Source organism: Herpetosiphon sp. (assembly GCF_003512625.1).
Taxonomy (GTDB): domain Bacteria; phylum Chloroflexota; class Chloroflexia; order Chloroflexales; family Herpetosiphonaceae; genus Herpetosiphon; species Herpetosiphon aurantiacus.
Genome location: NZ_DOPT01000059.1, coordinates 97,114 through 212,456, shown reverse-complemented (window position 1 = coordinate 212,456; position 115,343 = coordinate 97,114). Strand labels below are relative to the sequence as shown.

The window sequence follows — 115,343 nt, the reverse complement described above, 5'->3', positions numbered from 1 at the left end:
AGCAACACTGGCCATGGATGCACACTGTGGGCTTTTGGCAATTTTCATTACCCAATCTTACCTACACCTATGCCGATAACTACACCTTTGTCGCGCCCGATGGCACACCCAAGGCGATTTATTATGCAGTGCAAGCATTTACCCAACAACCCTAGAAATTCTTCCTTATAGCAATAATACTTTTAATCTATCTTCAATTGTATTGCAATCCAAATGGTCAAATTTAGGGGGTGCAGGGGGATGAAAACACCCTGCGTTTCCCTCCAGCGGAGGGACGGAAGGGTGGCGAAATAAAATCTAGGCTTATAAATAGATGTCGATAACAGCGCTTAAATTGCTTGACATAGCCTCAAGATTTCTTTATACTCGACTGGTAAGTGGTCTGACCAGTTGGTGAATATGAGCGAATTACAACGACCAGCATCGTATTGCGAACAACAATTGATCAAACGAATTATTGGTGGTAGTTATGCCGCAGGTAGCAGCCTGCCCAGCGAACGTGAGCTAGCAGTCCAGTTGGGAGTCACGCGGCCAACCCTGCGCGAAGCGATTCAACGCTTGGCTCGCGATGGCTGGCTTGTCGTGCAACAAGGCAAGCCGACAATGGTTTGCAATATTTGGCATGATGGCGGCTTGGGCGTATTGCGCAGTTTGGTGCAATATAGCACTGAGCTGCCAGCCCAAATTGTGCCGCAACTACTAGCGGTGCGCCTCGATTTAGCGCCAAGTTACACCGCCATGGCGATCGAACATCACGCCGAAGCGATTGCGGCCTTATTACAAACCGCCCTGCCATTGGCTGATAACGCGGCGGCCTACGCTCAATTCGATTGGCAATTACAGCATCAATTAACGATCGCTTCGACAAACCCAATTTATACCTTGATTTTAAATGGCTTTCGTGGCTTCTACCAAATGATGGCCTTGGATTATTTTGAGCTAGCGCAGGCCCGCGAACATTCGGCGGCCTTTTATCGCACCCTGTTACAAGCTGCCCAAACTCGCGATGCCGATTTAGCTCGCCAAGCCAGCCAATTCGCCATGCAGCAGAGCATCGAAGTTTGGCAATTGTTAGCCGCGAATATCAATAATACACAAAGGGGATAATATGCGCCGTTGGAATGGTTGGGGCGACGAGAGCAAAGAGTATCCGGTTAAAGCCGGCATTTTAGGCTTGCTCAAGCAATTAATTGGTGCTGGCACGGCTCCCAGTGATGTTCGTTTGGCCGAGATTGTTGCCCAAGTTCCAGCATCACGCTTGCCACACCACGAATTGATCAGCACCGATCCTGAGTTGCGGATTCGCCATGCTCGTGGTCAGAGTTTCGCCGATTTGGTGGCTACCCGCAGCGGCGAGCTAGGCCAAATTCCCGATGGCGTGGCGTTTCCCCAATCCAGCCAAGCAGTTCGCGAATTGATCGATTGGGCTAGCGACAACAATGTTAGCCTGATTCCCTATGGCGGTGGAACCAGCGTTGCGGGGCATATTAATCCCGTTGCTGGCGAGCGACCCATTTTAACTGTCAGCCTTGCCAAACTTAATCGGCTGATGGAAATCAATCCAACTGCGCGGCTAGCTCGCTTTGGCGCTGGAATCAAAGGTCCAGATCTCGAAGCCCAATTACGGGCTTTGGGCTTTACGCTGGGCCATTTTCCCCAATCGTTTGAGCTTTCGACGCTGGGCGGCTGGATTGCAACCCGCTCTAGTGGCCAGCAATCGCTTGGTTTTGGGCGGATTGAACAACTTTGGGCAGGCGGGCGGGTTGAAACACCCCGAGGCTCGTTAGAATTAGCGCCCTTTCCGGCTTCGGCGGCTGGCCCTGACCTGCGTGAAATGCTGCTTGGCTCAGAAGGTCGTTATGGCATTATCACCGAAGTCACTGTGCGAATCCGCCCAATTCCTGAGCTTGATGTAGTCCATGCGATCTTTTTTGCAAATTGGGAGCAAGCCCAAACTGCCGCGCGAACAATCGCCCAAGCCAACCTACCATTGGGCATGTTGCGGCTTAGCACGCCCACCGAAACCATGACCAACCTTGCCTTGGCTGGCCATGAGCGGGTGATTGGTTTGCTCGAAGGCTTTTTGAAATTGCGTGGGGTTGGCAGCGAAAAATGTCTGCTGTTGGTTGGCTTTATTGGCAGCCAAGCTCAAGTGAAGCTCAGTCGTCAAGCGGTGTTGAGCTTGATGCGTCGGCATGGCGGCGTTCACATCGGCCAAAGCTTTGGCAAAGCTTGGCAGGCTGGGCGCTTTCGTGCGCCGTATCTACGCAATCGGCTGTGGGAGTTGGGCTATGGCGTGGATACGGTCGAAACCGCCACGACATGGGAGAATGTTACGCCATTGTTGAATAGATTGGAACATAGCTTGCGCCATGGATTAGCGGCTGAGCACGAACAGGTGCATGTGTTCACCCATCTTTCACATTTTTACCCAACTGGCTCAAGCATCTACACAACCTATGCTTTTCGGCTAGGCAACGATGCGCAGGCAACTTTAGCCCGTTGGCACGCCTTGAAAACCGCTGCAAGCCAAGCAATTGTGGCCGCAGGCGGCACGATTAGCCATCAACATGGCGTGGGGCTTGATCATCGCCCCTATCTCGAAGCTGAAAAAGGCCGCTTAGGAATTGGCGCATTACAACAACTTGGCCAGCATTTCGACCCGCAGGGCTTGCTCAATCCCGCCAAATTATACGAGGATGGCCAATGAATCCGCAGTTGCAATGGAACGCTGCTTGGCGCGAAACCACTTGGCAAGTGCTCGATCAAGCGTGGGATGTGATTATTATTGGCGGTGGAATTACCGGCGCAGGTTTGGTGCGCGAAGCCACGCGCTCAGGCCTCAAAGCGTTGTTGCTTGAAGCCCGCGATTTTGCTTGGGGAACCTCAAGCCGCTCATCAAAATTAGTGCATGGCGGTTTGCGCTATTTGGCTCAGGGCCAAGTGCGGGTTACCTATGATTCGGTGGTTGAGCGCGAACAGCTTTTAAATGAAGCACCTGGTTTAGTTGCCCCATTGGGCTTTTTAATTGGCCTGCCGCAGGGCAAACCAATCAAGCGCTGGGTGTATCAGGCTGGCTTATTGGCCTACGATGCGCTTGCTCGTCGCCGCGAACAGCATTATCTGAGCATGGCCAATTTGCGGTTACAAGCGCCCTACCTTGCTGATGCCAACTTAGCGGCTGGCTTGCGCTACAGCGATGCCCAAACCGATGATGCCCGTTTGGTCTTGCGAATTTTGCGTGAAGCAACCGCCGCTGGAGCCTCGGTATTAAATTATGCAGCGGTTGAGCAATTAGTTCGTGCAAACGAGCAAGTGGTCGGGGTGGTTGTGCGCGATCAGCTCAGCCAACGCCAGCAAACCCTGACGGCCAAAGCGATCGTGAATGCGACGGGTGCTTGGGTCGATCAACTGCGCCAGCAGATTCAAGCGCCAGCCAAAATGCGCCCGTTGCGGGGCAGCCATTTGGTATTTAGTCAAGCCCAATTACCACTCGCCCAAGCGATCAATTTGGAGCATCCTCGTGATCAGCGGCCAGTCTTTTTTGTGCCATGGGAAGGCGTGAGCATCGTCGGCACAACTGATCTTGATCATGAGCAAGATTTATGGCAAGAGCCAAGTATCAGCCCGGCTGAAGTTGCCTATTTGCTTGAAGCTGCCCAAGCCGCTTTTCCAAGTTTGGATTTGAGTTTGAGCGATGTAATTTCGACCTGGAGTGGCGTGCGACCAGTGGTCGATACGGGAGCCAGCGATCCATCCAAAGAATCACGGGATTATGTGCTATGGCAAGAGCAAGGCTTATTGACGGTCACAGGTGGTAAATTAACCACCTTTCGCTTGATTGCGCTCGAAGCCTTGAAACTTTTACGCCAACGCTTGCCTCAGATTAAACGTTGGCCGAACGCCCCGCGATTGAATCCTGCGCCCAGTAGTTTGGCTGGCACACTAGCCCCACGCATCAAACAACGCTTGTTAGGGCGTTATGCTGCCGAAGCACCCTTGATGCTGCAAGAATTACCCAACCATGAGTTTTGTTCAATCGCCGACTTGCCAAGTTTGTGGGCCGAAATCCGTTGGGCAGCACGATATGAAGCCGTGACCAATTTAGGTGATTTGCTGTTGCGGCGCAGCCGTTTAGGCCTCTTGTTGCCCCATGGCGCAGCGGAATATCAGGCTCAAATTCAAGCAATTTGCACTGAAGAATTGGGCTGGGATGCGCAGCACTGGCAAACCGAGTGGCAGCAGTATCAACAGTTAATTGCCCAACACTATAGCTTGCCAGCTTAAGCTCGTTAACACTTCTCTAATTTGACAATCTCGCCGAGATAGCTATAATTAAATCAAACCTTCTCCTCTCTCTTCTCTCCCACAAGCGGCTCCATTATGCGAGCCGTTTGTGGTTTTAGAACCATAACCCTCGATACTTGGTTTTCAGCAAGAACAAAATCTCATTACTAACCACCAGCCATAACAACCGCACGCATCCGCGTCGCATCGCGTATTGGCGGCGCTCCAAAAAGGCGTTTGTAGGCACGGGTAAAGTATGCGGCATCATCATAGCCTACCCGAGCACCTACACTTGCTGCATCAAGATCTTCGCTCAATAATAAGCGCCGAGCCTCTTGTAGACGCAACTGCTGCTGATACTGACCTGGACTCATCGCGGTCACCGCCTTAAAGTGGCTGTGGAACCCAGAGACACTCATTCCTACTGCCTGTGCTAGATCAGGAATCCTAAGCGGCTGATGAAAATCACGCTGAATTTGGGCAAGCGCACCCATGATCCGATGTTCCGCTCCTCCGATGATTGCAATCTGACGCAGCCGCATACCTTGTTCGCTCATCAAGAGCCGATAAACCAGTTCCCGCATAATCAGCGGCCCCAAAACCTGCGCGTCGCGAGAGCTATTGAATAACCGGACAAGCCGTACCACCACATCCATAAATTCTCCATCCAGCGAACTTACTGCAAGTGCTCGCACCGATGCTTGACTTGCTACCGGCGTTACTCCCACCTCGGCCATAACCGAGCTAATAAGAGCTGGGGACAGTGCAAACCGAAGACTCAGATATGGTGCTTCTGGCGTGGCCTCCGTAATTTGACCAACGACGGGCAGCGCCGCCGTGGTGAGCAAGTAGTGGGCTGGATCATAGTGATACTGGTCGGCAGCTAATAGCACCATCTTCCGCCCTTGAACAATCACGCAAAAGGCAGGAACAGTTACCCCATGAATTGGCTCCGTTGGGCCAGAAACACGGTAGACATGTACTCCAGGCAGCGGTTCAATCATTCCATCGGATGGAAGAATGTGGGCGATCCGTGTGCTGATCTCAGCGTAGTTGGCAGCCCTATGCTGGCGCTCCCAAGCAGTTTGGTGTTCTTGAGTCATCGGCATAATTACACCTCGCTGTGTGGCTTCTATCTTTTAGGTATAGTCTGGAGAATTGTCCAATAATTGACGACAATCATCATACCATATGCAGCTTGTATACGCCTATACTTAGTTATGGCACGAAGTAGGCTGATCCAGCGCTCTAGAGAATCGGACAAGTAGGCGCGATTCGTGCTTTTTCAATAGCTAAGGAGTATCGCTTATGACAATCATCCCAACAGTGAGCTTAAATGCGGGTATTGCAATGCCGATCCTCGGGTTTGGTGTGTTTCAGATTACCGATGCAGCGGAATGCGAACGCGCCGTTAGTGATGCGATTCAGACGGGCTATCGGCTAATTGACACTGCTGCCGTCTATGGCAATGAAGCAGCGGTTGGAGCCGCGATCGCCCGAAGTGGTGTGGCCCGCGAAGATCTATTCGTGACAACCAAGCTGTGGATTCAGGACACGGGCTACGAGCAGACCAAAGCTGCTTTTGAGCGTTCGCTCCAACGCTTAGGCCTCGATTATCTCGACCTGTATTTGATTCACCAACCATACGGAGATATTTATGGTGCGTGGCGGGCTATGGAAGAGTTATATCAGGCAGGCCGGATTCGCGCCATTGGGGTCAGCAATTTTCACCCCGATCGGGTAATGGATTTGATCGTTCATAACCAAGTTCCGCCTGCGGTCAACCAGATTGAAACGCATCCATTCCAGCAGCAAATCGATACTCAACAGTTCTTACAGCAGCAGGGTGTACAGATTGAGTCGTGGGGGCCATTTGCTGAAGGTAAACATGCTATTTTCCAGAATGAGCTACTAGCAGGTATTGCCGCTACCCATCAAAAAACTGTTGCACAGGTGATTCTGCGCTGGTTAACTCAACGTGGGGTTGTGGCAATTCCCAAATCGGTACGCAAAGAACGCATGGAAGAAAACTTCAACGTGTTCGATATTACCCTTAGCCCAGAAGAAATGGCGGCGATTAGCACATTGGATACAAAAACTAGCAGCTTCTTTGACCACCGCGACCCAGCCGTCGTGAAGATGTTAGGTGAAGCAAACCGCCCAACCTAGAATACTAATCACATCCAACATCCTCACAGCATTTGGTGGCAACTGCACCAGAATATTCGATCTGCTCGTCTACAAGTGGCTCCATTATGCGAGCCGTTTGTGGTTTTAGGCGATTTTCCTCAAGCACGAACCAAAAAAGTAATCAAATTCATGTTCCTTGACGCTAGCTATAGATTGTGATATTTATAACATAGTCACTAGACGAACAGTTTTCGTTTAGGGCTGGCGTATGAGGGGGTGCTCATGGATATTAGCATCATCAGTTATGGTTCGCGCGGCGATGTTCAACCATTTGTAGCGATTGCACGGGCATTACGCCATGTAGGGCATCAAGTTCAACTGATTGGCCCAGCCAATTTTGCTGCGCTAAGCCACGATGCAGGCGTGCCGTTCGTTTCGGTTGGAGTTGATATTCAAGCCTATTTACGTGAACGCATCGCTAGCTTATCTGGCTCGCGCAATGTGATAGGGCTGCTCAAAAGCCTGCGTAACGAACTAAACGAATTGATTGAAGGAATTGCCCAAGAAACATTGCAAGCCTGTCAAGGAACCGATCTGATTCTTGGGACTGGCCCCCAGACTGCTAGTTTTGCTGAACGACTGGGGGTTCCATTTATTGAAGCAGTGCTCCAACCGCTAACCCCCACCCGCGCCTATCCCTCGCCAATTGCCCCGGCGTGGCTCCAACTTGGCGGATTCGCCAACTATCTCACGCATCTTGGTTTTGAGCAGATTTTTTGGCAGATCTTTCGGCCTACGGTTAATCGAGTTCGCAGCCATGTGCTTGGCTTACCATCCTATGGCTTTACCAGCCCGTTTGGCAAAATCCGCGAGCAGGTTCCGTTGCGGCTACACGCCTATAGTGACTATGTTATGCCAAGGCCAAACGATTGGGCCAAGCAACATCAGGTCACAGGCTTTTGGTTTCTGCCAGCACCAGCCGATTGGTCGCCACCAGCTGAGCTATGCGCCTTTCTGGCAGCTGGGCCGGCTCCAATTTATATCGGCTTTGGCAGTATGATGGGCGGTGATCCACAACAATTAACCAGCATTGTGAAAGAAGCCTTAGCTCGCTCTGGCCAACGGGGAATTTTGGCTGGCGGTTGGGGTGCATTAGCCGAAACCTCAGCGCCAAGCGATCACTTATGCTTTGTTGAAAGCGTGCCGCATCAATGGCTTTTCCCGCAAACAGCGGCAATTGTGCATCATGGCGGTGCTGGCACCACTGGCGCAGCCTTACGCAGTGGCCGACCGTCAATCGTTGTGCCCTTTGCCTTCGATCAGACTTTCTGGGGGCGACGGGTGGCTGAGCTAGGCGTGGGCACTGCACCCATCGCACGTTCGCAAATCACGGTCGATCGGCTGACAGCAGCGATCAATCAGGTAACAACCCAAACCGCAATTCGTGAACAAGCAGCCCAGCTTGGCAGCCAAATTCAGCAAGAATACGGCACAGCCCAAGCGATTGACCATATTCATCGCGTATTTCGCCATTAATGTGGCAATAGTTGGGCTGTTGTGAGCAGGTTGAAGCAATAAAGGCTATTGGCTCGCGGAATCCATGGTGATAGGTTGATGATTGATCGAAAGCCAATAGCTAATAGCCTATTTATTTTTGCGCACACCTGTGAAGCCGAGCGCACCTGGGCCAATGTGAGTGCCCACGACCGCGCCAATTTCGGCCAACACAATTCGATCGGCGGGGAAAATCTCGTTGAGGCTTTGGGCAAATTCGCGGGCTTCAGCTTCGTTACGCGAATACAGCACCGCTAATTCTTCAAACGGAGCCATGCTGCGAGCTTCTTCGATCAAGCGGGCCACAGCTTTTTTCTTGCTGCGCACTTGCTCGAACGGTTTTACCTCGCCATCACGCACATCGATAATCGGCTTAACATTGAGCAAGGTACCAAGTAAAGCGCGGGTTTTGCCAATGCGGCCACCTTTTTCGAGGTAGCGCAAGGTATCCAAGGCTGCCAACAAGCGGGTGCGCTCGACGATACTATGCACTAAGGCCACAATTTCGTCAGCCGATTTGCCTTCTTTGGCGGCGCGAGCAGCTAATAAGGCAGCCCAACCTTGCGACATAGTGGTGCTTTGCACATCGATCACCCGAATATCAAAATCGGGCAATAATTCGGCTGCTTGCTGGGCTGAGCGAATTGTGCCGCTCAATTTGCCAGCAATATGAATCGAGATAATTGGCTCATCGTTGCCAATTGCCCGATACAATTGCTCGAACGCACCAACTGAGGGCTGCGAGGTTGTCGGCAAATTATTGCTTTCAACCAGGCGGGCATAAAATTGATCATGGGTAATTTCCACGCCATCGGCAAACGATTCGGCATCGAAATTAACCGTCAATGGAATCACATGAATGTCGTTTTCTGCTGCCAAACCAGCGGGAATATCAGCAGTGCTGTCGGTTACAATAATCGCCACTTGGCCTCCTTCTGGCATTATTCCAGCCACATTCTTACGAGCAACATTCGGCCAATTGGCAAAGCATTGCTCGTTTAGGGAATAGCTACCCCACGCAGCCGTATAATAGCCGAAAATGGCGCTGCGTGGGGTGTTGCTTTTGGTTTATTCAAGGGTTGATTGCTGGGCAGATTCGGCGCTGGGCTATTCCATGCCTTCGTAGACCACCACACCCATGGCATTTGGCCCAAGGTGCGCCCCAAGTGCCGGCCCATATTCCACAATCATAACTTGATCACGCGGATAGATTGGATCGATCTTTTCGAGCAATTTCTCAACATCATCGGGCGTGGTGCTATGCATAATTGCTACTTGTTCGACCTTGGGGAAATCTTCAATAAAGGTAAATAAGCCTTCGATCGCTTTGGCTCGGGTGCGGGTGCGATCGTAGGGCACAATTTCACCATCATCAAGAATCAACAACGGCTTGATCCGTTGCATTGAGCCAAGCATGGCTGAGGCTTGGGATAACCGTCCGCTGCGTTCGAGATAATCAATTGAATCAACAAAAAACACCACATGAGTCAATTGAATAGTTTGCATGACAACGCGATGCACTTCATCAATTGAGGCTCCGTCGAGCGCTGCCCGCGCTGCGGCGATTGCCACCATGCCCAAGCCCAGCGAAGTCGAGGTACTATCAATCACCTCAACGCGGGTCAGCGAAGCTGGCAATTTATCGCGGGCAATCGTCGCCGATTTAACCACGCCACCGAATCGATTCGACAAGTGAATTGAAAATACCCCGTCATATTCACGGGAAAATTGACGATAATACTGTTCAAACACTCCTGGTGCTGGTGCGGTCGTATAAGGATACGGCCCACCCTCGGCCATCCGCCGATAAAACTGCTCGTTGCTAATGTCGATTCCAGCTCGCAACGTCTGATCACCAAAATGCACATAGATAGGAATAACGGTGATATTCAGCTCTTGTGCAAGTGCTGGTGGAATATCAGCAGTGCTATCGGTAATAATCTTTACTCGCGCCATAACCCAACATATCTCCATCGCGCCGTCAGAAACGGGGCTGTGTATCACTCCGCAGAGAGAATGTAATCATAAAATGGTTGTCCGCCGTTTTGCACCTCAACATCAAGCGCCGGGTAGGTCGCATTGATTTTGTGGGCTAGTGCTTCAGCCTGTTCCGCCGAACATTGTTCGCCATAATAGATGGTAACGATCTCATGATCGTCTAAATCCATCCGTGCTAGAATGCGATCAATCACTTCGTCGGGCTGATCGCCAGATTCAACCAGTGCGCCATTGAGCAAGCCAATCGTTTGGCCGTCGCGCACTTCAACATCATTAACCGTAGCATCGCGCACGGCGGTGGTAATTTCTGCCGTGGTAATATCTTTGATCGCGCGGCTCATGGCCTGCACATTATCGCTTGCGCCAACCGCATAATTAAAGGCAAACATTGCCGCCATACCTTGAGGCACGGTTTTGGTTGGAATCACATGCACAACTTTATTGGTTACTTGTTGGGCTTGTTGCGCTGCCAAAATCACGTTGCTATTATTGGGCAACACGATCACCTCTGGCTGTGGCAACTTATCGATCGCCGTGACCAAATCTTGAATCGAAGGATTCATGGTTTGACCGCCAGTGACCACCTCGCCCACATTTAATGATTCGAACAGCACACGGAAGCCTTGACCTGGTGCAACTGCGACCACCCCAACATCGCTGACTGGCTCGTCGAGCTTGACGCGGGCTGGTTGGCTGGCTTGTTGCGCTTGGGCCGCATGCAGATCGCTGCGCTGTTTATCCATATTGGTGATTTCGATTGCCCCAAGGCTGCCCCATTGCACGGCATAATTGAGCGCATCGCCAGGCCGCAACGTGTGCAAGTGCACCTTGACCAAGCGCTCATCGCCGACCGCCACCACCGATGTGCCCATTTCGGCAATCGTGTTGCGCACATCTTCGTAAGGGATATTTTCGCCTTGGATCATAAAGTTGGTGCAATAGCCAAAATCATCATCGCTATGAATGTCGTCAAACGCCATCGCCAACTGATCGACGGGTGCAACTCGTTGTTCGAGTTGTTCGCCACGGGCAAAAGCGCGTGCGCCTTCAAAGAGCAGATACAAGCCCTCGCCGCCAGCATCAACTACGCCAGCATCACGTAACATTTTCATGAGGTTGGGCGTATTATCGACCGAAACTCGCGCACCTTTAACAATTAAATCCAGTACTTCATGCCAATTCATTTCGGGCTGAAATCCGGCGCGAGCGGCTTCGCTGGTTTCGCGAATAACGGTAAGCATCGTGCCCTCGACTGGCTTGATCACCGCTTTGTAGGCAGTGGTAGCGGCTTGTTCGAGCGCAGTTACCAGAATTTCAGGCGTACAAACCTGCTGGCCGACCATGCCTTGCGAAAGCCCGCGCAGAATTTGCGAAAGAATCACGCCCGAGTTACCACGAGCGCCCATCAAAGCCCCGCGATAGACCCGTTCCGCCACCACGGCGACCGAGGCATCATTCTGAACATCCTTGAGGGCGGCTGTCAGCGTAAGGTTCATGTTGGTTCCGGTATCGCCATCGGGCACAGGAAACACATTTAGGGCGTTGACAGTCGCCACATTCTGGCTAAACCATGCGGCGGCTGCGCGGAATACCGCCAACAGCCGCGTGCCATCAATTTGATTCTTCGGTGCGCTGTCCACGCAGACCTCCCATTACGCCAAAACGTCGCCAGCGGCTGGGCTGGCCTTCGGTTGCATCTTTTGGTTCTTTATCAGCTTGTTCGATCCGCAAGCCTTGGACATGCACATTGACTGTGATATTGGCCTCGCCGAGTGCATGCACCACTGCATATTGGACACTTTCCATAATATTACGGGCAACTGTGGCAATCCGTGTGCCATACTCGATGATCACAAACAGATCGACCGTAATTGCCTCGGTACTCACTTGAACGTCAATCCCTTTATATTGATCTTCTGGTCGCAAAACATGGGCGACACTATCGCGTAAGTTGCGCGGGGCCATGCCCACAACACCGTAGCACCGTACTACCGCCCCGGCTACCACAGTAGCAATGGCGCGAGAATGTACTTCGATGCGTCCAGCGTCATTTTGGCGCACATTCGCGAGACTTGTTTTCTCGTTCACTCGAACAGTCCTCGCAACTAGATGGTTCGATGGTCGGCGCTCACGAGCGTCCGGTTTTGATGAGAATAGCGCGGAACCAACCGCGCTACTGCTTTATGATACCCGATTATGCAAGAGCTAGCATATGCCATAATTGGCTGCTGCCCATGGCCAAACTACCATTGCTACTGAACGATTGCTGGTTGGAATGCCAGCTGCAAGCAGCATGCTCTGAACGAATTAAAAAAGTTGCATCAGAGCGCGTCCTATGGTATAGTCAGCGGGTACAGCCACCAAGGGTGGCTCTTTTTAAGTCTAAACTACGGAGGTCCGCCCATGGCAGTCTGCCAAATGACGGGGAAAAAGCGCTCCTTCGGCCACAATGTGAGCCACGCTAAAAACCGTACCAACCGCTCATGGAAACCAAATATCCAATGGGCTATGGTTGAAGTTAATGGCCAAATGAAGCGAATGAAAGTTAGCACCCGCTATATTCGCACCATGTACAAAGATCGCTAATGACTTTTTCACCGCAGAGGTGCGTTGCGGCAAGTAACCTCGGTTTTGACCGCAACGCATTATAGCGGATAGCTATACCCTTTGCAATAGTTTTTAACCATTATTTCACCTCTCTTTTTGATACCTAACACACACTATAATCCTACAATGCATACTATAGTCCCATTGTACACTAGCACTTTACTCCTAACCTATGAAGAAACTTTGAACATCTTTAAACTACCCCTTTTGGCTTATTGATCTTGACGAATCTCTTGCTATACTATACTTGTTATACTGTAACTGTAAGAATTACAGTTCGTGGCGTGGTTTTTGCTTAGCACAATCCAACTGGTAAGCAGCCCGTCGCAATCCACCTGCACATCCATGTTTACCAGACGTAACGTAGTAGATTGCATAGAGAATCCTGCGGGTTCAATAGATAGCTTTCGTGCGCCGCCAGCAGCGAAAGCCATAGTGGGCGTAGCCCAGCGAGCGTGGACGATGACAAAGTATGAAACGATGAATGTAGCAAAAAACCAACCGGAACTCGAAGATGCCCCCGAGGGCTGGGAGCTTGAGCCGGGTTTTAATGATGAAGACGTAGAATTAGCAATTGTAAACCTACGCCGCAAAAAAACGCTCTATTCCGAGGCTGTCGAAGATTCAGTCCAGATGTATTTGCGTGAAATCGGCGAGGTTGAGTTGCTCACCGCCGAGGAAGAAATTACGCTGGCCAAGCAAATTGAAACTGGCCGCAAAGCGGAACATCAGTTGCAAACCGAGCAGTATGCAACCTGGGATGAACGTACCGCCCTCGAACGCCGCGTCGATTTTGGTAATGAAGGCCGTCGCAAGCTGACCCAAGCCAATTTGCGCTTGGTCGTGAGCGTCGCCAAAAAATATATTGGCAATCACATGTCGTTCATGGATTTGATCCAAGAAGGCAATATTGGTTTGATGCGGGCAGTTGAGAAGTTCGATTATCGCAAGGGTAATCGCTTTTCAACCTATGCTACGTGGTGGATTCGCCAAGCAGTTACCCGTGCGATCGCTGAGCAAAGCCGCACCATCCGCTTGCCAGTCCACTTGAGCGAATCAATCGCCCAAATGCGCCGCGTCGCTTACCAGCTTGAGCAAGCTTTGCAACGTGAAGCAACGCCCGATGAATTGGCTGATGCCTTGGGTGTAAGTTTGCGCAAGGTCAAGCGTATGCTGAATGCTTCGGTACAGCCAGTGTCGCTTGAGCAACCAATTGGCAAAGAAGGCCAAGGCCGCGTTGGCGAATTTTTGGCCGACGATACCGATGAAGCACCGCTTGAGCAGGCCACCCGCATGATGTTGCAAGATGAATTGGCCGATGCGCTCTCGCAATTGCCCGACCGCGAACGCCAAATCTTGTTGTTGCGCTATGGTTTGGCCGATGGCAAACGCCGCACGCTCGAAGAAGTTGGCGCTGAATTCGGGATTACTCGCGAACGCACCCGCCAAATCGAGGCTGAAGCGATGCGTCACTTGCGCCAACCCAATGTTGGTCAACACTTGCGAGCTTACCTTGATTAATTGCTAAGCTCTGTTGGTTCAATCGCCCTCGCTGCCGTTTTGGTGGCGAGGGCTTTTTGATCCACGAAGGCCACAAAGGACACGAAGGGGAAATGTCTATTAACTATAGGGGTATTAGTTCATTGGGCTGGTAATCAATTGTATGCCCTCACTCCCTAGCCCTCTCTCCCGCAGGCGAGGCGAGGGGCTGGGGGCTTTCAAGGGTAGGTTTTCAACAATCATTGGGTAGGATGCACCGTCGCTGTTCATGCCCTCACCCCCTAGCCCCCTCTCCCGCAGGCGAGGCGAGGGGGAAACCCTTGATCATGATACTGGATATCCCCTCGCCCGCCGCTGTGGGAGAGGGGTTGGGGTGAGGGAACGATTAACCTCGTGAACCAAAAGCTATAACCAATCTCCAATAGCCTCGTGCCTTTACTCCTCTTCATTAAATTCTAATCCCTAATCCCTTGATAGTGATCCAACCGATCCCGCAGGGCGTTACCAAGCAAGTTGAGCCATAGCACAGTTGTGGCAATGCACAGGCCAGGAATAATCATTAGCCGTGGTTCGCGTTGAAAAAATGCCCGTGATTCGTTGATTAAATTGCCCCATTCAGGGGTTGGTGGGTTGAGTCCAAAGCCAATAAACGACAAGGCCGAAAGATTCAATATCACGCTGCCAAAGTTGGTGGTGGCAATCACGACCATCGACCCAAACAGGTTGGGCAGTACATGACGCAACAAAATCGCCAGCGGTTTTACGCCAATTGCCTGCGCACCTTCGATGTACGGCATTGCTAATTCTTTGAGAATCAAGGCGCGATACATGCGGGCATACCACGTCCAGTTGGTCAAAATCAGCGCCAACAATAAATTGCTAAACGAACGCGACAGGATTGCGCTCAAGGCGAGGGCTAGTAACACTGGTGGAATTGCTTGGAAGGTTTCGGTAATCCGACTCAGCAAATAATCGAGCCAACGCGGCCCCACGGCACAGCATGCCCCCAATACTAAGCCCAAACAGCTTGTGCCAATGCAGACGAAGCCTGCTCCAAACAACGACCAACGCCCGCCAATCAACATTCGGGCGAGCACATCACGGCCAAATTGATCGCTGCCAAGGGGATGGCTCAACGATGGCGGGGCTAAACGCTGCCCAATATTCTGCGCCAGCGGATCAACCTGCCAGAGCCATGGGCCAACGATCACCGCTATCAGCATAAACAACAATCCGCCAGCGGCAAATTTGCCGCTGCGGCTTAGTTGTGGCTTGGCACGTTGCTCGGGCTGCTCAATTATTGGCGTTTTGGCGGAGCCGTGGGTCAAGCGCTGCCATGCCGAGGTCAGCGCACCAGTTAGCGATAACATAAATTCCCCCTGCGATCAAGACTGACAAGCCCAAAACTGGCATATCGCCGACCAAGGCTGCCTCAACCGCCATCCGCCCAACCCCAGGATAGGCAAATACTGTTTCAATAATTACCGTGCCAGTTAGCAAAAAGGCCAATTCTAGGCTGATTGGGGTGATCAAACTGGCCGCAATGTTGGGAAGCGCATGCCCAAAGAGCAAACCATATTCGGAGCGCCCTTTGGCTCGAGCCGTCACGATATACTGTTGATTTAGCACGTCGAGGGTGGTTGCGCGTACCAAACGTGAGGTTAGCGCTATATTCGGCAAGGCTAAAACGATGGCTGGCAGCAGCATGCCTTTAAATGTGGCGCTGCCGAGGGCTGGTAACCAACGCAATTTGGCCGCAAACACCAAAATCAACACCAGCGCAATCCAAAAGCCAGGAATTGCCGCGCCAATCACGGCCAAAAATTGCGCCGCATGATCCAACAAACTATGGCGCTTGATCGCGCTGATCAATCCCAAAGGAATGGCAATGCTCAGCGAAACTGTTAGCACCAAGCCCGCCATCAGTAAGGTGGCGGGCAACCGTTCGCGATACATCGACCAAACTGGTTTGCCCGAACGATAGCTGACCCCAAAATCGCCCTGCACCACCGCGCCAAGCCAGCTGACATATTGGCTGAGCAGCGGACGATCAAGCCCTAGCTCACGTCGTTTGGCTGCAACAGCTTCGGCGGGTGGTGCATCAAGGCCGCTGGCGCTCAACAACATTCGCGCTGGATCACCTGGAGCCATATGGATGATCAGAAATGCCAGCATGCTGACCATCCATAAGACCATTAGCCCACTGAGCAAGCGCCCCGCAGATTGCCGCAATAGCGTGCTCATTGATTGAGTTTCAATTCCTTGGTAATCAAATAGACATCGTTGGGATTGGGCACATAGCCACTGATGCTGCCCTTGCGATAGGCGCTGATCAGTGGTGGACTGGCCAAATAAAGATTGGTTGGATCGTTTTTGACTTCGGTTTGAATCCGTTTGGCAATCGCAATGCGTTTGATTGGGTCTTGCTCAGCGCGGAGTTCAGCGAAGGCGCTTTCAATTGCTGGATTCTTATAGCCAGCATAATTGTAGGCTGCGTCTTCAACCAAGGTGATGCCGACTGTATATTGGGGGTCGCCCGAGGTGCCAATCGAATACATGCTGGCTTGGAAATTGCCTTTTTCCAGCACTTCGCCAATATCAGCAACTTCGTTGACTTCAACTTTGATGCCCAAGGTTTGGAGTTGAGCTTGAATCGCAATTGCCATCAAGGTTAATTCGGCGCGGCCAGGGTAGCTATGCAACGTAAAGGCCAGCGGCTGACCATCTTTGCTGCGCATACCATCGCTGCCCACCACCCAACCCGCTTGATCAAGCAAACTCGCCGCTTGGGCTGGGTCAAAAATTTGGGCCTCAACTAGTTCAATTCCGACTGTTGCAGGATAAAGATTGGTAGCAACTGCGCCTTGTCCATCAAGCGTTGCTTGCAACAAGGCTTGACGCTCAATCGCGAGGGCCATGGCTTGGCGCACCAAGCGATCATCAAATGGTGGATGGGCACTATCCAACATAACATAATGCATGCGAGTGCCAGCCACACTCTGAATCTCAATATCGGCGGGCAATCCACGGGCAATATCGGGCGAAACATTGGTCAGGAGATCCAAATCGCCGCTTTGTAAGGCCAAGGCACGGGCGTTAGCATCGGGAATTTTCTTGACGCTGATTTTTTGCAGCCCTGCCTGACCATCCCAATAATTAGCAAAGCGTTCGAGTACCAACTCTTGATCTTTTTCAAGGCTGATTGGCTGATACATGCCCGTCAAAATCGAAATGCCATTGACCGCAGGTTTATGAATAACGAAATTCCAATTGGCCAGGCTGTAGGGAATGCTGCCCTCGGCTTGGCTGGTGGTTAACGTCAGGGTGTAATCATCAACTACATTAACGTTGGTATCGGCAGGAATGAAATTTTTGGCTCCACTGAGGTTTTGCCAACTGCTATTGAATGAATTAAGCACATCGCTGGCCTTGAGTTCGCTGCCATCGTGAAAGCGAATGCCTTGGCGCAACTTGATTTGCCAAGTCGTTGGATCAAGCGCGGTAACGTTTTCAGCTAACCATGGTTCAAGCTGATTGCTGGGCGTAAAACGCATCAAGGTTTCGCCAGCGCCGTAGGTTAGCATATTGTAGCCATTCGAACCTTGGGCTACATCGAGGCTGGTTGGCAAATTGATGCCTGTGCCGATGCGTAATTCTCCATTTGGATCGCTGGTTGAAGTCGTTGCTTGAGGTGTTTCGCTGGCTGTGCCACATGCCACCAGCATTTGTATCATGAGAATCAGCCCTAAAAGCTGAGTTAAACGCCGCATTGCTAGACCTTTCTATCTAATTATTGATATCAAGTATCAACAAAGCGGCAATTGTAGACGGCTGATCGCTGTTTGTCAAATAATTGTCGAGCCACCCCAGAGCTTGATCAGCTGTTGATGATAGCGTTTGAGCAAGGCTTGCAACCGTTTTGGGGCATAGCGTTGCAAGCGAAATAGCCAGCGATCACTGGCACTCAGCACAATTTCGGTTTCGCCCGCCAAATAGCGCTGGATAATCTGTTCGCCAACTTTATTGGCCTCAGCGAGTGGGAAGCGTTGGCCAGTTTGTTGGGCCATGGCTGTGGTCATGGCGGTTTTGGTGGCTGGGGGGTAGACCCGCACAATCTTGATCGTGGTTTCGGCTGTCAGTGCCAAGCCCCAAGCCTCAAGCGCAGCTTTGCTCAGGCTATACAAGCTGGCTCCAGGCATGGCCACGCGGCTAACCGTGCTGCCAACAATCAATACTGTTTTAGGCAGTAGTTGTCGGGTGAGCCAAATTGGGTGCAGCAAATTGGCATTGAGGGTTGCAAGGATGGCTGATTCTGGTAGCTGATCAAACGCACCGCCCGCTAGCACTGCCGCATTGTGAATCAATAGATCGAGCTGAACATAACGTTGGGTGATTTGAGCAGCGAGGGCGGCAACCGCTTCATGATCGCTCAAATCACAGACGATCGGCCAAGCTTGACCACCAAGTTGGGTAACCAAGCTGGCCGTTTGCAGCAGTGGTTCGCGGCGGCGACCAACTAAAATAATGGTTGCGCCACGTTTGGCCAAGGCCAAGGCCATGGCCTGACCAATGCCCGTGCCTGCCCCAGTAATCAACCCAACCATCGCGATTTCCTAGTTAGTAAATCAACGCCACAGCACCCAAGGTAATTCCAGCGCCAGAGCCAAGCAGCACCAAGCGGTTGCCACGCTGAATTCGGCCAGCCGCAACCGCTTCAGCCAAGGCTAAGGGCACGGATACCGAAACGCAATTGCCTCGGGTAGCGAGATTGCTAATTACTTGATCGGGCTGAAAGCCCAAGCGTGCTTGCACTTGCTCGATCGCATGGCGGTTGGCTTGATGGGGAATAACTGCATCAATTTCACTATTTTGCCAACCTAGCTCAGCCAAAAATCGTTCAACAAACTGCTGCATTTCGCGCAAGACAAAGCGAAACGCCAACGGCCCCTGCATCATAAACCAATTCATGTCGGGCGTGGTATCTGCCGCGTTGGGATGCTGGGCCGTGCCGCCGCCGCGCACCTGAATCAAATCGCTGCCATTGCTCCAGGTGGCAAATTGGCTATGTTGCAGGCTGCTGCTGCCATCGCCGCGCTCCAACACGACTGCCGCTGCTGCATCGCCAAATAGCGCTGTCGATTCCCATTCATGTGGATTGAGCGAAACTGAAGCCCGTTCGCTGCTGACTAACAGCACTCGTTGATACACGCCACTATTAATTAATGGCGCTAACAATTGCAATGCCAGCATAAAACTCATACAGGTTGCATTCAAATCGAAGCAGGCGCTACGGCCCACTGGTGCTTGCAAGGCGTTTTGCAATAAGGCCGCCGTGCATGGGATGGCTTGATGCATTCCAGCCGAAGCCACCACGATTAAATCGATGCTATCAAGCGCATAATTGGCGTTGGCTAGTGCTTGCTGGGCGGCTTGGGTGGCCATGGTCAAGGCAGTTTCAGCTCCAGCGTAACGGCGCTCACGAATGCCCGTGATTCGCTCAATTAAGCCTGGATCAACGCCAAAGCGCTCGGCTAGCTCGCTGGTGGTAACAATGGTGGCTGGTAAGTACGCGCCGATTCCGGCGATGCGCAGAGGAAACTGCATAACACTACCTCGTGTAATTTCAAAATCGTTGTTTTAACCAAGCTATGGCCTTGGTTACGCCTTGCTCTTGGGCTAATTGGGTCGCAAGTTGTTGCGCCGCCGCCTGATAATCATCGCGCTCAATCAAGCTACACAGCAGAGTAGCGAGCTGTGCAACTTGCAATTGGTTGGCTGGCACAGGCGCTGGCCCCGCTTTGAGATCATACACCCGCTGGCCCCAAAAATATTGGTCGCCCAAAAATGGTGTGACCAAGGCGGGCTTGCCTGCACCTAAGGCTGTAGCGGTTACGCCCGCCCCGCCATGATGCACAACTGCCGCTACCCGCTCAAATAACCAAGCATACGCTAGGCCATTGATCGCTAAACAGTTGGCTGGCAACTTGCCCTGAGCTAAATCGCCCCAGCCTTGGTTGATGATCATGCGTACTTTGGCTTTTTGGCTGGCGGTAATTAGCAATTGGCTTAATTGATTGCCGCGCTTTTGACCATGCAACATGCTGCCAAAACTAATGGTGATTGGCGCTGGGCCTGCTGCCAGAAATTGCTGTAATGCCGTTGGTGCTTGCCAATCTGCCGCTGGGGGCAGTGACCAATAGCCAGTGATCGCGCCATCGTCAAACCAAGTTGCTGGCGGCGGAGCAACCAACGCGCTATAGGCATACAAGGTTGGTGGCTGAAAATTGCGACTCCGTTGCCAAAGCTGGCCAATGCTTAGGCTTGGGCGTTGCAAAATCTGCTGCCGTGCTTGATTGAAGGCCATGCGCAAGACTTGCCATTGCAATTGCTCGGCCACGCGATAGCTCATGCGGCGATAACTGGCCCAAGCCAGTTGCGGCGCAAAATGATGGGCGGTTTGGCTGCTAGCAGCATAAGGGTGCAGGTGTACCAACACTACGGGAATGTGCAAATGCTCGGCTAGATGCAGCGCAGGCCACATCCCCAAACTGGAAACGATCAAACAATCGGCAGTTTGGCAGGCCGCTAGTGCATCAGCGATTAATTGACGAATAATCGGTGGTGTTTGTTGAAGAAATTGTTTGATGATTGCGCTGCGACCTGCTGCCAAGCCCGCCGCCATTTGTTCAGGGTTGAGCAAGGCCGAAATTGAGCCAACCAACGGGGCAAAACGGCAGCCATAGCTTTCAACCAAGCTACGATAATCATGAGCTGCGGCGATAACGACCTGATGACCCTCAGTTTGCAACCCAAGCGCCAAGGCGATAAACGGCTGCACATCGCCGCGCGAACCAAGCGCCAAGATACAATAGTTCATTGGCGAATTACCCGACGACGTTTATTGACCAAGCCATACTCGATTGGCGCAAAACCAATGCTCAGTTGGCAATTCGTACAACCATAATCCGCCAGATGCAGTTTAATTTGCTGCTCAACTGCTGCTCCAACCGTCGCCGTATCAGCCGCCGTCGCCAGCATCAAGGTGATCGTAAGTTGATCGTCGTGGGTTTGGGTGATTTGATATTCTTGGATGGCCGAATGCGCCAAGAGTATAGCGCGGCGCAAACTATCAGGAAAAATCGCTTGGCGCTGGCCGTGGCAGGTAAAATAACAGAGATCATCACGCCGCCCCTCGATTTGCTCAATCACCGCAAAGGCGCTGCCACAGCGACACGGCTGCGCACTCAACCGCAACACATCATTTAAACGATAGCGAATAATCGGCTGAGTGCGTCGCCATAAATCGGTGATATACGGCGTAACGCGGCCTTGCCCTAAATCCTCAAAATCAACCGCCACAATATCTTCTTGGAGGTGCAAATTGCCGTGAGCGCACGAAATACCCAGTAAACCTTCGGTTGCTTGGTAGATTTGCTCAATTGGAATGCCAAAGTAGTTGCTGAGTTGTTGCTGTTCGTCGCTAGCCAAGGCATCGGCGACACTAATAATTCGTTCAGGCCGATGAGTCAATTGGCCGTTTTGGGCCGCTGCTAGCAATTGCAGCAACAAGGCTGGTGGAGCTACGATAATCGTCGGTCGATAGTCGTTGAGCACTTGAATGTGGCCTGCTAAGGCTTGGGTCAAGTCGAAATAGCGAAATTGAATCAGCCGCCCGCCCAGCTGTTGATAGAGATTGCTGTTGGCGCGTAAAAAAAAGGCGATTTTGGTGGGCTTGATTTGGTGTAACGTGCGACCTAAAATCGTGCCCGCCCACAGCAATTGCTCGGCGGCACTCACCAAAAATAAGCCGCGATGCCCCGATGTGCCCGACGAAAGCCCGACCGTCAGATTGCCCAAACGTGGCACAAAATCACGTTGTTGCTCGGCTTGTTGGGCCAAATCGAAGGCCGCTGCGGTTGGCACTTGCAAGGTGTTGAATTCACGAAAATTGGCCATCATCAAGCCTTTATCGACGGCTGGCAAATTGCGCCAATCATTAAGGTCATGGCCCTGCCAATGCTGGCGATAGAAGGCTGAATGTTGGGCAACCCAAGCAATCAATTGGCGTGCTTTGGTAGCTTGAAAGGCTGGTAAGCGCTCGGCATTCAGCCGTTGCCACCGCCAACGTGCCTGCCCAAAATGGTAGCCCATAGTCAACACATCGCTGATGCTCACGCCGTCGCAACCTCGTTGGCATAGATTTCTGGGCAATGGCAGGGCACAATCAACACCTCGGGGTAGGCTTGGGCGAAGGCGCTCAAACGGGCCAACGTTGTGGCCATGGCCTTGGCATCGTCGATCATAAAATAGATGATTGGGTGGGGCAGCACTTGCCCGCGAATTGCCCGCGAATGCCAAGCGCCATCTGCTGCCAACAAGATTGGGCGCGAATTGGCGATATACATACCGATTTGGCCTCGTGCATGGCCAGGCAATTCGACCAGCCGTAACAAGCCATCGCCAAATAAATCGTGGGTGTTGCCCAAAGCAAATAGTGGTTGGTCGCGAAATTCATGAATTAAATGCAGCCGTTGATGCCAACCTTGGGGAAACAAATGGGGAATAATCCCCCGTCGCAAGGCGTTAATCCCTTGAACTTGGCTGACCAATTCAAACGCCGTGGCTGACATGTAAATTTGGGCTTGCGGAAAATCGGCCAAAGCGGCTACATGGTCGGCGTGAGCATGCGAAAGCACAATCCAACCAATATCTGCTGCGCTCAAGCCATACTGTGGTAATTGATTGACTACTTCTAATTCAGGCGATAATTGCAAGGGCGTGGCCTGGCGATAGAGCGACCACGGCAACTGTTGGGTTGCGCTGATCATCGCTTGGCTATACCCGACATCAAACAAGCCCCAGCCATGTTTGGGATGCTCAATCAAGGCCACAAGCGCATGGCAATCGAGCATGCGGCGACTGCCATCGCGTAGCACATGAAATTCGGGCACGCGGCAAATTCCAGTATCCAGCAATCTGACTTGCATTAGTTAAACCCCCTTGGTTGGTTGTTTAAGCGCGGCGATGGTGCGTTGAATCCCCGTTTCAAGGCTGATCAATGGCTGATAACCCAAATCGTGTTGGGCTGCAACCAAGGAGTGAGTTTGGCTGCGGGCCAGCGCCAAGACGCTATAACGCGTTAGTAATGGCTCACGCCGTGTTAGCAAGCTGATACTTTCCATGATTCGTGCCACGGCTAAGGCTAGCGACAAGGGCATTGGCCGCAACTGGCTAGGCAAACCCAACTCAGCCAGTACCCGCCGAATCACCGCCCAGAGCTGGGGATGTTCGCCATTGGTGATTGTATAACACTTGCCAAGCGCTGCTGGAGCCGTTAACGCCAACTCAATTGCATGCACTACATTGGCAACATAGGTCAAATCAACCAAATTTTGTCCGTTGCCAAATTGACGTAAGCGGCCAGCGCGGGCTGCGGCGATAATTCGTGGCAACAAGGCTTGGTCGCCCTCGCCAAAAATTGCCTTAGGCCGCAAAATCACGCTGGGCGTGGAATGCTTGAGCACCAATTGTTCTGCTTGCTGTTTGCTGGCCGAATACAGCGAAATAGGCCGCGCTGGATAGGGCATTGTATCGAGCAAATCAAACTGATCGCGGCCATTGGAAAGAACGCTTGGTGATGAAATAAACACCAAGCGTCCGACCTTCTGTGCAGCACAACCAGCTAGTACATTGGCTGTACCATCAACGTTAATGGTTTGAAAATCGCTGCGACTGCCCCAAGGAGCCGAAAGTGCCGCGCTATGCACTACCACATCGCAACTAGCACAGGCCGCAATCAACGTAGCGCGATCGCGCAGATCGGCCTTGATTGGCTGAATGCCAGCGGCTAGTAGTTGTGGAACATGCTCCCAGCGGCGGCCCAAACCCAGCACCGTATGCCCAGCTTTTTGCAGAGCCAACGCGGTGTGCGCACCCAAAAAACCAGTAGCGCCTGTGACTAAGATTTGCATTCTAGCCTACGTTCCAAATTGGCGGTCGCCAGCATCGCCCAAGCCTGGCACGATATAGCCTTGCTCGTTCAATCGCTCGTCAAGCGCCGCCAAATGAATCTCCACGTCGGGGTGAGCAGTTTGCAAGCGTTCTACCCCTTCAGGTGCGGCGATTAACCCCAAGAATTTAATTTTAGCTGCGCCCCAAGCCTTCAAAATATCGACCGCAGCAACAGCCGAGCCGCCAGTTGCCAACATGGGGTCGAGAATCAAACAGACATCAATATCTGGCTGAGCTGGCAATTTGTTGTAATAGGTGACTGGCTCAAGCGTGTTGTGGTCGCGATAGAGACCCAAATGCCATACATGGGCGGTTGGCAAAAGGTCGATAACTGGCTCGACCATGCCCAAGCCAGCGCGTAAAATCGGAATCAAGCCGATGCGAGCACCGATGGCATGACCTTGCATGGTTGAGAGCGGTGTTTGAATTGTATAGGGCGCGAGTGGCATATCTGCCGTTGCTTCATAGACCAAAAATTGCGAAATTTCCCGCACCAATTCGCGAAATTTCTTTGGTTCGCTTTCTACCCGGCGTAGTAAAGCCAATTTATGTAATACCAATGGATGTGACGATACATGCAAGCCCATAACACAACCTCATACTAAAAAACAGCAGATCGTGGTTATTGTATCCCATCTTGACAAACCCCTCTTAGGCGTGGTTAAATCAACCCGTCACATTGCACCTTCACTCCTCTCTGTGGAAACGTCTTCTAGTACTTCCATCCCAACCCTAGCCTTACCCCTGCATAGCAATAAAGAGTATTGGCATATCATAGACGGATACATCCAATTGCGACCATAATAGGGTTGTCATTTTTCTAACGTCGATGCTTGCAATAAGGCCCATTAGAAAATATTTTTTGTTCCATTTATATCAAATATTGACATTATTTGGACAAAACCTCGACAACATCGACTAGTTGCACTGTACACAAAGGAGACGGCTATGGCGCTCGAAGGTAATTTTGCTGATATGCCATTAATTGACTTGATGCATGTATTTCATCATGGGCGCAAAACCGGTCGTCTTTTGATTGCGAATGCTCCATTCAAAGCGATGTTGTGGTTTTTCGATGGTGCGATCATCAATGCAGGGGTGGTAACCCAAAATGCCCACGAACGAGTTGCGTGTGGCGAACAAGCCGTGTTTGATATGTTGGCCTGGGATGATGCCCAATTTGTCTTTTTGCCACCCAACCCACAAGAGACGGTGTCGGTGCAAATTCAACATTCGATCGATTGGCTGATTATCGAAGGCTTGCGCCGTCGTGATCAACCGCAACGGTTGGCAGGTACAACCAAACTCCAACCAACTTCACGCCTACGCTTAGTGCCAATGTTGCGGCAAGCCAGCGATATTACCCTAACCATCGAAGATTGGCGCATTTTGAGCCAGTTGGTGCAAGAATTAAGTGTGGCCGAACTCGTCGAAGCCACAGGCTGGAATTACGATCAAACCCTCAAAGTGCTGCATCGTTTGATCGCCTTGAATTTGGTGGAGGTGTGTAGCGAGATTGTTGTTTCTCAGCGTTCGCTTAGCCCAGTTTTGATGGCGCCTAACCACGAACATATGGTTGAGAATCGGGTGCGTGGGTTGGTTCAAGCAATCAAAGCGCGGCTGCGTCGCACCAGCGCCAGTGCGTAGGAGTGACAATGGTCAATTATAAAATTGTGATCACGGGAGCATACGCGGCGGGCAAATCGCAATTTATTCGTACCGTCAGCGAAATCGATGTGGTCGATACCGATGTTCCCGTGACCCATGCCGAGGAGAAAGAACTCAAACACCATACAACCGTTGGTTTGGATTTCGGCACCTTGAGCATTGATGCCGAACAACGCTTGCTCTTATTTGGCACGCCAGGTCAAGAACGTTTTGATTTTATGTGGGAAATTTTAGCCGAAGGTTGTTTGGGCTATATTGTTTTAGTTGATAGTTGCCGACCTGCCCATTTTAACGAGACGATTGTGGTGTTGGAACGTTTTGCGGAGATGACCCCTGTGCCATTTGTGGTTGCCGCCACAAAACAAGATTTACCTGGGGCATTGCCGCCAATGTATATTCGCCGCCGCTTGGGACTACCAACCGATATTCCGATCCTCGCTTGCGTTGCCACCGATTACCCCTCAGTGAGCGATGTGATCAGTACCTTGCTTGATCGAATCGACGTTTTAGCCCAAGATTCATCCTCCTCCTCTGAAAATAACAAGGAGCATTCTCATGGCTAGTCGTTCGGAACAAATTAATACTATTTTAGGCCAACTTGTCACAAATAACGGTAATGATATTAACGGGGCTGCATTGATTAGCTCCGATGGGATTTTAATTGGCTCACGGATGTCGGCGGATGTGAATGCCGACCGCATGGGCGCAATTGCCGCAACCATGATGGGGGTTACCACCCGCGTGGTCAACGATTTGAAAATTGGTAAAGCCAATGAGGCAATTGTGAATGCCGAAAGTGGCTATCTCTTGGTTATGCCGGTGGCCGCTCAGATGATTCTAGCAATCATTCTGCGCCAACACGCCAATTTGGGCATGATTCGGATTGAAGCTCGTGAAACAGGTCGTGCCATCGCCGAACTGATGACCGCTTAATTCAAGGAGGTAGCTCATGGCAGATCGTCAAAGTTGGAGCGTGAAGGGAACCGCAATTCTGACCGAGTTGGTAAAAATGATGGATGTTTCGGCTGCTGAATCGCAATTACTCGGCAGTTTGCACGATGGCGCTAAAGCACAAACCACCGCCTTCACCGATGCTTTTTACAAACGTTTGTTGGGCCACGCCGCCACTGCCGAATATCTCGATGGGGTGTCGGTCGAACGCTTAACGGGTATGCTTGGTATGTGGTTTAGTGATCTGTTTCGCGGCAATTATGATGAAGCCTATGCTCAACAACGTTTGAAAATTGGCGAAATTCATGTGCGGATTGGCTTGCCTGTGCGTTATCCTTTGGCTATGCTCGATGTGATTATGCCATTTGGTGAGCAAGTTGCTGCCACCAGTAGCGACCCTGCCAAGGCTATAACGGCATTTCGCAAAGTATTAGCCCTCGATGTTGCCCTCTTTAATCAAGCCTACGAAGATAATCAATTGTCGCACTTGGCCGATTTAGTCGGTGGTGAGCGCTTAGCCCGTTTGCTACTGGCTGGTCAATAAGGTTGGTTGGGCTTTCCTCAATTGCGCTGTTGCAACGCCCGAATATTCGTCAGACAACCTGCAAAATCCCAAATTAAATCGTCGTGATCGAGGCGTAAGCGCTGTTCGCCAATGCTTACCTCTATCTGATTGAGCAGTGGGATAAGTACAAATGTGCCCTGTGGCGGCGTGTTACCATCGTGTAAGCGCCGCCGCACCACGTTCATGCCCTCGCTGATTAATTGTTGGCTCAGTTGTTCAAGCAAGCTATCACCGAGCCAGAGATCGTTGATCTGTTTGGCATGAATCAGCTGTTGCCAGTTGGTGCTGATGAAGGTAATGCGCCGAAAGCGCTGGGCCATAATTGGCTGGGGCAATGCTTGCAAGGCTCCAACTTCGAGCCGCCAATAACGTTCGTGGGCACGCGGATGCTCAGGTTGCTCAGGGATGAGTTGGCTGCGCGTGGCTTGGCTGACATGCTCAATTGGCGCATACCAGCGAATTTGACCGCCTTCGTCGCCAAAGGCTTTGGTTTGATACCATGCCAACATGCCAGCAGCCATCCGGCGCGGAGCATGAGCCAGCGGAACACGATACCAGTGCTCGTGTTGAATTCGCTGCCAATCGGCGTGGTTATTCAAAACGGCGACTAAAACAGGTGTGTTGGCCTCAGGCATATGTTACTCCACATCAGAAATCTCAGGTGCAAAGCGTTGCAAATCGTTGCGTGCCCGTTCAATTGCCAAATCTCCAGCTTTAACCTCAAGCATCAGATCATATTCGCGCTGATACGGCAGTCGCAGCAGGCTGATCAATTCAAATGGATTGGCTAAATCGCTGTGTTCATGCCATGTTGGCAATAGCAATTGTTGGCGCTGCCCAAGCCGAATTTCGGTTCGTGGTGAGCTAAAATGCACTTTGGGCTTGCGCTGAACTGGCCAAGTCGCTAAGGCATAATTTAAGGCTTCAGTATCATTCAACTGGGCTGGATTGTAGAGTTGATGATGCAGCCAATCGAAAATCACGGGAATGCTGGTTTGCGCATGAATATGCAATGCATCGAGTAAACTCCAGACCCGCCCATCGGCTTCAAGCGCTAAAACATTGATTACCGCTGGCTCAAGTTGTTGCAAGCTGGTGACGCTTTGGGCTAAGGCACTCGCGCGATCCCCATATTGCGCCCCAATATGCACCACAATCACCGGATCATCACAGCCCAAATTAATTAAATAGGCTGCGGCGCTAGTGAGATAAGTTAGCGCATATTGGCGAATTAGGGGATCGTGGCTGTTGAGCAGCACATTGCTTGGAGCATGATAGGTTAGGCGAATCTGGGCTTGTTGGGCATAATTGCCGATTAATTGGAATTGCTCGGCGGCTTCTGGCCATGTGTTGAGCAATTCGTAAGGCCAAGCAGGCAAACGATAACAATGAATCTGTTGTTGTTCGAGATAGCGCAGAACATCGTAAAGATACAAGACCCATTGGCTTAGCTGCTGCTGATTGGGTGCTTGTAAATCAGGGCGTTTGAGAATCCGGCCACTCAGGCCTAGATAACGCATGGGTAACTCCACAAAGGCTAGTTTGGGCGAAGACTTCCAGCCTTTGTGGAATGGATGCTATGCAGAACATAGCTGGTAAATCTATTCACTCACTGTATTAGATACAAACCATGGCGATTTTTCGCATGCAAGCATGGGCAATTTGCGAAATTGGCCGAAAGTTGCATAATTATTCTTTGGATTATGCGCCTAACTAGGAGCGGGTGATGGTCACAACTACCCAGCGATTTCAATTGTTGGCCTTCGATTTAGATGGAACGTTGGTCGATTCGGCTCAAGGGATTGTGGATACTGTGAATCAAGTGCTGGCTGAGCATGGTTTTGCAACTGCGGCCTATAGCCAGATGGCTCCATGGATTGGCTTGCCCTTGCAGGTATTTTGGGAGCGCTTGACTGATTTTCAGCCTGAAAACTATGGAATTTTGACTGAGCGTTATCGCACAATTTACCGTGAAATTGCGATTCCAAGCAGCCGCTTATTTGCAGGCGTGGCCGAAACGATCGATCAACTTAAATCAGCAGGCTATCGTTTGACGATTGCCAGCTCAAAAATTACGCCAGTGAGCAGCGCAGTGCTGCAACAAGTTGGCTTGTTTGGCTATTTTGATTTGCTGATGGGCAACGATTCGGTCAGCCAACCCAAGCCCCATGCCGAAATGCTGGCTAAAACCTTGGCCCATTTTGGGCTGAATGCGACCCAAGCCTTGATGATTGGCGATACCATCCATGACATTACGCTTGGTCACAACGCCCAAGTTGCTAGTTTGGCAGTTACGACTGGCACCCATGATCTGGCAACATTAACTGCCGCCCAGCCACTGGCCATTTTGAATCAGCTCCATGAACTGCCTGCTTGGTTGGCGCAACCAGCCTGAATGGTACAATAACAACATCTCAACTTCTGGAGGATTGTATGCCACAATATAAAAATCGTATGTATCGCAAGGAATGGCTCTCGGAACGCCGTAAATTGGCGCGAGCGTTGGAAGGCCTCGAACAAAATTGGGATCTTGAGGCCGAAGGCATTGTCTTACCAACTGACGATGATGGTGCTACCTTGACGGTTGAGCAATTGCGCGAACGAATTGCCGACCTTGATGGCAAGCTTGAGCGCTATCCCAACCCACAAAAGTAATTAAGGTGCCCTCACCCCAATCCCTCTCCCGCACGCGAGGCGAGGGGGGAACCACTAAACCAAACGCCCTCGCCCGCCGCAGTGGGAGAGGGGTTGGGGGTGAACTTTCAAAGGTAGGTTTTCAACAATCATTGGGTAGGATGCATCGTCGATGGTCATGCCCTCACCCCTAGCCCCCTCTCCCGCACGCGAGGGGGAACCGATAAACCAAACGCCCCTCGCCCTCCGCAGTGGGAGAGGGGTTGGGGTGAGGGCATGAATAAACCTTTAATAAAAACTACTTGCGTTCGGCCAATCACAGCCGTATCATGGTTTATGGCGGCGACTGTTGATCGATGGGATGAACAGCGGCGACCAAACTAAGGAGTAATCAACGATGATTCGTACCCTCGTGCATGCCAAAATTCACCGTGCAACCGTAACTGGTGCAGACCTCAATTATGTTGGTTCGATAACCATTGATGAGGATCTGTTGGAAGCAGCTGGAATTTGGCCGTTTGAACGGGTTCAGGTAGTCGATGTCAATAATGGAGCACGCCTCGAAACCTATGCAATCGTGGGCGAACGTGGCTCAGGCACGATTCAACTCAACGGTGCGGCGGCGCACTTAGTCAATGTTGGCGATTTGGTGATCATCATGGCGTATGCCCAAGTTGATGCCAAACCCGAAGAGTGGGAGCCAACCGTGGTGTTTGTGAATGAACAAAACGCGATTACCGAGGTTAAGGCTTTGTTGCCTGTTGGTGGTCGCTAGTTGTTGTGAGGAGTGTGCCATGGATTGGGTTTTGCGACCCATCCATGGCCTTTTTTTATGACTCTACTTGCTGTTGCTGATGCTCAAGCGGCGATTCTTGAGCGAATGACCACCCTCGCCAGCGAATCGATCGATCTAAATGAGGCATTGGGGCGCGTGCTGGCCGCGCCAATGTATGCCGACCGCGATGCACCACCCTTTGCCAATTCGGCCATGGATGGCTATGCGGTATTGGTCACTGATTTGAACAATGCCAGTGCTGACAATTCGGTGGCGTTGCAGATTATCGAGCGGGTGGCGGCGGGCGCTGTGCCGCAACACCAATTGCGGGCTGGTAGCGCGATTCGGATTATGACCGGGGCGCAAGTTCCTGCCAATGCCGAGGCAGTTGTGCCATTTGAAGAAACCGATGAAGGCCAAGCCAATGCCCAAACTGAGGTTGTACGCATGTTCCAGCCAACCCAGCATGGTAATAATATTCGGCCTGCTGGCGAGGATATGCAGGCTGGTAGCTTGGTTTTAGCGGCTGGTCAGATGTTGAACGCTGGCAGCATTGGGGTTTTGGCAACAATTGGCGCAGCGCAAGTACCAGTTTTTCGCCAACCACGGGTAGCCATTATTGCCACTGGCGATGAGTTGGTTGATGTTGGCGTTGAGCCAAAGGCTGGCCAAATTCGTAACTCGAATGGCTATGCTAACGCCGCCCAAGTGCGTGAAGCTGGGGCAATTCCAATTATGTTGCCGATTGTGCCCGATAATGCTGATGCCTTGCGAGCAACTTTAGCGCAAGCTGTAGCCCAAGTCGATGTATTATTGACTTCTGGCGGTGTATCGGTTGGTGATTACGATTTGGTCAAGCAAATTTTGAACGAAGTGGGCAAATTAGAATTTTGGCGGGTGCGGATGCGCCCAGGCAAGCCCTTGGCTTTTGGCTCGATCAATGGCAAACCAATTTTTGGCTTGCCTGGCAATCCAGTTTCGGCCATGGTTTGTTTTGAGTTATTTGTACGGCCAGCGTTACGGAAGATCGGCGGATATCAACAATTGCTCCGTCCAAGCGTTTGGGCGAAGTTACTTGATGCCGATTTGGAAAGTAACGAGCGTCGCCAATATCTGCGGGTGATCGTTAAAAGCAGCGCCACTGGCTTAACCGCTGAATTAACTGGGGCACAAGGTTCGGGCTTGGTTAGCTCGATGGCGAGTGCTAATGGTTTATTGATTGTGCCCGAAGCAGGTCATGGCATTAATCGTGGTGCAATGGCCGAAGTTGTGTTATTTGGGGAACTGCACTAGTTGAGGGAGCGTAGCGCATGCCGTTTGAGTCGTTTCAAGATCTGATAACAATGCTGGTGGTTATTCTCGTGCTCCAAGTGAGCTTGGCATTGTTGTTAATTGGCGTGCGCAAATGGCGACCAACGCGCTATCAACGCTATCCGCGCATTAGCCTGCCACCAACCAGCGACGAGCGCCATCAATTTCAGTTGTATATGTCGGGCGAAGAGCTGTTTCCGGCCATGCTGCAAGCGATTGAATCGGCGCAGCGCTTGATTTTGCTCGAAACCTTTATTTTCAAAGGCGATGATTTAGGCCATAAATTTCGTGAAGCCTTATTGCGCAAAGCTCGCAGCGGCGTGGCCGTCTATGTGATTATCGATGGGTTTGCCAATTTGGTGGTCCCACGCAAATTCAAAAATTTTCCGCCGGAAATTCAACTGTTGAGCTACCCAGCTTTTCCGCGTTTATCGCAGATTTTCGATATTGGTTCGTATGCGCGTGACCATCGCAAACTGTTGGTCGTTGATAACGAAGTGGCCTTTATTGGGGGCTACAATTTGGGTGAATTGTATCGCACTGAGTGGCGCGATACTCATGTGCAGGTGCGTGGCCCGATTGTCAGCAATTTGGCCGAAATGTTTGCTTCGCAATGGAACCGTTATCGCCGCCGCCTAACGCGCTTGCACATCGACCTCGAGTTGGAATGGCAATCGACAGTGCGGGTACAGCGCAACGACGCTGGCCGCTTGGTTTTTCCAATTCGTTCGATGTATCTTGATGCAATTGAACGAGCTGAACGGTTTGTTTACATTAGCAACGCCTATTTTATTCCCGATCGGGCGATTTTAGAGGCCTTGGTGCTGACCGCACGGCGCGGAGTTGATGTGCGCATTTTGGTTCCAGCTGAATCGAACCATGTGTTGGCCGATTGGCTGGCGCGGCATTATTTTGAATTTTGCCTGCGCCATGGGATTAAAATTTTTCTCTACGAAAATGCCATGATTCACGCCAAAACCGCTACGATCGATGGAATTTGGTCAACGGTTGGCACGGCCAATCTTGATCGGCTGAGTTTAGCGGGCAACCATGAAATCAATCTAGAAATTTATAACGCCGCCTTTGCTGAACGGATGCAAGAAATTTTTGCCTGCGATATGGCTAATGCCCGTGAATTAACCTTGGCCGAATGGATTAAGCGCCCATGGTATACCAAGGCCGCCGAGTTGGTGCTCTCGCCATTATGGCCAATTTTGTAGAAATGGAGCAAGCATGCTCAAACGCAACGAATCTTTAGCCTTTGGCCGCCCATTTTTGATTACGGTGATTGCAATTGGCTATGTTTTGACGGCGATGTTGGAAGTTGCAGTCGCCTTGTATGGGCGAGTGCCAGCATTCCTTGAACAATTTATTTTGTCTGATGATCCGCTTTTGTTGATTGTGACCGCATGTTTTCAAGTAATGATGGGTTTGGCGCTCTTTCAAGGCTGGCGGGTGATGTGGTGGGTGGTGATTGGCAGCGCCTATCTTTCAATTGGCAGCTATATTTTGGATGGGATGTTGGGTGAACGTTGGGCTTGGGGCGGGATGTTGTGGAATGTGGTTGTGCTGGCCTATATGAATTCGCGCGATGTGCAGGCCTTTTTCGGGCGCGAAGTCTATTATTGAGTTTGCAAAGCTTGAGCGATTAAGTGCTCATCAGTTTCATGTTGCTGCAAAAAATCGCTCAAATGCGGGCTTTGTCGCCAGCGCAAGGCCATGGGCGCGACCGCTTTGATATCGTTGGGGGTAGCACGAACCCGATCATCAGCCGCCGCCCGTGCTCGCGCCGCCTCAAGCAACACAATTTCCGCACGATGTGAAGGGATTGCCAATTGGGTAATGACCTGCATGGCATAGCGTTCAGCAGTTTTGGTTAAATGAACTTTAGGCAACAATTCACGAGCTTTGAGCACATCGAGGCGTAATTGAGTGGTTGCTTGGGCGTAGGCCATGCGAAAAGCTGTGCGATCTTGGCGAAAGGCGATCGCGCGACGATAAATTTCTAAGCGTTCGCGGGCATTTGGCAGTGGCCCAACCCAAACCCGCAAGCCCAACCGATCCAAAATTTGCGGGCGCAGCCGACCCTCTTCGGGATTCATTGAGCCAATTAAGATCAAGCGACTCTGATAAAGCTTGACCATTGCCCCACGGCGCACAAAGGTTTGGCCTTGCGCCGCAGCATCGAGAATCGCATCGACGACGGCGTGATCAAGCAAATTAATCTCATCAACATACAGCAAATTATGATTTGCCCGCGCCAAAACCCCTTCTTCGAGCACCACCCGCTGTTGTTCGATTGCGACCCGCTCGTTTAAACCACCAACCACATCCTCTAGCCGAGCATTGAGCGGCAGCTCGATCAAGCGCATCAGATCATCTTTGAGCCGTGACTCACCGCGTGCCAAAAAATCAAGGCAGGTTGGGCAAAGGTCGCTCTCGTCATCAGGGGGGCAATTATTCTCGCAGCGCGACCGTTTGACCAAGGGCATAATATCGAGCAAGCCACGCACGGCGGTGGTTTTGCCAACGCCATAGGGGCCACTTAACAAAACCCCACCCACCGCTGGATTGACCAAGGCCAAGGTAAGCGCTGTTTTAAGCTCACGCTGGCCGACAATTCCGAGCAATGGATAGGGCAAAAGCTCATTCATGGGGCGTTTTATTTCTCGCTAACGCTGCGGGTAGCCGCAAAAATTTCGAGAATTTCAGTGATGGCCTGTTCGCGTTCGCCCTCGTTGGGTGAGCGAATTGCATTGGTCACGCAGGTTGAGAGATGGCGTTCGAGCACCAGGGCATCGACTTTTTCGAGGGCACGCCGGATGGCCAAGGTTTGGCGCAGCACATCGATACAATAGGCATCCTCTTCGAGCATCCGTTGAACACCACGGACGTGGCCTTCGATGCTTTTGAGTCGCCGAACTAAAGCTTCAGTTTGTTCATCGATCATGAACTTGACCTACTATGCCGCTTCTGCCGCAGCGCGGGCCTCATTGACTGGCCGTTTTAAGAAGGCGTGAAGCACCTTGTTAAATTGGGCTGGCTCGTCGAGGAACGGAAAGTGGCGACTTTCAGGCATTACAAACACTTGGGTGTTGGCCATATCGCGCTGCAAGAAAATATCGGCCTGATTGGGATTAACAATATCGTCGCGAGCACCATGAATAATCAGGGTTGGAATCGTCAATTGCTCAAGTTCAGGCCGCAAATCGGTGCGCATCATCGAGCCAACTGCGCGGCGCAAACTCTCTTCGGTGGGCTTCACGCTATCGTCGAGAATTTCGCCATAGGCCGTATCGTTGACATTGCCTAAGAACCAGCGAAACAAAAATTTGGTGACAACTGGCACTCGCGCCATCGCTCGCGAAACATACTGATTATCGGTGAGTTTGAGCAAGCCTGAAAGCGATGTACCAACGATCGGAGCACCAATCGCCGCAACTCGGCTAATCCGATTGGGGTGGCGGATTGCAGTTTTGAGCGCGACCATGCCGCCCATGGAGTGGCCAACCAGTGGAACCTTATCGATGCCCATCGCATCGAGAAATCGAATCACTTGATCAGAGAAATTGGTAATGCTAATGCTCTTGGCAGTACTCGTTTTATCTGAATCACCAAAACCCCAAAAATCGAACGAATATGTGCGGAAATCTTTGGAGACGAATTCCATCGTCGGCATCCAGTATCGCCACGAACCGAGCCAGCCGTGGAGAAATAGGACTGGACGACCACGCCCAAAGGTCTCGTAATGCACAACTTGGTCATCAATGACGATTACGCTCATGGTGATGCTCTCACGTTGCAGACTGCTGTCAACCAAACTATACCATACCGCCTAAAGCTCGGCAACGCGGTATTGCCAGCAACAATTGGTTCATGGTTGAGTGGTCGCTGTAGTGTACCCGTGATAGCACGTTTATGTCAATTCTCAAAAGTAGGATCTACAAGGGGGACTTCTGGGTCAAATGCTGGGTTGGGTTTGTCGGGTAAAATGGCAGCCTGTGGTATTGCCCCAAAGGTGAGTTGTATGTCAGATTTTCGTGCTCAGATTCAGCATTATATTCGTGAACAGGCTTTGCCAATCGATAAATATAGCCATCAGCCGCGTTTGTATCAATTAATTTCGATGATCGGCCAAGGCCTGAGCTATGATGATGATGTGGTGTATGCCGCCGCTTGGTTGCATGACTTAGGCGTGTTTATCGGCCATCGCCCGACTGATCCTGATGCATTGGCGGCTTGGGATAATGTGGCCTATGCCTTGGAAAAGGTACCAGCCTTATTGCAGCAATGGCAGTTTCCGCCTGAGAAAATTGAGGTAGTGTTGACAGCAATTTCCCAACATAGCCCGCAGCAAACGCCAACGAGTATTGAAGCAACTTTATTGCGTGATGCTGATATGTTGGAGCAACTAGGGGCGGTAGCAATCTTGCGAATTGTCAGCAAAGTTGGGCGCGATACTCGTTATCCAACCTTTGGCCAAGCTTTGGCGACCTTAGAACATAATCTGGAGCATTTGCCGAGCCAGCTACGTTTGGCCAATTCGCAACAATTAGCCCAAGCGCGAATTGCAGTGTTGGGCCAATTTATTACGGCTGCCCAAGCCGAATCGCAAGGGCAGCCGTGGTGATTTAGGGCTGTTTGAAGGATTTGAGCCAATAGACCATAGCGGAGGCCAAGCCAACACCCAGCACTAAGGCGATGCTAAACCAGAGCAATAATGATGGTTCAGACTCGGCCATCGCGATAGGCACAGGCTGAGCGGTTGGTGTTTGCTCCTTGAGCACTGGTTGCTCCAAATCGAGCGTACCGGGCGATGAAGGATTGTTTTGATCGATCAGTGGGTTATTCAAGGGACTACCAGCCAACGCAGTGGCTTGCTCAGCGCTCATGCGAGCCATACCAGCGGTATCGCTGATTGGGATGGAGCTATAGGCCATGGGTGTTGGATAACCCTCAATCATCGCTGGGGCTGCACCACCAACCATCGGCTCAGGTGTTTGATCCAGTACTGCCATTGTATCTTCGGCAGTAGTTGGTTGGCTCGGATCGGCTGGGCCGCTGCCACTACCACTGCCCATCGGTGGGGCTTCAGCACTCGTGTTATTGTTCTCAATTGCCATGCGATCTGAAACCCCATTGGCAGCTTCGGGGTTTGCCATATCAGCAACTGGAGCCATGGTCATTGATTGTCCAGATTGATTGGTGAGTTGCAAGCCAACCGTGAGCATTAAGGCGAATGCCCCAACCACACCGACCCAACGTATCCAACCGCCGAGCCAGAAGCTGCGTTTTGGTGCATGGATTGCTGGATCAAGGGTGAAACTGCGAGGTGGACGCACAGGCGGGAGTTCTTGCAACAATGCCTGCATCGAGCGCAACTCGGCAAATTCCACAGCTAAACCATGGTCGTGCTCAAGCTGTTGATCCAGTTGAGCTTGCTCGGCGGCGCTAAGCTGACCATCAAGGGCTGCCGAAAGAAGTTCTTGTTGTTGTTCAGATATTGGTGTCATTGCATACCCACTTGTGTAGTCATATCACGCTTAACGTTCGGCAGTTGGCAAAAGTTCCCGACTTTTAAGATAATCGCGTAACTTTGCCCGTGCACGACTGAGCCGCGATTTGACCGTCCCCAGTTGGGTATCAGTAGCCGCCGCGATTTCTTCGTAGGCAAAGCCTTGAATATCACACATAATTAAGACTGCGCGTTGATCTTCGGGCAAGGTTGCTAATCCTGCTTGAATCGCTGCTTGCAACTCGCGATTGATCATATGCTGATCGAGCGGCAACGATTGATCCTCGAATTGCTCGCCTGGACTATCATCATCGCCAGCGAGCAATTGATCCATCGAGGTGGTACGGCGGCGTTTTTGCGCTCGCAACACATCGTAGCAAGCGTTGGTGGCGATGCGCAGCAGCCAAGCGGCAAACGAGCCTTCGCGAAAACGCTTGATCGCCTTAAATGCTGAGATAAAGGTATCTTGAGCTACATCGGCGGCGCTATCGCTATCGCCAAGCATACGATAAGCCAAGCCATAGACTCGTCCTTCGTACATACGCACTAATTGATTGAAGGCTTCAACGTCGCCATCCTTGGCGGCGCTAACCCATTGTCGTTCTGCATCGGTCATGCAGGCCATTCCCCCACGCCCATAACGGGTTCTGCTCCAAAAGGTGGTCGGAAGCAATAGCCCATATCATAGCATATCAACTGCTCATTCGTTAGTATCAGGACCCAAGGGTTTGCGCAAAAGGTCAAGGAATAGTTGAGCGGCGTTGGTAATATGGCGGTCGCGATGATGCACGACGTTATAAACGCGGCGGGTTGGCACATTGGCTAAATGAATTTGACGCAAACGCCCAGCCGCCACTTCGCGGCGCACGGCCATAGCTGGCACTAAGGCGATGCCCAAGCCAACCTCAACCGAACGCTTGATCGCCTCTAAATTTCCTAGCACAATTGGTTGTTTAGGGCGAATTTGCTGAGCATTGAGCAATTCGCTGACGCTGGCTTGCAAGGCGGAGCCTTCCTCGCGCAAGAGCATGCGTCGCCCGTGTAAGGCCTCGATGTTAATTTGTTTTAAGCGTGCCCATGGGTCATCAGGGCTGACAATCACGACCAATTCAGTCGTCAAAAACGGCATAATGATCAATTGGGTATGGACAATTGGCGAGCCAACCAAGGCCAATTCAAACTCGCCCGAAATGACTTGAGCCAGCAATTGTTCCGTGTTGCCTGTGCCAATATGCACCACAAACGCAGGGTGTTCCCAGTTGAAGCGTTGCAGCAAATCGGGCAGGGCATAGGTTGCCAAGGTATTGCCAACGCCCAAGAGCAAGGTACGTTCACTTTGACCAGCCGCAGCCCGCACTGCTTGCTCGGCAATCCGTTCGAGGGCGATCATTTGCTCGGCATGCGGCAAGAGCGCCCGCCCAGCCGCTGTTAGCTCAATTCCACGACTTAGCCGCTCAAACAAACTAACGCCTAATTCGCGCTCAAGCGTTTGAATTTGCTGGCTCACGGTTGGTTGAGTTAGGTCAAGTTGCTCGGCAGCGCGGGTAAAATTGCGACTTTGCGCCGCTGCCACAAACATCCGTAATTTTTGTAAATCCAACATAGGTGTTCTCGCTGTGGTGATTGTGGCCTGCACTGTAGCATAAGTTTGCGCCGATCAAAAATCGCAGCACCTTAACGATGCTGCGATAGACACTTGGTTGGTTATTAATAATTAGGGATGAATATACTTGCGTTCTTTGGTGACTAAGAGGCCATCGCCAGCATTGACCTCGACCTTGAGCATAATTTCATCGCCAGTTTTATAGGTATCAGGAATGTTAAAGCTGGCACGATATTGGCCAGAAACCTCTTGCGCGACCTCAGTATAAAAGCCACCAAGTTGTTCTTTGGAGGGGGTTTGGTAAATCATGGCTTTGGTATCGCGTTGCAAATCTTCCAACAATTGACCATCAAACTCTGGGCTGGTGAGACCAATGATGTAGGTGGGAATGTTGGCTTTTGTGGCCTTCGCTACGATGCTGTCGTAGTTATCGCCTTTGCTGGCGGTATCCGCGCCATCGGAAATCAAGACGATGAAGGTTTGACCTTTGGCACGACGCAGTTGGGTATAGCTGATGGCCAAGGCATCGTAAATTGCGGTTTGACCTTCGGGTTTAAGCTCGCTGATACTTTGGCGTACTGCCCCAATATCGTTGGTGAGCGAATGGTCAACCGTTACCAGCGTCCCAAAGTGAATCAAGCCAACATTGGCGTTGGAAGGCAGGTGATCGATAAAGTCAAGCGCAGCAATTTTGGCGGCATCGAGGCCACCATCGGTTAAACCCTCTTTGCTTGGCCCCATGCTCCCACTGGTATCGATCACCAACATAATGTTTAATGGATCTTGGACGCGTGAGAGATTGACCCACGAAAAGCCTTCAATCTGATTGTTATTTTCAAAGACTTTGACATTTTGCCGCGGCACGTCGGTGACTACCCCCGTGGGCCGCATAATACTCAAATACATATCGATTTCGGGATGGCGAGTATCATCAATCCGATTAACTTCAACTCCGTCGATATCTCCCAGCATGGCTAAGCCGTTGCTAGAAGTACCTGGCTGGAAATCACCAGTGCCTTGCTCAATTTGCGCCTGACCAAACTCGGTATCGGTCACTTTATCTTGACGGGATAAACCATAGATCACCAACCACATAATCGCAGCGGTTGTGATCGCGCCTGCTAGCCAAGCCCATTGCGAGGGCTTCTTTTTGGCGACTGGCGTAACTTTGCCCGACAACCAATCTTGAATTTGCTGACCAAGGGCTTGGGCGCTTGGGCGTTGGCTGGGGTTGGCAACAGTGGCGCGTTGCAAAATGCTCCGTAAATTGCCATCGATTGCTGGCAGCATTGCCAAGGGATTTCCCTGGGGCGCAAATTGCCCGCTAATCATCCAGGCAATCAATGCCCCAATGTAATAGCTATCAGTTTGTGGGCTGGCTGGTTCATTGATTGGCAAGAGTTGGGCGGGAACTGGCCCAGCTTGTTGGCCTGCCCGTGGATCAATTTTTGGCACAATCGTGCCTTGCGAACCAAGATCAAGCAGGCTTGGCCCATACAAATTACTAGTTGTGAGGGCAGTTCGTTGGCGATGATTAAATTCAGCGGTTTCGATCAAGCCCAAGGCATATTGGGCGGCAACTGGTGCTGGTAAACTTCCAGCAGTATCCAATAGCTGTTGCAACGATAAGGCTTGCACATCTAAGATAGCTACTTCGCTACCAGCTTGGTTGGCAATTTGCACAACCATTTGTTGTTTGCGCAAGGCCTCAGGAATGCGGCTTTCCCACCAAATCAGGTATGGGATGCCTGCTTTCTTGGCCATAAAAAAACGGCGATGGGTCGATTGTTTGCCGCACGGGCCAATCATTTCAAATGGCGAGGGCAGGGAGGGATAGGTTAACGCAGACATTGCCTCTACACTTTCTACATCAGGGTTAATTATCAGGTTTCACACAATGGGAGATTTTTTCTCAAAAGCGATTATATCATGCCATGCAAGTGGCTAGCTATGCGATAATACAGCTATGAAGAAATTTAAACGCCCAAAAATTGTAACGCTGGCGGTACGATTGACTATCACCATGGTCGCGGTGAGTGTCGTGCCGTTGGCATTAATTGCATTAATCATTCTGCTGGGAGTACGCATTAGCGAAGCTGATCGTCGCAGCCTAGAATTGAACAATCAGCTTGAATTATATGTGGCTTTTGCTGAGCAACTGATTGCCAGCGATGGCGATTTGCAATCAGCCAGCAATATTTTGTTGAGTCGGCCAGTTGGTAGTGGTGATGGTGCGATTCGGGTGTTTGGCAGTGCTGGCCAGATTTTTGGAGCCAATGGCTCAAACTCGGCTTTTCCCAGCCGTGCTGCAGCCAGCCAATTTGTGACCAGCATTCCAACCGTGTTTGTGGCCGAGACCCGTGGTCGGCGTTATGTGGCTGGTCAAGTGCGTTGGCAGCAAAAAGTTGTGGGGGTGATTGAGGTTTCACAAAGCGTCGAAGACGAAGATCGCTTATTGCGGGTGTTGATACGTTTTGTGTTTATCTCGATTGGTTTGGCTTTTGCGGCAGCCTTTTTAGGCTCTTCGTTGGTCGCTCGTTGGTTGGCTCGCATGATTGGCCAATTGCGTGAAACAGCTGAGCAAGTGGCCGATGGCGATTTGACTGAACGAGCGCTTGAACGCGGCCCCGCCGAATTTGTGCAATTGGCACGTTCAATCAACACCATGACCGACCAATTAGCCGAGCGGTTATCGCGGATCGAGCAGCAATCTGAGGCTCAGCGGCGTTTTTATCGTGATGTTTCGCATGAATTGCGCACGCCCATGATGGCTTTGGGTGGCTACTTGGAAAATATCGAGGATGCCGAGAACGCCGATGAACAAGCTCAATCGATTCGCGCAATGCAAGCCGAAATTGCCCGTTTGGCCCGTTTAGCTGATGAACTTTTGCGCAGCGATGCCCAACCAAGCCTGACGCTTGGCCCCAAACAAACCCTTGATCTTGGCGCGATGATTCACGAATTGGTGCAGAATTTGAGTGGGCGGGCGCAACGGAGCGGGGTTGAATTATTGGCCCAAGTTCCGCCACGCCCAATTGTGGTCGAGGCTGATCATGACCGTTTAAAGCAGGCTTTATTAAATTTGTTTGATAATGCTTTGCGAGCTACCCCACCTAGCGGCCAAATTAGCATGCGCGTTAGTTTGACCGCCGAGCAAGTGGTGATTGATGTGCAAGATACTGGCGAAGGGATTCCGCCTGCCTTGCGCGAGGCGATTTGGGAGCGGGGCGTGCGTGGTGCTGAAGGTGGCTCAGGCTTAGGCTTAGCCATTGTCCGCACGATTTTGCGTGCTCATGGCGGCGAAGCTGCGCTAATTCCCAGCGAGCAAGGTGCCCATATTCAGTTACGCCTGCCAATCTAATGCTTTGGATACACAACCTTGATGTCATCAGTGTCCAGCCAAATAGCTCGAGTGAACCAAATAAGCGCTAAGCATGCTGACAGATATCAGCCATAAATCATGGTTTGCCAACGTGGAATTGATTGAATCGCCGTTGCAACCCGATATAGAGCATAACTCCTCAATAAAAAAGCTTGGCTTTACTGTAGCAAGCCTGATGAGGGTGCTATTGCAGGTTTGTGGCAATTTCGTAGCATAAACAGAGCAGTGATAGCAAGAGGCAACCCGATTAATGCGCCAGTTTGAGTATGAACAATTAATCAGTGCTGCCGATTGCCAATATTGCTATCAGGCGATGCTTGAGCGTTATCCGCTTCAGCGTGTAACCATCAACGGCCACACGTGGGAGTTTTGTGATACTGGCGGCGATTTGCCTGCACTGTTGATTTTGCCTGGTGGTTTGGCTCGTGCCGATTTAGCCTTTCGTTGGCTGTCCCGTTGCCATCAACGCTTTCGGGTGATTAGTTTGACCTATCCCAACACGATTCTTAAGCTCGCTGATTTGGCCAAAAATCTACTAGCCCTATTTGGGCATTTGCAAATTGAGGCGGCTTGGATTGTGGCTGGCTCGTATAGCGGCTTGATCGCCCAGGCGGTTTTGCATTATTGCCCACAGCTGGCCTTGGGTTTGCTGCTTTCGGATACAGGTGTGCCGCGCCGAACCCGCTGGATTTGGCTGACCCTGCTCCAACCGTTGGTCGCGATCTTGCCGTTGGGCTTGGTGCGGCGCTTGTTTTGGCAGGGCACACAGCAATTTTTGCAGCCAATGGCCGATAGCTTGCGGCCATTTTGGGCCGAGCGCTTGCACCACAATATTCAACAGTTGCAGCGCTACGATTATCTGTGCTTGTTGAACTGGTGGCGTGAGCTGGATTGGCATTTGGGTGCGGCTCGCTGGCATGGCAAGTTGGCAATAATTGTGGCTGAACATGATGGTTTGTTTGGGCAGCGCGATCAGCAGTTGTTGCGGCAATATTATCCAGCTGCCAGCTACCAACTCATGGCTCACGCCCAACATTGTGCTTCGTTAGCGCAAATTGATCACTATATTGATTGGGCTTTGGCTTGGATTGAGGTTGCCTGATGCGTTGGTTGGCTTGGTGGTATCTGCTTGATCGCTGTTGGCGTTGGCTGGTGATTCGACGGTTTTTTGCCAAGCACCAACCACCAGCACCCAAACATTGGCCGAGCATTGATTTGATTCAACCGTTAACCCATGGGGTGTTTGATTTAGCCAAAACCTTGCAACAGCGGCTCGATTTGCGCTATGCGGGCCAACTTCAACATTATTGGGTGATCGATCAAGCAGATAATCAAACATTGGCAGTGTGTTCTGCTTTACAGAAAAAACATCCTGAGCAGCACATCACGATTATTCAAGTTGCGCCAGATTGGGGCCAACGTGCTTCGAAGTTAGTGAAATTGCAAGCTGTGCTGGCCCAAGCCAACTCCGAGATCGTATGGTTTGTTGATGATGATGTTAGCTTACCGCTTGATGGCTTGAGCCAAGGCCTACCCTATTTGTTCCAGCCGCAGGTTGGGGCGATTTTTGGCTTGGCCTGCTATGTGAATTGGCATAATTTCCCGTCGGCTTTGATGAGCAATTTTGTCAATGCCAATGCCTTGCCCAGCTATATCGGTTTGGCGGCTTTAACCGAGCCATACACAATTACTGGGCATCAATTTGCTTTGCAACGCAGCGTGTTTGAACAAATTGGCGGGCTGAGTGGCATGTACGGGCGGATTGACGACGATCATGAGTTGGCGCGGCGGGTGCAAGCCCATGGTCTGCGCAATTTGCAAATGCCATTAATCTATCAGGTAGATAATTATTTTGTGAATTTACCAGCCTATTTTCAGCAGATGCAGCGTTGGTTTACGATTCCCCGCGTGCTGATGCTGCCGCATCTCAGCCAATACGACCAGTTTGTGACCATTTTGAGCAGCCTTGCCCAGCCGATTCCCACGATTTTGGCCTTGGCAAGCATGCGCCAGCCAAAACTACGGCCTTGGCTCGTGGCATGTTTATTGGCGCAGTTGAGCTTGCAGGGTTGGCAAATTCGGCGCTATTGCCAAACCAAAGTGCCGTGGTGGGCTTGGCCCTTGAGTATCATTGGTACGTTGATCGATCCCTTGCTGATGCTTTGGGGTTTGCTGGGCGATGATACGATTGTTTGGCGCGGTGAGCGGATTCGGCTGCGGCATTCGGCCTCGGCTCAATGGTTGGGCAAGGAGCAAGATCATGATTAAACGAATATGGATAGTGTTGTGTGGCTTGATGCTTGGCCAGCGCTGCTGGAAATGGTGGCAAGTATGGCGCTTTTTTGGCAAGCCTACTCCTACTGCTCAACACGAGCCTGCGACCACCTTGGTGAGTTTGCTCCAGCCAATTTTGAGCGGCGACCCGCATTTGGCCATATGTTTACGCGCCAATTTGAATGCGCCAAGCAGCTATAAGCGCGAATGGCTATGGTTAATTGATGATGATGATCGGATCGCTCAACAGCTTTGCTATGGATTGCAAGCAGAATATGCCGAGCAAACGATTCGGATTATCAGTTTGCCAGCCCCAGCTGAGCGGGTTAATCCCAAAACCTTCAAGCTAATTGCGGGATTACAACAAGCCCAAGGCCAAATTATTTGCGTGCTCGACGATGATACCAGCCTGCCAGCCTATGGCTTGGAACAATGTTTGCCATGGCTCGATCAAGCGGGAGTAGGCTTGGCCTTTGGCTTGCCCTACTATCGCTCGTTCGATAATACTTGGTCGAGTTTGGTGGCATTGTTTGTTAATAGCAATAGTTTGCTGACCTATGTACCCTATAGCCAAGTTAGCGAGCCATTTACGATCAATGGAATGTTCTATGCCATGCGCCGCGACGTTTTGGAGCAATTGCATGGTTTTGTTGGCTTAGAGCATATTTTGGCTGACGATTTTGCGGTGGCGCAACGGGTGCAACAGGCAGGCCTGCGCTTGCAGCAAACCAGCATGCGCCATGCAATTCGTACTACCGTGACCAATGCCCAACGCTATCGCAGCCTGATCCAACGCTGGTTTATCTTCCCACGTGAATCGCTGCTACGCCATTTGAATCGGCGCGAACGCAGCTTGCTGTTTTGTTTGGCGATTGTGCCCACGCTGTTTCCATTGGTTTTGGCGATCGTGAGCGTCTTGCGACCAAGCCAACGTCAACGCTGGTTTGCTGCAACGTATACTTTGCTTGGCCTGATCAGTTTTATTCAGATTGATCAAGCCTACCTAGAGCAAGCCACGCCACGGCGCTATTGGCTGTTTGTACCATTTTTAGAATTGCTCATTCCAGTGCAATTGATTCAAGCCTTGCTTGCGCCTCAGCGCATTGTTTGGCGCGGCCATGTGATGGATGTGGAAAAAGGCGGCGCATTTCGCTTTGTGCAACGCAGGGATGATGGTTCGGCGAATGGGTTCTAGGATTCAGTTTTTAGCCACGAATTACACAAATTACCCGAATAATTGGCTGAGTGTTAATCGCTCAAACTTCAACCTTCGTGCTCTTTGTGTTCTTCGTGGTTAAATCAAGTCTATCACCTACTTATCAATGATGTTCAAGGCTCAAGTTAATATCAGCAGGCGTGAGATACAATTGAGCTTTGCCTTGGCTCAGGCTGGCGATCGCTTCTTGGCGACGCAAAATATTGAAAATCGCCAACTTTTCGCTGATCGGCAATTCGGCTCCCAGCCCTTGAATAAAGGCATGCACCCGTTCGGCTTCGGCTAAACCTTGGGTTTCGGCTTCGGCTTGGGCGATGCGGCGTTGCAATTCCAACAAACGGCTGCGGGTTTCTTGGGCCACAATCTCACCTTCGAGCTGTTTGACCTTGATTTCGTTCTCGCTCTCTTGTTTTTGTAGCCGATTGAGCCGATTGGTGGTTTCTTGAATAATTTCTTGCAGCACGCGCTGGGTATTGGCATCTTTGCAGGTAATTGAGCGCACTTCGACCGAGTGTAATTTCACGCCACGTTCAGCATAAAAACCATCTTCTGGCACAATCACTGCATCACGCACGATGCTGTTGAAATTGGCCAAAAAGCGTTCAAGGCTGGTTTGCGAAACTGCTTGGATAATTGCACTGCGGGCGTGGGCGCAAATATCGCCTGGCGCATCGTCGGTGCTAACAATCATGGCCTCAACATCGGCCAACTGCCAGAAAAAAGTAATATCGATCATAATTTCGACATTATCTTGGGTACGGGCCTCGAAGGCATACCACATAAATTTTGGCCGAATATCTAAATGGGTAATCACCAAATTACGTTTATCTTTGTGCAAGCCCGACGACCAGCGAAAGGTTACCAAATCGGTATAGGGTTCGAGGAAGAATGAACGATCGCGTTGGCTGCCGCGTCGAAACTGATAGCGCCCATCACGATCCTTAATCACCACAACTTCATGATTTTCCAGCAAAATCCGTTGGCGATGCTCGATCACCTCTTGTTCGGCGGTGGGAATAAAAACTTGGGGTGTCGTGATCAGATTTAATTGGCCATCGGTGGTGCTGCGTACCAACACCGCATGATGTTCATCAATATTGTAGCCAGCCTCGATATTGCCAATTTGGCTTTCGTTGGGCTGGAGATAAATGCTTTGTTCGCCGCGCTCAACCCGCAATTGCCCCGTGCTGCGATCCAAAATTCGTACATATTGGTTTTTCTTGAGCGGCAGCGCCTGTTGAGTTGTGCCAATTTCTTCGTAGGCAGTTGGAAAAAACAGTTGGGGGCCGCGCTCAAGCCGTTCTTGGCCAGTCAGCGAATCGGTCACATAGACATATTCGGTTGGCCCAAGCACCAAACCGCTGCGCCGCGTGATCCGCTCGAATGGTCGGGCGGTATAGCGACGTGGCCCGTTGACTGTCCAGCGGCGGCTCAGACTTTCAACCAATAATTGCTCATCGGCCTGAATGTAGTAGATCCAAGGAATAATCATGGTGTCCTCCACTGCGATGCTAACCCTAGCATACACCGTGGCTGCGACAAATGCTATGACATGGTACACAGGGCTGAAGGCTATAGGCGATCGCAATACCCCATTGAATCCTAAACCCTCTACTATCTAACCTTTTGATGTTTGCCTTCTGATGTAGCTCTTCATCCTTCATCCCTCATAATTCATCCTTTCAACGCTTCGATACTGCCAACCAGCAAGGGCACGCTATCATTGATAAAATGTTCGAGGTTTTGGCAGCGGTCGCTATACAGCCAGCGGGCAACCAAAGCATAGACCGACCAACTCAGCATGGTTGCTAATAATTGGCGTTGCATGGCTGGCACGTTGCGCAGCGGCCCATAATGATCAAGCCAAGTTTGAATATGCTGCTCCAGCATGCGTTTGATCTGATTTTCGGCCAGCGAATCGAAAAAGCGATGATATTGATTGCATTGACCATGGATCATCGCCCAGTGGTCGGCGATCGCCCAGAGCAAAGCTTGCATATAGCGCGTCGGCGTATCAGGATAATGCTGCATGCGTCGATCAAGATACAGCATAAAGCCATCACGAATTAGCTCATCGACCAAGGCATATTTATCGCTGAAATGGGCATAAAAGGTTGCACGATTGATCGTTGCTGCTTCGGCAATCTCATTGACCGTGACTTCCTCGAAGGTATGGGTGCGCAAGAGTTGAATCAAAGCATCAAGAATTAATTTACGGGTGCGCTTGGTGCGCGGGTCAACTTTAACCACGTTTCCCAACATTTTGGCTCCTTTGTTGCCTAAACAACAAATTTTGGTTTTTGCTGGTTGACACTATACCACGGCTTCTTTATGCTATTCAACAGATGTCAATTAAACAACGAGTGTTGTTTAGATCTAAAAATACATTAGCGAGGTTTTCAATCATGGCAAATACCCAAGGTTTGGTAGCGATCACAGGTGCGGCTGGGCAATTAGGGCGGTTGGTTTTGCAGCAAGTGCTCGAAAAAGTTGCAGCAAATCAAGTTGTGGCAATCACCCGTGATCCCGCCAAATTGGCCGATGTCGCTGCTCAAGGGGTTAAAGTCGTCGCTGGCGATTTCAGCGATCCCGCTGGTCTGACTGCTGCTTTGGCTGGAGTCGAGCGCGTCTTGATGATCAGTATCGATGTGGTTGGCGGCGAACGTGTGCGCTTGCAAACAGATGCGGTCAAAGCAATCGCTGCGGCTGGCGTGAAGCATTTGGTTTATACCTCGGCAATCAATCCTGCCGAAGCCCCAATGGAATTTATTCGCGAACACGCTGCGACCGAGCAAGCGATTGTGGCGAGCGGTTTGAGCTATAGTTTCTTGCGCAACAACTTCTATTTTGAAACGATCACCGATAAAATCAAAGGCGCTTTGGCTGGTGGCGTAATCGCTGCCGCTGCTGGCGATGCTGCTGCTGGCTTAGTTGCCCGCGCCGATTGTGCTGCCGCCGCCGCTGCCGCCTTGGTCAGCGATAACACCGCCTCAGAAGTGTATAACATCACTGGCCCGGTGAGTTTGACCCATAAAGCAATCGCTGAAACTGTGGCCGAATTTGCAGGCCGCGAAGTCGCCTACTATCCAATTGATGCTGCCAGCGCTCAACAACAACTTGAGCAATTTGGGCTGCCCGCCCAAATCGCTGGTTTTGTCGTCGCGATCGACCACGATTTGATCGGCTCAGGTGCGTTGGATCTTGTGACCAACGACGTTGAGCGCTTGACTGGCAAGCCAGCCCAATCGTTGGCCGAGTATCTCAATGCCAATCGCGAGTTGTTTAGCTAATTCCCTCACCCCAACCCCTCTCCCACTGCGGCGGGAGAGGGGCTTTTGGTTTCGTGGTTTCCCCTCGCCTGCGGGAGAGGGAGTGTGGGGGGTGGGCATGCACAGTCCCTATTTGCTGGTCGTAGGATTATGAATTGGCAAACCAACCACATTGCCCCACTCGGTCCACGAGCCGTCGTAATTGCGCACATTTTTGTAGCCCAGCAATTCGTGCAGCACAAACCAGGTTAATGATGAGCGTTCGCCAATTCGGCAATACACCACGGTATCGCTTTCGGGCGTAACCCCAACCTCGCCATACAATTGGCGAATTTCATCGGCGCTTTTGAACGTGCCATCATCGTTGACTGCTTTGGCCCACGGCACATTGACTGCGCCTGGAATATGGCCACCGCGCACAGCACCTTCTTGGGGATATTCGGGCATGTGCAATTTTTTGCCAGTGTATTCATCAGGCGAGCGCACATCGACCAAGCTATGGCCAGCTGGCAATTCAATTGCAGTTTGGCGCGGATTTGGCCGACCAATATGCGCCAGAACATCATCACGGAAGGCGCGAATTTCAGGCTTTGGTTGGCCCACGACATAGTTGGTTGGCTCGAAGCTTGGCACAACGCGGGTCAATTCACGGCCTTCGTCGATCCATTTTTTGCGGCCACCATTCATAATCTTGAGCTTTTCGTGGCCGAGCAATTGGAAAACCCAATAGGCATAGCAAGCCCACCAATTATTTTTATCACCATAAAATACAATCGTCGTGTCGTTGCTAATGCCAAAACGGCTAAGCAACGCAGCAAAATCGTCGCCATCAATATAATCGCGAATCCGTACATCATTTAAATCATCTTGCCAATTGATTTTGACCGCGTTGGCGATATGGCCCATTTCATACAGCAAAATATCTTCATCCGACTCAACCAAGCGCACATTGGGATCATTCAAATGTTCGGCAACCCAATCCGTGCTCACCAACACCTCAGAATTTACATAATCGCTCATTGATTGCTCCTTTATCGAGATTAATACTTAAGCTTCAAGCAAAATTTGATCGCCTTCAATTTTAAGGCTATAGACCTTCAATGGTTCGGTCGCAGGCAACGAGCGCGGGCGGCCACTAGCTAAATCAAAACGTGCACCATGCAACGGACATTCGATTGTGCAATCATCAACATCCAACTCGCCTTCGTGCAATTCGGCATAAGCATGGGTGCAAATGTTGCTGGTGGCGAAATACTGCGTGCCACAGCGAAAAATCCCGACTTGCTCGCCAGCAAAATCAATTTGAATCGCTGGCGTGTCGGCCAAATCGTGCAGCGTTGCAACAACGTGAAAGCTCATCATTATTCCTTAATTTATTAACTAAATTGATTAACAATGATCTGACATAGAAAACGCCGAGGACGCAGTGGTTGCGCCTCGGCGTTGGTAGGCCAAGCCTAGCCGACCGAACCTTCCATTTCCATTTGGATCAAGCGGTTCAATTCGACCGCATATTCCATGGGCAATTCGCGGGTGAATGGCTCCATAAAGCCCAGCACAATCATCGAAAGTGCTTCGGCTTCGTCGAGGCCACGGCTCATCAGATAGAACAATTGCTCTTCGCCGATTTTGCCGACGGTTGCTTCGTGGGCGACGGTTGCTGAATCTTCCTCGATCTCGATATAAGGAATCGTATCCGAGGCTGAGCGATTGTCGAGAATCAAGGCATCACAGACCACGTTGATTTTGGCATTGTGTGCACCGCGCATAACCTTGGCCAAACCACGATAGGTCGTGCGACCGCCGTTCTTTGAGACTGATTTGTTGGTGATGCGGCTGGTGGTGTCGGGAGCGCCGTGCACCATCTTGGCCCCAGCGTCTTGATGTTGGCCTTCGCCAGCATAAGCGACTGAGAGCACCTCGCCCTTTGCGCCGCGACCCATCATGTAGACCGCAGGATACTTCATGGTCAACTTCGAGCCAATGTTGCCATCGACCCATTCCATTGAAGCATCTTCGTAGGCTACGGCGCGTTTGGTCACCAAATTAAAGATATTATTGGCCCAGTTTTGAATCGTGGTGTAGCGGCATTTGCCACCTTTTTTGATGATGATTTCCACAACCGCTGAGTGCAGTGAGTTAGTGCTGTAGACTGGCGCGGTACAACCTTCGATATAGTGAACTTCAGCGCCTTCGTCAACGATAATCAAGGTGCGTTCGAACTGGCCCATGTTTTCAGCGTTGATGCGGAAATAGGCTTGCAATGGAATATCGACCTTGACACCCTTGGGTACATACACGAACGAGCCACCCGACCAAACTGCTGTGTTCAAGGCAGCAAATTTGTTATCGGCTGAAGGAATGATCGTGCCGAAATATTCCTTGAACAATTCTGGATACTCTTTCAAACCAGTATCGGTATCAAGAAAGATCACGCCCAGTTTTTCCCACTCTTCGCGCAACGAGTGGTAAACAACTTCTGATTCGTATTGAGCGCCAACGCCAGCCAAGAACTTGCGTTCGGCTTCAGGAATACCCAATTTTTCAAAGGTATTCTTGATACTTTCTGGCACATCGTCCCAGTTATTTTCGGCGCGTTCGCCAGGTCGCACATAATAGTGAATATCTTGGAAATCCAGCTCAGCTAAGCGAGGATTGGCCCAGACTCCACTAACAGGCAATGGCTTCTTGTGGAAAATTTCCAGCGCCTTCAAGCGGCGTTGCAACATCCATTCAGGTTCGCCCTTCATTTCCGAGATCGTGCGTACAATATCGGCATTCAGACCTTTTGAAGATTTGAATGTGTAGTTCTCTTCGTCGCGAAAGCCGTACTTCGAGTAATCAAACTCGATCTCGTTTTGTGCAGGGTTGGACATGCCCTGAGCCTCCTATAGTGTGATCACGAATAAGTGATGAGATTACTTGATTCAGAATCTTGCAATTCTGTTTCTAAATGCTGCCATTCATTAGCAGAAAATTCAGCTAGTGTCGTAGCAATTGATTGTTGATAATGCTGCTCACGCCATCGTTCTATCAGTGCATAGATTACCCATAGAACAAGTGCTACTCCAGCCAATCTACCAAAGCGAACGATGGTAATTAATGCTGAGTGCGGAGCAAGATGGCTCAAAGGCTATCCTCATCGTCGTCAACCAGATTGACCCCGTAGAGTCCAGCTTTGAGTGTTTTGAGCGAGAGCAAGGCACACTTGAGCCGCACGGGTCCAATCGGTATCCCCAATAAATCGAGGATGGTTTGTTTATCAAAGGCTTTGGCTTCATCAACGCTTTTGCCAGCAAGTTCTTCGCTGAGCATCGAGGCTGAAGCTTGGCTGATCGCGCAGCCTTTGCCTTTAAATTTTACATCAACAATCCGCTCGTTCTCGACTAGCAAATAAATGCTGAGTTGATCGCCGCACAACGGGTTATGCTCGTGTTGCACAATCGTTGCTTGTTCGATCTCGCCGTAATTTCGCGGATGGCGATAATGATCTAATATATTTTCACGATATAAATCGTCCACAAGGCCTCACAGTTGGAAGGTATCGCGAGCCAAAACCAAGGCTTCGGCCAAACGATCAATTTCTTCCTCAAGCGTGTATAGGTAGAATGATGCGCGTACCGTTGCTGGCACGCCAAAAATATCGTGCAATGGATGGGTGCAATGATGCCCAGCCCGCACTGCAATCCCTTGGGTATCGAGAATCGCTGCCACATCGTGGGCATGCACACCTGCAAGGGTAAAGCTCAACAAGCCACCGCGCTCGGCAGCAGGTGGACCAAAAATGGTCAACCCATCGATGGCGCTGAGTTTATCCCAAGCGTAGTGGGTCAATTGGCGTTCGCGCTCGTGAATCGCCTGCATCCCAAGTTCATTCAAGAAGTCAATCGCCGCGCCAAGGCCAATCGCCTCGGCAATCGCTGGCGTGCCTGCCTCGAATTTCCATGGGAGATCGTTCCATGAGCTTTCGCGTAGCCCGACCCGTTTGATCATATCGCCGCCACCCATAAACGGCGGCATGGCTTCAAGCAATTCGCGCCGCGCCCACAGCACCCCAATCCCAGTTGGACCGCACATTTTATGCCCCGAAAAGGCCAAGAAATCGCAGCCAAGTGCTTGAACATTGACGGGAATATGTGGCACACTTTGCGCCCCATCCAGCAGCACCAAGGCTCCAACCTGTTTGGCCGCCGCAATCACCCGTTCAACTGGATTGATCGTGCCCAACACATTCGACATGTGGGTCATGGCGACCAATTTGGTGCGTTCAGTCAATAGTTGATCAAGGTGGCTGAGATCAAGTCGGCCTTGATCATCAAGCTCGATAAAATCAAGCTCTACACCAGTTTGGGCTGCTAGCAATTGCCATGGCACTAAATTTGAATGATGCTCGCTGACTGTGAGCAAAATTCGATCGCCCGCTTGCAAATTAGCACGGCCCCAGCTTTGGGCAACCAAGTTAATCGCTTCGGTCGCGTTGCGAGTAAAAATAATTTCTTTGGTCGATTTTGCGCCGATAAAGCGGCCAATCGTGCGGCGCGTGCCTTCATAGGCTTCGGTGGCGGCTTCGCTAATCTGATACACACCTCGATGAACATTCGCATTAATCGTGCGATAATAGCGATCCATCGCATCAAGCACTGCTAGCGGCTTTTGGGCAGTTGCGGTGCTATCCAAATAGGCTAGGCGATGGCCGTTAATCGATTGATCCAAGAGCGGGAATTGCTCGCGAATGGCCTGAATATCAAGGGTTGTTTGTACAGACATAACTCACCAATATCCGATTCCATAAAGGAAACCATGAATTGTTTATTTGATCCACGAAGGACACGAATGTTTGGATTTGGTATTTCTACCAAGCTTTATAGGCAATTAATAAAAAATTGCTTATTTATCCACGAAGGACACGAAGAGCACGAATGTTTGGCTCTTGTGATCTGTAAAAATTCATGGGCAATTAACGAGTTGATAGTAACGTCAACGAACTAAGCGTTTCCATTCCAACTTGCCAAGACTACCAAAATTAATCAATAGACCAACCCGAAACTGGGTTGCTTTGAGATAATTAATCAGTTGCGCTTCTTCGAGAGTTGTCAAACGATTTAGCGCTTTTAGCTCAACAATAATTTGGTTGTAACAAATAAAATCAGCAATATAGGTTTTTGGAGTAATTGCTGTTTATAACGAATTGCCAAAGGTGTTTGGGCTGCAAACTGAATTTGGCGTTGTGCCAACTCTAATGCAAGTGCTTCTTGATAAACAGCCTCTAAAAAGCCACTACCCAACTCGCGATGCACTTCAATCGCCGCCCCAACCACCGCGAACACTTCGTCTGCCAAAAGAATCGTTGCCATCCACGCCTCCCAAAAATAGTTAGTTCGTCGCTGTAACTAGATACATAAACTAACTATTTTTGGGATCACACAAAAAACATCCTTCGTGTCCTTCGTGCCCTTCGTGGATCAAATCGTTAGACTTTTTCGGCGACGATGGTTTCGACCCGTTCGCGGACAGCTTCATCAGGAATCATATCGATGATTTCGCCGACAAAGCCCAACACGATCGTGCGCTTGGCTTCGGCAAACGGCAAACCGCGTGATTGCAGATAGAACAACTGCTCTTCGTCGATTTGGCCGCTGGTTGAGCCGTGGCCTGCCTTAACTTCATTGGCATCAATCTCCAAGCCTGGAATTGAATCCGAGCGTGAATTTTTGCTCAAGTGCAAGGCATTTTCGCGCAAGTCGGAGTTGGTTCCTTGTCCAGTGGCAGGGATTTTGACCATGCCATCGAAAACGGCATAGGCTTCATCATCAACCACGGTTTTGAAGTTGATTTGGCCTTCGGTATTCAAGCCAATGTGATTGAGCTTGGGCGCAACCAGCAAGTTTTGCTTGCCATTGCCATACAACAAGCCATTCCAATTGACGCTTGAGCCGTTGCCGCTCAAATTGGCTTCCAAGGTTACGTGCTGCACAGCGCTACCAACCACCACGTTGAGCCATTCGGCTTGGGCATCGCGGTTGATACGAATTTGTTGGCTGCCCAACAGATAGACATTGCTGTTCAAGGTTTGCACGCTGCTGAAGCCAACTTGGCCACCATCGCCAACCTCAATTTCAGCCCCGGTCAAGACCACTGCGCTACCGGCAAAATCAGCTGAGCTAATTTCTTCGATCACGTTGATCGAGCTATGGCGCTCGGTGACGATTAATGTGCGGGGGGCGACAACCGTGCCAGCATTGCTGAGGTGATAGCGAATCCGCACCAACTCTTCAACCGCAACATCTTTGGCAACGTGAATAAAAATCCCGCCGTTGACCAAAGCATTATTGAGCGCTGAAAATGGATCGCGGCTGGTTTGGACGGCGCTGCCAAGCACTCGTTGCACCAATTCGGCGTGGCTTTGAATCGCTTCGGCTAAAGGCAGAATCGTCACGCCTTCCGCGCCAGCAAAATCAACTGAAACTTCGGCCTCAGCCAGCGTGTAATCAGCGATATTGAAGCCCTTCAAATTGGTTCGTCGCCAATCTGGTTGCTCAGCGGTTTCGAATGCTTCCCAAGCTTCGCGACGGCGGCTGGTCAGCCAGCTTGGCTCGTTGCGACTGGCCAACAAAGCCTCAAATTGCGCCAGATCAAAGGTAGATTGCAAATTAGCTGGCATTGCCGAACACTTCCTCTCGAATGAAATCGTAACCTTTTTCTTCGAGTTCTAAGGCCATGTCGGGGCCGCCTTCGCGCACAATTTGGCCGTTCATCAAAACGTGCACATAATCGGGCTTGATGTAGTTGAGCAAGCGTTGGTAGTGGGTAATCACCAACACGCCTAATTCAGGTTTTTCAGCTTTAACTTTGTTGACACCTTCGGCCACAATCTTCAAAGCGTCGATATCAAGGCCTGAGTCGGTTTCGTCCATGATTGCCATAGCTGGCTGCAACATGGCCATTTGCAAAATTTCGAGGCGTTTCTTTTCACCGCCTGAGAAACCTTCGTTCAAATAGCGGCGGGCAAAGTCAGGAGCCATTTCCAACATATCCATTCGGGCTTTGATCACTTTGCGATATTCAGCCATTGGAATGGCGGTTGATTTGGGATCAACGCCTTCTTGAGCGCGATGGGCATTCAAGGCTGCTCGCAAGAAATTGGCAACAGTTACGCCAGCTACCGCCACTGGATATTGGAAGGCCAAGAATAAGCCCAATTTTGAACGATCATTTGGTTCGAGATCAAGCACATCTTGGCCTTTGTACCAAACTTCGCCTTCGGTCACTTCATAGCGTGGGTGACCAGCGAGGGTGTATGCCAAGGTTGACTTGCCTGAGCCATTTGGCCCCATGATGGCGTGAATTTTGCCTTCTTCGATGGTGAGATTAATGCCTTTAAGAATTTCTTTGCCATCGACCGCAACGTGCAAGTTGCGAATGACCAAATTGTTGGCGCTCATGACACTCCTATTCAAGATTGCTATTCAACACAACAGCATGGCATGCCCCCTGCATCGCCAGCCGCCAAAGAACTTAGTTATGCTTCTCGATCCCAATCTCATCGGCTTTGATCACAAAGTGACAGCCGTTATGACCTTCGACCATGCGCCGTTGAATTTCAACTTCATGGCCGAGCGCAGTTTCCATCATTTGACGTTCCATGCTACACAGGCTATCGTGAGTTTGGGCTACCTCAAAATAGGGGCAGGCATACTCACTCACCACCCATCCACCGCCAGGCGATTCGGCTACATTGATCGACATCCCTTTGCGGTTCATCGTGTAGACGAATTGCATCAAACGCTCACGCAAAGCCACGTTGGCTGGATGATCGCCCGTGTAGAGCGTTGCCAAGCGTGTGCCCACCCGACTGAGCAATTGAGCCATACCTTCTGGACCTTCGGTCGCCAAAATTTCTTCCAGCAACACATTCAAAAGCACATCGTAGCCCTTAGGAAAGAGCGATTGGGCCTTAGCAGTCAGGGTATAGCGGTAGGAAGGGCGGCCTGGTCCTTGGCGAATTTTGGTTGGTGCAATGAGGCCTTGGTTGGTGAGATGGGTTAGTTGCTCGCGCACCGCAGTTGTGCTCACAGCCAGCGCATCTTCCAATTCCTTGACAGTCGCTGAACCTTTACGCTGAATGTAGCTCACAATATCGCCGGCGGGCGTTCCTTCTCGGATACCAAACACGGTCATAGATACCTCGCATTATGCCTTTGACCATACCGTCGCATAGTTATTGAGAATGATTATAAATCGAGAATCATTTTCTGTCAATAAAATCGGAAAAAACCGCGTTTATTCTAGTATGGTACGATTTTGCGGTAAAAAGCGGCTGTTTTAGGCGAATTTTCAAGCCATGCCAAGTAAGCCAAGGCCTTTTTTAGCCTAAGCTCGCAGGAAATGCCAAAATGAGCAGTTGATTAAGCGGCTAATAATTCTTGATGCAGGCGTTGTAGTTGCGCCAAAGTCCGTTGAGTACGGGGGTGTTGTTCGCCAAAACGGGCGAGATCGCCTTGCAAACGAACTTCGACGGTTTGGAGATTGCGGCGGCGATTGAGCCAGCGTTGGTAATGGGCAGTGGCTTGGCGATATACAGCTTGGGCTTGGGCCAAAATTGCGTTGCCATACATCGCGCCCAGCAAACACCACAAATGTTTATCGCTGGCCAAGGGGCGGGCATTGGCTGGATTGGTGCGCCATGCCTTGAGCAAACGTGTATTGGCATTGACAGCACTCCGAATTTGCTCAGCCTCGCTTGATGAATAGCGTTCAGCAAACCATTGCAATACTGCTTCAATTCCAGTTATTGGATGCATCACAGACCTCCTAGCCAATGTTGGATTTGAGCATAGCAGCAAGTTGTGACAACAACTGTCACAATCTTTTGTCACAATCTTCATTCAGGGGTATAGTTGCGCTCAATCGAAGGTCACTGTTGAAAGGATTATGCTCATGGTTTGGTTGAGGGTCGCCCTAGTTGGGCTGTTGGTAGCGATCGTGCTGGGGAGCATACCCCAAGCCCAAGCTGCTGATCAAGGCTCTACAGAACATATTTTTGGTGAAGGCGAGGGTGATCCAGCAGGTGCATTTCAGGTTCTGCGGCTGCATCCTATCCCAACCTCAATGAATTTTGGCGATGCGGTGCGTGGGGTCGCCAGTGGTGATAGTTGGTTAGTTGGGGTTGGCCAAAAAACCTTTTTTTCGCTTGATGCAGGCAATCATTGGCAGCAACTCGATCCATTGACGCTGTTTCCGGCGGCGGCAGGCGGCCTATGTTGCCAACAAGCTTTTGCCTATGATTATGGCCGTGATTTATTTATTTGGTTGTTGCAGTATGCACCTGATGCCCAGCGTGGGCTTGTGCGCATTGGCTACACCGATAGTGCTGGCTTGGCCGAACAAGCATGGGAATGGTACGACGTGCCCGCCGCCCAAGGCTTTACTTGGGTTGACCCACAACTTGAACTCAGCGCTAACCAAATTTGGCTGGCGATGGAGCGGCAGGCAGTCGGCGGGGCCATTGATAGTACATGGGTCAGCCAGATTCAAACTGATACGCTTGAAGACGATTTACCCTTTATTCGGAGTTATTCCTCAAGCACTGAGCGGGCTTGGCACTTGGTGCGGGGTGCTAAAGATATGATGTATTTTGCAACCCACATCAATCAAACCAGCCTACGGGTGTATGCTTGGGATGAGAACCAACCAATTCCAACTAGTAGCGATCTCAATGTTGCTGAATGGACAGCTGGCGCACGCATTTGCCCAACGCCAGATCAGCGCAATTGGTGTAGCGATGATGATGGGCGAATCCGCGCAGGTTGGGTGGCTAAGGGCACTGTTGGTTTTATGTGGAATGCAGTTTCCAGCAATACCATTACCTTTCCCTATATTGATGCGGTGCGAATGTATGAACGTGATCTGAGCTTATTACCATTCAGTTTAGCGCGGCCATTTATTTTCAATGCCCAAAACGGCTTCTCGCTGCCGAGTGTGGCAGTCAATGGGCGTGATGATGTAGCGGTAAGTTTTTATCACAGCAGTACCAAACAATATCCGACGCTTTCGAGCAGCATTTTTGATGATTTTACTGCGCCACCACCAGGCTGGGCCTATTACAACGTACAAGGGAGCAGCACCACGCCAAGCCAACAGCACTGGGTTGGTCAACTCGACACCCAAGTATTCAGCCCAACAAACCTTGGCTGGAGCGTGACTGGTGCGCGTTTGAACGGCTGTGATGAGGCACGTTGTTTACAACCATTCATTGCGATTTTCAGCCGCGAGCGAGATCGTCCAGCGATTGAACGCTGGCTTAGCCCAGTGCGCTATGAACTTTTCACCCCATTTGTTCAAATGAACTAAACAACAAAAAACCACTGGTTTTTCAACCAGTGGTTTGATTTGGTGCCACCTTCCGGGCTCGAACCGGAGACCCTACAATTTTCAGTCGTATGCTCTACCAACTGAGCTAAAGTGGCATTGGTGGGTGATGAGGGACTCGAACCCCCGACCTACTCGGTGTAAACGAGACGCTCTACCAACTGAGCTAATCACCCATCTGATTGAATAACGATTTTGGTGCCCAGAGTGGGACTTGAACCCACACGAGATTGCTCCCACTACCCCCTCAAAGTAGCGCGTCTGCCAATTCCGCCACCTGGGCAGGTGGTTTGCAACATTTGGTTTGTGTTGCATTTCGTTATTCAATTGTTTAGTGCCGTGGTATTATAATCAGCTTTGGCTTTCTTGTCAAATTTTATATTCCCTGCGCCAAATCTGCTCAATTAACTCGCAACGTTGCTTCAATTTCAGGCTTGATTATTGAAGATTTCCATCCATGGCTCGGCTGAGACAATTGGGATAAAACCAACTTGAGCATACAAGCCATGGGCATTTCTGGTTGCTAACAGCCAACGGCGTAAGCCTTGCAAATCAGGGTGAGCCAGCACGGTTTGCACCAACCATTTGCCAAGGCCATGACCACGATGTTCAGCCAAAATATAAACATCGGCCAGATAGGCAAATACTGCATAGTCAGTCACTACACGAGCTAAACCTATTTGCTGTTGATTGTAATACACCCCGAAGCAAAATGAATGAGTTAGTGAACGCACAATTGTTGTCGGTTGGCGTTGAGCTGCCCAATACGTTTCATGTAAAGCAGCAATGATCGCCGTATGATCAAGCCGAGCTGAATCAGTGCTGATTGTATAGTCACCCTTTTGCCATTCCATAGTCATGCTCCCAAATAAAAACAGCCCCAGTTACAAAACTGAGGCTGTTGACATAAAAATCTTTAAGGAGCGCAACTTGGTTTGGCGTTCAGCCATGGACTGAAGGTCAAATTGACCCCAACCGCATCGCCGGTGCCAGCGCCATTCTGCTCAGGATGATATGGGCCTGAGGCATCGCCCCACCAGTTGTTGCGGGCATCAAAGCCAACATCGCCAGTTAGGCCATAGTTTTTGTGGCTTTGGAAGCTATTGCCGCTAATCAAAATCCGTGAACCATCTAAGGTTGGGTCAGTTGATTTGATTTGCAGGCCATAGGCTCCGCCGCTAAAGCTATTGCACTGAAACACAGCATTCAATGATTGATTGAATTGGGCGCGAACGTTCGTACCGCTACTACCACGGAAACTGTTCTTCTCCAAGACAATTTCCACATCATCGGCGGTTGCGCTCAAACTCACGCCAGTTGCGCCATCGGTGGCTGTATTGTTAATCACATTACTGAATAAGCGCAGGCTCTTGCCGCCACGCACTTCGGCGCTGATTGGAGCAAAGCCAACTACGCGGCTGCGTTGCATATCAAAGTTGCCACCGCTAATATAGATGCGGCCTTTGTTCTCTTCAAAGACGCTATCTTGGATGACCGTATTGCCACCAAGGGCTGAAATCAACACGCCTTCGGAGCCACCGCCGCGCATATCAACCCAATTCAGATTTGCTTGGCCACCATTATTAACCACGATCGATTTCCAGAAACTGTTGCCGCTCTTGCGGAAACGAGCTGCATTAGCAGTCAATGTTCCATCAACCACCAACGATGTATTGGCATCGAGCAATACTTCCACACCATCATCAATCGTCAAGCTTGCGCCTTTGGCGATGATCGTATCGCGGCGAATTCTGACTGGGCTTTGAGCCAATGTCCAGCGCGTATTGCCACGAATCAGATCGTAAGGCAATGGTGTCGGCGTTGGCGTATTGGTTGGGGTCGCGGTTGGCCCTTCGGTTGGCGTGGTGGTTGGGGTTTCAAACGGCTCCTCGGTTGCACTGGGAGTTTCTTCAAATGGATCTTCGGTTGGCTTTGGATCTTCGCCCTCCTCGGTTGGGAAGGGTAATTCATCGGTTGCCACCGGAATATTGGTTGGGGCTGGAGTTGCACTATTTGAACTTGGCGTAGGATAACCGCCCGAACTTTGGGTTGGCGCAGCCGTGCCACGATTGCCCGTACTACTGGTTGGGAATGGTGGAATCGTCGTGCCACCAACTGGCAAGGTTGGAAACGGATCAACCGTCGAAGTTGGCCCTTGACCAACTGGCGGAGGATACGCACCCTCATTGGTTGGCGTTGCCCGATTAGGCGCTGGCGGCCCGACCACACCCGCCACATCGGTGGGTGTTGGGCGTAGATTGGCAACTTCGGTGCTGGTTGCCACGGTTGGCGTAATTGAACCATCAGCTGGAGCTAAAGTTGCCTGAGCCAAACTTGTCGGACTAGCCGCACCAGAGGGCGATTCGATCGTCGATTGCGAATTGAGACCAAAAATTGCAGCTAAAACAAAGAACGTACCAGCCAACAAGACGGTCTGGTATTGACGAATTTTTTGCATCGCACGACTTGAACGTAGGGCGGTGAGCAACCTTGCTCGTTGAGTTGGTGGGCCACTTGGTGGCAAGTTTTGCATCTCCATAGTGCGGCATGGTAGCACAGCCTGAGCCATCGTGCAATGAAGATTCGCTGAGAAATAGGGGGGTACTTTTGGCCTAAGTTGCCCGTTGATTATGTCTATGGTACACTCAGACCCTACAAGATTTAACCATCAGTTAAAGCAGCATTGACATGCGGTTTATCTTCTTTATGCAGCATGACATTTCAGAACTGAAGGTTCCCGCGTTGGTTAGCCGTCACAGTTGTTCTGGGCGGCGTTTCTACATGAATCGTGGAGGATTCTGTGCAATTTAAGGGTTTACGACTCCTAACAGCGTTAACGATGCTGTTCACGTTGATTGGTACTTCGTTGTCCGCAACATACACCACTCCAACCAGTGCTGTATCAACCTCCCTTGTCATTAGTCAATTCCAAACCGCTGGCGGTACTGCCGATGATGAATTTATCGAAATTCACAATATCAGTGCCAATCCAGTCGATTTGAATGGGCATCGCGTCGTTTATCGTGCTGCTGCTGGGGTAACTGATGTTTCAATTGCCAGTTGGACAAGCTCGGTTGTAATTCCTGCTGGTGGTTTCTATCTCTTAGGCCGTGCGAACTCATATGATGGTACGGTTACCGCTGATACAACCTTTGGTAGCGGTATTTCTGGTACGGGTGGGGGCTTCGCTATCCGTAACGGTGATTTGAATACTGGCACAATCATCGATTCAGTTGGCTTTGGTAGTGCGACGAATGCCTTTGTTGAAGGCACGGTTGTAGCTGCTCCGAGCGCCAACAATAGTGCTCAACGCAATAATTCAAGTTGTACTGATACCGACAATAATGCTGCCGATTTCAGTTTGTTGACTCCTTCAGCTCCTCGCAATAGCAGCAGTCCAGTTGCAACCTGTGGTGGTTTGCCAACCGATAATCCACCAACTGTTGCCAGCACTGTGCCAGCCAATAATGCCAACAATGTGGCCTTGAATGCGAACGTCACCCTTACGTTCAGCGAGCCAGTCACCACGACGGGCACTTGGTACACCATTAGCTGTACCAGTGGCGCTCGCACCGCCAGTGTTACTGGTGGCCCAACCAGCTATGTGCTTGATCCCAGCAGCGATTTTGCTGCCAGCGATGCTTGTACGGTAACGGTTGTTGCCAGCCAAGTAACCGACCGCGATGGTAGCGTTGATGCTATGGCCCAAGACTATAGCTTCAACTTCAATGTTTCGAGCGGTGTCGCCTGTTCAGGTGGCACGGTTACCCCAATCGGCCAAGTGCAAGGCACTGGCGAAACCAGCCCAGCAAACGGTACGGTTGTTACCGTTCAAGGGACGGTGGTAGCCGATTTTGAAGGTGCTCAGCCTGCTTTGCGTGGCTTCTACCTGCAAGATGCTGGCGATAGCAACGCTGCAACTTCCGATGGTATTTTTGTATTCAACGGCGGCGCTGATCAAGTTGCGCTTGGTCAAGTGGTGCGCGTAACTGGTACGGCTGGCGAAAACCAAGGCCAAACCCAATTGAGCGGAAGCTTGACGGTTGAGCTTTGTGGCACAACCAACACGGTTACCCCAACCCAAGTTACCTTGCCATTTGCCTCAACCACCGATGCCGAGCGCTTTGAAGGTATGTTGGTTCAATTCAACCAAAAGCTGGTTGTTTCAGAGCACTACTTGTTGGCTCGCTTCGGCCAAGTAACCTTATCGCTCAACGAACGCTTGGCACAACCAACCAACGTGGTTTCACCAGGCGCTCCAGCCTTGGCATTGCAAGCACAAAATAACTTGCACAAAATCATCCTCGATGATCCATTCAACAACCAAAATGCCGACCCAATTCTGTTTGGTCGTGGTGGCACTGGTTTGAGCGCCGCCAATACCCTTCGCGCTAGCGATAGCATCACTGGGTTGCAAGGTGTGATGACCTACACGTGGGGTGGTAATAGCGCTAGCCCCAACAGCTACCGCGTGCGCGTAACCCAATCGCCAAACTTCGTAGCCGAAAACCAACGCCCAACCTCGCTTGAGCTTGATGGCTCATTACGGGTTGCGGGAATCAACGTGTTGAACTATTTCAACACCTTTGGCAATGGCAACTGTACTGGCGGGGTTGGTGGTGCTGCTACCGATTGTCGTGGTGCTGAAAATACCACCGAATTCCAACGCCAAAAAGATAAAACCATTGCTGCGATCATCATGACTCAAGCTGATGTGATTGGCTTGATGGAAATTGAAAATGATGGCTTCGGCAGCAATAGCGCAATCCAAGATTTGGTTAATGGCTTGAACGCAGCCACTGCACCTGGTACCTATGCCTTGGTGGATGTCGATACACGCACAGGCCAAACCAATCCATTAGGTACTGATGCAATTAAGGTTGCCTTACTCTACAAGCCTGGCAAGGTTAGCTTGGCTGGTACAACCGCCGTACTCAATACTGGGGCATTCGGCGATTTCACCACCAGCAGCGGCACAACTGGCCGTAATCGCCCAGCTTTGACTCAATCGTTTACCGAAACCAGCAGCGGCGAAACCTTCACCGTGGTGGTCAATCACCTTAAGTCGAAGGGTAGTGCTTGTACCGATAACGTCAGCCCAGTGCCAAGCGACCCCGATTTGGGCGATGGTCAAGGCAACTGTAACCTGACCCGCAAAACTGCTGCCCAAGAATTAGTGGCTTGGTTGAATACCGACCCAACCAATGTTGATGATAGCGATTATCTGATCATTGGCGACTTGAACTCATACGCCATGGAAGATCCAATCACCGCTATTCGCAACGCTGGCTATGTCAATATTCCCAAAACCTTGCTTGGCGACGAAGCCTACTCATACATTTTCGATGGCCAAACTGGTTCGCTTGACCATGCCTTGGCTAGCACTTCGTTGTTCAGCCAAGTTGCTGATGTTCAAGAATTGCACATCAATGCCGATGAACCAATCGCCTTGGATTACAACACCAACTTCAAGAGCGCTGGGCAAATCGTCAGCTTGTACAATAACGATGCCTATCGTGCTTCCGACCACGATCCAATTGTGGTTGGTTTAGCCTTAGGCGCGGCTCCAACCGCCAACTTCAGCACTTCAACCAAAACCGTTAGCAGCACCAGCGTCGAACAAGGCGAGGTCTTCACTTACACCTTGACGATTCGCAACACGGGTGCAGCTGAAGGCAGCTTTAGCTTGAGCGACCTGATCAACAGCAATCTCGAAATTGTTGGCGTGACTGGCGGCTTGACGGTCAATGACCAAACCGCCAGCGTCAATAGCAGCCTCGCACCAAGCAGTAACAAAACCTATACCATCGCTGTGCGCAGCGTGGGCAATTTCGTGGGTAGCGTTGGCAACACCGCTGTCCTCAACAGCAATATTAACTTGACCGCCGATAGCGTGACAGTCAATGCAACGACAACCCCAAGCTTCACTGTGTACATGCCATTAGTCACCAAAAACTAATTTGGCTGAACTCGAAGCGCCCAACACCAGCAATTGGTGTTGGGCGCTTTTTTGGTTAATCAGCCTAAAGCCGCTGGTCGGGCTTGATTGCATTTTTATAATGAAGCAGATTGAAGTACATTGGAGCAGCAGCCAGCCATGCAGTATGCAGACCGTAGCGAGTCAATCAGCGAATATCTCAAGCGCTGCCCATTCCACAATACCATCACAATAACGAATCGATTAACGTCCGATGGCGATCGGATTATCACAATCCTCAACAATCACACGATCGCGATCGAAATTTATTTGGCAAAATCAAATTATTGCCTAATTAATGCAGGTTTAGGATTCAATGTTGATGATATCTACTGGCCCAATTTCCCTGCAATTTCGGTGCTTGAGTATTTAGTTAATGGCCATCTGGTTGAAAAACAGCGCATGCTTGGTTCAACCTGTGTTGGCGTGAGTAGTTATGTGGCAATCAACACTGACATTATCTACAGTAATCGAACATTCTGCCTGCTTGGCGAGCTGCTGCATGTGTTTACAAAGGCAACGCGCTTCGTTCAATATCCAAAACTTGTGGATTCAAAATCAGTTATAGATCAACCGTTACCCTAACGCTCAATAGGCCAAATTGGGGCTTGCATGTGCTCATTGCAGGCTGTAAGCTAGCAGCATCATAGCGAATCAATTTGGAGAGAGAGATGCTGGCTTTTTGGCATACCTATCAACGGGTCAAACATGGCAGTTGGAGCTTGGTTTTGGGCTTGGCTTTGGTAGCTTGCTCAATTCCAGTCAATTACTCCTCGGATAATCCACCAACTAGCCCACCAGCCGAACTTCAAATCGCAGCAGGATTCACAATTACCCCCATTATTACTGGCCTTGATCAGCCAACTGGACTAGCCTTTGATCCCCAAGGGCGTTTGTATATTGCCCAACGCTCAGGCACTGTGCTGATCAGCGACGGAACCAACCCACCCCGCGAGTACGCAACTGATTTCAATAAGCCCTTGAGTTTGCATTGGTATGAGCAGGCGTTGTATGTGGTTGAGCAAGGCCAAATTCAGCGCTTGAGCGACGGCAATAGCGATGGGATCGTCGATCAGCAAACGGTTTTATTGAGCGATCTGCCTGATCAAATTGAGGCGGCCACGCTGGTTTCCGATGCGCAGGGTTGGCTCTATCTCGGTGTAGGAACACGTGCTGATCATACGGCAACCGCCGGAATTCAAGAGGGTTATATTCGGCGTTTTCGCGCCGATGGCAGCGAATCGAGCGTGTATGCAACTGGTTTACGCATGCCGTTTGGCCTAGCCTTCGACCCACAGCAACAGCTTTATGCCACCGATAACGGGCGCGAAGGCCTTGGCGATGATCTTCCTCCCGATGAGGTAAATCGAATCACGGCTGGAGCCGATTATGGTTGGCCGCGCTGTTGGGGCCAGCGCCAGCCCGATGCTGATGGCGGCGGTGATGCGGCCAACTGTTCGACCACCAACGAGCCAGTTGCGTTGTTGCCTGCCCATAGCGGTGTAACCGGAATTGTCTTCTATCAGGGCACAGCGTTTCCCGCCAGATATCACGGCGATGCCTTCATTGGCTTATCCGGTTCATGGTATAGCCAAGAATTACGGGGCCATAGCATCGTCCGCATGGATGCCGAAACACAGCAGATTGAGTCATTCGCCAGTGGTTTTGGCCGACCTGTTGGTTTAGCGATTAGCCCGCAAGGCCAATTGTTGGTCGCTGATTATGACCGTGGCACCATCGTAATGATTGCCGCCCCACCTTAACAATAGCAAGAAAGTAGCTGGCAGATGGCACATATTATTAGCATTGCCTGTGGTGTAACTCCATGGGCCTTCAGAATTTCAACAACAACTGCATGGGTATGGGGTAGCCTGCTGGTGGTAGCGACAATTTGGGCCAAAGCAATGGGCTTAATGTTCTACGATTGGTTCGCTGATCGCTCGGCATGGCTTGATGGCATTCGTTTAACTATCGGCAATCTGCTTGTTATTTGGTTGAGCTATGTCGTTTTCCGCTCACCCGACGCGATTTATACCAGTTTCATCGGGATTATTCTCTTGGATTATCTCACCATGAGCTGGATTATCAAACAACGCGCGGCCAAAGCGATTAATCGTGATCCAATTGGCCAGCTCCAAGTTATTGATCATACGCCAAAGATGTATGAATCGCCAACAAAAATTGCTGTGATGATTAACTTGTTTGCAATTGCGGCGGCAATTCTTAGTAGTTTACTCTTGTTCTTCGTCAGCGTATTTGTATTGAGCTAAATGAGCGCAAGGAGTAGCTATGCAACAGCTCGTTCTGGCCTGTGGCTACAATCCATTCGGCTATGTGATTTTCTTCTTCATCATGGTCATTCCATTTAGCCTGACTTTAGGCATCAAATGGTTTTTTCTGGCGCAAACGCTACGCGCATCCCACCGTTCGTTATTTCTCCATAGCTTAGGATTAACCTTTATCGTAGGATTGGTGATTGGCTTCGTTTTCATCTCTGCTTATATTCTACCAACTTCTTTATTTGTAATAGAAATCGGGGGTTTCTATTCGTATCAATTTTTTATTTGGGCCATCGTTTGCATTGTCGATACGTTCTTGATTGAACGCTGGTTGCTCAAACCGAAAGCCCAAGCAATCAGCCTAACCGACGATCAGCAATTACAGGTTGAGGCAGCAGCGATTAAATATCAGCCATCCTGGGTCGCTGCCCTCCTTTCGAATACATTAATTGCGATCGTCGTCGCTTTGTTTTTTCAAATGATCGATTAACTAGCAGTGAGGCCGCCATGCAGCAGATTTTGATTGCTTGTGGCTCCAATCAATTAGGTCAAATTTTTGCCTTAGTTGGGGTATTAGTTCTATTTTTTATAAATTTAGGCATCAAATGGTTTTTTCTGGCAAAAACTCGGCGTTCGGCACGCCGTTCATTGTTTATCGATAGCTTTGGGTTAATGTTTATGACGGGAGTGGTGACGGTCTTTGTTTTCATTTCTGCTTATATTCTGCCAACCTTTTTATTTGTGATCGAAATTGGATTTTTCTATTCCTATCAAATTTTCATTTGGGCAATCGTTTGCATTGTCGATACGTTCTTGATTGAACGCTGGTTGCTCAAACCGAAAGCCCAAGCAATCAGCCTAAATGACGATCAGCAATTACAAGTCGAAGCTGTGCCTATGAGCTATCAACCTGCGTGGGCCGTAGCGCTCCAATCGAATACATTAATTGTGATCTTAGTTGCTTTGTTTTTTCAAATGATCGATTCGATGAACTAGTAATGGGGCGGCTATGCAGCAGATCGTTATTGCCTGTGGAATTAATCCAATCGGCGCACTGATTGAGTTAGTATTTTGGATTATCGGGATTATCATGGCCATTTGGTTTATGGTGGTGTTTAAAGCTTGGGCCTTTCCCCGCAGTCAATGGTTCAATCGACGAGCACCAATGCTTAAAAGTTTTATCATGTTGATGACTGGGGCAACGGTCGTAATCCTGGTTATGACAGGCATATATTTCCTTGCGCCTGCGATCTTTAACTATCGCTGGGGATTTGTCCGCCAATATCATGTGATTCTCCTACTGGCGATTTGTGTTCACGATGCGTTGGCGATGAACTATTGGCTCAATCAAAGCTATGCCCAAACCCTAAGCCTTGATCCAAACCAACAAATGCAGGTCGATCCCGCTTGCAGCCATTGGTATCAACCGTGGGTGATTGCCTTTAGCACCAACCTATTACTTTTTCTCTGTTTGATGCCGGTGTTTCGCTTAACCAATTGAGTATCCAGTGTATTGCTTATGAATTAACCAACCATGCCTCGCCCAAGTAAACTGATATCTTGCTGATATTGCTGAGAGTTGCTTGAAAAAGGGAACACAATTGGCCTGCTATCCGTTATGATAGGAACAGCCGAATCGATTTTAGTGTGTGGAGCATGGTATGCGCTGGATACGCTGGTGTTGGCTGCTGTTGCTGATAGCCCTACCGATCAGTGCAGCATCGAGCCAAGAGCAATCAAATAATGGGCTAGTTTGGCAGGTTGAGCCAGTTTTTGGCACAGTTTATCGCGCTGGTGAGTGGATGGCTTTGCGGGTTAAGGTCAGCAATACTGGCGTTGATCGCATGGTCGAAATTCATATTGGCAACTACAATGTTGAGCTTGATGTGCCAGGTGGCTCGCAAAAAGAAACTTTGGTCTATGGCCAATTTGATCAGGCCTTTCGGGTGCCAATGGCCATGTATTTAAATGGTGAGAAGCGCGAAACCGCTACGCTGCAACTACGTTCCACCGATCGCCCAATGGTCGCAACCTTGCTGGAACAGCCACTACCCCAATTAACCAAAGTGGTATTAGTTGCCACTGATAGCCAACAATTGCCCAACGTTCAGATTGGCCTTGATATGCTGAGTGGGATTGTGCTCAATCAGCGTTCATGGGGCGAACTCACTCCTGAGCAACAGCAAGCGATCAAGCAATGGGTCAATAACGGCGGGGTGTTGGTCGCTGAGCCAAATCTGCTCGAAGATTTACCAGCCGAACTCCAACCAGCTCAAGCTACTGGCCAGCAAACGATTGCCACCACAACCCTAAGTCAAGTGTTTGGTCAACCATTTAATGTGCCAAACTTGGATGTTGCCCTACTTCAGCCCAATCAACAAGCAGCGACCAGCCTCAAACAAGAGCAAACGCCGCTGTTGGTTAAGCGCTCGGTTGGCCGTGGCTTCGTGATTGCCAGCGCCTTTAATTTTGATCAAGCTGAAATTACGGCGTGGCGGGGCTATGAAAACCTACTGGCGTCGCTCTTCCCCCAGCAACAAGATCTAGGCTGGATGGGTGCTGGTAGCAGTGAAAGTATGTTACGTGATAGTGCCGCGCCTGCCTTGCTGAACAATTTGCCAGCCCTCGATTTGCCGCCACTGCAAACGCTGTTAATTCTTTTGGGAATTTATATTGTTTTGGCCGGGCCAGTCACTTATCTTGTGTTACGGCGGCTTGATCGCATGGCCTTAGCTTGGCTGACGATTCCGACATTAACCTTAATTTTTGCCGTGCTAGCCTATGGAATTGGCTCGAAACAACGGGGCACTGATATTTTGGTTCACGATGTGGCCTTGATTTACCCTGACGAGCAAGCGAATGCCACGGTCTTAGGCTATGCGGGTATTTTCTCGCCAGTACGCGAAGACTATCAAGTTACAATCAACCATGGCGCATACCCTCGCCCATTGTTGGTTAACCCCAATCTGGGCACTAATGGTGGCATTAACGCCACCAGAGCGCTCTACAGTCATCAGCCAGGCGATGTGCGTAATCTCACGATCAATCAATGGTCGATGGAAATGTTTGCCTACGAACGTGATATCAGCGATGCGCCGCATGTGCAAATCGAAATCAGCCTGCAAGGTAAAAAAATTATTGGCAAGGTCAAAAATACCAGCACCTATACGTTGAGTGATGCGGCGTTTATTATGTTGGGCAATGCTCAAAAGTTTGGCACAATCGAGCCAGGCGCTGAAAAATCGATCGAATTGCAAATCAACAATAATCCCTCGATGTCTGGGGCAAGTTATTTGTTGTTTCAAAAAGAGCTTGATGAAGGCTATCAGACTGAATTTGGCCCGCCACGTGAGCTTTTGGCCAAAACCCAGGCGCTCGATATTGCCCTTCCTACCACCTATGGCAGTATCGATCGGAATGCAGTATTTGTAGCATTTGTCGATTTCAATCAAGCAGTAATCGACTTGCCGGAAAAACGCTTTGCTGCGACCCAACGTAGTCTGCTCATTCAATATCCGCAACTGCGCTATAGCCAAAATGCCGTTGAACTGACCAATAATTGGTTTAGCTATATCTTAGAAGACGACCCAAATATGGGCATGGGTTCAACCTGCACAACCAGTGCTCGTGGTGCTGGCACCAACATCTCACAAAAAACTGGCATTATTCAACTTAGCCTACCCACAACATTTAGCTCAATCGAAGCCCAGTCGTTACGGCTCTTGCCAACGATCGATGGTGGCATGGTTGCGCCCAACAAATTAACCTACGAACTATACAACTGGGCTACTAGTCAATGGGATGTCGTTGAATTCAAAAATGGAGCGATTGATCTGACCACCAGCCCCAGCACCTATTTGCAACAAGGCAACTTGCGCACCCGCTACACCCTCGATCCAACGGTTGATACCACGGCAGGGCTATGGGGTTGCTTCTCGGTTGGGCCAGTGCTTTCGGGAGTTGTCAAATGAGCGAATTAGCGATCCAAACTGTTGATTTGTTGCGGCGCTATGGCAAATACACTGCTGTCAACAAGCTTAATTTGAAGATCACACTTGGTAGCATTTTTGGATTTCTTGGCCCAAATGGTGCTGGCAAAACCACAACCCTGCGCATGCTAGCAGGCTTGTTGGAGCCAAGCAGCGGTCAGGTATTTTTGCATGGCCAACTAATTCAAAAAACCAGCACAGCTGCCGCAATCGTCGGCTATATGCCTGATTTCTTCGGGGTTTACGATGATCTGCGGGTCTGGGAATATCTCGATTTCTATGCCCGTTGCCATGGCATTGAGCCAGCCAAGCGCAAAAGCACGGTCGATGGCCTGCTCGATTTGGTTGATCTCAGCGAAAAACGCAATGCCTTTGTGCAACACCTAAGCCGTGGCATGCAACAGCGTTTATGTTTGGCCCATGCCTTGGTGCACGACCCCAAAATTTTATTGCTCGACGAGCCGGCCAGCGGCCTCGACCCCCAAGCGCGGGTTGAGTTGCGCGAATTGCTGCGCACCCTGCGCGATATGGGCAAAACAATTATTCTTAGCTCGCATATCTTGAATGAGCTTGAAGATATTTGTACCGATTTTGGCATTATGGCCCGTGGTGAATTGCTGGCTCAGGGTTCGCTTGAAACCTTACGCCAACGGAGCCGTCCGGCCCTGCAAATTAAAGTGCTCGATGATCTTGATCGCGCGATGCGCTTGATTGCTGCTCAATCGGGAGTTTTGCGGGTACTCGAACCAGCCGAAGCCACGCCCATGCTGATCGAGGTGGAATTTGATGGCGATGAGCAGCAAGCCTCACAATTATTGCTCAATCTAGCGCGGGCCGAGCTACCAATTGCCGATTTTCATCGTGAGGACGATTCGCTAGAACGGCTGTTTTTGCAGCTTGTCAACAACCATGGTCTGGAGGAACGAGTATGAGCAATCGTGCAGTCAGCCGTCGTTGGAGCTTACAACCCAACCCAATCGTGGTCAAAGAGTTACGTTCGCGCATGCGCGGTGGCCGAGCGTTTATCTTGCTCACCGGCTTTTTGCTTGGCTTAGGTTTGGTTGGCTATGCTTTGTTTTTGCGAGCAACCAGCGGCCAAGCAGCGGGCATGCCGATCTTTAGCGCCCAAATTGGCCAAACCTTGTTTGCAGGTTTAGCCTTTATGTTGCTGTTTTTGGTGATTTTAATTGCCCCAGCAGTAACAGTTGGCGCTATCAGCAGCGAACGCGAACGGCTAACCTATGAAATGTTGATCGCCACGAATCTGCCATCACATCGCTTGCTGTGGGGCAAATTGATCTCAGCGCTTTCGTATATTGCGCTCTTGTTGCTGGCGGCGATTCCACTGGGCAGTATCGTCTTTTTATTTGGCGGGATTACGCTGCGTCATGTGCTGCAAGCAGCCGCAATTATTGTGTTAAGCGCGATCACCAGCGCCATGCTTGGCATTTGGGCTTCGGCCATGACTGGTAAAACCGGACGGGCAGCAGTAGTCAGTTATGTGATTATTGGCTTGGTGTTAGGTGGATTTTTGGCTGGAGCTGAAATCTGGACTAACCGCTCGACTGAACCTGTGCCCACTGGCCTCTTAGCCCCCAACCCGATCAGCGCCTTGGCTTCAAGCATTGGCACTTTGTCGGGGCCAAGCAATGGCGGGATGATTACCACAATGCGAGCGTTTGAAGCAGTGCCAATGGCGGCTGGCGGCGGTTGGTGGCCTGGAATGAATTCGTTTAGTGGGGGCTTGAATTTCCCAGGCTGGCAAACCTTTTCAATTGGAATTTACCCAGCCACCGATCAATTTGGCCCTGATGGCATGCCAATTATTGCCGAGCCACGTTCGGTTTGGCGCACGACCTTGATTATTTTGATTATGACATGCTTGGTGTTCTTCTGGATGGCGCTGCATGCGGTCAAACCACGTCGTCGCTGGTGGCCAACTTGGGGCGATTTGGCGATGCTGTCGGTCACCTCGTTGAGTTTGCTTGGCCTTGGCTATTGGATTGGCTGGTGGTTTTAGCAATCGTGTTCAGCAATCGTTGGTAGTATTCTCGTCTCGCTGATAACAAAGGCGGTTGCAAGTTTGCTTGCAACCGCCTTTGACGATTAGGATTATGGCTGATCAAGCCAACGCTTATTCGAACGCTTCCCAGTGTTCGGGTGACCGCCACAGGCTTGAAAGAATCAGCTCGCGAATCGAGAGAAATTCTTTTGGCAAGCGGTCGTAAAGTTTGATAAACAATTCTTCGTGCGAAAGAATTTCCTTATTCCAATCGTCGCGATCAACCGACATCAACTCGTGAAATTGGTCTTCGCTGAAGTTGAGGCCACTCCAATCAAGGTCTTGGTAGCGTGGCATCCAGCCGATTGGGCTTTCGATGGCGACTGCGTGGCCGTGAGCACGTTCGACCACCCATTTGAGCACCCGCATATTTTCGCCGAAGCCTGGCCACAAGAACTTGCCATTTTTGTCTTTACGGAACCAGTTGACACTGAAGATCCGTGGTGGGTTTGGAATGGTGCGGCCAAACTGCAACCAGTGGTTGAAGTAGTCGGCCATATGGTAGCCCACGAATGGAAGCATTGCCATTGGGTCGCGGCGTACTTCGCCAACTGCCGACATTGCTGCTGCCGTGGTTTCCGATCCCATGGTTGCTGCTTGATAGACCCCATATGTCCAGTTGAAGGCTTGGTAGACCAATGGCATCAAGGTGCTACGGCGACCACCAAAGATAAAGGCTTCAATCGGCACGCCTTGGGGGTCTTCCCAAGCTGGGTCGATGCTTGGACATTGGCTGGCTGGTGCGGTAAAGCGGGCATTAGCGTGAGCTGCTTTACGGCCACAATCAGGAGTCCATTCTTGGCCCGTCCAGTCGATTGCCTTGGCTGGTGGGGTTTTGGTCATACCTTCCCACCAAATATCACCTTCAGGCGTGAGCGCAACGTTGGTAAAGATCGTATTTTTGCTCAAGGCAGCCATTGCGTTTGGATTGGTGTCCTCGGACGTGCCTGGAGCTACGCCAAAATAGCCGCTTTCTGGATTGATTGCATACAATTTGCCATCTTTGCCAGGTTTAATCCAAGCAATGTCATCGCCAACCGTAGTTACCTTCCAGCCATCCATTGCGGTTGGTGGAATCAGCATTGCAAAGTTGGTTTTGCCACAAGCACTGGGGAAGGCAGCAGCCACATAGGTTTTTTCACCAACTGGCGATTCAACCCCAAGCACCAACATATGTTCAGCCAACCAACCTTCGTCGCGAGCCATATTCGAGGCAATCCGCAGGGCGAAGCATTTCTTGCCAAGCAAAGCATTGCCACCATACCCGCTACCATACGACCAAATCGAACGTTCTTCGGGGAAGTGCACGATATATTTTTCTTTTTCGTTACACGGCCACGAAACATCGGCTTGGCCTGGTTGCAGTGGTGCACCAACCGAGTGCAAACAAGGAATAAAGTGACCTGTTTCGCCCAACACTGCATAGACATCGCTGCTCATGCGGGTCATAATCTTCATATTGACCACAACATAGGGCGAGTCGGTCAATTCAACCCCAATGTGGGCGATTGGCGAGCCAAGTGGCCCCATGCTGAATGGTACGACGTACATGGTGCGGCCACGCATTGAGCCATCGAACAAGCCGTTCAGTTTTTCCTTCATTTCCTTGGGATGCATCCAGTTATTGGTTGGGCCTGCATCGCCTTTGCTCAAGCTACAAATGAACGTGCGATCTTCGACGCGAGCAACGTCGGAAGGATTTGAACGGGCTAAATAGCTATTGGGGCGTAATTCGGGATTCAATGGAACGAAGGTTCCAGACTCAACCAAGCGCCCACACATCAATGCATATTCTTCGTCAGAACCATCACACCAATACACATCGTCGGGCTTGCACAAGGCAACCATTTCTTCGACCCAACGTTTGAGTTCTTGATTGCGTACATAGGCTGGTGCGTTCATAATACTGATTCCTCCAATGCTTCGCGATGTCGGGTTTTCTGTGAACCCCCTGCACGCCATCGCGAACCTGTCTATAGAATACCAGCCCACTGCTAAACTTAAGGAAAAACTTCACAACTTAAGACAGAGGGATGACAACAAAATCAAAAGGCAGAAGTCAAAAGGCAAAAAGAACCAAGCATATAATGAAGATAATTGTGGCAATCAACAATGCTTCTCAACAGGCTAGCGCAACAATTATTGGCCTCACCCCCTAGCTCCATTTTCGCTCAGTGAGCGAGAGGAACTGTTCTAGCATGAGGACTGAAACTCCCCTCGCCCGCCGCAGTGGGAGAGGGGTTGGGGGTGAGGGGTCTAAAACCTACTCTAAATAAGGATGAGGGATGAGGGGGTAGCAAGCAGGCGATTCAAGGCTAGTGGTATGATTGAGGGAACGAAATTTGGTTCAAATCACTAGTTGAAAGAAGAGGTTTGTTGATGGAAGAGCGTTCACAACGGGCCAAGATTGGTGGTTCAGGTCGGCGTTGGCAGGTGTTTCCTGTGCTTGGTGGGGTTGGTTTGTTGGTTACGATGTTGTTGGTGACTCAAACACCTGAGCCACCTGCACCATTGCCAACTGCTACGGTTGTGGCAGAAGCCGTAGTTACGCCCAGTATTTCAACCCAACCAACCCCACAGAATCCAATTTCCTCGTTGCCAGCGGTCGATTTGGCTGGCCAGCAATTACTATTCATTGATCCAAATAATCAGATTAAGCTGTGGGATGGCGTTGGCCTCGTGCAATCGCGCGGGACGGTTGAGCGGCTATATGGTTCAAGTGGTTGGGGATTAACCGTTGATCAGCATCGCGATGTGCTGTTTATTCGTGGCTTCGATTGGCTTGAGGCTCGTTCGTTGCGCGATAATCGGCGCTTGTGGCAACTGCCAATTACCGCTTATGCCAATAATACTGAAACCACGATCTTGGATGTCGTGAGCGATCCGTTTAATCAATTGGTCTGGTTGGTCGAAAAACAGCGTACAACCGATGCTTTTCAGCCTGCAACGGTGCGCGTGCGTGGCCTCGATAGCCGCAGCGGCCTGGAGTTACGCCGTTATCAAACGCCGCTCGTCAACGATCCGCCCCACGTTTTGCCAATCGTGAATGGCCCTTGGCTGTTGGCCGATGGTCAATTATTGCCATTTGACCCAGCTAGCGAGGCGTTTGGCAAACCATTGATGAGCAGGCTGGAGTTTGTTCAAGTTGCGCCCGATGGCAAGCAAGCCTTGGTTTTTGGCGCGAACTCGCTCATTGAAATTGATCTGCTAACTCAACAAACGCTTAAGCAAACCGAATTAGCCACCGCGCCTAAAATTAATTCGATTGAGCACATCATCGCTTCACCTAACTTTAATTATGTATTAATTATTGGTACAGTCTTTGAAGAAACAGATTTCTCTCAGCACATTTTTGTGTATGATCGTGATGGTATCCAGGTTGGCAGTTGGCAGCGCAAATTATTAGCCGAGCGCACCCATATCGTTGATACTGATGTTAGCAATCACATTCGATTTCTCGATGATCAACGTTTAGTGCTGCTGCATCGCACCGGAATGTTGGAAATCATTAATTTGGCAACTGATTCAATGCAATTGATCAGTCTACGCGAAAAGCCTGATCTTTTTGAACGGCTAGAGCATCTGGCTGGCTTTGAATTAATGCCTAAACTAGAATTACTGCCCTTGGTCGAAAATCCTGAGTTGGAATATTTGGAAGCTCCAGGGTTTGCCAGCGCACCACTTACACCAACAACTGCTCCAAAACCGTTTGGCTTGACTTCGATTGATGGTCAAATCACCCAGCTTTGGGATGATGGTAGCAGCAAAACGATCAATCAATTAGTCCGCACATTGATCCCGTATTTAATCAGGCGCAATAATGCTCCACCGTTGTTTATTGATCTGATTGATACCGATTTAGTGCTGATTGATCCGGTCAACCAAACCACCCACAGCATTGCTTTGGAGCCAATTGAAGCCAAAAGCTTGGATGATTTGGAGGGGATTAGTGCGTCGAATAGCGCAAGTATTGTAATCTGCTATAGCTATCATCTTGATTCTAGTGCCGATTCACGGGTCAATCGTTGTCGTGAGCTGAATTTGCAAACTGGCCAAACCAGCCTGTTTGCTGAACTGCCTGCCGCCACCGATCTTATTCCAATCTACTGGGATGGTCGCCAATTGACAATTGTTGGCAAAACCTATCGTGAAGCGAAGCGATCGTTTGACTATTTGGTGTGGCAAACCTTGGCTGATGATCGTTCGCAAGGCCAAATGCTTTTGCAACCGCTTGATGTACAGCAGCTTTGGTATATGGTTGGCTCACCCACGGTTATCTATCAAAATATGCTTGGCAATATTGTGAGTTATCAGCTCTTGGATCAAAATCCTGCCTTATTGATTCAACGGAGTGCTGACCACGATATAGATGTGGATCTAGCACCCAATGGCCAGAGGGTTGTCTTGATTGAGCGTGAATACCCGCTCAACCATGGCACATTAACCATGTTCGATACTGCCACCGGAGCCGAATTATGGCGCGATGACACAACCCGCGATCACGTTGGATTGTGGTCGGGGGATAGTCAGTTCTACCTAACCCGAACCTATCAAGCAGTTAATTCAAGCCTTAATACCTACACCCATCAAGGCAAACAAGGCCATTCGTTGCTCGTTGCCCAAGGCATCGGTGAATTTGTACCCGATTGGTTGGGGCAGCAGGTTGTATTGCGCATCTACGATGAACTCTTTTTGTTGGAGCGGGTCAACGAACATTGGCTACCCTTGAGCAAATTTCCTAACTTTCAAACAGTCTTTTCGTCGCGCTCTTGGCCAAAGATTGTCTATGTTTATCCACAACCTTAACGATTAGCGAGAGTGCGACCATGATGCAGAAGGTTTATCGCAGGCTTGGGTTGTTGCTATGCTTGGGGGTGTTGAGCACCTGCCAAGCCCAACAGCCCACCCCAACCGTGATTACTCAAGCTAGCCCAACCATGCCACCAGCAGTAGCCCAAGCCAGCCCAACCCAACCAAGCGCCACCCCAACCCCGCTACCCTTGCGTGTGCCCACCAATGAACGGGTGTTGGTGCAATTGAAAAAACCTGAATTTGGCTTAGATATTAACTATTTTTGGATAGAACCAAGTGGCGAATTAACCGCTGTTGGTGCCGAATATCCTTATAAATTTATCAGTATCTTTGCTGAACAGCAACTTGCAATTACCCATTTGGCCCATTTTATTCAGCTTTTTGATTTGACAACCAATCAATAGAGCAACCAGTCTCTGCTACCGAAATCCTACTCCCTGAAACTGAGCGTTACCCACTAGCGATGTTCGCCAAGGGAAGGGTTTCATATTCGACTCTCTGGAGCGATCAACAAGTTGATCTGCTTGAGAATATGGATGTAGTCGTCAATCGGCCTTATTTACCAGCTTTAGTCTTGTATATGCGCTACAATCCAGACCCTCAGCCTCATGAGCTATGGTTGTATGATCCACAAATGCAGACCCATACTCAAATTGAGTATACGAACCCAGATTATGTATTCAATGGGATGAGTCAAGCTTTGATCGATCCCAATTTGTAACAAGTGCTGATTATCCGAGTGCCCCATGAATCGCCCCGTTTGTTGCGCTTAGATTTAGTCACCAATCAGCTTTCTGCATTTGAAACAACGTTCCAGCCGAATGATTACCGACGGATTGAGCCGCTGGCCTGGCATGGACAAACACTCTATGTCTTGTTTCATGATCAACCAAATGGCTCCGCTACGCTCCAGCCAGTGTTAGCCAAGCTAACGCTTAACCAACAAGCTAAAATCGAGATTTTAGCCGAATTAGCCGATTGGCCTGATTATTGGGTCAGTGCCAACCAACAAGCCCTCGTTTATCGCCAAAGCCAAACGGCCACTGAACAAACGCTGGTCTGGTGGAATTTAACCGATCAAACCTCACGCACGCTCACATTGCCGTTGGTATCGCACGCTGCCCTAGCCTTGGCTCCCGATGGCTCGGCCTTGGCGATGGTCACGCTTGACCCAACCCAGCAGGTGGCCGAATTGCGCCGCTACGACTATGCCAGCCAAACTTGGCAGACACTTGATCAACAGGCAAGCGGTCAGATTGTCACCACCAATCCTGTTGTTGGTTGGTCGGCGGATAGTCAACATTTGTGGTGGCAACGAAGTTTGCCACAGCCGTTGCTTGCCAAGGAGTATCGCGTGTACACAGCAACCGGAGCGTTGCAATCGACTGACGAATTGCCATTGCATCACCAGGCGGTGGTGAGTGCGGATGCTGAAACTCTCGTTTTAGTTGGGGTGGCGGGCACAATGCTTCAAGAACGCCAACATGGGCGCATAACCGCCCAGTTTCCTTTGCCCGTTGATCTCTTGGAGCAAAAGGTGCTAGCTGGAGTCAATCGCTAAAAGCCAGACCCCAGCTTGGTTGTTACCAAACTGGGGTTTTCGATTAAGTTGCTGCTTAGTACTCATTGGCAGCTAGAGTTTCGCCCCACGGCATTGGTTGGTTGCAGTCACAAAACTCATATCCTTGTGTGTACCCAATCAGTCTTGGGGCTGATGGGTACTCAGTCATGCGATGGGCTAGCTTTGGGGCCAAGCGGCTTAAACTGAGCCTGTGCTTACATCCATGCCAACGAGGAGACCACGGTGTCAGTTATTGATGTTCGTAATTTGGGCAAAACCTACCGCACCATTGAAAAAGAAGGCGGAGTCAAAGGGGCGATCAAGGCGCTCTTTCGGCCTCAATATCGCGAAAAAGTGGCAGTTCACGATTTGAATTTTCAAATCGATGCTGGCGAAATTGTCGGCTATATTGGAGTCAATGGCGCTGGCAAATCGACCACAATCAAAATGTTGACGGGAATTCTCTACCCTACGACTGGCGCTGTTACAGTTTTGGGTCACGATCCGCAGCGTGAGCGGGTGGCTAATGCGCGTAATATTGGGGTCGTGTTTGGTCAGCGTAGCCAGTTATGGTGGGATTTAGCGCTGATCGAATCACTCAATTTGGTTGCCAATATTTATGAAGTCGAGCCAAGCCGCTATAAGCAATTGCTCAGCCATTTCAGCGAGGTCTTAGAGCTTGACGAAATTTTAAAAACGCCGATTCGCTCGATGTCGCTCGGCCAGAAAATGCGAGCCGAACTAGCGGCAGCCTTCATTCACGAACCCAAAATTGTGTATCTTGATGAGCCGACGATCGGGCTTGATGTCATGGTCAAACAGCGGATTCGCGAATTTATTAAAGATTACAACCAAACGCATAATACGACGGTGATGCTTACGACCCACGATTTAGGTGATATCGAGCAGCTTTGTTCGCGGGTGATCATCATTGATGCTGGCAGCAAAGTCTACGATGGGCCGTTGCATGCCATCAAGCAACAATTTGGCAAATATCGCACAATTACCTTTGAAACCAACCAACCAATTACCAATGTGCAATTGCCACCAGCCTGCGAGCAATTAAGTTTGAGCGAATATAGCCTTGAATTGAAGTTTGATCGCAGCCAATTAAGTGCCAGCCAAGTAGCCACAGCCTTGATGCAGCAAATAGATGTGGCCGATTTTACCTTGAATGAGCCTGATCTTGAGAGTATCATCAAACATTTATATCAAAACCCCACAGCCTATAACGAGGTAGCAGTTAATGAATAAACTTGCTTATCGTTTGCGCATCTATCGCAGTGTGGTTGGCATGAATATTAAAGAAATGCTAGCCTATAATTTATGGTTTTGGTCGCAGCTTGGGGCGCATCTCTTCCTCACAATTGTGTATGTTTCGTTTTGGAAGGCACTGTATAGCGAACGCGAAACCATCGCAGGCCTAACCATGCAACAAACCTTAACCTATATCATCTTGGCCCGCATGATTGCGCCATTGGTACAATGGGGCTATACCCAAGAATTTGGCTATTGGATTCGTGAAGGCACCATTTCTAGCGAATTATTGCGACCAGTTGATTTTCAAGAACGCATTTTTATTGGACATCTAACCAGAACGTTTGTTGCCTTAGCGCAACAACTTTTAGTAACCGGCAGCTTTGCAGTTTTAGTGTTTGATATTCGCTTACCAACTGATCCATTAATTTGGCTAAGTTTTCTGATTTCGTTATTACTTGGCTGTAGTATTTTATTCTGCTTTGATTGGATTTTTGGCTGTGTCGCTTTTTATTCAACCGAAGTTTGGGGTTTACAAGTCGTGCGAGGCTCTATTTTGATGCTGTTTAGTGGCGTACTTTTGCCATTAACCATGTTGCCTTCAGGTTTACAAACCCTTGCCCAATGGATGCCCTTTGCTCAAAGTGTGTCGATTCCGGTATCGTTATTGAGCGGCATTACGCCACTGGATCAGCTTGGATCGATTTGGTTGCAACAATTAGCTTGGCTAGCGGTCATGTTAATGCTTTCCCGCTTGATGTTCAACTTCAGCGTGCGCAAAATAACCGTACAAGGTGGCTGATAATGCTGCGTTATAGCAAAATCTATTGGTATTTCGTCGTTCAGCGTTTCAAAATTTTGATGGAATATCGGCTGAATTTTTTTATTGGCTCGATTTCAACCGTGCTATTTCAAGGTGCGAGCATTATTGCAATGTGGGCAGTTTTGCGCCAAGTTCCAAGCATCCAAGGCTGGACACTTGAGCAAATTCTACTAATTTACGGCTTGTTGACCTTATCCAAAGGCATCAATCATTTGTTTGCTGATAATCTTTGGGTGATTGGGCGCGATTATATTCGACCTGGCCAATTTGATCGTTTTTTGGTGCGGCCAATTAATCCATTATTCCATTTATTAGCCGATCGAATTTGTCATGATGCGATTGGTGATTTTATTGTCGGCTTTGGCTTGGTTGGTTATGCAATGGTCAAGTTACAATTACCAATTACCCTGGCAAGCATTAGTTTTATCATATTAATGGTTATCAGTGGGGGCATTATTTTTATTGCGCTGAATTTAATCACTGCGGCAACTGCTTTTTGGATTATGGATTCAATTCCGGTAACCAATCTAGTGTTCAGCACCAATGAATTTGCGCAATATCCGCTAACCTTTTATCATCGCTCAGTCGGCATTTTATTGACATGGCTGTTACCATATGGCTTTGCCTCGTATTATCCGGCCAGCTATTTACTCGGCCACTCGATTGGCTGGATGGCATGGCTGGCTCCGCTGATAGCGCTCGTGAGTATCACCATTGCCTATCGCTTTTGGGTATTTGGCCTCAAACACTACGGCAGCACTGGCTCGTGAGAATTGCTCTACGGGTTGGTATTCTACCTTCAATCGCTAAAAAGCAAGACCCCAGCTTGATAATAACCAAGCTGGGGTCTCCAATTAAGCTGCTACTTGGTGATCATTGGTAGATAGAGATTCGAGCCACGGCACTGGTTGGTTTCAGTTACGAAGCTGATATCATCGATACTAAAGCGCACAATGTTGGCAGTTGAGTTATTGACTGAATCGAAGCGCAAGACATGCTCGCCGGCACTCAGATCGGTCAACGGAATCGTGACTTTGGCATAGCCATTGTCATATTCGGTATTTGCGTCGCTAACCCGGAAAATTTCCTCACCATCAAGGCTAAGCTTGACGTAATCTTGAATTCCCCGACCGTTATGCGCGTAAATCGAGAGGTAGAATTCCAGCGTTGCATCGCCTGCGGTTGTCGTGAAGGTTTGTTGGGCAAAGGCTGTTTCGGTCGTGCCTGAGCGTGCGCCAAAGCGCAACCAACTTGTGCCAGTCCGTGGTGCGCCAGCACAACCAGGCAATGAACACAATGGCGGCGAAACATCGCTAAATGAGTTTGAGAAGGCTTGCCAATTGGTGCCAAGCTCGAAGCCACCATTAATCAGGCTTTGGCCAGCTGGCTCAACCTCGATATTAAATACTTGACTGGCTGTCAGGTTGCCGCTATCGCGCACAGTTACGGTAATCGGGTAGGTGCCAACTGCGCTGCTACAGGCACAATTCACGTTAGCCTTCAAGATCCCAGCTTGGTTGCTGATGCTAACGTTCATGCCTGTTGGTGCGCCAGCGGTACTGACTGTCAACGCACCCGCCAAATCAAGATCATCCGAGGCAGTGCCAATGGTCGCGCTGGTTTGCTTGCCTTGTTGCACCAATACGTCGCTGCTAAGGAACAAACTTGGCGCGGCTGGTGCGGCTGGGCCATTACAGGTGTAAATTTCAAAGTCGTCGATCGACCAGGTAACTGAGCGATTTGGCGTTGGGGTATCGCCAAGCGCGACCTTGAATCGGAAGCGGATCGATTGCCCAGCCAAGCTGGCTAAGTTCAAGCGGCTGGCGTTATAGCCATTGCTGTTGCCAACATAGGCTTGCTCGCCGCCAAACGCGCCATCTTCGGCGATATTAGTTGGGCCGTTGAAGCTAAACAAACCAGCAGCTGACTGCCAAGTACTACCATTGTTGGTGCTATATTCCACCACGCCCGCATCGATTGGCGCATAGAAATCATAGGCATGGCGGAAGTAGGCAAAGCCATTGGCGGGAACCGTGACACTCGCATTTTGGGTAAAGGCCGATTCTTCAACCGCCTGATTCCACCCATACACACCGTTATAGTTGGTTGCTGAGCCACTACCGCTAGTTGCATATGTCCCAACGAGTGGCGCTGGATTGGTAGTCCAAGTTTCGGTGCTGCCACTCAAGGCGCTTGCACTCCAACGATTATTGGGCAAGGCCTCAAAATCTTCGTTGAAAACGGTCGTTTGGGTTTGGCCAGGGCTACAAGCAGCAATATCAGGGGCTGGCGCGTTGGTTGGCTGAAGATCCATTTCGGTTGCCAAAATGGTTTTATTGACTTCAACACAATCGGCGGCGGTAATCCCATGGCTGCCTGTCAGGCTGGTACAGGCTTGGCGCAAGGCCGAAGCAAGGTCGGCATAATCGCTGCCCGAAGTTAACGAGCTAATTTGGGTTTCATAGAATAAATGGGCAGTTTTGGTGATGCCAATTGAGGCGATGGTTTGGCCGTTGAACGTATCGCCATCGCTTAAAAGATAGGCAGCCTTATTGGCGACACCACTGTTACTGTGCACCCCACCACTATCAAGCAGATTAGGATCGAGCACATACAATTCGCTCAACATGCGGTCGGGCTGATCACCTTGGGTTGGGTCTTGCATATTGCGAATCCCGCCCAAATCCTCGCCCATAATCCAGCGGGTAGTTTCGTCATCGTCGGCGCTACCATTGGTTTGATCCATAAATTCGCCGAAGATATCCGACATGGCTTCGTTGATTGCACCTGATTGGAAGTAGTAGAACAGGTTCGAGGTATATTCGGTTACCCCGTGCGACAATTCGTGGGCAACCACATCGTCGGCAGCAGCAAAGCCTTGGCCATAGGTCATTTGGCGACCATTCCAGAAGGCGTTGCCATACGGGCAGCCCGCGCCAGGTGGGCAGTGCTTGACCAGTGAGATCAAGTTCATGCCGTTGTTGTCGATGCTGTTACGGCCAAAGAACAAGTTGAAGAAGTCGTAGGTATCACCCGAATAATCGTAAGCGGCATCGATATCAGCATCGTTGCTAGCGGCTGAGCCTTCGGTGCGCACATATTCGCTTGGTTGATCACAGTTGTTATTGGGATTATCGTCGTTATCGACCACGTTGTTATCGTTACAAACGAAGCGATTTTTAGCAAAGCCAATTTGATTGAAGGCTAAGCTAATTTCGCCTGACTGGGCGTTAACGAACACATATTCGCGAATCGGGTTGCTGCTGGTTGATTCAACCGTAACAAACCAAACCAGGCTGCTTTTTTGTAAGCCTGTGCCACCCAACAAAGCTGGGTTATAAATTGCTAATTCGCTTTTGCTCACGTTCAACGCTGCCAAATTGACATCGTATTTGGTGGCAACATAGGTTTGGGCGGTATTAATCGCCTTGGCTTGGTCAATTTTGGGGTTGGTGTTTAAATTGAGATTTGGCAACACTTCGCCGTTGATGCTCAGTAATTCACCAGCCTGATTGACTTGAACTTGCAATTCGCCAGCAATGACTGGCACGCCTTGGTAGCGCTGTTTATAACGCACAACCTGGCGACCATCTTGGGTGGTGCTAGTTTTGGCAACGGTGGCATCGCTGGCTTGAGCTAAGCCGAACAAATTGCCATATTCAGCCAAATAGGCATTGGCAATGTTGAGCGTATCAGCGCGATTCAAGCCTACTGGTTGATCGAGGGTTGTGCCAGCGGCTGCGCCAATCCAGCGCACATAGCCAGTTTGGCTGTGGCGAGCAACATTGGCTCCTTGGCTGAGCAAGCGATTGATGGGCGAATTGGTGGTGGGCGTTTGGGCATTGCTCCGGCTTAACGGCAGCATGCTCACAACAATTAATACTGCTAGCAAACGCAGCATTCGCATCGAACGCATAAATCTTTCCTTACACACTAAACGAATAACGCTCAGCATCACGCTATAAGGAAGAGTTGCCAGACCCCTCCCGATGCTGCCTAATCCTCGCTCACCAGAGTTTCTCTCCGACCCGCGTTGCCAACCTCCCAAAAGCACTAGATGATCATATCAGCAATAGCGTTTGGCGATTATAGCGCATTCTGGCCAAAATGTGCATAGATCTTAAGATCGAGTTATCTCAAAAATTGGGCCAATTTTTGAGATTTTGTCGCAATTAGTTGTTGCTTTGGCGAAATGTTAGAGCGATGTAAGAGCTAGCGCTGCCCCGTTGCTTGCTCTATCGCGGCGTGTTACAATATTCAGCGGCGTGCGGCGAGCACGCCACTCTTATAACTTACCGAGTTAGCACTCCTCGGCCAAGAGTGCTAAAGCGAGGTGAGCGATGCATCTTGAACTCAATGAGCGGCGACGACGGGTTCTTAAGGCGGTTATTCAACAATACATCGATACGGCAACGCCAGTAGCCTCGCAAGACCTTGCTAGGAGTTTGGGGGTTAGTTCGGCGACTGTCCGCAACGAAATGGCGGCGTTAGAAGATGCTGGCCTGTTGACGCATTTGCATACCTCGGCTGGGCGTTTGCCAACTGATGCTGGCTATCGCTTTTTTGTCGAAAATTTGATGGATCGGGCGGCGCTTTCGACCCAAGAACAGCGCATGATCCAACATCAGTTTTATCAAATCCGCTCGGAATTGAACCAATGGATTCATTTGGCAGCAGCGGTTTTGGCTCGCACCGCCCAAACGGCGGCGGTGGTTACGCCCCCGCGAGCCTACGAGAGCCGCTTCAAACATATCGAGTTAATTTCAATCAACGATGCCTTGGTCTTGTTGGTGTTGGTGTTGCACGAAGGCTCGGTCAAGCAGCAAACGCTGCCTGCCGACCCCAATACGACCCAAGAGCAACTAAGCCGCATCGCCGGACGAATTAATGAGTTGTGTCATGAAGCCTCAGCCAAGGCGATTGCCAACATCGCTCACAATCAGTCAACCAACCAGCCGCCGCTTAGCAGTTTTGAAGTGCTGGTGATCGAGAGCGTGGCGCGGGCCATGCAACAATTCGAGGAGCATGTCAACGAATTAATTCATCACGATGGCCTGCTAGAGATGTTGCATCAACCAGAATTTGGCCAGGTGACGCGGGTACGCGAGGTGCTTTCGATCCTTGAAGGCGGCACCATGCTTGAGTCGTTGATTCCCCAAGCCTTGGCTTCGGATGGCGTGCAAGTGATCATCGGTGGTGAACATAGCCGCGATGAACTGCGCGACTATAGCGTGATTTTGTCGCGTTACGGGGTCAATGGCGATGTTGCTGGTGTGGTAGGGGTTTTAGGGCCGCGTCGCATGGCCTATCCACGTTCCATCTCCAGCGTGCGTTATATTGCTGGCGTGATGAGCGATTTGATGGGCGATTTATATGGCGAACGCAAAATAGAACCATCAGAATAGTGCTAGACGCTAGGCTGTGATCATACAAGTTTGATCTTTACGGAGGTACGGAGTTCTCATGACGGAAGAAGTGCAAGCACAATCAACTGACGATACCAATCCTCAAGGCGATGCCGAAAGCCTGAACGAACGGATCGCCACGCTCGAACGCGAAGTTGAAGAACACAAAACCAACTGGATGCGAGCAATTGCTGATTTCAAAAATTACAAACGCCGCACCGAAAGCGAACGCGAGGAGTTGATTCGCAATGCTAGCGCTGGTTTGATGTTGAAATTGCTTCCAGTGCTCGATGACCTGCTCTTGGCGATGGGTCAAATTCCCGCTGAAATTGAAAACAATCAGTGGATTGGCGGCGTTAAACAAGTACAACGTAAATTTGAAACGGTGCTTGAAGGCGCTGGCCTGCAACCAATTCCTGCCGTTGATGAAGAATTTGATCCGAATATTCACGAAGCAATTATGTTTGAAGAAGGCGACGAAGCGCAATCAAACAAAGTTGTGGCCGAATTACGCCGTGGCTATAAGCTTGGCGAACGGGTCTTGCGTCCAACGGTCGTCAAAGTCGGCAAGTAGGAGCAACTAGTCAAAGCATCGTTTTAAGTGGCATTGCTGCCGTGATTGGCCGTCGCTTAGCGATGCTTTGTCGCTGTCTGTGGAGCACGAGCTATATGGGTAAAGTGATCGGTATTGACCTTGGAACAACCAATTCAGTGGTTGCGGTCATGGAAGGTGGCGAGGCGGTGGTGATTCCTAACGCCGAAGGCGCTCGCACCACTCCTTCAATTGTTGCCTTGAGCAAAAACGGTGAACGCACGGTTGGCTTGGTTGCCAAGCGCCAATCGGTCACCAATCCCGAAAATACAATTTATTCGGTCAAGCGCTTTATTGGTCGTAAATTGGATCATCCCAGCGTCCAACGCGATAAAGATTTGATTCCCTACCGCATGACCAGCGCTCCCAATGGCGATGCGCGGGTCTTGATGGGCGGTCGCGATTATTCGCCGCAAGAAGTTTCGGCCATGATTTTGCAAAAACTCAAAGCCGATGCCGAAGCCTATTTGGGTGAGCCTGTCAGCCAAGCGGTGATTACGGTTCCGGCCTATTTCGATGATTCGCAGCGCCAAGCGACCAAAGATGCTGGCAAAATTGCTGGCCTTGAAGTATTGCGAATTATCAACGAGCCAACCGCCAGCGCCTTGGCGTATGGCTTGGAGCGCAACAGTAACGAATTAATTGTCGTCTATGACCTTGGTGGTGGTACGTTCGATGTTTCCATTTTGGAGCTTGGCGAGGGTGTGTTTGAGGTTCGGGCGACCAACGGCGATACCCACCTCGGCGGCGATGATTTTGATCAAAAGATTATCGATTGGCTAGCCAGCGAGTTTCAACGCGAAAATAATATCGATCTGCGTAGCGACCGTATGGCACTGCAACGTTTGAAAGAAGCTTCGGAAAAAGCTAAGCAAGAACTTTCGAGCGTGTTGCAAACCGATATTTCGCTGCCATTTATCAGTGCCGATGCCAGTGGCCCCAAACACTTGAACACCACTCTGACCCGTGCCAAACTTGAGCAACTGACCGCTGATTTGGTCGAACGCACGCTCAAGCCAATCAAACTGGCCTTGCAAGATGCTGGTTTGAAGCCAGGCGAAGTTGATGAAGTGATTTTGGTTGGTGGCCAAACCCGCATGCCCGCAGTGCAGGCTGCGGTTAAAAAATTCTTTGGCAAAGAGCCACACAAGGGTGTAAACCCTGATGAAGTGGTGGCGATTGGGGCTGCAATTCAGGCTGGCGTGCTGGCTGGTGATGTTACCGACGTGTTGTTGCTTGACGTAACGCCATTGACCTTGGGGATCGAAACCTATGGCGGCGTGATGACACCATTAATTGATCGCAACACCACGATTCCAACCAAGCGCTCACAAATTTTCTCAACTGCCAGCGACAACCAAAACAGCGTTGAAATTCATGTGTTGCAAGGCGAACGGGCTGAAGCTCGACATAACAAATCCTTGGCGCGTTTTACCCTCGATGGCATTCCAGCCGCGCCGCGTGGCGTGCCGCAAATTGAAGTTATTTTTGATATTGATGCCAACGGGATTGTCAACGTCAGCGCAACCGATAAAGCTACCAACAAAGAGCAAAAAATCACGATCACGCCATCATCGGGCTTGAATGATGATGAAATTTCAGCCATGATTCGCGATGCCGAAGATCATGCCGATAGCGATGCTCGCCGCCGTGATCAGATTGCGACCCGCAACAAAGCCGATGGCGTGATCTACGCTGCTGATCGGATGTTGCGCGAAGCTGATGATAACGTTGATTACACTGCCCGCAACACGGTCGAAGATCGGATTGCAGCGCTACGGGCGGTGCTTGATGGCGATGATATGGAAGCGATCAACAATCGTACCGCTGAATTGAGCGTGGCAATGCAACGACTCAAACCAGCGCCCGATTTTGGCATCGAGCCAGAAACGCCGAGCCAAGACCACGGCTCCGCCGACGAGGTGGAACTGTAAGCGAAAGTCAAAAATCTAAAATCAAAAGTCAGAAATCAAAGGGCGAAATACTCCAAAGATTTCGAAAAGACCATCGATTCTGACTTTTGACCTTTGGCTTTTGGCTTTTGACCTTTGACTTTTGACTTTTATCATAGGGATATGTATGGCAACCGAGGCAAAGCGCGATTACTACGAGGTTTTGGGTGTGGGCAAAAGTGCCTCGCCTGACGAGATCAAGAAGGCCTACCGCAAGTTGGCCATGCAATATCACCCCGACCGCAACCCAGGCAACGTCGAGGCTGAGAATAAATTCAAAGAAGCGACCGAAGCCTACGAAGTGCTTTCCAACGACCAAAAGCGCCGCATGTATGATCAATTTGGTCATGCTGGCAGCAGCGGTCAAGGCTTTGATCCGTTTGCCGGTTTTGGTGGCGCTGGCGGCGATCCATTCAGCACAATTTTTGATGCCTTTTTTGGCCAAGGTGCACGCGGTGGTAGCCGTGGTGGCACTCGCCAAGGAGCCGATTTACGCGCCGACCTCGTAATTAGCTTTGAAGAGGCTATTTTCGGCACCGAAAAAGAGCTTGATTATCGTCGGCTCGAATCGTGTGGACCTTGTGGTGGTAATGGCGCAGAGCCTGGTACCGAACCAACTCGCTGCCCCAAATGCCAAGGTTCGGGCGAAATGCGCGTCCGCACTTTCCTCAACATGGTCACGGTAACCACCTGTGATCAATGTAATGGTCGCGGCGTGATTATTCCCATCCCATGCAAAACCTGCCGTGGTGAAGGCCGCGTTCGTGAGACCGTCAAGCGCAAACTAACCGTGCCAGCAGGCGTTGACGATGGCATGCGGATTCGGATTGGCGGCGCTGGTGATAGTGGGCCAAGTGGTGGCTCAGCTGGCGATTTATATGTCAACTTGCGAGTACAACCACACGATTTCTTTGTGCGCGAAGATAACAATATTCTGTTGCAGCTGCCAATTAATCTGGTGCAAGCCGCTTTGGGAGCGCAACTCAATGTGCCAACTGTTGATGGCGATGAGCCATTGAATGTACCAGCGGGCACACAGGATGGCACAGTCTTTACTTTGCGCGGCAAAGGCGTGCCCTACATTGATTCATCGGGGCGAAATTTGGGCCGCCGAGGTGATCAGATGGTTGTGGTCAAAGTGCGTGTGCCAACCAAACTCAACGACGAGCAACGCGAACTTTTCCAAAAACTTGGCGAAACCATGGGTATGGACCATTTCGAGCAAAAAGAGCGCGGCTTCTGGAGCAAAATCTTCGGGAGTTAAGCCATGTTGGTTAATGGGGTAGGGTTGGCTAACTAGCTACCTACCCTTTGCACCTTTGGTTTAACCACTTTTTCACCCATTGTTACTACTTGCGATTAAATTCATGGGCAAAAAGTCGATTTTGCCTCTTGTAACTCGTGAGTACTTTTGGTACAATGGTTGCGTTGACATGGTTTGGTTCCTCACATTACCTCGGACTGAGTGGATATGCAATCTCTTCCCTGAGCTTCGTGACTCCAACCTGAAACAATTGGATACATTACCATAGTTGGAGAAACAAGCTAATGAGCTTTACCGACAAGACGTTGAACTGCCGCGATTGTGGCAACGAGTTCGTATTTACTGCTGGCGAACAAGAATTTTACTCACAAAAAGGCTTTGACAACGAGCCAACTCGCTGTTCAAACTGCCGCCAAGCCCGCAAGCAAAATCGCGGTGGCGGTGGCTACGAAAGCTCAAGCCGTGGCGGTGGCGGTGGTGGTTATAGCCGCAACAGCTATGGCTCAGATCGTGGCGGTTACAGTTCAGATCGTGGCGGTTACAGTTCAGATCGTGGTCAACGCGAAATGCACACCACCACTTGTTCATCATGTGGCGGCCCTGCACAAGTGCCATTCGTACCACGTGGCGACAAACCAGTCTACTGCCGTGACTGTTTCCAAAGCCAACAATCATCATCACGCTCGAACCGCTGGTAAGATTCTTGGGGAATCAATCCTCATTCTTATAAGCAAAACCGCTGCTCTTACCAAAGAGCGGCGGTTTTTTTGTGATCCTCACAACTTCAAGATAGTTCTTTAGTACGGATCACGGAGTAGTACTAGTGCTATCCTCGATTAGCTGCGTTATACTATAGCCCATACTATTTAACACTTTTTAGCCTGATTCTTAGAACAATAAAGCCTGTTTGTAATGGTTTATCGTATGAACAACGGCCAGCGCTCCCTCACCCCCAGCCCCCCCTCTCCCGTACGCGAGGCGAGGGGGAACCGCTCCAGCAGTGCTCCCCTCGCCCGCCTCCGTGGGAGAGGGGCTGGGGGTGAGGGAACGGAAACATGGTTGCCAACCCAATGAACCATTACACCTATTGGCTAGCTTTGTACAACCTCTTCCAACGGAGGTACTGGCATGCGTCGTGTTTGGTGGGGTGTGGCTGGTTTAGCTCTCATCGGAATGATCACAGTTTTGATTTGGTGGCTAGCAAAACCGCTTGAAACAACCTTGGAACGTGCCCAACGCACAGGCATGATCCGGATTGGCTATGCCCCCGAAGCGCCTTTCTCGTATCGCGATGCTACTGGCACTGTGGTTGGCGAAGAGGCAGTGGTGATTACTTGGGTGATGCAGCGCCTAGGAGTTTCTCAGCTGGAATGGGTGCAAACCGAATGGGCCGATTTAATTCCTGGCTTACAAGCTGGGCGTTTTGACTTGATTGCCAGTGGAATGTTTATTACCTGTGAGCGAGCCGAACTCCTTGCGTTTAGCCAACCAACCTTTGCCCTCAGTCCAGCTATGCTCGTCGCTAAAACTAACCCATTGGGCATTCAGAGTTTTGCCGATTTTCAGCGGCCAGATCGGCGTTTGGCGGTGATGCGTGGTGCACGTGAGGCCGAAATTGCCCAAGCCCTGGGGATTGCGCCAGAACAATTATTATTTGTGCCCGATGTGCAAACAGGCTTGGCGGCAGTGCTGGCAGGCCGTGCCGATGCCTTAGCCTTGACCGATATCAGCATTGATTTGTTGGTATTACAAGCGCCAGATCAAGTTGAACGAGCCATGCCGTTTGTGCCACCAATTATTGATGGAAATTTAAGTATTGGCTATGGAGCCTTTGCGATGCGTCATAAGGATGCACATTTGCGCACAGCAATTGATCAACAGTTGATTGGATTTATTGGCAGTGACGAACATTATGGCTTAATTGCGCCGTTTGGGTTTTCGCGCGAGCAATTGCCCAATCGTTCAACCGCCAGTCTGCTCCAAGGTTGTGAGAATGGCTCATGAAGCGTTTTGCTTGGTTGCGGCGCAAAGAATTACGCCCATTAATCGCTTTATTGAGTGTGGCTTTAGTTTCGATTGCCCTGTTGCAATGGAATTATTACCAAATGCGCTCGATGATTCAATCGCAAATCACGGCGTTTAATGGGATGACTCAAGCCCGTTTGAATATGAAACGTGGCTATTTGATTGCTGAGCAGGTATTAAATGGCAACCAAACCCTGCTGCCCCAAGATGCAATTGCCTATCTTGATCAGGCGATTTTGGCGGTTGATGATTGGCAGCAAGGTAAAAATCCCGTTGTAGTCTTTGATCAATTGTTGCCGCCAGATCCACCAACGCAGCAAGCGCTCACTGACTATCGCCAGCATTTGGTCAGCTTTCGAGCCTTATTATTGCAACATCTCAATCGCCCACAAGAGCAAGCCCAAACCACGATTGATCGCCGAATTGCCTTCTCAGAGTTGGAATCTGAAGCTGAGCAGTTGGAAAATCGTTTATACCTTGATTTGGAATTATCAATTAAACGGCAGGCCGAGCGCTATTCGTTGATGTTGGTTGGCTGGCTGATTTTCTTGGTGATTATTGCGGGAGTTGTCTATCGTTTGTTGGGTTTGCAGCGCTTGGCGGTGGCTCAATTGGCCGCCAGCGAAAAACAATTTCGAGCGCAATATCGTGGCATTCCAATTCCAACCTATACATGGCGTTGTATTGACGACGATTTTATTCTCGAAGGTTTTAACGATGCAGCGATGATTATTACCCAAGGAGCAATTACCAAATTTGTCAATCAATCAGCTAGAATTGTCTATCGCAATGAGCCAGAGATTTTACACCATTTTGAGCGTTGTCAACGTGAAAAAATAACACTTCATCAAGAAATTCGCTATGAGTTTAAATTAATCAATCAAGTTAAAGATTTGTATGTGAGCTATGTGTTTATCGAACCAGATTTTATTATGGTGCATACCGAAGATCGAACTGATCGCAATCAGTTGCAAATGCAATTAATTCGTGCCCAGAAAATGGAAAGTATTGGGCGCTTGGCTGGTGGGGTAGCTCACGATTTCAATAATTTGTTAACTGCAATTAGCGGTTATACAACCTTGGCGATTGATAGTGCTCAGCAAGGCTTTCCGGTGGTCGAAGAATTAACTGAAATTCAACATGCCACTGATCGAGCAGCAATGCTTACCAGTCAATTATTAACCTTTGCACGTAAGCAGCAAATCCAACCAAAAATTGTCAATATCAACGATTTAATTATGTCGATGGAGAAATTGATTAGACGAGTTTTACCAGAATCAATTCAATGGCGAACTGTACTTAATGTTAATATTGATTTAGTTTTGGCTGATATCGGCCAGATTGAGCAAGTATTATTGAATTTAGTAGTCAATGCGCGTGATGCTATGCCTCAGGGTGGAAATTTGCTGGTTGAAACAAATAATGTTGCAGTTGATGCAAATTATGCACGAACTCATATTGATGTACCAATTGGCAATTATGTTTTATTCGCGGTGAGCGATACCGGCATCGGCATGACCCAAGAAGTCCAGAGTCGGGCATTTGAGCCATTTTTTACCACTAAAAGCGATCACGAAGGTACTGGTTTGGGTTTAGCCACCTGTTATGGCATTATCAAGCAACATGGCGGCCATATTGGTTTGTATAGCGAAGTTAATCATGGCACGACGATTAAAATTTATTTGCCACGTTCAGAGCAAGCTCAACTCGATGATGCTCCAAGCCTCATCCAAAACTTACCTCGTGGCACGGAAACGATTTTGGTGAGCGAGGATGAGCCGCAGGTACGGGCGGTTTTGGTGCGGATGCTCCAAGGCTTGGGCTATAGCGTGCTCGAAGCACTGCATGGCTCCGAGGCCTTGGCCTTGCTCCAAGCCCAGGCGCTTGGCACAATTCAGCTCTTAATTACTGATATGGTTATGCCACAAATGGGTGGTTTTGAGCTGAGCCAACGGGTTGCTGAGCTTGATCCTCAGCTCAAAATTTTGTTTATTTCGGGCTACTCCGAGCATAGTTTGGCGCAACATCAGCAATTAGCCCAACAGCCTTTGTTGCTGAGCAAGCCATTTTCACTGGCTACTTTGGCGCAAACAGTCCGCAAGGTGCTGGATGATTAGAGCGAATTAAGCCACAGATTGACACAGATGGTTAGGATTTGTTTTTGCATACTAACGATTCAATAGTTGTACCTACAAGCGGTTTTGCCACGAATTGCACGAATTACACGAACTAATTTAAGCCTAAAACCCAATAAAATAATCCACAAATTGAAATTTAGGGGGTGCAGGGGGATGAAAACACCCTGCGTTCCCCGCCTTGAGGCGGGGCGGAGGGGTGGTGATCACGAATGAATATTAAAAACTACTACTGTAAGCTAGAACGGAGGGAGAGTGATCCTCAATCTACGCATAAAACCCCTAAAGACTACATGAAATAAAAGCAGAATTGGCAACTAGCCCAGCTCAAGGTATGCTTAACCAAAAGCAATTTTAGAGGTAGCTGACCAATGAAAAAATACAAACTAGTGCTGTTTGATTTTGATGGAACCTTGGCCGATTCAATTCCTTGGTTGGTCAAGGCGATCAACGGCGTGGCCGAGAAATATAAGTTTCGCCAACTTACGCCCAAGGAATTTACCGAGTTGCGCGGCCAAAACCCCCGCGAGGTGATGAAATATATGCAGGTGGCTTGGTGGAAAGTGCCATTAATTGCCCGCCATATGCGCCAACTGGCCGCCCAGAATATTCGCCATATTCAGCTTTTCGATGGCATGGAATTGATTTTGGCTCAATTGGATGCTGCTGATGTGCGTTTGGGCGTGGTCAGCAGTAATAGCGAAGAGAATGTACGCCATGTGTTGGGTGATGCCTTGGCCAATGTGGTTGAGTTTTACGAATGTAGCGTGCCAATTTTTCGCAAACGTGCCCGTTTTGAGCGAATTGTGCGCAAAGCTAACCTTGAGCGCGAAAAAATTCTATGCGTTGGCGATGAGATTCGCGATGCTGAGGCGGCCAAGCAAGCTCAATTGGCCTTTGGTGCGGTGGGCTGGGGCATGAGCCGCATTCAAGATTTTGCCCCCTATGCGCCGCGCGAAGTGTTTTTTCAGGTTTCCGATATTGCCACCCGCCTGATCGATTGAATTGCTGATCGAGCAACCAGATTTTTCGGTTTTTTGGGGGTACAATACATGTGGTTCAGTACTGAACGGTATTGATTGTGTGTTTTGGAGGAAGCTCGATGAGCCTCGGTTCTCTAACATTTCGGCTTGGTGGTGATCTCGAAATTCGGCGGTTGGGCTTTGGTGCGATGCGCATCACAGGCGATGGAATTTGGGGCGAACCAAGCGATCGCGAACAATCTAAGGCGGTATTACGCCGCGCTGTCGAACTTGGCGTGAATTTTATTGATACTGCTGATTCATATGGCCCCGATGTCAGCGAATGTTTGATCGGCGAAGCCTTGCACCCCTACTCAGCTGATATGGTGATTGCAACCAAAGGTGGCTTGCTGCGCGGCGGCCCGAATATTTGGTATTCCAACGGGCGGCCTGAACATTTGCGCATTTCGCTGGAAAAAAGCTTGCGCCAATTAAAACTGGAACGGATTGACCTTTACCAATTGCATCGAATTGATGCCCAAGTGCCTTTGGAAGAATCGTTGGGGGCGCTGAGCGATCTACGCAACGAAGGCAAAATTCGTCATATTGGCCTGAGCGAAGTTAATAACGAACAATTGGCCCAAGCGCAAAAAGTCGTGCCGATTGTTTCGGTGCAAAATCGTTATAGCATTGGCGACCACGAATGGGAAAGCATGGTCGATGCCTGCGAAGCCCAAAATATCGCTTTTATTCCATGGTTCCCGTTGGCGGCTGGCCGATTAACTGCGCCTGGTGGCACGCTTGATCAAATTGCCAAAAAATACGAAGCTAGCGTTGGCCAAATTGCCTTGGCATGGTTGCTCAAACGCTCGCCAGTGATTTTGCCAATCCCTGGAACATCCAAAGTTAAGCATCTCGAAGAAAATATGGGTGCTGAAAAAATCGCCCTGAGCGACGAAGATTTCCAAACCCTGCGCGAGTTGCAAGCCTAAGTAACATCAAAAGGCAAAAGTCAGAAGTCAAAAGATGGAATATGGCTACTGGCTATGGACTATCGGAACATTTTGTAGAATTGCCTTTTGTCTTCCCTCACCTCCTAGCCCGAACGCGAGGCGAGGGGGAACTTTCCCATTATGAAGGAAGGGTGGAACGCCCCTCGCCCACCGCCGTGGGCGAGAGGTTGGGGGTGAGGGAACGAGACCTGTCTGTTAATCTAATTATTCCATATAGCCCATAGCCACATTTCGTGCTCTTCGTGTTCTTCGTGGATCAACGTTAAAAACAAAAAGGGTAGCGAGGCTACCCCAATCAACCACCACATATCACTTCCACACACTAAAATTCACACGTCGCACCCCTCGCTGAGTATTGTAGCAACTTCCTACGCAACTGCCTAGCACCTAAGTGTAACAATCAGGTAACAATTGGCTGATAAACGCCTGATGTTGCTCTGAGACTTGTTTTTTTGGCTAAAATAGCGCTATGCAACAGTTTGGAGGTTTGGGCTATGAGTCGCATCCTGATTGTCGATGATGATCCAGCGATTTTGAGTGGGGTCAGCACCTTGTTGGAGCAAGCAGGCTATGAGATTGCTCAGGCGGCTAGTTTGGCTCAAGCTCGTTCGCATTTGCAGGCATTTAATCCCCCAAGCTTGGTGATTCTCGATTTGATGCTGCCTGATGGTGATGGCTTTGAGTTGTGTCGCCAAATTCGCCAAGGTGGCCAATATCTGCCAATTCTGATGCTTTCAGCCCGCGATGAATTACAGGATCGGGTTGAAGGCTTGACGGTTGGCGCTGATGATTATCTGACCAAGCCGTTTGCACCTGCCGAATTAGTGGCTCGGGTGCGGGCGATTTTGCGCTTGGCGCAACACCAACGTGAGACGATTGGCTCATTCGAATGCGGCAAATTGCGCTTCGATTGCGAATTACAACGCGCTTGGTGGGATGAGCAATTACTCGAATTAACGCCTAAAGAAAGCGGAGTTTTGTTACAGCTGATGCGTCAGCCGAGCCATGTTTGGGGGCGTTTGGCCTTGCTCCAAACCGTTTGGGGCACAAATTTCTTGGGCGATTCGCGGATTGTTGATGTGTGTGTGCAACGCTTACGTGCTAAAATCAACCAACTTGATGCGAATGCCGACCCGATTCAGACCGTGCGTGGTTTTGGCTATCGGTTAAAGTGTGAGCCATGATTGTTCTACCGCTCAAATCGTTGCTTTTTGGAATTTTATTGCTACTGTGGCTGGTTGCCAGCTTTGCTTGGTGGCTTGGTCAGCGTGGCAAACGCCCCATTATCCAACATAGCGCCGATCCATTATTGCGCCAACAAATTGCTCAGCATCGCGCCTTTATTGGCACGCTTTCGCATGAATTACGCACACCATTAACCGCTCTTTTGGCGCATACCGCAATTGTGCACAACCAACAAAGCGAGCCAGCCGTGCGCGAACATTCGTTGCTCACCTTGGAGCGTGAAGCTCAACGTATGGCTCGCTTGGTACGCGATTTGTTGGAATTGCACCGTTTGGAATTAAGCGATGAATTGCCCTTGGTTCCGGTGAATGTGGCGTTGTTGGCCGAAGAAGCGATTGCCAGCGTGTGGGTGATGGCCGATGAAGCCCAAATTGAACTGCAATTCGAGGCTGACCCAACCCATCAGCGAGTTTTGGCGCATCCTGATCGCTTAAAACAAGTCTGGCTCAATTTGTTGATGAATTGTTTGCGCTATTGTCGTGCAGGCGATCTGGTGATTGTGCGGGTGCTGGCGAGTGAGCAAGGGTTACGTTGTAGCATTGAAGATAGTGGGCCTGGGATTGCTGCCACTGATTTGCCGCATGTGACCGAGCCACTCTATCGCGGGGTCTTGGATAACGAAGGCAGCGGCTTGGGCTTGAGCCTAGTCAAACAGATTTTGGCGCGGCATCATAGCACCCTCCAGATTGAAAGTAGCACCAACCCGCCAACTGGCACACATATATGGTGGATCTTGCCCTATGACTAAATTGCGGTGGCTTAGCCTGCTCATTCTTGGTTCGATCATCTACTGGCTTTTGCCAATCGACGGCAATTTAGTGCTTCAGACCAACCAACAAGCTGGTTGGCCCCAAATTTGGTTTGAACGCGATACCCAAGATCAACAATGGATTTATGTGCGCGATAATCAGCCATGGGTTTATGTCGCTTTGACGCTTGATGGCACGAGTTTACAGCGTGATCAGCAATTTGCGGCTGGTAGTGAGCCATGGACTTGGCGTTGGAGCAGCACTAGCAATACTTTAACCCAAGCCGATATTCGCTTTTATCACGATTGCGATCGTGGTTGCCAAGAACGTGGCAGTCTGATGATTGGTCAGCCTGAGCCAACCGCTACTCCGCGCCAAAGTAGCCTGCTTGGCGCAATGTTTGCCAACCCCGATCGCGATTGGCATGGTCGGGCGGCGTGGTCGGTAGATTTGGTGTATGCGCTGCGAGCCGATGAGAGCCAATGGAGTGTTGATGCCCTAGCTTCGCGGGTGGCGGCGGCACATAAGGCTGGATTGCGGGTGATTATCCGCGTTGCCTATGATCAAGGCCAAAGTTTGCCACCAAATAATGATGAAACGGCCTTGGCGATCTTTTTGCGCTTTTGCCAGCGCTTGGCCCACGATCAACGTTTGCAGGCAGTCTATGGTTATAGCATTGGCAATGGTTACAATAGCTTGGGTGAAAATAGCCTCAGCCAAGAACCGCTGACTCCTGCGTGGGTAGCACGAATCTTAGTTGGGTATGGCGTTGCAACCGAACGCCACGATAATGTGATTGAAACCATGCGCGGTTTGAATCCCCAATTGAAACTGCTGGTTGGGCCAGTGCGGCCTTGGAGCAACGAGGCAGATGGCGCTTGGGCCGACCCGTTGAATCAGCCATGGCTTAATTATTTTAATAGTTTATTGGTCTTGCTTGATCAAACGATTCGGAGCAAGCATCAACAGCAAATTAATGTTGCCCCCGATGGCTTTGCGCTGAGTACGGCTGGTTGGCCTGAGCGTAGTGCCGATCCCGCTCAAGAGCCATTGAATGATCTGTATTTGAGTCAATCTGGCAAGGCCCAACGTGGTTTTCGAGTCTATCGCGATTGGCTGACGATTATCAATCGCTACCCGAGCACCGCCAATCGTCCGGTTTATATCACCGCCACCAATACATTTCACCCAGAGCAAGCACGCACGCCGCTGGAAAATTACCCCAAAGGTTGGCTCAGCAATGCCTTGGCTGAAGTCAGCAGCAACCCACAGGTGCAAGCCTTATGTTGGTTTGTTGATCAGCCGTTTGGTCAACAATGGTACGAATGGAGCCTGAGCGAACCTCAAGGCAAACTGCATGAAGCCGCTCAGGAGTTTGATCAACTGTTGCGCTAGGGTTGTGGCTCGATGCTGATCTGCGTTAGTACCGAGTTAGCAATAAAGCATTGCTCATGGGCTTGATGATGAAATTGCTCAATTTGTTCGCTGCTAGGAGCTGGTTCGGCCCAAATGATGTTTGGGCGGAGCGTAACTTTGGTCATGGCGATTTTGCCAGTGCTATTTTTGCCCATTTTGCCGCTGGCCTGATCCTGATAGTGCTCGACGACCAAGCCAGCCTCGGCCACAATTGATAAAAACCATAACATATGACAGCTTGATAGGGCGGCGATAAATGCTTCCTCTGGATCAACCGCTTGCTCGTCGGAATAGGGCAATGGCACGACGTGCGGTGATGACGAGCCTTTTACAACTTGACCACCATCAAAAATCCAACGATGAGCGCGGCTATACTTGCCATCGCTAAATGTTGCCGCTTGCCGTTCCCATTCAATCGTTACCGTGTATTTAGCCATACGTTACTCCTGAACTCTTGATAAGGATGAAGGATGAATTATGTGAAACCGCAAAGATCGCGAAACTTAGCTCCATGATTGCTTAACGATATTCCAAGCTGCCAACGAACCTAACATTCGTGTCCTTCGTGTCCTTCGTGGTTAACAATGATCTTCATCCCTCATCCTTCATAATTCATCCTTTGGTTTTTCCCCCACATGGTTACCCTATCGCGGCCATTGTGGAATGTTAATAACTCTGGTACTGTTTTTAATAACGCTTTTATTTTGGAGATGCTGGCATATGTCCTTAGGATCAGGATCACAGCTGAACAATGCTGAACGAACCGAGACATTGCAAGAGCTTGGGCTGCTTGATGTTTCTTTCGACCCAGCTTTTGATCGTTTGACCCGCTTAGCAAGCAAGGTTTTGCAAGCACCAGTGTCGTTACTTTCGCTCGTTGAACATCATCGGCAATATTTTAAAAGCCATATTGGGTTGGCTGAGCCATGGGCCGAGCGCCGCGAAACCCCATTAACCCATTCGTTTTGCCAACATGTGGTCAGCAATGGTCAAGAATTAATTGTGACCGATGCCCGCGAACATCCCTTAGTTCACGATAATTTGGCTATCCCCGATTTGGGCGTGATTAGCTATGCAGGTATGCCGATTCGCAGCGGTGGCCATGTACTTGGCTCGTTCTGTGTGATCGATGGCAAGCCCCGGGTTTGGACGGCTGATGAACTGGATATTCTGCATGAATTTGCTGAATTGTTGATGACCGAACTCAAACTACGCCAAGAAATTCGTATCCACCAACAGGATATTCGCGAGCGGGAGCGCTTGCAAAACGAGTTGATCGGCTTGCAACAAGCCTTGCTCGATGAGCTTTCAACCCCGCTGATTCCTTTAAATGATCAGGTATTGGTCGTTCCATTGATTGGAGCGCTCGATCAGCAGCGTGCGCAACGGATGACCGAGGCGCTATTAACTGGTGTCGGTAAATATCGCGCTGATTTTGTGATTCTCGATATTACTGGTGTGCCCGTGCTCGATACCTATGTGGCATCGTTGTTGGTGCAAACCTCGCAAGCAATTCAACTGCTCGGTGCGCGAATGGTATTAACGGGTTTGCGCCCCGAAATTGCCCAAACCATCGTCAGCGTTGGCCTCGATTTGCGTAGCGTTGTGACCTATAGCACGCTGCAACAGGGCATCGAATATACCTTTCGGCGTAAATAAGTTTGTTATTTTTACAATGGCGGAGTTTAACGCTCCGCCATTTCGCACTTAAGCAGTTTTGCGCTTGAATTTGCGTTGCAATGCTGCACCGAAAAATTGCAGCGCATCAAGTTTGAGACACCACAATAAGCCCAAATAGATCAAGCTACTGCCGCCGCCTGCCACGAGCAATAACACAAGCGCATTGAATTTGCTTGGCGTTGTCGGCAACAATTGTAGAATGCCCCAACAACTAGCGGCCATTACCAAGGCAGCGCTGGCAATTTTCGCGCTCGCTTGGAGCATGGCCTGACCATCAAACACCCGCAAACGCCGATGGGCAACCACCGCCATCACCAAGGCATGAACGGTTAATTGCGCCACATTGCCAGCAATCAAGCCATACATCCCCCAAGCGCGATAGCTCAAACCAGCTACCAAAAAATAGCTAGCAATTGCTGGTGCTTGCACTAAATTGGGCAACAAGGTGTGTTTACGGGCATAAAAGGCGAAAATTAACGGCTGATCGATTGCGGCGGCCAGCATGCTTGGCAAATAAGCCAATAATACCAAGGCGGTGATCCGCGTGTTTTCGGCGGTAAATTTGCCACCTTCAAACAAAATTCGTACCACTGATTCGCCAAGCAAGCCAAAAATCACCAACATTGGCACAATTAAGAGCAGCACCACTTTTAACCCAATGCCCAAAATGCGCCGAAAACCAGCCTCATCGCCATCGCTGTTGAGCCGCGATAAGGTTGGCAAAATCGCAATCGAGATTGCCGCTGCCACCAAGCCCAGCGCAAATTGAATAAAGGTCGTGGCGCTACGCATATAGGCCGCCGATTGTTGATCGATGCTGCCTGCAAGCTGACGATCGATCAGCGTTCCCACAAATGAAAAGCTAATGCCAAGCGCAACTGGTGCATACAGCAAGCCAATTCGTCGCACGCCTGGATGCCGCCAGCGCAACATCGGGCGTAGCCGCGCACCGCGTAGGGCTGGCAGTTGTAGGGTTACTTGGGCCAATGCCCCTGCGACCATGGCCCAACCCAATACCCGCGCATCCTGCGGCCAAAACCAAATCAGCACAATCAAGGCCAAATTAAAGACCGTTGAGGTAAACGCTGGTAATGAGAAGCGGCGTTGCGCTTGTAATAAGCCTGTCAGCACGCCCGACAAACACATAAAAACCACCGCAATCACCATCGAGTGCAGCATTGATACGCCAAGACTGAGCATGGTTGGGCTGGCCACGATTTTGGCAGCTAGCACCTGATTGATCGGCTCGGCAAAGATCCAGACCAAGCCACCAAGCAGGCCAAGCACCAGCGCCAGCATGGTCAAAATGGTGTTGATAATCTGCCAAAGATCGCCATCATCGTGCTGATCGATGTAATCAGTTAGGACTGGAACCAGCGCCGCGCTGACCAAACCGCCAACCAAAAAATCGTAGAGTTGGGTTGGTACAGCACTGAGCAACGAGTAGAGGCTGGTTTCGGCTCCCACCCCAAAATTGTGGTTAATAACTTTATCGCGGACAAGGCCAAGAATGCGGCTGGCAAAATTGCCAACCATTAATAACAAAGCGGCTAGCGCGATACTGCGGCCAGCCGTTGTTTGGGTTTTCGTTTCAAGTTTGGTGTTCATGCAAAAAGTGTCGTTTCTGGCTGATCGTTCAATCCGAACGAAGGATACACGCGATGGAGATAGACCGTATTAAACCAATCGGCTTGGTCAAGGAATTGTTGCCAATCGTGGCGCTGGGTTGCGTGGGCTTCCAAAGCCGCCCGTTTGGTATCGGCATACTCGCTCACATCGATAATTGTGGTGGCTGGCAATGGGTCGGGATATTCATTGCTGCTGGCGGCGTTGACTGAGCGCGGGCTATTTGGGGCAACGCTTTGATAATACAAGCGCGGCTGCTCAATCGTTGGGTGCAAAGCCAAATATTGGGCAAAAGCTTGGGTTGTGGCCATACTAATCGCAATATGGTCGGGGTGACCATAAATTCCATCAGGCCCAAAGGTCAGCACGATGGCTGGTTGCTCAGCATTCAACACTTCTACAATCTTATCGCGCAACTCGGTGGCGTTGGCCAACGCTAAACCACCATCGGGATAATCCCAGACGATGCTTCGATCAACCCCAATTGCTTGGCAGGCTTGATGCAGTTCTTCCAAACGCACTGATCCTAAGTTCTCAGGATTGATTGCTAGTTCAGGGCTAATTTGGCCTAGTTCGCCATGGGTTGCGGTAATAATGACCGTGCGATAGCCAGCAGCATGGGCTTGGGCCAGCACCCCAACAGGGCCAAATGCTTCATCATCGGGGTGCGCCCAAACAGAGAGGATGGTTGGCATGGTTGCGGTTCCTCGGCTAAACAGGCTCGATCAAATGCAGATCAAACACGCGTAGGAAAATTCGAATAAGCCGTTGTTGCACATCGTTGAAGGCTGGCACAACGGGCAATAATTCGGCCAACGAGGTTACGCCATAATCGTGAATACCACAGGGCACGATTGCGGTAAAATCAGCCAAGTTGGTGGTGACATTCAAGGCAAAGCCATGCGACGTAACGCCACGGGTATTCGAGCGCACCCCAATCGCGGCAATTTTGCGGTCGCCCACCCATACGCCAGTATAACCAGGAAAGCGTCGCGCACTTAGCCCATATTCAGCCAGCAGTTCGATGATCACTGCTTCGAGCATGCGCAAGTATTGATGCAAATCGCGGCCATGATCGCGAATTTGCAAAATGGGGTAGCCGACTAGCTGGCCTGGCCCATGGTAGGTAATATCGCCCCCGCGATCAACTTCGATCAAGGCTGCGCCACGTTGTTGCAGGGTTTCGGGGCTGACCAAAAGATGCTCATAGCCGCCCGAGCGCCCAATCGTGTAAGTGGCAGGATGCTCCAACAATACCAAGGTATCGGGAATCGTTTCAGCGCTGCGTTGGCTGACTAATTCGCGTTGCAATTCCCAAGCGGCGTTGTAATCGAGCATCCCAAGGATTTGCACCTTTAATAAACGTTGGGTTTGCTGGATTGTCATAGTGGCATCAAGCTAATCATCTCGCCGCCGAAGGGTGAGGCTTGGGTCAAGCGACTGCCATAACTGGCGGGTTGGCTATCAGCCCAATCGACATAATCAGCGTTGTATTGACCATTAAAATAGACATGCACCACTTGGTTATGAGTCACACGGCTCATTGCATCCCAGACTTCGTTATCATCGTGCGAATGGGCCACTAACATCGCTCGCTCAGGCATAAACTCATCTTCTTCAGGTGGAATGACTAAACCGAGCCATTGATTGGGATATTGAGCTTCGATGATTTCGATTGTTTCGGTGCGCCCACGACTTTCCATCGCGGTATATGGGCAGCCACAATTACAACTCACGCCACATTCAGCAGTGCCACATTTGCCGGTAGACACCCGCCCGCCATGGTCGGCAGTGGTTAATTGAATCAAAACAGGCATAGCTTAAACTCACAATTTGAGAACAAACGCTCAGCCAGCATGATAGCACAATCGGGTTATTCTGGCCCAAATCGCTAGCAATTGATGAATTTCTGCTATACTAGCACGCTAGCTACGACAACAGAAAGGTTGATCTATGGTTGGACGTGAACTTTATCGGTTGTTGCAATGCCCAACGTGTAACTCACGGGATTTGGCGGTCTATGCTGAGCATGTCTTATGTGCTGGCTGCCGCAATCAATATCCCATTCACAAGGGCTATATTGATTTAATGCCGCGACAAACCGAATTTGATTATATTTCAAAATATGTTTCCGAAGAAGAAAGCATGGGCGAGGAGCTTGATTATCGTGAGATGGCTCCCCCATTATTGGCAGCAGGCGTGCGTCATCGCCAAATTCGGCGCATGCTCGAGCTTAAGCCAACCGATATTGTGTTTGATAATGCCTGTGGCAATGGTCGTTTTGGCTTATGGAACGCCGATGCCGTTGGCTTGCTGGTTGGCAGCGATCCAGCGGTGCTGTTCGCCGACCAAGCTTTAGCCGAGATGGAATTGGCGCAAGCTGATTCGCGGCGTTTGCCATTTGTCGATGGCGCGTTCGATAAATCGCTCTCGGTCGATGTGCTCGAACACTTTCCCCGCGATGTCATCCACGATTATTTGGTCGAGACGGCGCGGGTCTTGAAAGTTGGCGGACGGGTGGCGATCTTCTCGAATACCCGTGAAATGTCGCCAATTCAGCCAATTATCAATATCTCCAAGCGCTTGGGCAAATTCTTTGTCAAGCAAGGGGTCTACGATTTCGAGCGCGAAGCACGACGTAAATCCGACCACATCAAAGATCTCAAAACCTGGGACGATGTTGAGGCGGCTTTGGTAGAAGCAGGCTTGAAGCCTGTCAAAGTCGTATTTTGGAATAGCGTGTTTACCTCGTTTGTTGAGCATGTGCTGATGAAACTGGGTGAATCGTTGATTGCCAAGCGTAAAACTGCCAAAGCTGCCAGCGCAACCGTGTTGACCGACGAGGCCGTGAACGCTTCGGCTGGTGCACAGCGCGAAATTGTCGCTCGCCGCGCGATGCGTCGCCACCTTACCCCAACTTCGCCAATTTACTGGGCACTCTATACCATCACGTTACTGATGGAATTAGATTTGTGGTTGTTTGGCTGGATGCGCACTGGCCCCTATTTTGTGCTGGCTGAGAAGGTCGAAGGCCGTTATGTGCCAGCGCCCTTACCCGCCGAAGAGTAAAATTCAGCCCTGCTGCTCAGTCGAGTAGCAGGGCTTTTTTATTTTGTGCCTTTATTTATCTTCTTGTAGGTATGGGTATTTCAGGTTTACAAATGAACACAACCATGTATTTTAGAATATATAAGTATGTATTTTATGTGAATTGATTTATTAAATTTAGATCTTATAAATTATCAAAGCTTTACTATTATGCCTAAAATGTATATTGCATAATAAAGAGATATATGCTCTCATCTGTTTTGAGAGATATTCAACCGTGCTTCTTCTCTATCCTATCTCACAATTAATTCTAAATATACAGTGATATAGCTATCCTAGCATATGTTGCTTTACATTAGATCTAAGAACTCTCTATTTTGTATTTAATTATTTTTAATGATTAAATATTTTTCTTCGTTAGATTATATATTTTATAACTCGATTTAAATAATAATTTCATTAAATATCATATCTTTTTAATACGTGTAATATTAAAAAGAGTGATGCTATGATTTTTCGCCATTCTTGTAAAGGAGAGATTTCCATGTTCAAAAAACTCAGCCTGATCGCATCAGTGGTACTTATGCTCATTGTGACACAATTTACGCCAGTCGAAGCACAAGAGCAATCACGCCAAATGGTTTTGGTGGCGGTTGATGTAAGTGCTATGTGTAGCGAATCGATTGATTCCGCCAAGAATCATCCATGCGAAAAGGGAAGCAGTATCAGTGTCTATAGCATGCCTCTAGAGGACGCACAAAAACAAGGATACGGCGAATATGTCTTTATTACCGGGGATACTACGTTGGATCGGCTTGCTTCTAAACAACTTGCTGATACACTCCATTTACAACTTACCAATGATAAACAAAAAGCTCCTGCTAATACCCAAGCTTGTGGATCATATTATAAGAGTATTTCGCGCTCATTTACCATGGGCGGAGGGGTCTACAAACTTGATACATCGGTTCAGTACAAAGTTAATCCTACTTGCCAAGTATCAGAAGAAACATATCGTGTAAAAACCTCAAAGACCCACTATGAATTACTTACATGGTCGATCAATTTCCCCAATGTCAATGTTTATAATTCAATCCAATCTCAGCCAGGTTTAACCTGGACATCATATGCCTATAATGTTTGGATGAACTCAGGATTCCAACTTTCTGCCGAAACGTATTTTCCTGGGGAAACACACTGGGAATATTATACGTTGTACCAATAGATCCAAGAATATAAATTACCACTTGTAAGTAATGTCGATCATCCCTCGTGGTGAACACATCAATCAAAGCCCGAGGGATGATCAAAGAAAGTAGGTTATGCAACGTTTGATCGTAGCTATGCTGCTGTTGGTGATCCTCATCGGTTGTCGCCAACAACAAACAACCCAGCCGCTTACTCCTTCGCCAATCAATAGTATTGATTCACGGAAGATTGAGGCAATCATTCTTAAGCCATTTCAGAATGAGCAGATTCAGAATCTTCAAATGTATCCAGTGGCAGGGCTTAACGAGGGAATGCTGTTTGTGTATCAGCTCGATTCAGCAAGAGGCAAAGCAATTGGTTTGTTGACTGGAGTTGAAACTTTAGGCGAATTCTCAATCCGTAGCCAGTCCCTTGATATTCTTGGGCCTCAGAAGCCGTATGGTTTTTATCTGAGCAATGATGGTGGACAACCAAATTACATTGGCTATGGCTATATTCAACATCCAGAAACGATTAAGCAACTGCGAATTATATTGAGCGATGGTAACAGCTTGGTTGTTACTGGGAATACGATTACTGGCTTGGTCATGCCCAAACATAATCCGCCAATTCGACTAGAAGTTGTGGGAATAGATGGCACGATCATTGAACAGAATCCAATCACGCTTCCCACTCCTTGAAATGTTTAGCCACCCCAAACCTCGTTTTCGTGGCGCACGATCATGCTAATTGGCAAAATGGTATTTTCGCTGCTAGGAGTTTTGCCTTCGATCAGCTCGATCAACACATTGGCGGCGGTTGCACCAAGATCGTACATTGGTTGGTGCAACGAGGTCATGCTGGGGTTGAGGCTGGCGGCAGTTGGCACATCATCAAAACAGACCACGGTTATATCATCAGGCACGCGCAGCCCTTGGGTATGCAAGGTTTGTAATACGCCTGTGGCCATCACGGCGCTGCTGACAAACAGGGCGCTTGGCCGTGGTTGCAAGGCTAGTAATTGCTCAATTGCCGCTTGGCCGCCTTGTTCAGTCTCATTTCCAGTGGCAATCAATGCTGGGTGAATTGGCAAACCTGCCTCGCGATAGGCCTGTTGATAGCCCTCAATCTGATCGTGGGTGGCCAGTGCATGCAACGAGCCAACGATCATGCCAACCGATTGATGGCCAAGTTTCAGCAGATGATGCACTGCTTGGTAGCTACCCGCAAAATGGTCAATATCGACGCTGACAATATGATGCAGCAAGGGATGTTTGCCCACCAGCACCATCGGCACGCGGTCGGCGATCAGTTGCGGTAACAATGGATCATTGATTGTATTGGGAATCACGATTCGGCCATCGACGCTGCGACCATTCAGTAATTTAGTCGCTGGATCATCGGCCCGATTGGCGCTATCCAACGAGACCATTAATACATAGCCCTTGGCATTACAAGCCTCGGTCATGCCCTGAAGCAGGTGCGAAAAGGTCGGGTTACGAAAGATTGTGGCAGTAGTGCGCGAAATAAAGACCGCAATTACTTTGGGGCGTTGGCCTGCCAAGGTTCGCGCTGCTGCATGCGGGGTGTAATGATGCTCCTGCATCACGGCGAGCACTCGTTCGCGCACTTCGGCCCGTACATGCGGCTGATTGTTCAGCACCCGCGAAACCGTTGCAATCGAGACATGCGCCAATTCTGCAATTTGTTCAATCGTCAATGATGCCATAACGCGACCTACTAATTCCCTTCTGGACCAAGTGGCTGATAGGTTTGTTGGCGCAGTTTGTTCAGCAACCAAAAAGCTGCGCCACAGAGCAATAATTCTGAAATAGCTTCGGCGGCCCAAATGCCATTTAGGCCAAATAGCTGTGAGCCAAGCAATAAAATGGGCAGTTTAATGCCAATAATGCTGCCAACTAGCAGCAATAGGGCTTGTTTGGCCCAGCCTGCCGCTTGTAAGGCCGCCGCGCTGACCAGCGAAATTCCGGTTAATGGATAGGCCAGTGCTAACAAACGCAAGGCAGTTTGGCCTTCGGCAATCAAGGCTTGGTCATGCGAGAGCAGCGAAATCAAGCCACTAGGAATGATCAAGCATATGCTGCTAATCAGTAGGCCATAGCCAACCGCTGCTCGCAGCGAAAGCTTAATTGTTTGCCATACGCGCTGAAGATTGCGCTGCCCAAGATTATAGCCGACAATTGGCTGCATGCCTTGAATAATTCCAGTTTGCGGTGTCATCAAGCCGCTGTACAAGCTGCCAACAATCGCAAAAACGCTCAAAGCACTAGTGCCGCCAAGCGTTCGCAACAGATTATTGGTCACAATTGCCATAATGCTAGCGCTGAGATTTTTAATCAGCGAGGGCGAGCCAATCAGCAAAATTTCGCGCATAATCGCCCAATCGGGCTTAAAGTAGCTCAGTCGTATGTTATATGAGCGTTGTTTGCGAAAAAAGAAAAAATAGATGCTCATGCCAGCTGAAGCAGCCTGCCCAAGCACCGTCGCAATGGCTGCACCTGTCATACCCAGCGGAAAAACAATCACCAACAACCACCAAAATCCAATCGTCAGGCTAACCGGAATGATCCAGATCGCGGTTGAAAAGCCGGTATTGCCGTCGGCGCGGATAATTGCCGAGTAGCCTGTGCTAGTAATTGCGCCCAAAAAGATGATGCGACCATAGTCGATGGCGTAGGGCGCAATGCTTTCGGTCGCGCCCAACAAATAGACAATTGGCTCAATTGCCAACGTGCCAATCACGCTGATAATGAGTGCCGCCGCCCAAAAAATAATGAAGGTATTGGCAACAACTCGCGCTGCTCGATCGGGCTGATGTGCTCCCAAGGCGCGTGAAACAACTGAAGCTCCGCCAGCACCAACCGTAGTTGAAACTGCTCCCAAGGCCAAGAGCACCGGCGCGATAATTGCAGCACCCGCCGCCGCTAAACCATTAATTCCAATCGAAAGTACATAGGTATTGGTGATGCTATAAATTGTATAGACCAACAGCGAGATGGTGGTTTGCGACGACATCGCTAATAGCAACTTGCCGATGGGAGCGGTTCCTAATTTTTCAATGCTAGCTGTTGCCATACAATCTAATCAGCCTTGAGCCAATCCATGGTTGCGCCGAGCAGTTGACGGGCAATTGTGCGTACAAAATCGGTATCGTAATTGCGATAGTAGCATTCGATCGCCATCACCAGCGCCAAATATAACGAATACAGTTGATTGCGCTGTTCTTCCGCAGGCGTAAAAGCTATTTTGCCATAGCCCTGCATAAAATTGCTCAGGCTTTCGCCCGAGAATGGCCGAAATTGGGCTTCCATCAAGGGATCGCCCCATAGCGCCCGCTCAAAATCGATGATCCCAACAATCTTGTCATGCTCCACAAAAAAGTTGGCGTTCCAAGCATCCCAATGTACCAGATAAGGCGTGGTAACTTCATCAAGCGCAGCGGCATGCTTCAACACCGCCGCGCGAATTTCAGCATAGCTATATTCAAGTTCAACGTTTTTACGCTGACCATCAGCCAACAAGGCATCGATTAACGTGATAAATGTGGCTTTCCAGCTATCGCCGCGTAGTTTGGGGTTGCCTTCGTAGCCAAAATAGCTGCCGCTAAATTGATTGATTTCGTGGATAATCGCCCCGATGTGCTGATCAACCTTGGCTTGGACTGCTGGCTCAAGCGCTGCCCGCACATGTTCGAGATTATCGCCAGCAATTTTTTGCATAAAAAAGTAAGGCGAATCGCACATGCTCAAGCTTTCGTCAAAAAAATAAATTGTTGGCACAGGAATCGCTGGATTTTGCTGGACCAAGCGCATGGTCGCGACTTCGGTCTGCATAATATTGCGCTCGTAGCTCAGCACATCGGCATCAGGTAGTGGCGCAATTTTGAGCACAACTTCGCGGCCATCGGCTAAACTGATGGCGTAGGCAGCATTAAACCAACCATCTTTGAGTTCTTGAATTGCTTGTTCGTGGGGGGCAAGCTGCATGCCTTCGAAGGCATGGGCTACCATGGTAGCAATTTGCTCGCGGGTTTTGGCATTTTTGGTGGTGCTATACATTGGCTGCCTTTCACAACGCTGCTAACGCTGAAAACCTCCAACCCAGCCGCCCCGATCGGGAGAACCAAAGCGACTGGGTTGGAAGTTCAAGGAGAGTATGCTTCGAACACGCGAGGTAAGCGCATCCAGGTCGTTGGCGCAGTGTTTGCCGTACTTTGCCCGACGACCTTTCTGAGGAGAAACGCTCAAGCAACGGCAGTGTTTCTGAAACGTTACAGAAGTATACCATAGCAGTTAATGCGATGCAATAGACTTATTGCAATGATTTTATTAACGTGGCATGGCTGCTGCTTTAGCCTAAATTGCCCAAAATAGTTGAGGTTGATATGAATTTTCGTGAATATCGGATTGCTGCGCCGAATGTGCGCTCGTTATGTTGGCATGACCAGAGCTTGGTCGATTGGGTAGCTGGTGGCACGCGCTATCAGTTGGATGGCCCGATTAAACGTTCATCAACGGTCTATCCGTTTGGCTTTGATGCGGCGGTGCAATCGGCTTCAGGTGAGGTCGTGGTAATTTATCAGCGCTTAGGAACCAAGGGTTTAGTGCTTAACAATGGCCAAATTGTGCGCGAAATTAACCGCAGCTACTACTACGCCGACAGCTATGAGTATCCCATCGCGATTCTTCAACATGCCGATTTGAATGAAGTATTGGTGCATTGCCCCGAAAAATACAATCAACTTGAGCTTGAAGATGTTGTCACAAATCGACGACTGAATGAAGCCGAACGCAAGCCAGTCGAGATTTTTCATTCGCGATTAAGTGTTAGCCCCAAAGGCAAATGGTTGGTGAGCGCTGGTTGGCAGTGGCAACCGACCCATACCGTGGCAATTTACAACGTTGATGAGATCTGGGCACAACCGCAAATCCTCGATACTGAAGGTTTTTGTCCGTCAATTCAAGTCGATATTAGCTCGGTCAGCTTTTTAGATGAACAAACCCTGCTGATTATCACCGATGAATTTGCTAACCTGAGTGCCGATTTGGTTGATACGCTGGTACAACGACGCGGCGCACATAGCATCGGCTACTACGATCTGCTCAATCGCCAATTTCGCGCCACCGTCGAGGCCGAGGAGATTGTGGGCACAGCTATGGCGCTGAGCGAACGCTATGTGGTTGGTTTTTACGATCATCCAAAATTGTTCGATTGTACCACGGGCAAGGTTGTGCAGCGCTGGCCCGATTTAGCCACAGGCCGTCAAACCCATAGCATGATCGGCAGGCTTGATCAATCCATCCCGCCAATCGCCTTTGATCAAGCTAACCAACGTTTTGCGGTGGCCGATGCCAAGGGCATTACGGTGATTGAATTGAGTTTATAGGGCTAATAACAGCAGTTCTCGCCCTCAGTTAACTACATTCTCCATCAATCGATGGTTAATACAAGGAGATTCTTCTTATACTATAGTGGGCAACGAGATTATTGAGGGTTAGTAATGCACTATCGAGAATATCGAATTTCAGCGGTTGGTGTGCGTTCGCTTTGTTGGGACAAACAGAAACTGATTGATTGGGTGACTGGAACAATCTATCAACTTAATGGAACTGCTGACCGATTTCATCGTGGCTATGGTCAAACATTTGACGCGGCGGTGCAATCGACATCTGGTGATTTAGCAGTTATTTACCAGCGCCTTGGCACAGCGGGAATGCTGATTGATCGGCATAAGCCACTACGAACGTTAACGCGTGATAAATACCATGCTACTATTTATGAATATCCCGTTGGGTTTCTTCACGATGCTCAAGGGCGTGAATTGTTGATCCATTGCCCTGAACGTTATCTCAAACTTGAAATTGAAGAGGCCCGCACCGGGCGTTCAGCAGCCTCGTTGAATAAAACCCTCATTGAGCGCTTAAGGTTATGGTTTGCCGAAACGGATGATCGTAATCCGATGGATATATTTCACTCGCGCTTAATCCAAAGCCCTGGTGGTCGGTGGTTGTTGAATGCTGGTTGGATTTGGCATCCGTATGATACCTTCGTGCTGTATGAAGTAGCCGATGTATTAGCCGATCCCCGTATGCTTGATTCGAATCACTTTGAATTTGCCTATCCAATAGTTGCTGAGATTAGTGCCGCAGCGTTTCTTGATGATCAAACCTTAATCCTTGTTAACAGCGAATATCCGGAAGATGATGAAGAATCTCCTAAGTATCACGAAGATCCGCTGTTCCATAGTGGCCCTTATAGCATTGGTAGCTACGATCTGATTAATCGTCGCTATCGTTCGGTTGTCAAAGCTGAGGAAATTGTTGGCACCATGATGCCATTAAGCGAGCGCTATTTAATTGGTTTTTACAAGCACCCAAAATTATTCGATTGTACGACTGGTAAGATTATTCAGCGCTGGCCACAGCTTAATACAGGCACGCAAACCAGTAGTTTATTAATGAAGCCAGAGTTGATTCCCCCACCGTTTGCCTTTGATCAAGCTAACTAACGTTTTGCGGTGGCCGATGCCAAGGGGATTACGGTGATTGAGCTTAGCGATCAATTGTGAGTGGTACAATAGCCGCTGCTGATGTGTGATTGGGGTTGGCAATGCGGCGACAAAAACCATTGGATTGGGCAACACT

The 115,343-nt window shown here is 49.9% G+C and carries 109 protein-coding genes, 3 tRNA genes and 1 pseudogene (2 of these 113 only partly in view); 61 read left to right on the top strand and 52 right to left on the bottom strand.

Features of this window, described 5'->3' with window-relative positions; translation table 11 throughout:
• The 4 genes from DEF47_RS13465 to DEF47_RS13450 all read left to right on the top strand — a co-directional run.
• Positions 1-155 carry the final stretch of a GH39 family glycosyl hydrolase gene (locus DEF47_RS13465; protein ID WP_012187915.1) on the top strand. It extends 955 nt beyond the left edge of the window, so the window shows 155 of its 1,110 coding nt (coding positions 956-1,110); the start codon falls outside the window, past its left edge; it ends in the stop codon at positions 153-155.
• Between the two features lie 244 nt (positions 156-399).
• Complete coding sequence (gene fadR, locus DEF47_RS13460; RefSeq protein WP_012187916.1) at positions 400-1,107, top strand: fatty acid metabolism transcriptional regulator FadR; 708 nt, start codon at positions 400-402, stop codon at positions 1,105-1,107.
• Between the two features lies 1 nt (position 1,108).
• A complete protein-coding gene (locus DEF47_RS13455; RefSeq protein WP_012187917.1) occupies positions 1,109-2,710 on the top strand; it encodes an FAD-binding oxidoreductase in 1,602 nt (533 codons plus the stop codon).
• The gene (locus DEF47_RS13450; RefSeq protein WP_012187918.1) at positions 2,707-4,287 is read left to right on the top strand and encodes a glycerol-3-phosphate dehydrogenase/oxidase; all 1,581 of its coding nucleotides are present in this window, start codon (positions 2,707-2,709) and stop codon (positions 4,285-4,287) included. Before DEF47_RS13455 ends, DEF47_RS13450 begins: the two co-directional genes overlap by 4 nt.
• Before the next feature lie 167 nt (positions 4,288-4,454).
• Here the strand turns inward: DEF47_RS13450 and DEF47_RS13445 are convergent, their stop codons facing one another.
• Positions 4,455-5,396 (bottom strand): AraC family transcriptional regulator, encoded by a 942-nt coding sequence (locus DEF47_RS13445; RefSeq protein WP_012187919.1) that lies wholly within the window; start codon positions 5,394-5,396, stop codon positions 4,455-4,457.
• A 199-nt stretch (positions 5,397-5,595) separates the two neighbouring features.
• On the opposite strand from DEF47_RS13445, the gene DEF47_RS13440 reads away from it, so the two are divergent.
• On the top strand, positions 5,596-6,456 hold the full coding sequence (locus DEF47_RS13440) for an aldo/keto reductase (RefSeq protein WP_012187920.1): 861 nt from the start codon (positions 5,596-5,598) through the stop codon (positions 6,454-6,456).
• Between the two features lie 243 nt (positions 6,457-6,699).
• Positions 6,700-7,953, top strand: a complete 1,254-nt coding sequence (locus DEF47_RS13435) for a glycosyltransferase (RefSeq protein WP_012187921.1) — start codon at positions 6,700-6,702, stop codon at positions 7,951-7,953.
• Positions 7,954-8,061: 108 nt separating this feature from the next.
• On the opposite strand, the gene DEF47_RS13430 is transcribed toward DEF47_RS13435, so the two are convergent.
• From DEF47_RS13430 to DEF47_RS13415, 4 genes are all read right to left on the bottom strand, one after another.
• Positions 8,062-8,895 carry a DegV family protein gene (locus tag DEF47_RS13430; RefSeq protein WP_012187922.1) on the bottom strand — a complete coding sequence of 278 codons (834 nt, stop codon included), beginning with the start codon at positions 8,893-8,895 and terminating at the stop codon, positions 8,062-8,064.
• A 183-nt stretch (positions 8,896-9,078) separates the two neighbouring features.
• On the bottom strand, positions 9,079-9,927 hold the full coding sequence (locus DEF47_RS13425; protein WP_012187923.1) for a DegV family protein: 849 nt from the start codon (positions 9,925-9,927) through the stop codon (positions 9,079-9,081).
• Positions 9,928-9,971: 44 nt separating this feature from the next.
• Positions 9,972-11,609: a DAK2 domain-containing protein gene (locus DEF47_RS13420; protein WP_012187924.1), complete on the bottom strand. Its 1,638-nt coding sequence runs from the start codon at positions 11,607-11,609 to the stop codon at positions 9,972-9,974.
• On the bottom strand, positions 11,581-12,057 hold the full coding sequence (locus tag DEF47_RS13415) for an Asp23/Gls24 family envelope stress response protein (protein ID WP_012187925.1): 477 nt from the start codon (positions 12,055-12,057) through the stop codon (positions 11,581-11,583). The genes DEF47_RS13420 and DEF47_RS13415 overlap by 29 nt, the downstream gene beginning before the upstream one ends.
• Positions 12,058-12,372: 315 nt before the next feature.
• On the opposite strand from DEF47_RS13415, the gene rpmB reads away from it, so the two are divergent.
• Both rpmB and DEF47_RS13405 read left to right on the top strand, forming a co-directional pair.
• Positions 12,373-12,555, top strand: coding sequence for a 50S ribosomal protein L28 (gene rpmB, locus DEF47_RS13410; RefSeq protein WP_041303856.1), 183 nt, complete (start codon positions 12,373-12,375; stop codon positions 12,553-12,555).
• 483 nt (positions 12,556-13,038) lie between these two features.
• Positions 13,039-14,097: a sigma-70 family RNA polymerase sigma factor gene (locus DEF47_RS13405; protein ID WP_041303858.1), complete on the top strand. Its 1,059-nt coding sequence runs from the start codon at positions 13,039-13,041 to the stop codon at positions 14,095-14,097.
• A 434-nt stretch (positions 14,098-14,531) separates the two neighbouring features.
• Here DEF47_RS13405 and DEF47_RS13400 read toward each other — a convergent pair whose 3' ends face one another.
• From DEF47_RS13400 to upp, 10 genes are all read right to left on the bottom strand, one after another.
• Positions 14,532-15,446 (bottom strand): ABC transporter permease, encoded by a 915-nt coding sequence (locus DEF47_RS13400; RefSeq protein ID WP_012187927.1) that lies wholly within the window; start codon positions 15,444-15,446, stop codon positions 14,532-14,534.
• Positions 15,370-16,308 (bottom strand): ABC transporter permease, encoded by a 939-nt coding sequence (locus DEF47_RS13395; RefSeq protein WP_287045179.1) that lies wholly within the window; start codon positions 16,306-16,308, stop codon positions 15,370-15,372. Before DEF47_RS13395 ends, DEF47_RS13400 begins: the two co-directional genes overlap by 77 nt.
• 8 nt (positions 16,309-16,316) lie before the next feature.
• Complete coding sequence (locus DEF47_RS13390; protein ID WP_041303862.1) at positions 16,317-17,846, bottom strand: ABC transporter substrate-binding protein; 1,530 nt, start codon at positions 17,844-17,846, stop codon at positions 16,317-16,319.
• Between the two features lie 75 nt (positions 17,847-17,921).
• Positions 17,922-18,680: an SDR family NAD(P)-dependent oxidoreductase gene (locus DEF47_RS13385; protein WP_012187930.1), complete on the bottom strand. Its 759-nt coding sequence runs from the start codon at positions 18,678-18,680 to the stop codon at positions 17,922-17,924.
• 13 nt (positions 18,681-18,693) lie between these two features.
• Positions 18,694-19,680, bottom strand: a complete 987-nt coding sequence (locus DEF47_RS13380; protein ID WP_012187931.1) for a 3-oxoacyl-ACP synthase III family protein — start codon at positions 19,678-19,680, stop codon at positions 18,694-18,696.
• A 19-nt stretch (positions 19,681-19,699) separates the two neighbouring features.
• Positions 19,700-20,953: a glycosyltransferase gene (locus tag DEF47_RS13375; RefSeq protein ID WP_012187932.1), complete on the bottom strand. Its 1,254-nt coding sequence runs from the start codon at positions 20,951-20,953 to the stop codon at positions 19,700-19,702.
• On the bottom strand, positions 20,950-22,251 hold the full coding sequence (locus DEF47_RS13370; RefSeq protein WP_012187933.1) for a F390 synthetase-related protein: 1,302 nt from the start codon (positions 22,249-22,251) through the stop codon (positions 20,950-20,952). The genes DEF47_RS13375 and DEF47_RS13370 overlap by 4 nt, the downstream gene beginning before the upstream one ends.
• Positions 22,248-23,063, bottom strand: coding sequence for an MBL fold metallo-hydrolase (locus DEF47_RS13365; RefSeq protein ID WP_012187934.1), 816 nt, complete (start codon positions 23,061-23,063; stop codon positions 22,248-22,250). Before DEF47_RS13365 ends, DEF47_RS13370 begins: the two co-directional genes overlap by 4 nt.
• A gap of 3 nt (positions 23,064-23,066) precedes the next feature.
• Entirely contained in the window at positions 23,067-24,047 is a 981-nt protein-coding gene (locus tag DEF47_RS13360) for an NAD-dependent epimerase/dehydratase family protein (RefSeq protein ID WP_012187935.1), read from the bottom strand.
• Between the two features lie 6 nt (positions 24,048-24,053).
• Positions 24,054-24,674 carry a uracil phosphoribosyltransferase gene (gene upp / locus DEF47_RS13355; RefSeq protein WP_012187936.1) on the bottom strand — a complete coding sequence of 207 codons (621 nt, stop codon included), beginning with the start codon at positions 24,672-24,674 and terminating at the stop codon, positions 24,054-24,056.
• A gap of 361 nt (positions 24,675-25,035) precedes the next feature.
• On the opposite strand from upp, the gene DEF47_RS13350 reads away from it, so the two are divergent.
• The 4 genes from DEF47_RS13350 to DEF47_RS13335 are packed head-to-tail and all read left to right on the top strand — an operon-like array spanning position 25,036 to position 27,250.
• A complete protein-coding gene (locus tag DEF47_RS13350; RefSeq protein WP_012187937.1) occupies positions 25,036-25,734 on the top strand; it encodes a DUF4388 domain-containing protein in 699 nt (232 codons plus the stop codon).
• 8 nt (positions 25,735-25,742) lie between these two features.
• Positions 25,743-26,318, top strand: coding sequence for a GTP-binding protein (locus DEF47_RS13345; protein WP_012187938.1), 576 nt, complete (start codon positions 25,743-25,745; stop codon positions 26,316-26,318).
• Positions 26,311-26,688 (top strand): roadblock/LC7 domain-containing protein, encoded by a 378-nt coding sequence (locus DEF47_RS13340; RefSeq protein WP_012187939.1) that lies wholly within the window; start codon positions 26,311-26,313, stop codon positions 26,686-26,688. The genes DEF47_RS13345 and DEF47_RS13340 overlap by 8 nt, the downstream gene beginning before the upstream one ends.
• Positions 26,689-26,704: 16 nt before the next feature.
• Positions 26,705-27,250: a protoglobin domain-containing protein gene (locus DEF47_RS13335; RefSeq protein WP_012187940.1), complete on the top strand. Its 546-nt coding sequence runs from the start codon at positions 26,705-26,707 to the stop codon at positions 27,248-27,250.
• Between the two features lie 17 nt (positions 27,251-27,267).
• On the opposite strand, the gene DEF47_RS13330 is transcribed toward DEF47_RS13335, so the two are convergent.
• Together DEF47_RS13330 and DEF47_RS13325 are read right to left on the bottom strand one after the other, a co-directional pair.
• A complete protein-coding gene (locus DEF47_RS13330) occupies positions 27,268-27,906 on the bottom strand; it encodes a DUF8743 domain-containing protein (protein ID WP_012187941.1) in 639 nt (212 codons plus the stop codon).
• Positions 27,907-27,909: 3 nt separating this feature from the next.
• Positions 27,910-28,791, bottom strand: a complete 882-nt coding sequence (locus DEF47_RS13325) for an apurinic/apyrimidinic endonuclease family protein (RefSeq protein WP_012187942.1) — start codon at positions 28,789-28,791, stop codon at positions 27,910-27,912.
• A 206-nt stretch (positions 28,792-28,997) separates the two neighbouring features.
• Here DEF47_RS13325 and DEF47_RS13320 point away from each other — a divergent pair, with 206 nt between their 5' ends.
• From DEF47_RS13320 to DEF47_RS13295, 6 genes are all read left to right on the top strand, one after another.
• The gene (locus DEF47_RS13320) at positions 28,998-29,666 is read left to right on the top strand and encodes an HAD family hydrolase (protein WP_012187943.1); all 669 of its coding nucleotides are present in this window, start codon (positions 28,998-29,000) and stop codon (positions 29,664-29,666) included.
• A 38-nt stretch (positions 29,667-29,704) separates the two neighbouring features.
• The gene (locus tag DEF47_RS13315) at positions 29,705-29,926 is read left to right on the top strand and encodes a hypothetical protein (RefSeq protein ID WP_012187944.1); all 222 of its coding nucleotides are present in this window, start codon (positions 29,705-29,707) and stop codon (positions 29,924-29,926) included.
• A 376-nt stretch (positions 29,927-30,302) separates the two neighbouring features.
• Complete coding sequence (panD, locus tag DEF47_RS13310; RefSeq protein WP_012187945.1) at positions 30,303-30,680, top strand: aspartate 1-decarboxylase; 378 nt, start codon at positions 30,303-30,305, stop codon at positions 30,678-30,680.
• Positions 30,681-30,737: 57 nt separating this feature from the next.
• Positions 30,738-31,973, top strand: a complete 1,236-nt coding sequence (locus DEF47_RS13305; protein WP_012187946.1) for a molybdopterin molybdotransferase MoeA — start codon at positions 30,738-30,740, stop codon at positions 31,971-31,973.
• 17 nt (positions 31,974-31,990) lie between these two features.
• Positions 31,991-33,211 carry a phospholipase D-like domain-containing protein gene (locus tag DEF47_RS13300; protein ID WP_012187947.1) on the top strand — a complete coding sequence of 407 codons (1,221 nt, stop codon included), beginning with the start codon at positions 31,991-31,993 and terminating at the stop codon, positions 33,209-33,211.
• A gap of 13 nt (positions 33,212-33,224) precedes the next feature.
• Positions 33,225-33,620, top strand: coding sequence for a hypothetical protein (locus DEF47_RS13295; protein ID WP_012187948.1), 396 nt, complete (start codon positions 33,225-33,227; stop codon positions 33,618-33,620).
• Here the strand turns inward: DEF47_RS13295 and DEF47_RS13290 are convergent.
• From DEF47_RS13290 to DEF47_RS13280, 3 genes are read right to left on the bottom strand one after another with little or no spacing between them, the layout of a single operon-like run.
• Entirely contained in the window at positions 33,614-34,645 is a 1,032-nt protein-coding gene (locus DEF47_RS13290; RefSeq protein WP_012187949.1) for a magnesium chelatase ATPase subunit I, read from the bottom strand. The genes DEF47_RS13295 and DEF47_RS13290 overlap by 7 nt on opposite strands.
• An 8-nt stretch (positions 34,646-34,653) precedes the next feature.
• Positions 34,654-34,941, bottom strand: coding sequence for a metal-sensitive transcriptional regulator (locus tag DEF47_RS13285; protein WP_012187950.1), 288 nt, complete (start codon positions 34,939-34,941; stop codon positions 34,654-34,656).
• A 12-nt stretch (positions 34,942-34,953) separates the two neighbouring features.
• A complete protein-coding gene (locus DEF47_RS13280; protein WP_012187951.1) occupies positions 34,954-35,775 on the bottom strand; it encodes an alpha/beta fold hydrolase in 822 nt (273 codons plus the stop codon).
• Positions 35,776-36,018: 243 nt separating this feature from the next.
• Between DEF47_RS13280 and DEF47_RS13275 the strand changes: the two genes are divergently transcribed.
• Entirely contained in the window at positions 36,019-36,621 is a 603-nt protein-coding gene (locus DEF47_RS13275; RefSeq protein ID WP_012187952.1) for an HD domain-containing protein, read from the top strand.
• Between the two features lies 1 nt (position 36,622).
• Here the strand turns inward: DEF47_RS13275 and DEF47_RS13270 are convergent, their stop codons facing one another.
• The 4 genes from DEF47_RS13270 to DEF47_RS13255 form a co-directional block, all read right to left on the bottom strand.
• On the bottom strand, positions 36,623-37,504 hold the full coding sequence (locus tag DEF47_RS13270) for an anti-sigma factor family protein (RefSeq protein ID WP_012187953.1): 882 nt from the start codon (positions 37,502-37,504) through the stop codon (positions 36,623-36,625).
• 30 nt (positions 37,505-37,534) lie between these two features.
• Positions 37,535-38,122 (bottom strand): sigma-70 family RNA polymerase sigma factor, encoded by a 588-nt coding sequence (locus tag DEF47_RS13265; RefSeq protein WP_012187954.1) that lies wholly within the window; start codon positions 38,120-38,122, stop codon positions 37,535-37,537.
• Positions 38,123-38,206: 84 nt separating this feature from the next.
• Positions 38,207-39,109 (bottom strand): LysR substrate-binding domain-containing protein, encoded by a 903-nt coding sequence (locus tag DEF47_RS13260; RefSeq protein ID WP_012187955.1) that lies wholly within the window; start codon positions 39,107-39,109, stop codon positions 38,207-38,209.
• Positions 39,110-39,220: 111 nt separating this feature from the next.
• Positions 39,221-40,960, bottom strand: coding sequence for a VWA domain-containing protein (locus tag DEF47_RS13255; protein WP_012187956.1), 1,740 nt, complete (start codon positions 40,958-40,960; stop codon positions 39,221-39,223).
• Positions 40,961-41,075: 115 nt separating this feature from the next.
• Here DEF47_RS13255 and DEF47_RS13250 point away from each other — a divergent pair, with 115 nt between their 5' ends.
• The 4 genes from DEF47_RS13250 (at position 41,076) to DEF47_RS13235 (ending at position 45,960) form a co-directional block, all read left to right on the top strand.
• Complete coding sequence (locus DEF47_RS13250) at positions 41,076-42,470, top strand: sensor histidine kinase (RefSeq protein WP_012187957.1); 1,395 nt, start codon at positions 41,076-41,078, stop codon at positions 42,468-42,470.
• Positions 42,471-42,741: 271 nt separating this feature from the next.
• Positions 42,742-43,593, top strand: coding sequence for an alpha/beta fold hydrolase (locus DEF47_RS13245; RefSeq protein ID WP_012187958.1), 852 nt, complete (start codon positions 42,742-42,744; stop codon positions 43,591-43,593).
• The gene (locus DEF47_RS13240) at positions 43,593-44,759 is read left to right on the top strand and encodes a glycosyltransferase (RefSeq protein WP_012187959.1); all 1,167 of its coding nucleotides are present in this window, start codon (positions 43,593-43,595) and stop codon (positions 44,757-44,759) included. Before DEF47_RS13245 ends, DEF47_RS13240 begins: the two co-directional genes overlap by 1 nt.
• Complete coding sequence (locus tag DEF47_RS13235; RefSeq protein WP_012187960.1) at positions 44,752-45,960, top strand: glycosyltransferase; 1,209 nt, start codon at positions 44,752-44,754, stop codon at positions 45,958-45,960. The genes DEF47_RS13240 and DEF47_RS13235 overlap by 8 nt, the downstream gene beginning before the upstream one ends.
• A 124-nt stretch (positions 45,961-46,084) precedes the next feature.
• On the opposite strand, the gene DEF47_RS13230 is transcribed toward DEF47_RS13235, so the two are convergent.
• Positions 46,085-47,473, bottom strand: a complete 1,389-nt coding sequence (locus tag DEF47_RS13230; protein WP_012187961.1) for an SPFH domain-containing protein — start codon at positions 47,471-47,473, stop codon at positions 46,085-46,087.
• Positions 47,474-47,655: 182 nt separating this feature from the next.
• Entirely contained in the window at positions 47,656-48,243 is a 588-nt protein-coding gene (locus DEF47_RS13225) for a TetR/AcrR family transcriptional regulator (protein WP_012187962.1), read from the bottom strand.
• Between the two features lie 143 nt (positions 48,244-48,386).
• Between DEF47_RS13225 and DEF47_RS13220 the strand changes: the two genes are divergently transcribed.
• A complete protein-coding gene (locus tag DEF47_RS13220; protein WP_012187963.1) occupies positions 48,387-49,271 on the top strand; it encodes an NmrA family NAD(P)-binding protein in 885 nt (294 codons plus the stop codon).
• Between the two features lie 108 nt (positions 49,272-49,379).
• On the opposite strand, the gene DEF47_RS13215 is transcribed toward DEF47_RS13220, so the two are convergent.
• The 11 genes and pseudogenes from DEF47_RS13215 to DEF47_RS13165 form a co-directional block, all read right to left on the bottom strand.
• Positions 49,380-50,270, bottom strand: coding sequence for a sulfurtransferase (locus tag DEF47_RS13215; RefSeq protein WP_012187964.1), 891 nt, complete (start codon positions 50,268-50,270; stop codon positions 49,380-49,382).
• Between the two features lie 27 nt (positions 50,271-50,297).
• A complete protein-coding gene (locus DEF47_RS13210) occupies positions 50,298-50,609 on the bottom strand; it encodes a Rieske (2Fe-2S) protein (RefSeq protein ID WP_012187965.1) in 312 nt (103 codons plus the stop codon).
• A gap of 98 nt (positions 50,610-50,707) precedes the next feature.
• Positions 50,708-52,126, bottom strand: a complete 1,419-nt coding sequence (sufB, locus tag DEF47_RS13205; RefSeq protein ID WP_012187966.1) for a Fe-S cluster assembly protein SufB — start codon at positions 52,124-52,126, stop codon at positions 50,708-50,710.
• 23 nt (positions 52,127-52,149) lie between these two features.
• Positions 52,150-52,380, bottom strand: a complete 231-nt coding sequence (locus DEF47_RS13200) for a hypothetical protein (protein ID WP_287045178.1) — start codon at positions 52,378-52,380, stop codon at positions 52,150-52,152.
• Positions 52,377-52,772 carry a Fe-S cluster assembly sulfur transfer protein SufU gene (gene sufU / locus DEF47_RS13195; protein ID WP_012187967.1) on the bottom strand — a complete coding sequence of 132 codons (396 nt, stop codon included), beginning with the start codon at positions 52,770-52,772 and terminating at the stop codon, positions 52,377-52,379. Before sufU ends, DEF47_RS13200 begins: the two co-directional genes overlap by 4 nt.
• Before the next feature lie 6 nt (positions 52,773-52,778).
• Positions 52,779-54,017, bottom strand: a complete 1,239-nt coding sequence (locus tag DEF47_RS13190) for an aminotransferase class V-fold PLP-dependent enzyme (protein ID WP_012187968.1) — start codon at positions 54,015-54,017, stop codon at positions 52,779-52,781.
• A 210-nt stretch (positions 54,018-54,227) separates the two neighbouring features.
• A pseudogene (locus tag DEF47_RS25190) lies at positions 54,228-54,604 on the bottom strand (GxxExxY protein).
• A gap of 116 nt (positions 54,605-54,720) precedes the next feature.
• Positions 54,721-55,911 (bottom strand): Fe-S cluster assembly protein SufD, encoded by a 1,191-nt coding sequence (sufD, locus tag DEF47_RS13180; protein ID WP_012187971.1) that lies wholly within the window; start codon positions 55,909-55,911, stop codon positions 54,721-54,723.
• On the bottom strand, positions 55,901-56,692 hold the full coding sequence (sufC, locus tag DEF47_RS13175) for a Fe-S cluster assembly ATPase SufC (protein ID WP_012187972.1): 792 nt from the start codon (positions 56,690-56,692) through the stop codon (positions 55,901-55,903). The genes sufD and sufC overlap by 11 nt, the downstream gene beginning before the upstream one ends.
• Before the next feature lie 73 nt (positions 56,693-56,765).
• Positions 56,766-57,428 (bottom strand): helix-turn-helix transcriptional regulator, encoded by a 663-nt coding sequence (locus tag DEF47_RS13170; RefSeq protein ID WP_012187973.1) that lies wholly within the window; start codon positions 57,426-57,428, stop codon positions 56,766-56,768.
• A gap of 227 nt (positions 57,429-57,655) precedes the next feature.
• Complete coding sequence (locus DEF47_RS13165; protein WP_012187974.1) at positions 57,656-58,051, bottom strand: hypothetical protein; 396 nt, start codon at positions 58,049-58,051, stop codon at positions 57,656-57,658.
• Between the two features lie 136 nt (positions 58,052-58,187).
• On the opposite strand from DEF47_RS13165, the gene DEF47_RS13160 reads away from it, so the two are divergent.
• Positions 58,188-59,600 (top strand): hypothetical protein, encoded by a 1,413-nt coding sequence (locus DEF47_RS13160; protein WP_012187975.1) that lies wholly within the window; start codon positions 58,188-58,190, stop codon positions 59,598-59,600.
• A gap of 40 nt (positions 59,601-59,640) precedes the next feature.
• Here the strand turns inward: DEF47_RS13160 and DEF47_RS13155 are convergent.
• The 5 genes from DEF47_RS13155 to DEF47_RS13135 form a co-directional block, all read right to left on the bottom strand.
• Positions 59,641-59,716, bottom strand: a tRNA-Phe gene (locus DEF47_RS13155).
• A gap of 2 nt (positions 59,717-59,718) precedes the next feature.
• Positions 59,719-59,794: transfer RNA gene (locus DEF47_RS13150), tRNA-Val, on the bottom strand.
• Between the two features lie 20 nt (positions 59,795-59,814).
• A tRNA-Leu gene (locus DEF47_RS13145) sits at positions 59,815-59,901 on the bottom strand.
• Between the two features lie 145 nt (positions 59,902-60,046).
• Positions 60,047-60,472, bottom strand: a complete 426-nt coding sequence (locus DEF47_RS13140) for a GNAT family N-acetyltransferase (RefSeq protein WP_012187976.1) — start codon at positions 60,470-60,472, stop codon at positions 60,047-60,049.
• A gap of 62 nt (positions 60,473-60,534) precedes the next feature.
• Positions 60,535-62,151 carry a right-handed parallel beta-helix repeat-containing protein gene (locus DEF47_RS13135; RefSeq protein ID WP_041303868.1) on the bottom strand — a complete coding sequence of 539 codons (1,617 nt, stop codon included), beginning with the start codon at positions 62,149-62,151 and terminating at the stop codon, positions 60,535-60,537.
• A gap of 267 nt (positions 62,152-62,418) precedes the next feature.
• On the opposite strand from DEF47_RS13135, the gene DEF47_RS13130 reads away from it, so the two are divergent.
• The 10 genes from DEF47_RS13130 (at position 62,419) to DEF47_RS13085 (ending at position 73,883) form a co-directional block, all read left to right on the top strand.
• Positions 62,419-65,577: an ExeM/NucH family extracellular endonuclease gene (locus DEF47_RS13130; protein ID WP_012187978.1), complete on the top strand. Its 3,159-nt coding sequence runs from the start codon at positions 62,419-62,421 to the stop codon at positions 65,575-65,577.
• A 288-nt stretch (positions 65,578-65,865) separates the two neighbouring features.
• Positions 65,866-66,180: a hypothetical protein gene (locus DEF47_RS13125; RefSeq protein ID WP_287045176.1), complete on the top strand. Its 315-nt coding sequence runs from the start codon at positions 65,866-65,868 to the stop codon at positions 66,178-66,180.
• Positions 66,181-66,266: 86 nt separating this feature from the next.
• A complete protein-coding gene (locus tag DEF47_RS13120) occupies positions 66,267-67,358 on the top strand; it encodes a PQQ-dependent sugar dehydrogenase (RefSeq protein ID WP_012187980.1) in 1,092 nt (363 codons plus the stop codon).
• A 24-nt stretch (positions 67,359-67,382) separates the two neighbouring features.
• Positions 67,383-67,865 (top strand): hypothetical protein, encoded by a 483-nt coding sequence (locus DEF47_RS13115; protein ID WP_041303871.1) that lies wholly within the window; start codon positions 67,383-67,385, stop codon positions 67,863-67,865.
• Between the two features lie 19 nt (positions 67,866-67,884).
• On the top strand, positions 67,885-68,364 hold the full coding sequence (locus DEF47_RS13110) for a hypothetical protein (protein ID WP_012187982.1): 480 nt from the start codon (positions 67,885-67,887) through the stop codon (positions 68,362-68,364).
• Between the two features lie 17 nt (positions 68,365-68,381).
• Positions 68,382-68,870: a hypothetical protein gene (locus DEF47_RS13105; protein ID WP_012187983.1), complete on the top strand. Its 489-nt coding sequence runs from the start codon at positions 68,382-68,384 to the stop codon at positions 68,868-68,870.
• Positions 68,871-68,883: 13 nt separating this feature from the next.
• Positions 68,884-69,375 carry a hypothetical protein gene (locus DEF47_RS13100; RefSeq protein WP_012187984.1) on the top strand — a complete coding sequence of 164 codons (492 nt, stop codon included), beginning with the start codon at positions 68,884-68,886 and terminating at the stop codon, positions 69,373-69,375.
• Positions 69,376-69,535: 160 nt separating this feature from the next.
• Positions 69,536-71,845, top strand: coding sequence for a DUF8725 domain-containing protein (locus tag DEF47_RS13095; RefSeq protein WP_012187985.1), 2,310 nt, complete (start codon positions 69,536-69,538; stop codon positions 71,843-71,845).
• Positions 71,842-72,795: an ABC transporter ATP-binding protein gene (locus tag DEF47_RS13090; protein ID WP_012187986.1), complete on the top strand. Its 954-nt coding sequence runs from the start codon at positions 71,842-71,844 to the stop codon at positions 72,793-72,795. The genes DEF47_RS13095 and DEF47_RS13090 overlap by 4 nt, the downstream gene beginning before the upstream one ends.
• Complete coding sequence (locus tag DEF47_RS13085; protein WP_012187987.1) at positions 72,792-73,883, top strand: ABC transporter permease; 1,092 nt, start codon at positions 72,792-72,794, stop codon at positions 73,881-73,883. Before DEF47_RS13090 ends, DEF47_RS13085 begins: the two co-directional genes overlap by 4 nt.
• Before the next feature lie 114 nt (positions 73,884-73,997).
• Here DEF47_RS13085 and DEF47_RS13080 read toward each other — a convergent pair whose 3' ends face one another.
• Positions 73,998-75,827: a phosphoenolpyruvate carboxykinase (GTP) gene (locus DEF47_RS13080; RefSeq protein WP_012187988.1), complete on the bottom strand. Its 1,830-nt coding sequence runs from the start codon at positions 75,825-75,827 to the stop codon at positions 73,998-74,000.
• Positions 75,828-76,304: 477 nt separating this feature from the next.
• On the opposite strand from DEF47_RS13080, the gene DEF47_RS13075 reads away from it, so the two are divergent.
• The 7 genes from DEF47_RS13075 to DEF47_RS13045 all read left to right on the top strand — a co-directional run bounded on the left by DEF47_RS13075 (position 76,305) and on the right by DEF47_RS13045 (position 83,148).
• A complete protein-coding gene (locus DEF47_RS13075; RefSeq protein WP_012187989.1) occupies positions 76,305-78,731 on the top strand; it encodes a hypothetical protein in 2,427 nt (808 codons plus the stop codon).
• A 20-nt stretch (positions 78,732-78,751) separates the two neighbouring features.
• Entirely contained in the window at positions 78,752-79,141 is a 390-nt protein-coding gene (locus DEF47_RS13070; RefSeq protein ID WP_012187990.1) for a superantigen-like protein SSL4, read from the top strand.
• A 128-nt stretch (positions 79,142-79,269) separates the two neighbouring features.
• Positions 79,270-79,458 (top strand): hypothetical protein, encoded by a 189-nt coding sequence (locus DEF47_RS13065; RefSeq protein ID WP_041303876.1) that lies wholly within the window; start codon positions 79,270-79,272, stop codon positions 79,456-79,458.
• Positions 79,459-79,476: 18 nt separating this feature from the next.
• Entirely contained in the window at positions 79,477-80,298 is an 822-nt protein-coding gene (locus tag DEF47_RS13060) for a hypothetical protein (protein WP_287045174.1), read from the top strand.
• Between the two features lie 243 nt (positions 80,299-80,541).
• Positions 80,542-81,552, top strand: a complete 1,011-nt coding sequence (locus DEF47_RS13055; RefSeq protein ID WP_012187993.1) for an ABC transporter ATP-binding protein — start codon at positions 80,542-80,544, stop codon at positions 81,550-81,552.
• Positions 81,545-82,357: an ABC transporter permease gene (locus DEF47_RS13050; protein ID WP_012187994.1), complete on the top strand. Its 813-nt coding sequence runs from the start codon at positions 81,545-81,547 to the stop codon at positions 82,355-82,357. Before DEF47_RS13055 ends, DEF47_RS13050 begins: the two co-directional genes overlap by 8 nt.
• A 2-nt stretch (positions 82,358-82,359) precedes the next feature.
• Positions 82,360-83,148 carry an ABC transporter permease gene (locus DEF47_RS13045; RefSeq protein ID WP_012187995.1) on the top strand — a complete coding sequence of 263 codons (789 nt, stop codon included), beginning with the start codon at positions 82,360-82,362 and terminating at the stop codon, positions 83,146-83,148.
• Between the two features lie 92 nt (positions 83,149-83,240).
• On the opposite strand, the gene DEF47_RS13040 is transcribed toward DEF47_RS13045, so the two are convergent.
• Entirely contained in the window at positions 83,241-86,294 is a 3,054-nt protein-coding gene (locus tag DEF47_RS13040) for a M4 family metallopeptidase (RefSeq protein WP_012187996.1), read from the bottom strand.
• 424 nt (positions 86,295-86,718) lie between these two features.
• Here DEF47_RS13040 and hrcA point away from each other — a divergent pair, with 424 nt between their 5' ends.
• The 12 genes from hrcA (at position 86,719) to DEF47_RS12980 (ending at position 101,115) form a co-directional block, all read left to right on the top strand.
• Positions 86,719-87,783 carry a heat-inducible transcriptional repressor HrcA gene (gene hrcA / locus DEF47_RS13035; protein ID WP_012187997.1) on the top strand — a complete coding sequence of 355 codons (1,065 nt, stop codon included), beginning with the start codon at positions 86,719-86,721 and terminating at the stop codon, positions 87,781-87,783.
• A 58-nt stretch (positions 87,784-87,841) separates the two neighbouring features.
• Positions 87,842-88,357 (top strand): nucleotide exchange factor GrpE, encoded by a 516-nt coding sequence (locus tag DEF47_RS13030; RefSeq protein WP_012187998.1) that lies wholly within the window; start codon positions 87,842-87,844, stop codon positions 88,355-88,357.
• Positions 88,358-88,452: 95 nt separating this feature from the next.
• Positions 88,453-90,309, top strand: coding sequence for a molecular chaperone DnaK (gene dnaK, locus DEF47_RS13025; RefSeq protein ID WP_012187999.1), 1,857 nt, complete (start codon positions 88,453-88,455; stop codon positions 90,307-90,309).
• Positions 90,310-90,454: 145 nt separating this feature from the next.
• Positions 90,455-91,591 carry a molecular chaperone DnaJ gene (dnaJ, locus tag DEF47_RS13020; RefSeq protein WP_012188000.1) on the top strand — a complete coding sequence of 379 codons (1,137 nt, stop codon included), beginning with the start codon at positions 90,455-90,457 and terminating at the stop codon, positions 91,589-91,591.
• A 284-nt stretch (positions 91,592-91,875) separates the two neighbouring features.
• On the top strand, positions 91,876-92,289 hold the full coding sequence (locus DEF47_RS13015) for a zinc-ribbon domain containing protein (RefSeq protein WP_041303880.1): 414 nt from the start codon (positions 91,876-91,878) through the stop codon (positions 92,287-92,289).
• A 430-nt stretch (positions 92,290-92,719) separates the two neighbouring features.
• Positions 92,720-93,595, top strand: a complete 876-nt coding sequence (gene ehuB, locus DEF47_RS13010) for an ectoine/hydroxyectoine ABC transporter substrate-binding protein EhuB (protein WP_012188002.1) — start codon at positions 92,720-92,722, stop codon at positions 93,593-93,595.
• Positions 93,592-95,733 carry an ATP-binding protein gene (locus DEF47_RS13005; protein WP_012188003.1) on the top strand — a complete coding sequence of 714 codons (2,142 nt, stop codon included), beginning with the start codon at positions 93,592-93,594 and terminating at the stop codon, positions 95,731-95,733. Before ehuB ends, DEF47_RS13005 begins: the two co-directional genes overlap by 4 nt.
• 389 nt (positions 95,734-96,122) lie before the next feature.
• Complete coding sequence (locus DEF47_RS13000; protein ID WP_012188004.1) at positions 96,123-96,755, top strand: HAD-IA family hydrolase; 633 nt, start codon at positions 96,123-96,125, stop codon at positions 96,753-96,755.
• A gap of 98 nt (positions 96,756-96,853) precedes the next feature.
• Positions 96,854-97,705 (top strand): aldo/keto reductase, encoded by an 852-nt coding sequence (locus DEF47_RS12995; protein WP_012188005.1) that lies wholly within the window; start codon positions 96,854-96,856, stop codon positions 97,703-97,705.
• A gap of 515 nt (positions 97,706-98,220) precedes the next feature.
• A complete protein-coding gene (locus DEF47_RS12990; RefSeq protein WP_012188006.1) occupies positions 98,221-98,910 on the top strand; it encodes a response regulator transcription factor in 690 nt (229 codons plus the stop codon).
• Entirely contained in the window at positions 98,907-99,719 is an 813-nt protein-coding gene (locus DEF47_RS12985) for a sensor histidine kinase (protein WP_012188007.1), read from the top strand. The genes DEF47_RS12990 and DEF47_RS12985 overlap by 4 nt, the downstream gene beginning before the upstream one ends.
• Positions 99,712-101,115: a hypothetical protein gene (locus DEF47_RS12980; protein WP_012188008.1), complete on the top strand. Its 1,404-nt coding sequence runs from the start codon at positions 99,712-99,714 to the stop codon at positions 101,113-101,115. Before DEF47_RS12985 ends, DEF47_RS12980 begins: the two co-directional genes overlap by 8 nt.
• Here DEF47_RS12980 and DEF47_RS12975 read toward each other — a convergent pair.
• Positions 101,112-101,573, bottom strand: a complete 462-nt coding sequence (locus tag DEF47_RS12975) for an OsmC family protein (protein ID WP_012188009.1) — start codon at positions 101,571-101,573, stop codon at positions 101,112-101,114. The genes DEF47_RS12980 and DEF47_RS12975 overlap by 4 nt on opposite strands.
• A 283-nt stretch (positions 101,574-101,856) precedes the next feature.
• On the opposite strand from DEF47_RS12975, the gene DEF47_RS12970 reads away from it, so the two are divergent.
• The gene (locus DEF47_RS12970) at positions 101,857-102,795 is read left to right on the top strand and encodes a GAF domain-containing protein (RefSeq protein ID WP_012188010.1); all 939 of its coding nucleotides are present in this window, start codon (positions 101,857-101,859) and stop codon (positions 102,793-102,795) included.
• Positions 102,796-102,843: 48 nt separating this feature from the next.
• On the opposite strand, the gene murJ is transcribed toward DEF47_RS12970, so the two are convergent.
• The 4 genes from murJ to DEF47_RS12950 are packed head-to-tail and all read right to left on the bottom strand — an operon-like array spanning position 102,844 to position 106,259.
• Positions 102,844-104,424 carry a murein biosynthesis integral membrane protein MurJ gene (gene murJ, locus DEF47_RS12965; protein WP_012188011.1) on the bottom strand — a complete coding sequence of 527 codons (1,581 nt, stop codon included), beginning with the start codon at positions 104,422-104,424 and terminating at the stop codon, positions 102,844-102,846.
• Positions 104,421-105,137, bottom strand: a complete 717-nt coding sequence (locus DEF47_RS12960; protein ID WP_012188012.1) for a PIG-L deacetylase family protein — start codon at positions 105,135-105,137, stop codon at positions 104,421-104,423. The genes murJ and DEF47_RS12960 overlap by 4 nt, the downstream gene beginning before the upstream one ends.
• Before the next feature lie 16 nt (positions 105,138-105,153).
• The gene (gene lipB / locus DEF47_RS12955) at positions 105,154-105,828 is read right to left on the bottom strand and encodes a lipoyl(octanoyl) transferase LipB (RefSeq protein WP_012188013.1); all 675 of its coding nucleotides are present in this window, start codon (positions 105,826-105,828) and stop codon (positions 105,154-105,156) included.
• Entirely contained in the window at positions 105,825-106,259 is a 435-nt protein-coding gene (locus DEF47_RS12950; RefSeq protein WP_012188014.1) for a hypothetical protein, read from the bottom strand. The genes lipB and DEF47_RS12950 overlap by 4 nt, the downstream gene beginning before the upstream one ends.
• A gap of 136 nt (positions 106,260-106,395) precedes the next feature.
• Between DEF47_RS12950 and DEF47_RS12945 the strand changes: the two genes are divergently transcribed.
• The 3 genes from DEF47_RS12945 to DEF47_RS12935 all read left to right on the top strand — a co-directional run bounded on the left by DEF47_RS12945 (position 106,396) and on the right by DEF47_RS12935 (position 109,379).
• Positions 106,396-107,511: a class I SAM-dependent methyltransferase gene (locus DEF47_RS12945; RefSeq protein WP_012188015.1), complete on the top strand. Its 1,116-nt coding sequence runs from the start codon at positions 106,396-106,398 to the stop codon at positions 107,509-107,511.
• A 523-nt stretch (positions 107,512-108,034) separates the two neighbouring features.
• The gene (locus DEF47_RS12940) at positions 108,035-108,715 is read left to right on the top strand and encodes a hypothetical protein (protein WP_012188016.1); all 681 of its coding nucleotides are present in this window, start codon (positions 108,035-108,037) and stop codon (positions 108,713-108,715) included.
• Between the two features lie 97 nt (positions 108,716-108,812).
• A complete protein-coding gene (locus tag DEF47_RS12935; protein WP_012188017.1) occupies positions 108,813-109,379 on the top strand; it encodes a hypothetical protein in 567 nt (188 codons plus the stop codon).
• 5 nt (positions 109,380-109,384) lie between these two features.
• On the opposite strand, the gene DEF47_RS12930 is transcribed toward DEF47_RS12935, so the two are convergent.
• From DEF47_RS12930 to DEF47_RS12920, 3 genes are read right to left on the bottom strand one after another with little or no spacing between them, the layout of a single operon-like run.
• A complete protein-coding gene (locus tag DEF47_RS12930) occupies positions 109,385-110,407 on the bottom strand; it encodes a LacI family DNA-binding transcriptional regulator (protein WP_012188018.1) in 1,023 nt (340 codons plus the stop codon).
• An 11-nt stretch (positions 110,408-110,418) separates the two neighbouring features.
• Complete coding sequence (locus DEF47_RS12925; RefSeq protein WP_012188019.1) at positions 110,419-111,774, bottom strand: MATE family efflux transporter; 1,356 nt, start codon at positions 111,772-111,774, stop codon at positions 110,419-110,421.
• A gap of 5 nt (positions 111,775-111,779) precedes the next feature.
• Positions 111,780-112,757: a phosphotransferase family protein gene (locus DEF47_RS12920; protein ID WP_012188020.1), complete on the bottom strand. Its 978-nt coding sequence runs from the start codon at positions 112,755-112,757 to the stop codon at positions 111,780-111,782.
• A 326-nt stretch (positions 112,758-113,083) separates the two neighbouring features.
• On the opposite strand from DEF47_RS12920, the gene DEF47_RS12915 reads away from it, so the two are divergent.
• From DEF47_RS12915 to DEF47_RS12905, 3 genes are all read left to right on the top strand, one after another.
• Positions 113,084-114,085 (top strand): hypothetical protein, encoded by a 1,002-nt coding sequence (locus DEF47_RS12915; protein ID WP_012188021.1) that lies wholly within the window; start codon positions 113,084-113,086, stop codon positions 114,083-114,085.
• 114 nt (positions 114,086-114,199) lie between these two features.
• Positions 114,200-115,207 carry a hypothetical protein gene (locus DEF47_RS12910; protein ID WP_012188022.1) on the top strand — a complete coding sequence of 336 codons (1,008 nt, stop codon included), beginning with the start codon at positions 114,200-114,202 and terminating at the stop codon, positions 115,205-115,207.
• Positions 115,208-115,308: 101 nt separating this feature from the next.
• Positions 115,309-115,343, top strand: partial view of a hypothetical protein gene (locus DEF47_RS12905; protein WP_012188023.1) — the start only. It continues 835 nt past the right edge of the window; 35 of the gene's 870 nt are visible here — the first part of the coding sequence; its start codon is at positions 115,309-115,311; its stop codon lies off the right edge, out of view.

Bases quoted from the DNA above. Each gene is read 5' to 3' on its own strand.
- fadR (WP_012187916.1), top strand. From the start codon at position 400: ATGAGCGAATTACAACGACCAGCATCGTATTGCGAACAACAATTGATC.
- DEF47_RS13455 (WP_012187917.1), top strand. From the start codon at position 1,109: ATGCGCCGTTGGAATGGTTGGGGCGACGAGAGCAAAGAGTATCCGGTT.
- DEF47_RS13450 (WP_012187918.1), top strand. From the start codon at position 2,707: ATGAATCCGCAGTTGCAATGGAACGCTGCTTGGCGCGAAACCACTTGG.
- DEF47_RS13445 (WP_012187919.1), bottom strand. From the start codon at position 5,396: ATGCCGATGACTCAAGAACACCAAACTGCTTGGGAGCGCCAGCATAGG.
- DEF47_RS13440 (WP_012187920.1), top strand. From the start codon at position 5,596: ATGACAATCATCCCAACAGTGAGCTTAAATGCGGGTATTGCAATGCCG.
- DEF47_RS13435 (WP_012187921.1), top strand. From the start codon at position 6,700: ATGGATATTAGCATCATCAGTTATGGTTCGCGCGGCGATGTTCAACCA.
- DEF47_RS13425 (WP_012187923.1), bottom strand. From the start codon at position 9,927: ATGGCGCGAGTAAAGATTATTACCGATAGCACTGCTGATATTCCACCA.
- rpmB (WP_041303856.1), top strand. From the start codon at position 12,373: ATGGCAGTCTGCCAAATGACGGGGAAAAAGCGCTCCTTCGGCCACAAT.
- DEF47_RS13405 (WP_041303858.1), top strand. From the start codon at position 13,039: ATGACAAAGTATGAAACGATGAATGTAGCAAAAAACCAACCGGAACTC.
- DEF47_RS13400 (WP_012187927.1), bottom strand. From the start codon at position 15,446: ATGTTATCGCTAACTGGTGCGCTGACCTCGGCATGGCAGCGCTTGACC.
- DEF47_RS13390 (WP_041303862.1), bottom strand. From the start codon at position 17,846: ATGCGGCGTTTAACTCAGCTTTTAGGGCTGATTCTCATGATACAAATG.
- DEF47_RS13385 (WP_012187930.1), bottom strand. From the start codon at position 18,680: ATGGTTGGGTTGATTACTGGGGCAGGCACGGGCATTGGTCAGGCCATG.
- DEF47_RS13380 (WP_012187931.1), bottom strand. From the start codon at position 19,680: ATGCAGTTTCCTCTGCGCATCGCCGGAATCGGCGCGTACTTACCAGCC.
- DEF47_RS13375 (WP_012187932.1), bottom strand. From the start codon at position 20,953: ATGAACTATTGTATCTTGGCGCTTGGTTCGCGCGGCGATGTGCAGCCG.
- DEF47_RS13365 (WP_012187934.1), bottom strand. From the start codon at position 23,063: ATGCAAGTCAGATTGCTGGATACTGGAATTTGCCGCGTGCCCGAATTT.
- DEF47_RS13360 (WP_012187935.1), bottom strand. From the start codon at position 24,047: ATGCAAATCTTAGTCACAGGCGCTACTGGTTTTTTGGGTGCGCACACC.
- upp (WP_012187936.1), bottom strand. From the start codon at position 24,674: ATGGGCTTGCATGTATCGTCACATCCATTGGTATTACATAAATTGGCT.
- DEF47_RS13350 (WP_012187937.1), top strand. From the start codon at position 25,036: ATGGCGCTCGAAGGTAATTTTGCTGATATGCCATTAATTGACTTGATG.
- DEF47_RS13345 (WP_012187938.1), top strand. From the start codon at position 25,743: ATGGTCAATTATAAAATTGTGATCACGGGAGCATACGCGGCGGGCAAA.
- DEF47_RS13340 (WP_012187939.1), top strand. From the start codon at position 26,311: ATGGCTAGTCGTTCGGAACAAATTAATACTATTTTAGGCCAACTTGTC.
- DEF47_RS13335 (WP_012187940.1), top strand. From the start codon at position 26,705: ATGGCAGATCGTCAAAGTTGGAGCGTGAAGGGAACCGCAATTCTGACC.
- DEF47_RS13330 (WP_012187941.1), bottom strand. From the start codon at position 27,906: ATGCCTGAGGCCAACACACCTGTTTTAGTCGCCGTTTTGAATAACCAC.
- DEF47_RS13325 (WP_012187942.1), bottom strand. From the start codon at position 28,791: ATGCGTTATCTAGGCCTGAGTGGCCGGATTCTCAAACGCCCTGATTTA.
- DEF47_RS13320 (WP_012187943.1), top strand. From the start codon at position 28,998: ATGGTCACAACTACCCAGCGATTTCAATTGTTGGCCTTCGATTTAGAT.
- DEF47_RS13315 (WP_012187944.1), top strand. From the start codon at position 29,705: ATGCCACAATATAAAAATCGTATGTATCGCAAGGAATGGCTCTCGGAA.
- panD (WP_012187945.1), top strand. From the start codon at position 30,303: ATGATTCGTACCCTCGTGCATGCCAAAATTCACCGTGCAACCGTAACT.
- DEF47_RS13305 (WP_012187946.1), top strand. From the start codon at position 30,738: ATGACTCTACTTGCTGTTGCTGATGCTCAAGCGGCGATTCTTGAGCGA.
- DEF47_RS13300 (WP_012187947.1), top strand. From the start codon at position 31,991: ATGCCGTTTGAGTCGTTTCAAGATCTGATAACAATGCTGGTGGTTATT.
- DEF47_RS13295 (WP_012187948.1), top strand. From the start codon at position 33,225: ATGCTCAAACGCAACGAATCTTTAGCCTTTGGCCGCCCATTTTTGATT.
- DEF47_RS13290 (WP_012187949.1), bottom strand. From the start codon at position 34,645: ATGAATGAGCTTTTGCCCTATCCATTGCTCGGAATTGTCGGCCAGCGT.
- DEF47_RS13285 (WP_012187950.1), bottom strand. From the start codon at position 34,941: ATGATCGATGAACAAACTGAAGCTTTAGTTCGGCGACTCAAAAGCATC.
- DEF47_RS13280 (WP_012187951.1), bottom strand. From the start codon at position 35,775: ATGAGCGTAATCGTCATTGATGACCAAGTTGTGCATTACGAGACCTTT.
- DEF47_RS13275 (WP_012187952.1), top strand. From the start codon at position 36,019: ATGTCAGATTTTCGTGCTCAGATTCAGCATTATATTCGTGAACAGGCT.
- DEF47_RS13270 (WP_012187953.1), bottom strand. From the start codon at position 37,504: ATGACACCAATATCTGAACAACAACAAGAACTTCTTTCGGCAGCCCTT.
- DEF47_RS13265 (WP_012187954.1), bottom strand. From the start codon at position 38,122: ATGACCGATGCAGAACGACAATGGGTTAGCGCCGCCAAGGATGGCGAC.
- DEF47_RS13260 (WP_012187955.1), bottom strand. From the start codon at position 39,109: ATGTTGGATTTACAAAAATTACGGATGTTTGTGGCAGCGGCGCAAAGT.
- DEF47_RS13255 (WP_012187956.1), bottom strand. From the start codon at position 40,960: ATGTCTGCGTTAACCTATCCCTCCCTGCCCTCGCCATTTGAAATGATT.
- DEF47_RS13250 (WP_012187957.1), top strand. From the start codon at position 41,076: ATGAAGAAATTTAAACGCCCAAAAATTGTAACGCTGGCGGTACGATTG.
- DEF47_RS13245 (WP_012187958.1), top strand. From the start codon at position 42,742: ATGCGCCAGTTTGAGTATGAACAATTAATCAGTGCTGCCGATTGCCAA.
- DEF47_RS13240 (WP_012187959.1), top strand. From the start codon at position 43,593: ATGCGTTGGTTGGCTTGGTGGTATCTGCTTGATCGCTGTTGGCGTTGG.
- DEF47_RS13235 (WP_012187960.1), top strand. From the start codon at position 44,752: ATGATTAAACGAATATGGATAGTGTTGTGTGGCTTGATGCTTGGCCAG.
- DEF47_RS13230 (WP_012187961.1), bottom strand. From the start codon at position 47,473: ATGATTATTCCTTGGATCTACTACATTCAGGCCGATGAGCAATTATTG.
- DEF47_RS13225 (WP_012187962.1), bottom strand. From the start codon at position 48,243: ATGTTGGGAAACGTGGTTAAAGTTGACCCGCGCACCAAGCGCACCCGT.
- DEF47_RS13220 (WP_012187963.1), top strand. From the start codon at position 48,387: ATGGCAAATACCCAAGGTTTGGTAGCGATCACAGGTGCGGCTGGGCAA.
- DEF47_RS13215 (WP_012187964.1), bottom strand. From the start codon at position 50,270: ATGAGCGATTATGTAAATTCTGAGGTGTTGGTGAGCACGGATTGGGTT.
- DEF47_RS13210 (WP_012187965.1), bottom strand. From the start codon at position 50,609: ATGAGCTTTCACGTTGTTGCAACGCTGCACGATTTGGCCGACACGCCA.
- sufB (WP_012187966.1), bottom strand. From the start codon at position 52,126: ATGTCCAACCCTGCACAAAACGAGATCGAGTTTGATTACTCGAAGTAC.
- DEF47_RS13190 (WP_012187968.1), bottom strand. From the start codon at position 54,017: ATGTCTGTACAAACAACCCTTGATATTCAGGCCATTCGCGAGCAATTC.
- sufD (WP_012187971.1), bottom strand. From the start codon at position 55,911: ATGCCAGCTAATTTGCAATCTACCTTTGATCTGGCGCAATTTGAGGCT.
- sufC (WP_012187972.1), bottom strand. From the start codon at position 56,692: ATGAGCGCCAACAATTTGGTCATTCGCAACTTGCACGTTGCGGTCGAT.
- DEF47_RS13170 (WP_012187973.1), bottom strand. From the start codon at position 57,428: ATGACCGTGTTTGGTATCCGAGAAGGAACGCCCGCCGGCGATATTGTG.
- DEF47_RS13165 (WP_012187974.1), bottom strand. From the start codon at position 58,051: ATGCATCCAATAACTGGAATTGAAGCAGTATTGCAATGGTTTGCTGAA.
- DEF47_RS13160 (WP_012187975.1), top strand. From the start codon at position 58,188: ATGGTTTGGTTGAGGGTCGCCCTAGTTGGGCTGTTGGTAGCGATCGTG.
- DEF47_RS13140 (WP_012187976.1), bottom strand. From the start codon at position 60,472: ATGGAATGGCAAAAGGGTGACTATACAATCAGCACTGATTCAGCTCGG.
- DEF47_RS13135 (WP_041303868.1), bottom strand. From the start codon at position 62,151: ATGCAAAACTTGCCACCAAGTGGCCCACCAACTCAACGAGCAAGGTTG.
- DEF47_RS13120 (WP_012187980.1), top strand. From the start codon at position 66,267: ATGCTGGCTTTTTGGCATACCTATCAACGGGTCAAACATGGCAGTTGG.
- DEF47_RS13115 (WP_041303871.1), top strand. From the start codon at position 67,383: ATGGCACATATTATTAGCATTGCCTGTGGTGTAACTCCATGGGCCTTC.
- DEF47_RS13110 (WP_012187982.1), top strand. From the start codon at position 67,885: ATGCAACAGCTCGTTCTGGCCTGTGGCTACAATCCATTCGGCTATGTG.
- DEF47_RS13105 (WP_012187983.1), top strand. From the start codon at position 68,382: ATGCAGCAGATTTTGATTGCTTGTGGCTCCAATCAATTAGGTCAAATT.
- DEF47_RS13100 (WP_012187984.1), top strand. From the start codon at position 68,884: ATGCAGCAGATCGTTATTGCCTGTGGAATTAATCCAATCGGCGCACTG.
- DEF47_RS13095 (WP_012187985.1), top strand. From the start codon at position 69,536: ATGCGCTGGATACGCTGGTGTTGGCTGCTGTTGCTGATAGCCCTACCG.
- DEF47_RS13090 (WP_012187986.1), top strand. From the start codon at position 71,842: ATGAGCGAATTAGCGATCCAAACTGTTGATTTGTTGCGGCGCTATGGC.
- DEF47_RS13085 (WP_012187987.1), top strand. From the start codon at position 72,792: ATGAGCAATCGTGCAGTCAGCCGTCGTTGGAGCTTACAACCCAACCCA.
- DEF47_RS13080 (WP_012187988.1), bottom strand. From the start codon at position 75,827: ATGAACGCACCAGCCTATGTACGCAATCAAGAACTCAAACGTTGGGTC.
- DEF47_RS13075 (WP_012187989.1), top strand. From the start codon at position 76,305: ATGGAAGAGCGTTCACAACGGGCCAAGATTGGTGGTTCAGGTCGGCGT.
- DEF47_RS13070 (WP_012187990.1), top strand. From the start codon at position 78,752: ATGATGCAGAAGGTTTATCGCAGGCTTGGGTTGTTGCTATGCTTGGGG.
- DEF47_RS13065 (WP_041303876.1), top strand. From the start codon at position 79,270: ATGGATGTAGTCGTCAATCGGCCTTATTTACCAGCTTTAGTCTTGTAT.
- DEF47_RS13050 (WP_012187994.1), top strand. From the start codon at position 81,545: ATGAATAAACTTGCTTATCGTTTGCGCATCTATCGCAGTGTGGTTGGC.
- DEF47_RS13045 (WP_012187995.1), top strand. From the start codon at position 82,360: ATGCTGCGTTATAGCAAAATCTATTGGTATTTCGTCGTTCAGCGTTTC.
- DEF47_RS13040 (WP_012187996.1), bottom strand. From the start codon at position 86,294: ATGCGTTCGATGCGAATGCTGCGTTTGCTAGCAGTATTAATTGTTGTG.
- hrcA (WP_012187997.1), top strand. From the start codon at position 86,719: ATGCATCTTGAACTCAATGAGCGGCGACGACGGGTTCTTAAGGCGGTT.
- DEF47_RS13030 (WP_012187998.1), top strand. From the start codon at position 87,842: ATGACGGAAGAAGTGCAAGCACAATCAACTGACGATACCAATCCTCAA.
- dnaK (WP_012187999.1), top strand. From the start codon at position 88,453: ATGGGTAAAGTGATCGGTATTGACCTTGGAACAACCAATTCAGTGGTT.
- dnaJ (WP_012188000.1), top strand. From the start codon at position 90,455: ATGGCAACCGAGGCAAAGCGCGATTACTACGAGGTTTTGGGTGTGGGC.
- DEF47_RS13015 (WP_041303880.1), top strand. From the start codon at position 91,876: ATGAGCTTTACCGACAAGACGTTGAACTGCCGCGATTGTGGCAACGAG.
- ehuB (WP_012188002.1), top strand. From the start codon at position 92,720: ATGCGTCGTGTTTGGTGGGGTGTGGCTGGTTTAGCTCTCATCGGAATG.
- DEF47_RS13005 (WP_012188003.1), top strand. From the start codon at position 93,592: ATGAAGCGTTTTGCTTGGTTGCGGCGCAAAGAATTACGCCCATTAATC.
- DEF47_RS13000 (WP_012188004.1), top strand. From the start codon at position 96,123: ATGAAAAAATACAAACTAGTGCTGTTTGATTTTGATGGAACCTTGGCC.
- DEF47_RS12995 (WP_012188005.1), top strand. From the start codon at position 96,854: ATGAGCCTCGGTTCTCTAACATTTCGGCTTGGTGGTGATCTCGAAATT.
- DEF47_RS12990 (WP_012188006.1), top strand. From the start codon at position 98,221: ATGAGTCGCATCCTGATTGTCGATGATGATCCAGCGATTTTGAGTGGG.
- DEF47_RS12985 (WP_012188007.1), top strand. From the start codon at position 98,907: ATGATTGTTCTACCGCTCAAATCGTTGCTTTTTGGAATTTTATTGCTA.
- DEF47_RS12980 (WP_012188008.1), top strand. From the start codon at position 99,712: ATGACTAAATTGCGGTGGCTTAGCCTGCTCATTCTTGGTTCGATCATC.
- DEF47_RS12975 (WP_012188009.1), bottom strand. From the start codon at position 101,573: ATGGCTAAATACACGGTAACGATTGAATGGGAACGGCAAGCGGCAACA.
- DEF47_RS12970 (WP_012188010.1), top strand. From the start codon at position 101,857: ATGTCCTTAGGATCAGGATCACAGCTGAACAATGCTGAACGAACCGAG.
- murJ (WP_012188011.1), bottom strand. From the start codon at position 104,424: ATGAACACCAAACTTGAAACGAAAACCCAAACAACGGCTGGCCGCAGT.
- DEF47_RS12960 (WP_012188012.1), bottom strand. From the start codon at position 105,137: ATGCCAACCATCCTCTCTGTTTGGGCGCACCCCGATGATGAAGCATTT.
- lipB (WP_012188013.1), bottom strand. From the start codon at position 105,828: ATGACAATCCAGCAAACCCAACGTTTATTAAAGGTGCAAATCCTTGGG.
- DEF47_RS12950 (WP_012188014.1), bottom strand. From the start codon at position 106,259: ATGCCTGTTTTGATTCAATTAACCACTGCCGACCATGGCGGGCGGGTG.
- DEF47_RS12945 (WP_012188015.1), top strand. From the start codon at position 106,396: ATGGTTGGACGTGAACTTTATCGGTTGTTGCAATGCCCAACGTGTAAC.
- DEF47_RS12940 (WP_012188016.1), top strand. From the start codon at position 108,035: ATGTTCAAAAAACTCAGCCTGATCGCATCAGTGGTACTTATGCTCATT.
- DEF47_RS12935 (WP_012188017.1), top strand. From the start codon at position 108,813: ATGCAACGTTTGATCGTAGCTATGCTGCTGTTGGTGATCCTCATCGGT.
- DEF47_RS12930 (WP_012188018.1), bottom strand. From the start codon at position 110,407: ATGGCATCATTGACGATTGAACAAATTGCAGAATTGGCGCATGTCTCG.
- DEF47_RS12925 (WP_012188019.1), bottom strand. From the start codon at position 111,774: ATGGCAACAGCTAGCATTGAAAAATTAGGAACCGCTCCCATCGGCAAG.
- DEF47_RS12920 (WP_012188020.1), bottom strand. From the start codon at position 112,757: ATGTATAGCACCACCAAAAATGCCAAAACCCGCGAGCAAATTGCTACC.
- DEF47_RS12915 (WP_012188021.1), top strand. From the start codon at position 113,084: ATGAATTTTCGTGAATATCGGATTGCTGCGCCGAATGTGCGCTCGTTA.
- DEF47_RS12910 (WP_012188022.1), top strand. From the start codon at position 114,200: ATGCACTATCGAGAATATCGAATTTCAGCGGTTGGTGTGCGTTCGCTT.